This window comes from Aminobacter anthyllidis, from assembly GCF_018555685.1.
GTDB classification, from domain to species: domain Bacteria; phylum Pseudomonadota; class Alphaproteobacteria; order Rhizobiales; family Rhizobiaceae; genus Aminobacter; species Aminobacter anthyllidis.
In genome coordinates, this window is record NZ_JAFLWW010000011.1 from 57,672 (window position 1) to 173,014 (window position 115,343).

Sequence of the window (115,343 nt, forward strand, 5' to 3'; positions counted from 1 at the left end):
GCCTGGTGCGTATTTTCTGCCGAACGTGACCTCGTACGGCGCGCCGATGTTGTGGCGACCGTATCAGACACGGACAGAAGCGCTTTCATGGACCTCTATGGCGCTGAAAATGTTGTGACGGTGCCGATCGGTTTCACCTTTGAAGCTCCGCTGGCGGCTAGCCCGGGGGAAGCCGTCAATCTTCTGTTCGTTGGAAAACTCGATTGGCCACCCAATGCTGAAGGCTTGCGGTGGTTCTTGCGAAGCGTATGGCCAGAGGCGTTCGCACGACGGTCGCAACTAAAGCTCCGGATAGTCGGCTCGGGCCGGCCACCCGATCTCGCGCCCTCCGACGGGGTGGAGTTCTTAGGTCGGGTGGCAGACCTCACACCGCTATACCGGCAATGCGACCTCGCCATCGTTCCAGTAAGATACGGCAGCGGCACCAGAGTGAAGGCCATCGAGGCCGCCCGTTACGGGCGTGCCCTTCTGAGCACTGAATTGGGGGTGGAGGGCCTGGGGCTCGACCATGCGACACACTATTTGCGCGCGAATTCCGCCGATGAGTGGATACACGTCTTAACGACGGTAACCCGCCCCGATTGCGCGGAGCTCGGTGCGCGCGTTTTCCAGCACCTCCGCAATGATTTTGACGAGCGAAACTGCGCAAGGCGGTTCGAAGGCTTATTGCCGCCAAACGTATTCTCGGCAGCTAAGCCTACGCCGTCGAGATAGCTCTTTCAGCTCCAGCCCCCGCCACTCGCGGACATTGGAATTCCTCTGTCAATTGGAGCCACCAAACAGGACTCTACCTATCCTGAGCGGTAGTACCTTTTCCCTGTCTGCGCTTTCCTCAGGCAAGGCAATCTCAATCACGCGCGTTGACCCTTCCCGACATGGGCACCAAATATACGGGGACGGTATCGGGATGCTTTGGTGATGACATTACGCAATTTGCTTGTCGGAGCATTAGACCATCCTGGAGGCCGGTCAGCGCTGGCTAAGATCGCGTGCGTCCACGCAAAAAGATTAGCTGGATCCGGCACTAGGGCAGTACGCGTCTTTTACGATCGCCCCTCCAGGAGCTGGGGGCGAGAATATGACGGAGAGCACGTGGTCGACGGCGCTAGGTTCGAGTACTACGGCGGACATCTCCTGGCACGAAACGGCGCGGCCCCCTGGAGAGAGTTGGCCCGCAAGAATTGGTTGCAGCACTTCGAAGTGCGCTCCGGTGACGTCGTCCTGGACGTCGGTGCTGAGGTCGGTACCGATACAGTGCTTTTTGATGCGATGGTTGGATCGAGCGGTCGCGTGTTGGCTATCGAAGCTCATCCCATTACGTTTTCACGCCTCTTGAGAACCATCCAGCTTTCGCATTGCGACCGGACCATTCCCGTGTTGGCAGCTATTGCGGCGGTTTCGGGACCTGTCTTCATTGAAGACGGGCCAGACAGCCTTTCATCCACCATTTCGACGGGTCTGTCGGATCTCGCACGACACACAGTGCCCGGCGTGCCCCTTGATGCACTATGCGACGAATATGGAATAAGAAAGATCTCCCTGTTGAAGATGAACATTGAAGGTGCTGAAGCGCCGGCGTTGCAGGGAATGAAAAAGTGTCTACAGAATACCCGCAATGTCGTGATCGCTTGCCACGACTTTCGCGCAGATGCGGGCGAAGGAGAATTGTACCGTACACGCGACAAAGTCTCCTCTACACTCACCTCACTCGGTTTCGAGTTGCTGCCCAACAGATTCAACCCTGCCGTAGATCACGTCAGCGCTCGGGATCACGTTTTTGCGCGTAGAAACTAGTCTAGCTGCAAAGGATCGATCTTGCGCCGACGTATAAGAATTTGCCGGGTCGGAGCGGGCGGTGACTGGGATTGGACCTGCGACCCTACAATGTGAACGTAGTGTCTTCCCGCTAGACATGTTCCAATCCGTCCCAGAAAACCTTACAAGATCACGTTGTTGTGCAATCAACAATGTATTATATTTGTTAGCATTGCAATTGTCTCCGTCACTGCTGTGACAAGGCGGTGACATTGCATCGCCGCGCAACAACACGCTGAATCGTAATCTCCCCCATGTTTTCAAAAACGGGGTGTCATGAGCCGTATGCTCTGGTGAGAGTAAATCATGGCGGATAACACATTTGGGGATATCTCCCATCGCGCAGCGCGCCTTCTAGCGCCAGGGATCCGCTCAACGGTTTCGATGGTAGTAGTCGGGCATCTCGTTAGCCTTCAAGGACTGACCGGCTTTAGAGCCCATAAAGAAGAGGCCGCTGGCGGCATCCAATGCTAGCCCCCGCTTTGCCAATTTTTCGATTAGCCGAAGCCAGAAAAATGGCGCTGTAACAATAGTAGCGACTTTATTACTCCCGGTTATAGATCTCACAAAATAACAAATAGACCAAAGTAGACCAATACCAGGGCCAAGCACCTGACCAGATTCAACTTCCGAGAATTTTCGGAACAGCCACCGGTGTCCACTTAGGGTAAATCGCGTGAAATCATAGGCTTGCTCATGGACTTGTTGCATAAAAGGCGTTTCCGCGTAGACAATGCCGCCGTGCTTCAAGACACGATGTATTTCTTCAACAACTCTATGTGGATCTAGGACGTGTTCAAGTACCGCTTGGATAAGAACGCCATCAAAACTTTCGTTGGCGAATGGTAATTTATGACCGTCGCAGATTACCTCTACAATAGGAGAGACATAGACGTCCACGCCAACAACCCTTACATTTTCATCTCTGTACAAATCGCTGACGCCTGATCCAATGGTCCCACCTCCCACAACAAGCACTATAGGTTCGGCGGATATGGCCCGCACGCGACCAAGGAAGACATGAATGTTGTGCGATGCCACCTCATTATCCCCATAGGTAAGCCGACCAAGGAAGCGTCCCAGTCGCGAGCCTTTCTGCAGTCGAGGGATAACTTTTCCCGCAGAAGTGGCGTAATCCTCTGGCTTGAAAATACTGTCCTCAAAATCCACCAGAATGGGAATGCCCTCAGCTTCCGAGTACCGCCTCTGGCATCCATGGCACCTTGCGCCTTCGGAAAATTCAAGTTTTCCATGGCAAATGGGGCATCGAATAATCAGGTCGAGTCCTTGCATGCTGACTCTCCAAGGATAAAATTGAGGATGCTGTAGAGACAGACTGCGAGAATGGAAAAGGCGCGCATGGGCTCTGACGGTTTTACCCAAACAGAACTGGTGGATCAGGTCGTCCGGCAGTACAGATGACCTTGCATCGCCACAGGGGTATTCTCTGGCGTGATTGTGGCGCCAGTCTCTACGTGAAGGATACGCCGGTAGTTGATCTCCCACAGAAAGGCAACAATTTCGGAAACTTTCCGCCTTTTCTCCCGTAATGTCTCACCATGCATCTCGAGAAAAATCGCTGGCTTATACAACTCCAGCGTATTGCGCGCCCCTCGAAGCGCTTCGATTTCCCACCCCTCGATATCAATCTTGATGAAATCGGGCGTGGGCAGTCCGGCTTGGGGGATCTCCTCATCAAGTGTGACAATGGAGATCTCCTCTACAACTGTTTCCACCCCGGCCCGCAGCAACTCCGCAACCGTCTTTCCGTCAATGCTCGCGCCGCCCGGCATGAGTGCGCTCGCCACCATGTTGCACGTCTCGCGCCGGGAGCCGACACCGACCTTGCGCACCTTCACGTTATCGACCCCATTCAACATCAGATTCTCCATTAGGCGCTTATGGTTTGGGGTGTTCGGCTCGAAGCAGACCACTGCCTTCGCGCGAGAAGCGAAGAACAGAGTCAGCAAACCGTGGAAGGCGCCGACGTCGTAGACGGTCATACCGCTGAGATTGAGGTCACGCCAAAACTGCTGCTCGGCTGTCATAAGACCAGGCGAGAACATCGCCGGAACCCAACCGAGCCCGCCTTTCCGCTTCATACCTTTCAGGAGACCGTGGCGAACTGTGTAGGTTGCGCTATCGAACAGATGCTGGCTGATCCACGCTATCAGGCGGTGCTTCAGCGTGTAATGGACAAACGGAAGGTCTTCCTGGGTGTTGGGGTCAGACATTCATTAAATATAGCTCTATTGCTCCGGTCGGCAACCTTGATTTCAGGCCGACCAAGTGCTTGCCTGTGCGCAGCCGTCAAGGCCCGGGTATCACGAAGTCCCACCTCTGAACACCTGCTCGCGGTTGCTTTCCCACACCCTGGATCGCACCGCATTCTTCGCGGCCCTGCGCGCACTCCATTCAGGCGTTTTTCGTAACCGGCCTTTCAGTCGGACAAGTTACAATTTTCGAGCTAATGCTGAACGAGGGCGTGGGGCTCGACCTACTGCTTCGGCAACCACTAGGCTCCTTTCCGTGTTGTTTAGCTCGTCGGGCATTAGTTCGCGAAGGGGGAGGGGTGGCGACGCTGGTATCGGCTATCTACCTGCATCGCAACTTATCTGCTTTCGGCACACCCGAGCCGGGGGTTGTCGATATTGCTCGCCCCGTCATCTCAACCGTGGCTGGGAGGTCGAAATAGCTGAGCAGCGTCGGCGCGACGTCGCGCAGCGAGATGCGCCTGGCGCTGTGATCGGCCGACGTGTACGGATCATGGATCCATAGGATGCCGTCAGGATGATGCATCCCGCTCTTCAGCCCCTCAACCTGGTAGAAGAGGCGGAAGAAAGGCATCAATATGCCGTCAGGTCCCATGAGAGGCGCATCCTTCGGGAGCTGCCGATATACGTTGCATCCGGCGTATACGTCGGTTCCGTGGCAATGAGCCTCCATCGCCGGTCCCTCCGGGAGACAAACCGCGCGCAGAGCCTCGGCGGCAGCTTTGGCAGATGCCTCTTTTTCGAAGCGGATCTGGAACTGCTCGGACATCACAGGCTCGATCCGGTACGGGCCCTCTACGCCTGCAAATTCCAAGACCCGTTCGAAAACGCGAGGGCGATAGTAGGTTTTGCCGCCGATATCTTCATAGACGAGGCACGGCTGCTGACTAAGTGCCGAACACAAGATGAGTATCGTTCTTCCATCATCAGTGAGCGCCAGTGCCTCGCCGATCAGGCGGTCCATCTCCTTGTAGCCGAACAGAATCGCGCCACGGTATTCCGACTGCTCGGTCGGATCGGGTTTAACCGTGAAAACATCGGGGTTCATGTTACGCCAATACATGTGCTGGAAGTGTGCCGTACTATTTATGAAGAACGTCGCAAAATCCGGCCTATGGGATGCGTGCCAATTTTTGAAAACATCCCATTGCAGCTTGTCGAGAATGGTCGCGCGCTTCCATCGGGAATTTGGATTCATGCGCTCCGCAATCAGCTGGCGGATGATCCAAATGCCAGTGTTGACCGACAATCCATGTCCAAGCATGAAGCGCAGGAAGCGCAGATAGTCTCCACTTGAGAGCGGGATGCGGTCATTAGTGTATTCTTGGACGTTGCGCTGAACGAAAGTGAAATAGTTCCTGAATGTGCCGGCTGGATAGGGGGGCGTACCACTCGCCCACGGGTCCGGAAGCACCGCGCCATTGATGGGCAGGTCGTAACGCGAGTTCATGCTCCCACAAACAAAGACGGTGCGGCCGGCTCGAGAGAGCAGATCCCAGACCTGCGGACTATCGAGCTTATGTCCGTCGCCAAGGTGAAAGATTCCGTGCTGATCGTAGGACAGTCCACTATGCACCGTTATCCATTGGATCCAGGGCTCGAGATTGGGGGAAGCCTCCTCAGCATCGGTGGTGAAGATGGATGAGCCGTCGTAGAGCCGCTTGAAATTGGGAAGCTCGCCGGCGTCCATGAAGCGGGTAATCAGCGTTGGGCTCAGTTCATTGAATTCAAGCATAACCACGGCGCAATTTTCGCGCCGCTCTGGCGTTGGGTTAGTCAAGACGTAGGCACTGGGCGGCTGCGAACGCATATAGAACTGCTCCATAGCGGATCGCTTTCTATCTGCATGCTGAACGGAGTGTATTCTCGTCGTTTGGTCATAGCAATCGCTACACCCTCACGCATAGCAGGTTTGACGCGGCGCTTCGTCCGCCTACACCAGTCGACTTAACGGAGTGCCGGCTCAGCAGGTGATGCCTTTGAGGAATGGGGTCTCAAAGTGCTCAGACGGCAGAGGAACCGTCACAATCGTGAGCGAAATCGCACCGCATCCAATTCGAACTAGTACCGGCGCATGTAAACAGTAACTTATCCCGTAATTCCCCCGATCCATTATTTCAACCATTCGTTGCATTGCAGAGATGACCCAGTTTCGCTGCGGTGAGACCTCGCACATCGTCCCTTTATTGCCTTGTGGCCGCCAGATTAAAGCCAAACTTCTAATTGAGAACCGCGGCGAGTTCGGCACAGGCCCCCCTGATGCCTCGGCGCACGCTGTTGTCCACAGCTGGGCAGCTTGCGATGCCGGTTGGAAGGCTGCAGGATACCCATCCAACTCTTAGGCAGCTGATTCTATCGGCTGATACCGGCGCAGCAGCATTGGTTCGGGCGCTTCGCACGAAAACGAAAGGTTGGAGATGACACGGCTTGATCTGCTAAATTCACTTATCGGCCCAGTGATATCGGTTTCGGCATCGTCTGGGCTTGGGCAAGAGTTTGCCCAATATGAGCAGGCATTCACAACATACAACTCCACCCATTGGGCAACCGACGGCGCTGCATGGGCTTCGGCAAACTACTATGATCGAGCCTTCATTAATTACGTCTGGTATGCACGGACGGGCGACAAGACTTATCTTGACCAAGGCAACGCAATTGCTGCGGATTATCTAAAGAATTATGTTGAGGCAAACGACTATAGCATCGCGTCATGGTGGTCTATGCCGAAAGGCATTACCGCGCACTACCTTATCAATGGAGACCAGGCCAGTTTGACTGCCATCGGCAAGTTGGCGGATCAGGTCGTCGGCGCGTGGAACAGGGACAACAATTGGGCGAACCTTTTTGACCCGCACCTTTCGGGCGGCCGCGAGCAAGCACGTAGCCTCGAAACCTTGACACAAGCAATCCTCATTGACGCACCCTCTGTCGGCGTGCCCAAGATTCAGGCTAATGGCGAGGATTGGGGCGTGGCCGGTGGAAACGACTTCCGTGCGCTAGCCAAGTCCTTGGTCGAAAAGATTCTGACTTCCGGGTTTCAAAGTGCCGACGGTTCCCGACCAAATTTCATGGAAGGAGCGGCGGTCGACGGCGACCCGATTGATAAGCCCTTCATGAATGGCCTGATGAACGAGGCCCTCATCAATTATTATGAACAGGTCGATGCCGACCCGCGCATCGTTCAGTTTGTTAAATCCAATCTCGACTACATGTGGGCACATGAATGGGATCCCGCAGCAAAGGCTTTTCAGTACATTGACGAGACCTCCGTCAACGGCGTCCAGGACACCCCCACAGCAGACCTCAATATGCTGATCGTGAGCGGGTTTGGGTTTGTCTACAAGCATACTGGAGATACCACTTATCTACAGCGCGGCAATCTTGTCTTCGAGGGTGGAGTCGACGGCAGCTGGTTGACAGGCTCAAAGCAGTTCAATCAGCAATATGCCAGTTCCTACAACTACCTTGCGTACATACAGGGCAAAACAGACACGCTTCCTGGCACCAGTTCCGGTACTGCGCCCGCCGTTGAAAATCTCGAGCTCACTGGCAAGGAGGGCAGGGATCATCTGGTGGGAGGCGCTGGCGACGATCAAGTACGTGGCCTGGGTGGCAACGATAGGTTGGAAGGCGGCAAAGGCAACGACACGCTCTATGGCGGGCTCGGTAGCGACGTTCTAAACGGAAACGATGGCGCCGACACTCTTTATGGTGAAGCTGGCAACGACACGCTCAAGGGTGGCCCCGGCAACGATCGGCTAAATGGCGGTGCCGGCAAGGACATACTCGAGGGACTGGAGGGTATGGACATCCTCACCGGGGGGGCGGGAAGTGATGTGTTCGTGTTCCGGTCGCTAAGTGAGGCCGCACCCAACCTGCCCGACATCATCACCGACTTCGAACACGGGATTGACCGGCTGGATTTGAGCCTCATCGACGCCAATCTGCGCGTCACGGGGGATCAGGCTTTTTCCTTCATTGGCGATCGTCAGTTCAGCGGAAAAGCAGGTGAACTTCATCTCGTCAACCATCTGCTTTCAGGCGACGTGGACGGTGACAAAGTTGCCGACTTCGGCATCCAGGTCGACGGCTCAGTGCTTACGACGGTGGACTTTGTCATCTAGCCTCCGCCCCGCAAACGGATAGTCTTGCGGGCATCATTTCACGATATCGTCACCTGGTCAGCAGGCAATATCTGCTGTGCGGGCACGCTTTGCCTGAGCTGAACTAGCATCGTCGTGCGAGGCTTGGTTCGTGCCCGCTCCACCACTGCAACGTTGATCAGGGCCATCCTTTCCGACCCGGAGATGCGTAAACATCAACATGTGATATCCGCATTTCGGCGTCCGGTGTATGGTAAGAAAGAAAGTGTATCGGCAGCGACGATGAAAGGGCTGGATCTGTGGCCAGCAAAGCCTGACGTTCAGTAGTTTTCAAAGAAGTTGCTATCATCCCAGGCGAACAGGTGGACACTTCTACGAATATACACGACCGCATCGATGCTCTCATATTGGGAGCAATCAACATTATGCGACGTCGGATTATGCTGATTATTATCCCTCTTCTACTCTTCTTGCCATTCAGCTACGCGATCGCATCATTTTGGCCTGGAAATTATACCGCCCGGACGCTTCTACTTGTTCGACAGACGACAAGCACCAATCCTTTATCAAAGGATCAAACATCTCCAACCCCTTTGCTAAACGAGAGAATTGATGGGCTCCGGGCCCTGCTGTTCAGCGATCACGTACTGAGCAACGTCGTTGACGATCAGGTCGATGCGGCGATCGGTGAAAATCAGAAGAGATTACGCATACAAGAACTCCGCCGGTCCTTGTGGCTTGAACCCATCGGCAACGAGTTTTTGCAGATTACCTACACCGGCAAAATGGCGCCGGGTCTCGGCTCCAAACTGGAAACCGTCCTGATCAGGTTTACCGAAGCTCTGACGCGTCAGGGGGGCCGAAATGTGGGCGATCTTCTCCTGGAACGACGCGCAAGCGAACTCAACGACGCAAAGGCGGTGGTTGACCAGCTTTCCGCTCAACGTGATGCGGCCCCGAGCGCCCAACGTACAGAGCTGGATCAGAAGCTTTCCAATGCCATAGTGAAGCATGAGGCTGCCCAAAACGTCTACGACGAGTACCACCGAAAGCTTGGCAACTCAGCGCCAATTTCAGGCGTGGATTTGGTGAACTCTGCCTCCAACATGATAGTGATCGATCCGCCGCGCGACCCACAATTTCCGTCGATGTCCAAGCTGTACAAGTTTGCGATTGTCTATGGCGCAGGGATGCTTTTTGCCATCGGATTGGTTTTTTTCGCTGAGATTACAGATCCATATGTCCGTGATCGACGGGCAATTTCAAACGTTACCGGACTGCGTTTCGTCGCCACTGTCGGAACAATCGAGCAAATGGGCGATGGAAAATCATGAATAGCAGGTTGCTGTACGCTTCACTTGCGCTTGGTTTGTCCACTGTCTTCGCGTCCGCTCAGAACTCCGCACCGGTTCAGTCAAGAGTGACCACTCAGGTATTGGGCAGGGCGGATCGGCTTCTCATCCGCCTTCTCGGCTACCCAGAGCTCAGTGGCGAGTATCGACTGGGACCTGAGGGGGACGTCACCATCGCGGTTATCGGCCGGGTCAACGTGTCGGGCCTTGACGCAGCTTCGCTTGAAAAGCTCTTGTCGGACAGGATAACCGAGATCACCGGCAAGACCGGCGAAGCAACCGTGGAAGTGATCGCATACAAGCCTGTTTTTGTGACTGGCCTCGTTGAGAATTCGGGCGCAGTACCCTGGCAGCCCGGCCTGACGGTGCTGCAGGCCGTGGCTCTGGCTGGAGGCCTGGTGCAGCCATCGTCGAAGCTCAATGGGGAAACTGCGTCGGTCGAGCGCCGCGATGCTGACTATCGCAAGCTTCTCGACGATCAGATACGAAGCGTAGCGACCATTGCGCGCTTAAAATCGGAACGCGCCCGGACCCCGACGATATCCGTCCCCGACACATTGACAACGCTTGCAGGTAAAAAGACGGCCGAAGATCTCATCCAGCGAGAACAGCTCGTCCTCAATTCCCGTATGGGTTCACTCGATGCACAACTGGCATCCAATGCTCGCGCGAGAACAGCCGCTAGCGAAGAACTCAATCGTCTTGCAGAACAGCGCGTTCTTTTGGACGGACAGATCGAGCAGCAGCGCAAGACCGCCGCCGAAATGACCGACCTGCAAAAACGCGGAGTGGTTCGGGCTGAAACCGTGCGTGAAGCCGCCTTCCGACTTTCTGACATCGAGGAGAAGCGGACCAATACGCTGGTTGCAATCGCGCGCGTTCAGTCACTCATTTTTTCACTGGAGAGTGGGGAGACGGTCATAAAGTCTGAACGTTCCTCTGGTCTTGATTTGGATATCTCGCGTCTCGAGCAGAAGATCTTTCAGAATTCGGTCGAGTTGGCAAAATGGCGCTCGGACTCTGCGAAGCAAAGCGAGTTCATGATCCGCTACCAGATAGTCCGCAATGGCAGTGTGTTCGTTCCCGACGCAAAATACTATTCAGAACTTCTCCCCAAGGACGTACTGGTTGTCGGTGATGACGGATCTTCGGTCCCGAGCGTGGTGGGCGAAAAATGACGCGACATGCGTTGGATTTCCCTAATCGCCTGCCGTCGTCAGAAGCGATCAAACCCAGATGGATCATGGAGCTGGAACTGCTGGCGCTGGGCATAGCCGCCAACAGTCAACGCTCGATCGCCATCTCCGCTCCTGGCCCGGATACAGGAGTGACGACCATCTGCCACGCGCTGGCAAACGTGCTTGCACAATCAGGTTTGTCCACTCTCGTCATCGACTGGACCGGAAACCTGAAATTCACTGATAAGCTTACGCTTCAAGATCGGCTTCGCAGCTGTGACTACGGCGCCCGTGTCCCATCCAGATGCTCGACGCTCAAGCTCTCGTCAGTCGGAGTCCTGCCGGATGCCGCACAGTTTGTTGAACTGCTGGACAGCACCGCTCTGCGGTTTGACAGATTGGTCTTCGACCTGCCTTCTTTGTCGGGCACGCTGCTCGGGCAAATCAACCCCCTTCAAGTCGCTTCGGCAGCGGATGCCTTTTTCTTGATATGCATGAGAAATCAGGAAAAGCGCCGGGTCATTTGCAAGGCAGTCGAAAGTGCCTCCAAGGCAGGTGTGCCAATAAGTGGCTTGATCATGAATGACTTCCATCACAGCTATATCGGCAATGAGATTGTCCGATGGGCGAACAGGCATCTTAGACTGGCTCCGTTCATCAAAAATCCCCTGGTAAGGCTTGGAACCTCAATAAGAGAGCTTGAAGAGGGAACGGATTAGCATTGGGGCGTGCGCTTTTTGTCACTATCCCGGTGACGTCACAGCAAAGCGCCTCCTAGCTACGCCCGCTTTCCCTTCCTGGAGACGTTCCAAGCAGCCCCCTTGGGGCCTAACAGATACACAAGCCCCCCTAGTGCTGCTGCGATGTTTGACAAGGCGATGTATCTTGCCAATCCCAATATGCCCGAGGCACCAGGCAGAAAAACCGGCAAGACAAGAACCAGCCCACATACCGCTGCAATACAGGTCGCCAATATTGGATTTCCTATTGCAACACATGTCAGACCGGACACGAACGCCGCAATCAACGCGTATGGGACAATCGATCTTAGAGCCTTGCCCGATATGAACATGAAGGCGGTGCGGCCTGTTCGAGGATCCGCGAGTTCGCTCAGCATCAAGAGCTGCTGAACGTTGCCCGCACCCAGCCTTATTCGCCTGCGGATATCCTGGGTCGACCGGGAAACTTCGAGCTCCTCCACGCCAATTTCGGGCGCATAGATGGCTCGCGCTCCTGCCGCGACGATCTTCATTGGCAGTACGAAATCGTCATTGATCGTGTCACCCGGCAAGCTAGTCCATAAGCTTCTCCGGAAAAGATAAAATGCGCCATGCGCCCCCATGACGGAACCAAACGACGATTCCAGCCTCTTGATATATGTTTGATAACGCCAGTATGCATGTTCAGCAAATGACGATGCAGTACTCAGGCGATACGCACCACATACGACACCTATTCTTTTGTCGCTGAAATACTGCGCCGCCTTTTTCAATGCAGACACATCCAAGAGCGCAGATGCATCCGACAGAGCTATTATCTCGGCCGTCGATCTCGAGATGAGTTCGTTAAGGACAGCCACCTTCCCAATATTCTGGCGGTAGACTACAACCGTAAATCTGTCGTTTTCCCACGCTTGCACCGCCAGCTCGTCAGCAAGAACCTTCTCAGTTCCATCGCTGCAGCCATCGAGAGCAACTGTGACAATCAGCTTCTCTCTGGGGTAATCCAGAGCCCGAATGTTTCTGATCTTTTTGGAGATGACAACCTGCTCGTTATGGGCCGGGACAATCATTTCGACGACCGGCAAATCGCTGATGTCAGCAATCTGGCGGCTGCCGTAAGGTTTCAATGATGTTGCTGCAAACAATATTATTGGATAGAAAATGACGTGGTAGACCACAAGGCCAAATGACACAAAAAATACAGTCGCCATCTCTAGGATGCCTCCCTGTTTAGTGCACTTGACTTTTATCTAATATCCTTGCGATCCGCACTTGACGTCGCCCGCTACAGCAGCTTGTCTCGTGCCCTTATGGCTACCTTGAAACAGCTGAGCTGTCGACAAGGACGCACAAGGACAAGTGAAGCGTGCTCAACATCACCGGCTCCGACCGACGCTCATTGTTCAGCCAATGACATGGGCATGGAACCCTTCCGGCGAGATCCCAGCCATGGCCCGGTAGGTCCAGCTGCGATATCCATGTCGGATGTGGTTGAGTTGCGGATATCAGCACTCCCATGTAGTGTTTCCAGGCGGCCCAGAAGGAAGATCGGGTACTTTGCACAGCCGGCCAGCCGACCCTATGAATGCTGCTCGAACGGCGGTGGCACTGCTGCGCGGATTGGTGTTTCCCGCGAAATGCAAGCTACTTGGCAGGCGTGTCTCGACGGGTCGAAACCTGAAGATCTTCGGGCGTCTTCAGCTCAAGGGCCCGGGGATAGTGGTGCTGGGGGACAACGTCGTTATCGATCGGCTGGTTACGCCCTGGACATATAGTTTCGAGGCGCAAATTACGATCGGCAGCGACACCTACCTCAACGGCACGCGCTTCGGATGCAAACAATCGATATCGATCGGCCGTTTGGGAATTGTCGGTGATGCCTCAATTTCCGATACGGATTTCCATAGCACGCATGTCGATCGACACAGTGAACTTGCCAACATCCGAACTGCCCCCGTACTGATCGAGGAAAATGTCTGGATCGCCTCGTCCGTAGGTATCTTGCCGGGGACCCGCATTGGTACAAATTCGGTCGTCGGATATGGAGCGGTATGTGCAGGCATCTACCCGCCAAATTCGATCATCGTTGGAAATCCCGCCAGAGTCATAAAGACGGTTCCAGGCACACAGGAGCCTATGAACTAACAGAACGCGCAAACGGATTGAAACCGCACCGACTATGAACTTCTGAAAACGGCGCAGGATGCTCACGGATAGGAGCCAGGGGGGCGAATTCACATGGATGAGAAGCACCCCCAGTGTACGGCACCTGCTCCCGACGAGAGCGACCGGCTCGATCGGGTTCTGATCAATGGCGTTGCCTGGACAGGCGGGTCACGCTGGCTTGCCCAGCTGTTTACATGGCCAGTAACCGTCGTCGTGGCGAGACTGCTAGGCCCTGAGGCATATGGCTTCATGGCGGTTTCGACAATTTTCACCCGTTTCTTATCGGTTATCGCGGAGGCAGGCCTCGGATATGCGATCATCATGTCTCCAGACGTCAGCTATTCAACGATCCGGCAACTGAATACGCTTGCCGTACTCTTGGGATGTCTGGCAGTTGCCATAGCCGTCATTCTCTCTCCGTATGTGGCTGCCTTTTTTGGGGCGGACGAGGTCCGCACGGTAATCTTGGCGCTTAGTGCCGTTTTCGTCATAGAGTCGCTTGCGATTGTTCCCGTTGCGGTCTTGAGACGACAATTCCGTTATAAAGAACTGGCAATAGCGGAGTTTGCGAGGTCGATTTCAGACACCGTAATCACCTTGTGCCTGGCGCTGGCAGGGTTTGGGTACTGGGCATTGGTATGCGGGTATCTCGGAGGTGCAATCACCTCCCTGTTCATGACGACTTTTTATGGCCGCCAAGGGTATGAGATGCCGCGTTCGGCGCAGGTCCGCCCCCTGGTAGTGTTCGGATTGAATTTCGTCTCGCAAGGCATCTCCTCGCTGATTTGCTCCTCTGCCGACATTGCAGCAGCGGGGCGACTGCTCAGCACAAGCACTACAGGCCAATATGTCTTCGCGCTGACCCTTGCATCAGTGCCCCTTGAAAAGATCACTTCGTTGGTTACCCGGGTAACACCAGGACTGTTTTTCGAGATCCGTCGGGATCCAGCGTCCTTAAAGCGATACCTTATCTCAATAACACGCCTTCTAGCCTTGGCTGCATTTCCTATCCTGTTTGGACTGGCAGCAATTGCCCACGACTTCTTCTACATCGTGATGGGGTCCTCCTGGGGTGGAGCGGTTTGGCCGTTCCGGCTCCTGTGTGCCCACGTAGCGATCGCATCTGTTTTTGCGCTCCTGCCTCAGATCCTGCAGGCGTGCGGCCACACAGGCATCCCCACCCGACAGGCCTGGATTGCTGCTGTCGTTCTTCCACTTCTGTTTATCGCCTTCGGTTCGGCGTGGGGCGCAGTCGGCATCGCGGCCGGCTGGCTGGTCGGTACCTTGGCGACAAATGTACCGCTACTCATGGCAACCCTTCGACTGGCAGATACGTCGGTGCGTGAATATGGATTGAGCATATGGCCGGCTGCCTCTGCATCGGCTGCCATGATCGTGATGATCCAGCTGGCAAGAGCGGGGACCGCCTCGTTCGAATTGTGGCCGCCGTTTCAACTCATGGCCATGATTGCGGTTGGTGCAGTGACGTATCTGTTAGTTTTGATTGTTTTCCACCGACCTTTGGTGACCCAGATAACCAGCTACTGGCGAAGGCAGCGCTAGCAGGAGCAGACATGACTGCGCAGATGACATGCCTTGTTACGATATCATTTATGGTGTTGTGCGGCGCTGCGTTGGCTGTCACCGGCAACCTGATCATTCCGCTGCTTGGGATAGCAGCACTGCTCGGCGGCACTCTGCTTATCTATACGGCCGCGTATTACCCCTTTGCGTTGGCAATCACTTTTGCCGCGGCAAGCATGTTCCGAATTCATGAAGCAATTCCAAGTCTAAGCCCGCTGCGGCTTCCCCTCATATTGGCCACCGTCACCGGAATCTCGCTGCTTTGGCATTTGGCCAAGGGCAATCTGCGACCACGCTGGACCTCCCAGCTTGTGTGGTTCCTGCTCTTTTTTGGACTGGTGACGCTTGGAGTGCCACTCGCCGCCAGCCCATCGGCAGCCCTCTCTGCATGGCTGGATAGCTTCTCAAAGATTTTCGTGATGACGCTCGCGATAGCCTGGCTGGTTCGGCGCCCGCCCGAGTTCCAGACTGCAGCTCGCGCGATAGCAGTTGTCGGCTTGATTGTCGCGCTGGTTGCTCTCCGCAACAAGGCATCCGGCATTGAATTGGTGGAAGATGGGCGCGTAACTATCGGGCGCTCATATGGATCGATCCTCGGCGACCCGAACGATCTCGCATTCATATTGTTACCGGCCTTGGGATTTTCGGCTTCGCTGGCATATGGCGCACGCGCAAGGCTGGAACGCTTCACATTTGCAATTGCCGCGCTGCTCGTTCTCATCGCCATAACGTATACGAGGAGCCGAGGAGGCCTCGTTGGATGCCTGGCTCTTGGCGCAGTTTTTGCTTACTCGACCATGCGGTCAAAGAGCATTGCCACAGTCTTCATCCTGGTATTTATCGGCGCGCTTTACATCGGAATGGGTCTAAGCAGCAGATTGACTGCCGGCTCCGCTGACGGAAAGCTCGACGAGTCAGCTGCCGGGCGTATCGAGATGTGGTCGATAGCAATGCGCGTGGGCATTGAAAATCCCATTACGGGCATCGGCCTGGCCAACTTTGAGAGAGAGGCGCAAAAGGTCTCGGGCAAATGGAAGGCGGTTCATAATACGTGGCTAAGTGTCCTCGCCGAGGCGGGAATTGTTGGGCTAGGCCTGTTTCTTGGTGTGGTGATTTCCACCGTCTACACACTTATTACCGCAGTGCGATCGCTCCCCCTCGATCGTGATATCCACCACATAACAGCCTTGGCATTGCTTTCGAGCTTCGCCGGCCTATGCGGTGCGGGTTCGTTCCTGAGCAATGGCTTTAGTTGGCCGATCTATGTTCTGATTGGCCTCACCGCCGCACTCAAATCTGCAATGGCCGCCGCTCCCACTGAGCGACGCCAGATCCAGCCGGCGGCGCGGCCGCGCAAAAGTCCCGTTGGCTCCAATGCCCTGGCCTACCCGCCACCGAAGTCACCTTAGCCCGGCATGCTAATGCGCCGCCTGGTCGTCAGTCCACGAAGGTTCACCCGTTCGATAGCCAAGCATCCAACTGCAGGATGTTGAACAGACGCTGGCTGTGATCGCGAAACCCGCTTTCGTGCTGTTTGAACAGGCGCCGGATTCCGGAGGGGTTCAACACTTGCAGGTCCAAAAGTGCCTCGCTTTTTTCGAGGGCTGCAACTTTCGGTGCCAAAGTGGTGGTGAGCCATTGCGCCAGCGGCAACGAAAAGCCCTGCTTCGGCCGCATAAAAAGCTCAACTGGGAGATGCCGCGCCAGAAGATCCCGCAAAATGCGTTTGCCACCGAAACCATCCGTCAAGAAGTGGTCTGGAAGAGACAGCGCAAACTTCATCACTTCCTGGTCGAGCAGGGGAGCTCGTGCCTCAAGGCCGTGCGCCATTGTTGCAACATCGATTTTTGGGCTCAGATCGTCGGCCAGGTACGTCTCGATGTCCGCGTATCGCATTTTCCGCAGTGCGCTGCCTTGGGCTCTCGAATATGAAACGGAGAGCAGTTGGTTCGCTGCAGCTAGCCTTCGCCGATGGTCCAGCAGGCTACCGGCATAGAGGAGCTCGGCATCAGCATCGCTGATGAAAGAACGCAGCGCAGCGAACCCGTTTGCCGGAGGCAGCTTAAGTGCCGCAAAAGCTCTCGCAGCCTTACCTATCCTTCGGTTGGGAGACAGGCCTGCTGCAAACCTGGCCATCCTCGCGGCGGCGCTCATCGCCATCTGCGGCATCAAAGCACCCACTTGTGTCAGCCGGCTGGCGTTGGCGTACCAGTCATAGCCTGCAAACCCTTCGTCTCCGCCATCACCACCCAGCGCTACAGTGATGTGGGGACGAGCCATCTTAGCGATCGCCCAGAGCGCCAAGGCAGAGGCGTCGCCATATGGCTCCCCAAAGTGTTCGCTCATTTCAGGCACGGTATCGAGAAGGCCCGATTCCGCATGAAGAGTGTGATGCGCCGTACCAAGATGATGTGCAACCGCAGCAGCTGATGGACTTTCATCAGAGCCTGAGCCTTTCAACCCGATGCAAAAGGTCTGGACCTTCGACTTGGATTGCCTGACAGAGAGGGCGGTGATCAGGCTTGAATCGATACCTCCACTGAGAAATACACCGATGGGAACATCGCTCCGCAGTCGAATTGCCACGGCTTGGTCCAGCTTCTCCTCAAGCTCGTCTTTCGCACTTGCGTAAGAGCCCTGATATGGCTCACCAAGAACGGCGAGGTCCCAATAGCGACGGACCCGCACGGCTCCGTTACGAGCCTTCGCAAAACTGGCCGCGGGCAGTCGAGAGATGCCCTTGTAGATAGTAAATGGCGCGGGAATGTAACCCAGCGACAGGTACAGATCCAACGCTTCAATGTTCATGCTGGTGTCAGCCGGAACTTCACGCCGCAGAGCTGAAAGCGACGAACAGAAATAGAGGCAGCCGTTGAGAATCGTGTAAAAAAGCGGCTTCTTCCCGATTCGATCTCGCGCGAGAATTGCGGTGCCGGTTACATCATTCCACAACGCAAACGCGAACATTCCCCGCAGACAATCAAGACCCTCTTCTTCAGTGCGTGCCACAATTCGCATCAGAACTTCAGTGTCCGACCTGCTTTTGCAATGAACCCCCTCTGTTTCGAGATCCTGCTGAAGCTCAAGGTAGTTGTATATTTCACCGTTGAAGACGATTCCAATACTGCCCGTCTCATCGACCATAGGCTGACTGCCACCTTCACTGAGGTCGATGACGGATAGCCTTCGATGCGCAAAAACGGCTCGACCTGACGGAGCAGTCCACAGTCCTGAATCATCAGGCCCGCGGTGGGTTAGCCGGGACGACATTGCCGAAACCATAGCAGGATCGGGCCGGGAGTCCGCAGCCAGGGCTATTCCACCCGCGATGCCACACATGTTTTGACCCCAGAACTGGAGCTGCAGAGGCGATGCTATGTCTTCACAAGGTCATGATACAAAGACTCGTACTTCCCTACCATCGCCTCCAGAGAATAGCTCGACATCACCCAGGCGCGTCCGCCTGCCGCAAGCTTTTCACCCAGCCGTGGATTGAGCAAGATGGAAGCTATCGCATCGGCCAGCGCACGGGAGTCGTTGGGGCCGACAAGCAGCCCGCACCCCCCGCTGTCAAGAAGAGCGAAATTGCCACCCACGTTCGTTGCAACGACTGGCACGCCGGTGGCAAGTGCCTCGAGAATGCTGATTGAGGTTCCTTCGTAGATAGATGCCAGGGCGAAGACGTCGAGATCGCGATAAATGACTACTGGATCGGCTAATTCGCCGGTGAAGTGGACGATGTCGCCAAGTCCCATGGCGTGAACTTGATTTTCAAGCTCTGCCCGCAACGGACCGTCGCCAACGATAACTAGATGCGCATCGGGACATAATGCGGAAACTCTCGGGAAGGCAGAAATCAAAGCTGCATGGTTCTTCACGGGATCCAGGCGAGCGATGCACCCTACCAGCGGAGTTGTATCTGAAACCCCCAGCCGACGCCGCAGGTATCCGTCTGACCTCCCGGGTGCGAAACGGACAATATCTATGCCGTTTGGCAGCAGACAGATCTTTGAAGAGGCTACCTTACAGGAAGTAATAAGATGGCGCTTCAGCGGCTCGGACACAGCCACGATGTAATCGGTGTAGCGTGAGGCCCACCAGCGCAGTGCATCGTAATAGCGCGGCTCACCTAACGCAAAACCATGGAGCGTTTTGACAACTGCGGGAACATGAGCGGCACGAGCCGCCACCGCCGCCTTGGCCCACACTCCATTATGAGCATGGACGACATCAGGCGAGCGGTTTGCGAAGTGTGATTTCAGCAGCGAGTATGGGAGGAAGTTTGATCTTACGCCAGGGCATTGCACTAGCCTTACCTCTACTCCGGCGTCACGGAGTTTCAGTGCAAGTGGACCGCCTTCGCTCTGCAAACAAGTAATGCCAACAGTGTGGTCATGCCTTGCGAGTTCCACGGCCAGATTGCAGGTAATCGTTTCCATCCCTCCCAAGGCGAGCGTTGGAAGTACCATTTCGATCCTGAGTCGTGATCGGCTGCCGGCACGGTGCAAAACGGTGGCTGTCACAGGCGTTCTCGACGAGTTCTGGTCTCCTAGAATGCCTCAGCGCGCAATGCGAATCCATGTCGCTTCTGGTGCCGGGGCTCCCCGTTCGGGATATTCGACGATTCACGTACGACGGTGCCACTCCGCCGCTTAGCTAACCGGCTGCTGAGGACATCTCTTTTCTGACTTCGCTCGATCCAATGGGCTATGTTCCCTACCGGTCAGTGAAATGATTTGATCTGGCTTCCCTTCACTGGGATGGGTACAAGCAAGCACATTAGCGCGGTCACAATGACGGACGCAGTTACAAGCTCCCGAGCGGTTACATGACAGTATGCGCCAGGTCGGCAATGGGACCAGCGAGCGGAGCGCTCATTGATCACCACAGCCCACTTTATTGTAAGAAGACACGCCTCCTTGGTTGGCCTTGCACATGACAGAGCTGCGTTTCAACTATGTTCGGGCGCGGCCGTTCCTGATCGTGGTGTTCGTTTGCGAGGTCTTAGCCATCTTGTGGTTCGGGCTATTCGGCGAACAAGCCCAGACTCAACTTCAAGGTTTTATGGGTATCGACGATCTCGCCATGCACCTGGTTGCTTTCCTCGCCGCCTCTACGACTGCGTTTATCATCTGGACGCCGCCGCAACCTGCAGTGTTCCTCGGCCTGGCCGCTGGCGGCATTGAGATCGCCCAGATATTCCTTCCCGACCGTCAGCCTTCGCTACTAGATCTTGCCGCCTCGGGGCTTGGCATATTTGCTGGTGCGATTACCTACTTGCTGGGGCGCAGGCTTGTAGGTCTCATCGTTCCTGCGCGGTGATTTTGCCTGTACTTACCTAGAATTCACTACTGCCCGTTGCGTGATCCGACGCCACGGCCTCGCCCACTTATCTCGCCAAGATTGCCCCAAGAGACCCCTGCAAAGAATCTCGCCAGCGTCCGACGGCCCTGCGTCTGCTGACCTCGATCTGTGCAACGGTAAGGTCGTGATGCTCGCCATGGCGACCAGCGAGAGCCTATCCTTGCCGTGCAATGAAATAAGGTCGGAGGAAATAGCGCAGGCGGTAGTAATTGCGTGCATCCATCGCAAGTACACAACCATGGTTTGTGCTTTGCCAAGCGGAGCAGCCCCCGCCTGCCACCCAAAGCAAAGCAATTTTTTTGAGCAGGCAGATTTCGGGGGACAGTACAATGCTCCCGATGGATTTATATGGTCGGGTTACGATTTACCGACTATTATCAGGAGCGATTGAAAGCTGCTGCTCATCAGGCAGCGCAAGGTTTGCATTCGCACCTGTGCTTGACTCGCTGGATCGATGGGATCCGCCAGTCTACGGTGATCGGACGGGGCCCAATGATTTACATACTCGTCTTCGCGATTGTTGGTGAGCTAGCAACGCTTTTTTTCCTCACCCCGGTCTACGGATTTGCCGTTGCTTTTCTCGCGGCGCCGGTTGGTGGTGCATCCCTTGCCCTCATCACCGGCCTTTATCTCAACGTCACCGGCCGACGCGGTAGCTCAAACAGTCAGCGTCGCGTAAGCGATCACTCAGCGTCCAACACCCCCGCTGCCTGATATCATTGTGCAAAGGCCGCACACCTCCGCATCCACCTGACCGTGAGAGCTAGTAGATGCTATCGATTGTAATCCTATTGATTACATTGACTTATTTGCCCAGCGAATTTTAGTGTAACGCACGCTGACTGCCCAGGAGTGAGGCGGATAAGACCATATTTTCGCCGACCTCTAAAGCAGTTCGAAATTTTGGCGTTAGTTGGGATAGACTCATGAGAGTGCAGATTCCTAATTTGCTCGCCGGACAAATTCAGGTTCTGTTACCTCAGCCTGTCAGACTCGACTATCCCCGGGTCAAGCGCGTCATCGACATCGTCGTTGTCATCCTCGGCGCTCCCGCAGCGGTCTTGATAATCGCCGCCTGTTGCCTCGCAATATTTCTCAAGATGGGCCGCCCGGTGTTCTTTGTCCAAAACCGGACAGGGCTCGGAGGTCGTATCTTCAAGATGTACAAACTGCGCACAATGAACCTGCACCCCACCAGCGACATCGAGGCTACATCAAAGGATGACCCACGAGTGACTCCTCTCGGCCGCTTCCTGCGCAGGTCGCATTTCGATGAGCTGCCGCAACTGTTGAACATTTTAAGGGGCGACATGACCCTCATAGGGCCTCGGCCTGAGCAGCCAGAATTGGTCGCTGCGTACCGCTCGTCCCTTTCAGACTACGATCTTCGGCACACGGTTGTCCCGGGCCTTACTGGATGTGCCCAAGTCTATTATGGCTACGCTTCGGACCTGCGAGAGACGCAGGCCAAGTTATTCTACGATTTGTATTACGTACGCAATATCGGCCCAGCCCTCGATTTTAGAATCGCTCTACGCACACTCTTGGTATACTCTGACCCTCACTATGTGCGCTAAGCTGCTCTTTGGTCGCCGCGCCTGTCCCAGATCCTTGATGAGAGCCTGCCACGTCCTGAAGCGAGTCAGAGGTCGATCGACTTCGGCACCGCCAAGGCACTCTGACTGCCATCTGCACACGATTGCATTTTATCAGGGGACAGGCGCAATGCATGCGCCGGTTACCGCCGATGCCTCGCTCCTGGTCCATGCAACATTGTCTCGGCGAGCGATTTGGCGGGTGCGAAGGTTAGGCTTCAAAACGTCGGTGCAAACGCAAAAACGGCTGTTAGACGTCTGCGTAGATCGCCTCGATCCGCACAGCTTCATCGTCGGTAAGGGCGGCGAACTCATTTTCGCGCGCCCGCTTCGACAGCTTGCCCCCGTTCTGTCGCAAGAACCGGCACAGGAGGTCGAGTACCCGGTCCGGCATGTCGACCATTCCTTTCACCTGTGCCTTGAAACTATCGTACCTCCGAAGGAACGCGGTCTCAGAAGGTAGGTCGACATCGATTGCGCGCGCGACGCATTCGAACAGGAACTCTGCCTGGGGCGTCGCATCGAAATAGCGATAGAAGTCCGCCGTCTCGTTGAGGACCGCGACGTTACCCCGGTCAGTGGGGCGCCAGCGCATGAGCGGTAAAAGACGACGTGAATAGGTTTCCAACACGCGCCGGTAGTCGTCGATCCTATCAAGGATGACGGCCGATACGGGGAAGACAAGACCGGGTGGGTTGAAGCCGCGTTCCGCCAAAACATGATGCATAAGGTCGCGGTGGAGCCGGCCGTTTCCAATCCTCGAACGGATGGATGTAGACGAAGCCGAATGCGAGAACGGCCGCGGCAAGAACCGGATCGAGATCCCGCGCGGCGCCACGATCAAAAGCCGTCAGGCCGTCGATCAGAGCAGGTAGATCCTGATGTCGTGCGCTGATGTGATCGGGAATGGGTGTGCCGTTCTGACGATCGTGTTCGCCAACAAACCCGCCCTGATCTCTCAATCCGAGATGTACGAAACGTGCGTCTCCGATGACGATGCCCTGCAAGCGCTCCAATTCGGCGCGGTCGATCGGGCGACGGCCCGCCTCGCCAATCACGTGCCCCCAGCGCTGAATGCGCTCCTGGGGCGGATCTTCGCCCTCGATCTGAAAGCTCGATCGCGAATCCTTGAGCCGCAGAAACGCCGCAGTGCGGGCAAGGAGGTCTGCGGGTAGGTCGGCCATGCCGCGCTGGCCGTCGCCGCAAGCCGTTCACTCGAAGCTCTTGGCGAGTCATGCCACCGCGAAATCGGCAAGTTGATGGGATCGCCCACGGTCGGGCTTTACCTGCTGGATGATCACAAGCCGAGTCTATTCTACAGCAAGCAGGAGCCTGAGGGCTTCATCCGGGAGTACAGCGACGAGTTCGACAAATACGATCCGCTGCTCGCTTACATTTTTGAGAAAGGGCGGCCTGTCGACGGGTCGACGGTGGTCGGCTCGTCTGGCTGGCAGCACTGCAACAATTTCCAGCTGCTGAGGCGCTGGGGCTTCAAGCACTGCATGGCCGGGCCGCTTCTGGTCGAGGATCGCGTCGTTGGCGTCGTCTACACCGCCAATGGCGGCGAGACGGGCCCCTATCGTCCTCAGGCAGTCGACAGCATGGATATTCTCTGCCGGGCCGGTTCACTCGCCCTCACCACCATGGTGGAAACCGGCCGGCTCGACGGTGCGCCGATCGGCTGGATATCGCAGTCCAGCGTCGCGTCGCGCCGTGAGCGGACGATCGGCGGGGCACATGCCTTGAACCAGTTGCCGGCGCGATCGCGCGAAGTGGCGCTGTTGGTCTGCCGCGGCCAGTCCAATAAACAGATCGCGCGGGCTCTTGGGATTTCCGCATATACGGTCAAGGATCATGTCGGCAAACTTTGCCAGCGACTTCACGCCCACAACAGAACTGAACTGGTCCAGCGACTTCTGACGACGCACTAAATCCACCATCTAGACCAGCAGCTGACTGTCAGCTCTCGATTCCTGAGTGGGCATAGCGGGGCTGCTCCTGATGAGAAGCCCGTTTTCGTCCTGTAGGCGACCTCGGGATCGTTTGCATGATTTCAGCCGCCGACCGGGTAAGGGCGGTATGGACCGGTTCAGTTCTGTTGACTGTTTGGCTGCGCAGGAGCGTGAGGTTCCCCAAGTGGATCTCGGACATTGCCTTTGATGTCCGGGTGCATCGTTTCAGATGCAAAAAGGAAAGCTGAACAATCCTCGCCCGGCAGCACCTGGCACACCAGCGGAGAAGACCGATAACGGTCAGAGCTAAGTTCCAGGCTCGGCTCGTCACCACGCATGTCCGTTCAGCACAACTGTTTGTCGAAGTCGCCGCTTGCCAAAACCCAGAAGTTGACAACTCGACAGGGCTATCCTACACGTACTCTATCGATATTTGCTTGCTGAGCTTTGGTTACCGCGCGTTTGGCACCGCGCCCTGAACGAACCTTTCTTTCAAAAATCGCTATCACCATTCGCAGCGCTTCGGCGTTGTGGGTACACTTTTGCTATGAAAGGGTTCATCATGACCACTGGCACCGTTAAATGGTTTAATTCCACCAAGGGCTTCGGCTTCATCCAGCCCGACAATGGCGGCGCGGATGCGTTCGTCCATATTTCTGCTGTAGAGCGCGCCGGAATGCGCGAACTCGTCGAAGGCCAGAAGATCGGCTTCGAGATGGAGCGCGACAACAAGTCTGGCAAAATGTCTGCCTGCAATCTTCAGGCCGCCTAAGTCATCCAGTATCTGCCTCTCCGTTGACCACGGATGTACTGGCACTGTGAGAGCATGATACCAAGCAAGGTCAGGCGCTGTCCGCCTGACCTTTTTTAATTGCCGGCTGCCTATGCGGCCTCCCATACGGAAAATCCATTGTTTCAGACACACAGCAAATCTCGCCAACAGGCGGAGATTGCCTTCAGCCGTGCCCAATCGCAATTCTTCGCCCGCAACAACTGCGTCGATGCGGTGGACGTCCTCGTTCGCACCCGCGAGGAAAAGACGCTCCGACTTCGCGAAGCGCGCCTTGCAAAGGAACTGCAGGATCGTGCAGGGGCGACCGCTATCCTTTTTGCCAAGAACGCCACGACGAACTGACAGCACCTGTAGGAGATGGGTCTGGCGGGTGCGCCCTGTCACCCGCGCGGCATCTGGCGGTTGCTGAAGCCCGCGTGAACAATGTCGAGGGCAAGCCACATAAAGGAATCTCCATGGCAGAAGATACGAATGAACTTCACGCAATCAACACGGCCTGGCAGATAGCGATTCAGGAGGTCCTGCGCATGGTCATCCGTGACATGTATCGCACGGGCGGAGAGGTCGCCTTCATGGGGCACATCAAACGCATCGAAGAGGCCGCTGTTGACAGCATCTACAAGGACCTAAGACTGCGGGGCACGGACGACTGGACAAATATGCTGGTCAAAGAAAAGGCGAGCAATTTTGTTACAACCTTGCTCACATCGTTCACATTTGACCGGGCTTGATCTTGAAGCCCGTGCGTCCGCCCGTTGCTTGCGAGTGAATGGCCACGGTCGCCGATGCGCATACACGAGCGGTGAGATACAAGAAGCCGGTCATCTCATAGAACGCGTAAAGCGCTGACGAGGTTGGAAGGGCGGACAGGGAGTTAATTCACATAGCCGGTCGATACCGCCGGATCGAGAGAACCCACTGGGGCGGTGCACCTCGAGCGCCAGCTTTCGATCGAAAGCTGAGCCGCGCGAATGGCATTATGGCCAGCGGCAGATGAAAAGGCCGCACCTACAGGTTGGATACAGGCCGCACCAACCAGTATCCGCAAAGCTCGTGCAACCCATTGCCAACGGAGAGCCACACGGCCCCGGAAGGCTGCCGAGCAGCAATCCGCCCAATCTCGGCCGCAGAGATCAGCTTTGCCAATCAAACATCGTCTTCTCCGTCGGTGGAGGACGCGATTGGAGACAATCGTCGGATCGGGTGCCGTACTGCTCTTCCGCCGATATCGCGCATTCCTCTCAGAACCACTATCCCAGACAAGCTAGAGTCTAACTGCTGCGTCCCATCCTGCCAGCTGATTGGTCTTCCTCTGTTCAGCTTCGTACTCACTTTGGAATCCGCGATCAAAGCGTAGGGTTGTGATCCGTGGGTCACCGAAAGGGCTCCTCCGATGGCCCAATCGAAATCTCGCTCGAAAGCAGACGGGCCATGGCGTCCTTGATCGTGTGGTCATCGTAGGGTTTTGAGAAGAACCTACTCCCCATAGGCAGATTGCTCTCTTCGAGAATTGTGGCACCTGATGCGACAATCAACTTCACAGGCGGCCATCGCTCGCGGATGTAATGGGAAAGCTTGATGCCATCCATGGTCCCAGGCATCTGAACATCGGTGAACACAAGATCTATATCGGATCGCGACTCTAGAATGAGAATTGCCTCGTCCGCATCGCGCGCCTCAAGCGCCTCGTAGCCCGCGGAGAGCACTAGATCGACGGCACCCATACGAATGAGTGGACTATCTTCTACGACAAGGACGACCGCTATGCCGTTATTCATGGCTCACTCGGGTAATGAAGGGGAGCCTCGCAGGCTGCAATGGTATAGCGCTTCAGAAGCAGTTCGGTTCCTATGCAGCAGCAGAAAGGTCGGTTCGCAGGCCAGCACTTTCCTGGTGGCTGATTGTCACGACAGTGCCGGGACGCGCATCGCTCAACTGAATCTCGCCTTTTAGGTTCTTTGCAAGCGCCTCGACAATGCCAGTCCCCAGTCCCGCCTTGGGTGCATCGCTCCCCACAGGCATGCCACCGAAAGCGTCCAGTCATTGCCCGACGAGCGATAGTCGGTCACGATCGTGCCCGATCGCTCATCGGGAAAGGCGTGCTTGAGGGCGTTGATCACCAGTTCCGTCACGATAAGCCCCAAGCTGACGGAGACGTCCGCTTCGACGGCGCTGTTGTCGACCGTAACCTGTATCGAAACCCGGCCAGGGTCAGCTATCATCGACGCGCCGAGGCTTTGGCAAAGCTGAGTCAAATAGGTACGGAGTTCAACGTTGCCGCCCGTGGACGTAGAGAGTTGCCTTTGCAAGGCGGCAATCGACATGACCCTGTGATGGGCGTTTTGAAGGTGCCCGCGCACTTCTTCCGACTGAACCCGACGTGCGCTCTGCATGAGAACACTTGCGATGATCTGGAGACTGTTTGCTACTCTGTGCTGGACCTCCCGCAGTAGGATCGCTTTATCGCGAACCAGATCGTCTTTCAATCGAGCCTCGGCGCGAGCATCGGTTACGTCGGTTACGGCCACAAGCAGACGAATATGATCGATGTCGCCATCATCCAGCGTTCTCGCATTGACGACCAATTGCCGTGTTTTCTGGTTTGGCCGCTTAAGCTCGATTTCGTAGGCTTCGATATGCGCACTTCCCGAAGCTGTAGCCGTCAGCAATGACGCGAGCTTGGGCATCGCCCATTCGCCGTTCCCAAGTTCGCTGAGGCGTCTTCCGGGAACTGTCGCGGGATCGATCTCGAAGGCCCGGCAGAATGAAGCACTCGCTGCAATGACCTTCTGGTCGTCGGACAGGAAAAGCAACGGCTCGTTAGATGATACCACAACGGCAAGAGTGCTCGCCGCTTCAAAATGAACAGTCGGGGTCTTTGACATGAAGTGGCCCTCAAGGGCCGAAGACTTACGGAGCAAGTCATTACTCGGCAGGAACGCCGCCGAGCAGGAAGGGCAAGCTCGACGAACACACACTAGCATGTCTGATGCGTACTCGCGTCATATTAGTTATCGCGTTGTCACGGCTGCCGGCAGCGTATATCGGCAGTGACCCCACGCGCAAAGATCTCCGTTCCCGCGGTCCACCCGGAATCCGTGATGTACAAAATGAACGGCCGGTTGAGGTTAGTTAGAGACCTCGGCCATACTTGAATTGCATCGCTTTGTGGCCGGCGGAAGCCGCCCTTCGTCGGCCCCAAGGCTAACAGTACTCTACGCACGTCTGGAGCGCGGCTCCGCCGTAGGCTATCTGTAGCGCGCGCCCATTCGAGCAGCTGCCTCCTCCTAGTCGTGAAGGCGTTACCGCCGGAGAGGCTGGTGTTGTCCGCATCGAAGCGCTGATGGTTGGCCAGCGGGTCGGTCGGTGATATGCCGAAAGCGCGGCTGAATACCGCGGCATTGCCGAAGCCGAGAAGTTCGAGCAGCCCACATTGTAGAAGATCTCGCCGCGATCGCAGGAGAAGCGCGTCGTCTTGTTAGGCATGGAGGCCAGGCGACCAAATGCGCCGGCGCCGCACATGTGTTGGCGACGCCGGCCTCCGTCATCCCAGCCTGGGATCAGCCACTTCAGCCTCCTTTTGCTGAGAAGCAAGGCAGGACGTCCTCCTTGAAATATGGGTCCTGATTGACCCAGAACATGTAACTGACCTTAAGGAAATCCTGCGCAAAGGTATGGAGGACCGGGACCCGGTTGGTGCGGTTCGCCACGACATTCGCCGAGCCTGTCTCGCCGACATAGTTGCCGTCCTGCACCGCAATGCCGAGAGGCACGGTGAACTTGCCTTCATGCATCATCGCCAGGGCATGGTTGAGCTGGCCCTTTTTCATGTACATGAGATCGGGAGCTCCCATGCCGACGCCGATCTTGTCACCAAACTCGTAAATCCCGCGCAGATAACCCTTGTCCTCCCAAGGCAGCCATTCGCCGGGCATGAAGTTCGCATAGAGCATGGTGGTCGACTGCGGGAAGGCGACTTTCATCGCCCTCATGTTGGTCTTGAGCGCCGCCACATATTTGTCCGGGGTAAAGGACGAATCCGTATCCGGCGAAACGCCGATAGCAGTCTCCTGGAGGTTGATGCCTTCGATCACGCCGTCGAACTGCTTGCCAAGTGCGGAAAGCAGTGCCGCGAAACGGAGTTGGACCTTGGCATTCCAGCGCTTTGCAACCCAGCCTTCGACGGCTCCGCCGTCGGTATATTGCGCAGTGACGCCTCCGTCATAGTCATCCGTCACCACATAGTCCGGCACCGGCTTGTACTCGGGAGAGAAGGACGCATCCTGCAACTGAATGAAGAGCCGTTTGCCGTGTTTGGCGAGGTAATCGACGTCGGACTGGATCAACGAGAAATCGTAGTGTCCTTCAGTCGGCTCGAGCTGGCGCCACGCATACATGATCTGCGCGCCGACGAAGCGATCGCTGGTCAAGAATGCATGGTCGCGGATCGCATCGCGATCCCTGCTGAAATAGACGAAATGTTCGATGTTGTCCGCCGCCAGCGGACATGCCGCGCCCGTGTACTGCTTGTAGGCATTGGCATATCGATTGGCGGCATTATCGCCTGCCATGGCGGAGCTGGCGGCAATCGCGGCGCCAAGCGTTATGACGATGCCAAGAGAACGTTTCAATTTCATAGGTCTACCCCTGAGTGGATCGAGGCCTGCAGGCCCGTTGTCCTCCATTGTCTAGTTTTCGGATGGCCTGCTTTCGACCTCGAAGTGGTGCAACTCGCGTGCAGATTCTGTGCAGGCGACAGGAGTTAGTCGAACGCGATCTCGAAAACGGCGCCGCCCGGAGTGGCAACCGGCGTCAGGCGCGCTCCATAAAGCTCGAGGATGGCAACCACGATGGCCAACCCGAGGCCTGTTCCACCCTGTTCCCGGCGCGTGGTGAAGAACGGCTCGGCCAGGCGGCCAAGGTCGCTGTCGGCAAACCCTGTACCGTTGTCTGAAAGCCGGAGGGTCCGTCCGGCCCAGACCAGCTCAAGCCTAGTCGCCCCATGGTGGCGCGCATTCTGCGCCATATGCGCCAGCACCGTTTGTCCATGCGCAACCGACAGCGGCAGGACGGCATCCAGCGGAGCCAAGCTGATATCGAGATCGACAATCTCGGGCAGCATATCCCTGATCTGACCGGGCTTGCCGCGCAAGCTCTCGCGCGATCTCGTCATGTCGCGGAGCTGGTGGAGCAGTAAATCCATCCGCTCGCCCTGGGTCTTGATGGTGCCTATGAGGCTTTGTTGCGCATCATGGGACAGCTGGCCATCCTCGAGCAGCTCGGCGGCACCCATGATCGAGGTAACCGGCGATTTGAGTTCGTGGGTAACGTGGTTTGTGTAGATGCCGATCTCCTTGCTGCGCCGCGACAGCGTTCCGGCCATGGTGATCACGGCCTCGCCGAGTTCGGCAATCTCCCGCATGCCGTAATGGCCGAGCGGAGCGAGCTCGGAATGGCCGCCACTGGCGACCATTCTCGACTGGTCGCGCAGGGCGCGGATCGGCCGGAGCATCGTCCGCACCAGCAAGGTTCCAACGACAGCGGCGCTCAACAGCGTCACAGCGACCAGGACGATGAAGGCGATGCGCTCTCCGGCGAAATACTCCGTCAGCCCAGGAGCGGTCCTGGACAGATAGACCGCGCCGATCACCCGGTTCTGGCTGATGACAGGATAGGCAATCAGCACCCTGAAACCTGTCCCGCCGCCAAGCGCAGCCAGGCGAAACCGCGTGCCCGCGTCACTGCGCCAGCGCAGCGCGGCCCCGACATCGCCTTGCAGCGCCTGCTGAACTTCCGGCACCGCGGCAAAACTCGCCGGCTCGCGGGCGAGCATGTCTATCCCTTGATGGTCCAGGAAAACGACAGTCGAAAGCGTCGTACGACCGGCATTGTCGGCCAAGGCACTCAGCCCCGGCGCAATCCTGGCATATCGCGGATCGAGTCGCGCCGCGGTGGGCACGGGATCGGGGCGAACAGGCTCGACCACATCCTGACGAAGGTTCAGCAGCGGTCGAAAGGTTCGTGACGCGGCGCTCCAGAATATGCGCTTGGGCGGTGGCAGATAGTATCCAGGCAAGGGCCCTCCTGCTTCGGGCGACCCGGCCTCGATAGCCACGACATAGGCCCCGGCGTAGATCGCCGCTTGCTTGATGAGCGAAGCCTCCGTCTCGTTGACGAGCCGGTTCGTTCCGATCTGCAACGCCAGCGTAGCCACGATCGGCACCGCAAGCAGGCTTGCGCAGACAAGCGACACAACCAGCGACATGGACGGCCGCCATTTCCGGGTTATCTGGCTCACGCGGTGGCAGGCCCAGCGACGCAATTGCCAAGCCGCAGCCCCACCCCTCTCACCGTTTCGATCACGTCGGCATAACCAAGGGCCGCGGCCTTGGCGCGGATGTTGCGCACGTGACTGTCCACTGTACGTCCCGACAAGGTGTTGTTGCCGCCATAGGCCTTGTCGATCATCGCCCCACGGCCGACGACGATGCCGGGTCGGGCCGACAGGATTTCCAGCACCGAAAATTCCGTTGCCGTCAGTGGCAGATCCTTTCCGGCAAGGGCGCAGATGTGGCGTTCGCTATCGAGCGTGAGGTCGCCGTGCCTGGTGATGCCAACTGCCTGCTTGCCTCGTGCCAGTATGGCCTTGATCCGCAGCAGCAGTTCGCGCGGCGAAAACGGCTTGCTGACATAATCATCCGCCCCAAGCTCGAAGCCCACTATCCGGTCGACCTCGTCGTCATGCGCGGTCAGGAAGACGATCGGAACGTGCGAGCTGGCACGGATCGCCTTGCAGCATTCGACCCCGTCCATGACAGGCATTCCAATGTCCATTACCACCAGGTCGGTATGGTGTCGCCGTAACTGCTCCAGAGCCAGGCGCCCGTTGGCTGCCTGCTGGACACTCATTCCCGCCCTTTCCAGCGCAATGCCGATCACGTTGCGTATATCTGGGTCGTCATCGACAACGAGAATGTTCGGGTTCATAACGCAATCACCAAGGAGACATGCCACAAGATGGCCGAAACCAGCTCCTTCTATCGGAGCGGGCGGTTGCAAGCCAAGACCTGGTTGCAGGTCAAGACCGGAGCGGTCCGGCAACCTCTGATACAAAAGCGCGAAGATGATGGCACTTCTGCGCTGGCCTTGAGGCCCGCGGCCGGAAATCAGCCGGCACGTTTCGTCGTGTGATCTGACCCTTCATTAACATCTTTTCACAATTCGGCCAGCGCGCGCTGCTCCGCTGGTTCGCATCGTCCGCGACTATGAACGTTTCCCAAGCTGCCCGGGCCGGTGTTCCCGGCTCCGGGCAGGGATCTCATGGCGCCTGGCCGAACCATGTTTCAAGAAACGAGCACTAGAAAAACTTAGGCGGCAGCCAACGCTTGGGTGAGGTCGGCGACAAGGTCGTCGGGATGCTCGACGCCGATGGATAGCCGTATTGTCGATTCAAGAACGCCGATCCGTTCCCGGACGTCTTTGGGCACACCCGAATGGGTCATCGCGGCCGGGTGGCTCGCCAACGATTCCGTGCCACCGAGGCTGACGGCAAGCTTGAATATCTGCAGGGCGTTGAGAAAGGCAAACGCTGCGGCCTGACCACCGACAATGTCGAATGAGAACGTCGACCCGGCGCCTGTGCATTGTGTCTTGAAGACATTAGCAGCGGGGGTGCCTTCGCCGAGGAAGGGCAGATAGGCCACCCTTGCGACCTTCGGATGCTCGGCTAGGAATTCAGCGGCGATGCGGGCGTTGGCGTTGGCCTTCTCCATGCGAATGCTCAGCGTTTCCAGCGAGCGACCGAGCATCCAGCAAGAGTGGGGATCGAGTTGCGTGCCAATCGCTCCCCTGAGAGCCTTGATCGGTTTGGTGACGGCCTTGCTGCCGAGGGCCGCCCCGGCGATCAGATCGGAATGGCCGCCCACATATTTGGTCAGGGAATAGACCGAAATGTCGACACCGTGGTCCAGTGGGCACTGGAACACCGGTCCAAGCAACGTGTTGTCGCACACGATAACCGGGCGATAGCCTTGTTTGGCGGCGATCTCATCGGCGATGCGTGCGACAGCCAAGAAATCGACCAACGTGTTGGTCGGATTCGAGGGCGTTTCGACAAAGATCACCGAGACGCGGCCTTGTTGGCGGCCTTCATCAGCGGCCGCGCGAATGGCGATTTCATCAACGCCGTCGGCGAAACCAACAGCATGAATGCCGAAATTGGCCAAGGTTTTGGCAAACAACGTTTCAGTGCCGCCATAAAGGGGCTGTGAATGCACGATGGCATCGCCTGGACGCGCGAAGGCCAGCAAGGTGGTTGCGATCGCCGACATGCCGGACGAAAACAGGATGCACGCCTCGGCACCTTCGTAAACGGCGAGGCGATCCTCGACGATTTCGCTGTTGGGATGATTGAAGCGCGAGTAGACGAGGCCGGCTCCGGTTCCGCTCGGCGGCTCTTTGCGGCCGGAGACAAAATCGAAGAAATCGCGTCCCTCTTCCGCTGATTTGAACACGAATGTCGAGGTGAGGAACACGGGCGGCTTTACCGCTCCTTCCGACAGTTGCGGATCAAAGCCGTAGCTCAGCATCAATGTTTCGGGATGCAGCCGATGGTTTCCGATGTGTGTCTTGGAAGGTCGTGGGGCGGTCATGGCGGTCCTCGAGCTTGAAGCCTCAGCCTCATTTTATACCAGGACCGCAGGGTTTTGTTGCAGCGACTTCAATAAGGACGCAGGAGAAGATTGGTACGCTGCGGTCAGGCAGCGGGAATTTTGAATTGCTTGGCAGGGAACAGCCGGGATTCATTTCTGATCCTGCGTCTGAAACGACAGAAGAATTTTCCGAGATACTCGTCGGACCGTGACGAACGGGCTCTCGCCAGCAGAGCGAGAGGAGCGCAGTAGGCCTCGACTAGTGGAAGGCTTCGGCGGGTTCGCCGATCATAGTTCAAAGCAAGTGCGTATCCGCACCCGCGCCATCCGCTGAGCGATCATACCGTTATGGCAGAATCGACTTTACAACGAAATCACGCCCAACGATTTGCCCGGCAGCAGGCCTTTTTTGAGTCCACGAGCGACACGGGCCGGAGATTTCTTAGGCGGACAGTTCCATAATTCCTATTACGCGGCAATTTGATGTAGCCGCAAAGTTAGAATGTCCTGATTCTGCAAAGTAAGAATGTCACTCTGCCCGCGTTTTGACGACGCGGGAGATTGCGGATGGGACTGATTGCGATGAGCGAGCGCGATCTGCAACGGATCGAGGTTTTGTCGAAGGTTGTTGCCGGCCGGACGACGATCGTTTCGGCAGCGCATGTTCTGGCGCTGAGTCCGCGCCAGGTGCGCCGGCTGTTGGAGCGGATAAGAACGAGTGGCGCGGCATCGATCCGGCACAAGGCGATCGGCCGTCCGTCGAACAACCGGATCAGCGATGGCGTTCGTGATTATGCAGTTGCAATCGTGCGCGAGCGCTATGCGGACTTCGGTCCGACGCTGGCGGCGGAGAAGCTTGCCGATCTCGATGGGCTGTCGGTTTCGCGCGAGACGTTGCGCCAATGGATGTCGGAGGCCGGCCTGTGGTTGTCGCGCAAGCAGCGGCGGACGTTTCATCAGCCGCGGTTGCGGCGCGAGGCCTATGGCGAACTGGTGCAAATCGATGGCTCCGAGCATCGTCGGTTCGAGGATCGCGGTGACCCATGTTCATTGCTGGTGTTCATCGATGATGCGACCGGCAAGTTGATGCAGTTGCGCTTTGTGCGCTCGGAAAGCGCCTTCAGCTATTTCGAGGCGCTGGCGCTCTATCTGAAGGCGCATGGTGCTCCCGTCGCCTTCTATTCCGACAAGCATTCGGTGTTCCGGGTGACGAAGAAAGATGCCAAGGGCGGCCAGGGCATGACGCAGTTCGGCCGTGCGCTTTCAGAGCTAAATATCGAGATTCTTTGCGCAAATTCGAGCCAGGCGAAAGGTCGTGTCGAGCGCGCCAACCGGACGCTCCAGGACCGCCTGGTGAAGGAACTGCGGTTGGTAGGGATCTCGGATATGGAGGCGGGCAATGCGTTCCTGCCCGGTTTTGTTACGCGCTACAACGCACGGTTCGCACGCCCCCCTGCCCGGCCAGATGACCTGCACCGACCGATGAACATCATGGCGGATCGGCTCAGGGAGATCCTGTGCAAGCGTGAGCAGCGCTATGTCGGCGTCCAGCTGACATTTTCATTCGAGCGCCAGCGGATCATGCTTGAAGAGTCCGATGTGACGCGTGGCCTGGTTGGTCGTTATATCGAGACCTATGCCTATGCGGATGGCCGGCTCGACGTGCGCTGGAAAGGCCATTCCCTGCCCTACCGGGTGTTCGACAAGGACCAGCGTGTGACCCATGCGGCGATCACCGAGAACAAGCGGCTTTCTGACGTTCTGGCCTACATCAAGGAGCAGCAGGAGCAGTTGCCGCCGCCGTCGCCCAAGGTGAAGACCAACAGCGAGAAGAAGGGCTATGCGCCGCGCGGCCGCAAACCAGGCAAGCGGACGGATTTTGTGAACGATCCCGCGGTGATTGCGCGGCGGCAAAGGGCGCTTTCCCGACAAGATGCGGTGGAGCAAGGACAATCTTGCCCGATCCAGTTCAATGGAGAGTAAATTCGGATTGCATGTCTGATTCCAGCTTTAAACAGGCAGCCCACAATGGTGTCTTGTGGTAGGTTCCGTCCTGCAGAATAGTCAGTCCCTCGCGATCTTCGTGCAGCAATCCCAGCCAGCACAGCGGGCGAATGATGTCGTGACGGAACTCCGACTTGAGCGTCCAGGCTTCGACAGTCATTTCTGCTGCCGCCACCGGGTACGACTCACTGGGGTATAACTCGTTCAACAGATCGTTTAGCGAACAGCCCGCTTCAGCCTTGATGTTGATAAGATTGAGAAAGACGTGCCACCACCGCATTCGCCCGCGGACATCGTGCTGTGTTTGTCCGACGTGGATATAGGCATAAAGATAGTCCGTCGCGATCAGATTGAAGAAGGCCTGCGGTCTCGCCAGAAAGTCCCGACCGAGGGTAGTGGCAAGCAGTCGGTCCTTTTTTCGCCGAACAAGCCGTAGCAGGCTGAGCATGTCGCGGACCACCAAAAGCGGTGGCATATCGGCTTCATTGAGAACCTTGCTGACGCTGTATAAGTCGTCCGAGGTGTGGCCTGGCCAATCGAAGTGTACAGCGGCCCAGTGCACGAACTTGCGGTTCATCGCACCCGTCGCTGTCAATCCGATGCCGCCTTCGGTTTCGGCGTAGGATATGGACATGAGCATGCCGCGAAGCAGCGGCGACAGGGCCAGTACATCGACATCGGCAAGCAGCTCAATTTCCGGAAGCATTGGGCCATCCTGCCACGTCCTTAGATCCGTCCGATCATCTCCCAAGCGCGCGACGATTGAAACACTCAATGCTAAAGCCAAGGGTACACCCCTCACCCGCCCCGATGTGCACTTGCAACCCGGACCAGCCGGTCAGATCTGGGCTGGTCGTCGAGCCGGGTGGTAGCGCGCAGTGACATTTTTACTTTGCACGGGACCGGACATTCCAACCTGGTCGCCACATTTGATGTAGGGGGGTGGTTCAAGGATGAAGTGCGACTTGCAAGAGAACATTGGCTTATCATCTGCAAGGAATGGTCCATGGAACGCGCCTACTCTCAGCTCGATATGGAAGAACGCCGCAAGATCGCCCGTTGGCGGATAGCCGGCATTAGGGTCGATGTTATTGCAGAAAAGCTTGGGCGTCATCGTTCCACGGTCTTCCGCGAACTGAAGCGCAACGCTTTTGTCGATCCGCAGATACCCGATCTGAATGGCTATTACTGTGTCACGGCCAACGAGATGGCTCGAGAGCGAAGAGCCAAGTTGCGCAAGCTCGCCCGGTTCTCGCACGTGCGCCAATCAGTGGTCGAGCGGATCATGCATGGCTGGTCGCCACAACAGATTGCCGGCCGAATGCGGTTGGAGCGCCATCCGATCTGCGTCAGCCACGAGACGATCTACAAGTACGCCTATTCACCGGACGGGCATGCGATCAAGCTGTGGCGACATCTGCCGGAACATCGCGCCAGACGCCGCCCCAGACATGCCAGGCGCCGTCATGGCCGACGTTTCAGCCCGCAACTCAGCATTCTGCACCGTCCGGATGTCGTCAGAGAGCGAAAGCAGTTTGGACATTGGGAATGCGACCTGATCCAGTTCCGCAAGAAATTCGGGAAAGCCAATGTGACGTCGCTGGTTGAACGGGTCAGCCGCTTCGCAGTCTTCCTGCGCAACAACGACCGGCAGTCGAAGCCGATCATGGACGGGATGATCGATACCTTGAGCGCCCTTCCCCATGGCGCACGCCGTTCGATCACCTTTGATCGTGGCACCGAATTCACTGACTGGCCGTATCTCCAGGCCGGGCTCGGCGTGCAAACCTGGTTCTGCGACCCGCAGTCGCCGTGGCAGAAAGGGTCGGTCGAAAACACCAATGGCCGGGCTCGAAAATGGCTGTCGAGAGAGGTCAATCCACTCTCGATCACCGATCGGGACCTGACAGACATCTGTGAACGGCTCAATACCACGCCGCGTAAATGCCTCGGCTTCAAGACGCCGTCCGAAGTGTTCCGGCAAAAGATGATGACGGCGCAGCGGCGCTCAGGCTAGCTTAGCCGCTGCAGTCGCGCTTCGACGAGAACTCACACCGCAAAGTTAAAATGTCTTGATTCTGCAAAGTTGGAATGTCGCCCTGCTCGTTGACGCGAGCGAGGGAGGCGGCAGTTTGGGACTGATCGTGATGAGCGAACGTGAGCTGCAGCGGATCGAGGTGCTGTCGAAGGTTGTTGAGCGGCGCATGCGGCGCCGCGGCACTCCGGCACTTTGCGCCCGAGCGGACATTCCAATCTGGCTGCCTCGATTGTTTCGGTGCTAGTTGCGTTGGAGGTATCGCCGCCTGCCGGCAACAGCTTTTCCGGGCATCAACGTGAAAGGCGCTTGCCCCGGTCTAAGCAAGCGCCCTGTAGTATGCGTGAAGCGCTTTGTTCAGTTTGGCGTGCGGTGACGCGGGTAAGCACCGTTATCCGGTGCATTGGCAAAGCTCTGCAGGGTCTGCCCGCCGTCCAGGAGCCAGTCGACGCCAGTGATGTGTCGCGCTTCGTCCGATGCCAGAAAGGCGACGGCTGCGGCGACGTCCTCGGGCTGGCCGATGCGGCGCAGCGGGATGCGGTCGGCAAAGCGCCGGATTCCGGCTGTATAGGCCACGCGGTCATTGGCCGGTACGCCAAGGGTGGTTTCAATGACGCCGGGACAGATGGCGTTGACGCGGATGCCGTAGGCGGCGGCGTCAAGGGCTGCGACGCGGGTGAGACCGACAACCCCATGCTTGGTCGAGGCGTAACCGGCGGCGCCCGAAAGCACGTCCCATCCGGCCATCGACGAACCCATGTTGACGATCGAACCTTCGATGCCGGCGGAGATCATCACCTTGAGCGAGGCCTGCAGCACCAGGAACATACTGCGCAGATTGATGCGCACGATGCGGTCCCAGTCCTCGACGGGCAGTTCGTGGATGAGCGCGACCTTGCCGGAAATGCCGGCATTATTGAACACCGCATCGAGCCGGCCGAAGGCTTCTACCGTCTTGGCGACGGCATCGTTTGCCGCTGCCTCATCGGAAACATCAGCTGTGATGGCTATGGCCTTGTCGCCGAATGCCGAAGCGACATGTGTCGCACGTTCAACATCAAGGTCGACGATCGAAACACGTGCGCCCTCATCGATGAAACGGCGCACCGCCGCACTGCCGATGGCGCCGCCACCGCCGGTGACCAGAACGACCTTGCCTTCGAAACGCATCATCTTCGCCTCCTGTCTTTACTTGCCGTAGCCGCGCCAGGAACGACGCGGCGCAAAGCCAAGCGTTTCCAGCGCATGGGTATTGTCGATGACCGCATCATGGCCCGAAAGCGGCCGTTTCAGCGGCGATGCCGGGAAGGCGCGCTTGACCAAAGCGTCCGTCGCCTCCTCCGAATAGGTGTCGGCAGCACTGAGGAAGGTGCGCAGATGGCCCTCGCCCTGCCAAGCCAGTGCCTTGATGAATGCATCGGCAGCGTCGCGCGCGTCGAGATAGCTCCACAGGTCGCGCGCCGATTCGGCGAGATTGCGGCGTGGGCCAACGGCGTCGAAGAAGCTTTCCGGCGTCTGGATCCATGGCATGCGTAGGCTGACTGCCGAAAACGCACCCCGGCGCACGGCAGCCTCGACGATCTCTTCGCCGAGCCATTTCGACAGGCCATAAGCATCCTGCGCGCCGATCGGATGGTTTTCGTCGATCGGCAGATAGGCCGGGTCGACGAAGTTTTCGGCGAAAGGATAGCCGAGCACGCTAAAGGATGAGGCGTAGATGAAGCGCCTTGCCTTCGAAAGCACGGCCGTTTCAACGACATTGTAAGCCATCGCCATATTGGTCTTGAACACTTCTGCCGGTGCCTTGCCGAGCGGGCGCGGGATTGCGGCGATATGGACGACGGCATCGCATTCGCGGATCAACTGCAGCGTCAGTCCGAGATCGGTAAGATCGGCACTGATATGAGCCCAATTGGCTTCGGCGGGAGCGACAGCGTCGATCCCGAGAACGTCATGGCCGGCGGTCACACAGGCTGAGGCGACATGGCGACCAAGCAGGCCACTCGATCCGGTAACGACGATTTTCATCTCAGGCTCCTGTTGTCGATCACGCGCGGCCACACAGCAAAATATCGTTGATGGTCAAACAATCGGACACCGCAAACCGGCCGGCTTGTCAATGCCTTTCTTGCAGTGGTGGATAAGCGTCTGTCGTGGCCGCAAGCCGGATGGCAAGGCAACCGAGTCCGCCATATTATGACAAGCTGCAGCTCAAGGATTGACTTGGAAGTCGTCACGGTTTTTTGTATGACCACCAACAATCGGCAATTCGCTGAGGAGGTAGGGTCATGCCACTGGACAGCTTTTCGTCTCATCGCCAGGACGCCGGGATCAAGATCGATCCGGCGCATGTGGCGGTCATCGTCGTCGACATGATCAACGACTTCTGCAAGCCGGGCGGTGCCATGGTGCTGCCGGGATACGAGGCGCTTGTTGGCCCACAGCTCAGCGTTATCGAGGCAGCACGCGCCGCCGGGGCACCGGTGGTCTGGGTCCATGACGCGCATCGCCGCGACATGCGCCGCGACCGCGAATGGCTGAAACGCGCGCCGCATTGCGTTGAAGGCACCTGGGGTACGGAGATCATCGACGATCTTGGCGCTCGCAACGACGAGATCCACGTCATCAAGCGGCGCTACTCGTCGTTCTTCCAGACTGATCTCGACATGACGCTGAAGGACATGTTGGTCGAACAGATCGTCGTGTTCGGCGTGGTCACCAATATCTGTGTGCGTTCGACAGTGCATGACGCGTTCTTCAACGGCTACGAGGTTGTGGTACCGGCGGACTGCTGCGCTGCCACCGGGCCTCGCGAGCAGGAAAGCACGCTCTATGACATCTCGACCCATTTCGGCGTCGTCAGCGATGCCGAAAACGTGGTGAGGGCGCTACGCGAAGGTGCATTCATTGAGAACGTAAATATCGCCGCATAGTCCGTCGATCGGCGAAGTCTCAGGTTTCAAGCCAGGAGTTGGAAGCGCCGTGACAAGCCTCGACGGAGTCCAGAAATACAAGCGCAAGACGGCAGATGCGGGCGACGTTCCGTTGAGCCGCGAAGAGATAATGACCCGATATACCAAGACCGGCTACGACCTAGACGTTCATCCCGCCCACGTCGTGCGCCGCGCCCATCAGCGCGCCACGCTGTGCTTCCAGCAGGTGATGGCAGGCGAGGATCTGTCGCCGACACAGTTTGCGGCACTCGCCACTACCTTGCGCCATGGCGAGGTTTCGCAAAATCATCTCGGCCGTCTTACGGCGATGGACCCCTCCACAATCAGCCTGGTGGTACGCAAGCTCTTGAAGCAAGGGTTGATCAAGCGCAGTGCCTCCGACACCGACCAGCGCCTGTCGATAATTACGCTGACCGAAGAAGGCACGCGCTACACGCTCGACCGGCTGGAGCGCAGCGTCGAAGTCGGCCAGAAGCTGCTTTCGCCGCTTTCGCCCGCCGAGCAGGCGACATTGCTGCGCCTGCTCCAGCGCATCAGCGGCGACGAGCCGGGCAGCGCCGAAGGCAGATGACAGGCTGACCTAGCACCTCTTGCACCAGATCATTCTCCGAGTCGACCGATTGCCGGCCCCTGGGCCGGATCGACCGCCTCATGCTCCAAACAGACGCAAGGAACGCCATCGATGTCGCCTGATCCGCAAACCAAATCTGCCGCTACTGACAAGCTCGTCATCCGCAATATTGGCCTGATGCTGAGCGGCGATCTTGCCCAGCCGATCCTCGATGCAGACACCATCATTGTTGCCAATGGCCGCATCTCAGCGGTCGGAAAGGCTGATGATCTCGATAACGGCGGCGCAACCCGCATCATCGACGCGCAGGGCTGCGTCGTCACGCCCGGCCTCATCGACAACCACGTTCACCCGGTTGCCGGCGACTGGACGCCGCGCCAGAACCAGATTGGCTGGATCGATTCGACGCTGCACGGCGGCGTCACCACCATGATTTCAGCCGGCGAGGCGCATTATCCGGGGCGGCCGCGCGACATCGTCGGTGTCAAGGCGCTGGGCATCGCTGCGCAGCGGACCTTTGCCAATTTCCGCCCGAGCGGGATGAAAATCATCGCCGGTGCGCCAGTACTCGAACCCGGCATGACCGAGAACGATTTTCGCGAACTGGCAGAAGCCGGCGTAACGCTGATCGGCGAAGTCGGCCTCGGTGGCGTCAAGGACGGCCCTACCGGTCGCCAGATGATCGCATGGGCGCGCAAACATGGCATGACCTCGATGACCCACACCGGCGGGCCGTCGATCCCCGGTTCGGGCCGTATCGGCGCCGATGTCGTGCTCGAAGTCGACGCCGATGTGGTGGCGCATATCAATGGTGGCCCAACGGCGCTGCCCGACGACGAAATCCGCCGCATCTGCGAGGAGAGCACGCGCGCCCTCGAGATCGTCCACAACGGCAATCTGCGCACCGGCCTGTTCGTGCTCGGGATCGCTAAGGAGCGCAACATCCTCGACCGCGTCATCCTCGGCACCGACGGTCCGGCCGGTTCCGGTGTGCAGCCGCTCGGCATCCTCAGGACCATCTGCCACCTCGCTTCGCTCGGCGACGTTCCGACCGAAGTCGCCTTCTGCTTCGCCACCGGCAATACGGCGCGCGTGCGCAATCTCGACGACCGCGGCGTCATCGAGGCCGGCCGGGCCGCCGACCTGGTGTTCATGGATCAGGCCGCCGGCGGCATCGGCAAGGATTTCCTTGACAGCCTGGCGCTTGGCAACCTTCCCGGCATCGGCATGATCATGGTCGACGGTATCGTGCGCACGGCGCGCAGCCGCAACACGCCGCCGGCGATACGGGTGCCGGAGGTCGTGGCAACCTGATCCACGCACAGTCCCAAAGAAAAAGGCGGCCCTGGAGCCGCCTTTTTCTTGGGTTGCGATAAACTTCAGTTTACGCCGTCCTTGCCCACGATCTGGTCTCTGGTCAGTCCGCCGACGCGCGGGTGGGGACGTCCCGAATCGGTGACGGCAATCGCCACCACGATCTCGTCGTCGCGCGGTGCGTCGGGAATGCGCACTTCCATGCCGTCGAAATGGCTGCGGACCTTGGCCGCGTCCTTGTGGCCCAATGGAATGTCGAGCGGAATGCCGAGGCCGCCACGCTTCTTGGACGAAGGGATCAGCGCCGCACCCTTGCCGAGAATGTCGCGGAAAGGGGCACCGAGCTTGGGGTGGAGGATCGCCGCTGCGTGCTCCAACTCGCCATCGGCGCCGACGGCTGCTGCCTTGCCGAAGCTCTCGACCTGCTCGCCTGGAATGCCGAGTGCAGCCACAGCACGGCGCGGCAGGATGTCGCCTAGCTCGGCACCGATGTCGCTGAGTGCTGTGAGGTCGTCGACGAAGGTTCCGACATAGGGATTGCGGATGACAGCGACCGCAGCGGCACGGCGCGTCGGAGGGCTGACCGGCTTGTCGCCCTCGGTCCGCGTCTCTTCGACGATGGTGATGATTCGCCGTATTTCCACGCTCATCGCAGGCCGTCCTCGCCCTTGATGTCCTTGGCGTCCAGGCCGCCGACTCGGGCATGCACGCGCGAACCGGTGGTCATGGCAAGGATGAGCACCAGCTCATTGTTGCGCGGCGCGTCGTTGATGCCGACCTCGATGGCATCAAAGTGGCTCCGCACGTAGGAGGCGTTGACATGGGTGACCGGGATGTCGATGCGCGCGCCCGGGCCGCCGACCTTCTTGCTCGACGGCACGATGGCCTTGGCGTCACCCAGAAGCTCCCGCATCGCGTAGCCGCCGGGGTTATGCCACAGCGCGCCATGCTCAAGCTCACCGCCGCCGCCAACGATTGCGCCCTTGCCGTAACCCTCGATGGTTGCGGCATCTCCGCCGAGGGCAGCGAGCAGCTTGGTGGCCATCTCGAGGCCGAGCGGCCTCAGGTCCTCCATGAAGGGCTGGATGTCCTCGACATACTTGCCGGCATAGGGATTGGCGACGACGGCCATGACTGTCCCGCGCTTTACGGGCTGGGTACGCACCGGCCCGCCCTCATGAAAAATCTCTTCGACCTGCACGATAAACTTCCTGACGACTAAGTCCGGCATCGGATGCTCCAAATTTCTGGCGGGCTAAAACTTGTTAGAGTATCAACAATTATCCTTCCGGCATTTTTGTCAAGCCGGATGCGTAAAACGGCCGCCGCGTCGATTGCTCACAGCGACTTCGAGCGTTCGCTGGCCGATTGACAGTTTGTAGGACCACCCATAAAGTCATATGACCACCAACAAGTTTTGGGCATCTAGGATGGGCCCGGCGGCTGGTGCCAGAGCTTCAATTTGGGGAGTTGAGATGAAGAACATGTTCCGTAAATGCATTATCGCCGGTGCGACCCTTGCGGCCTCGATCGGCTCTGGCTCAGCCCAGGACAAGGTGTCCGTCGCGGCGATCTCAGGTTATTTCGCGCAAGGTTTCGGCATCTCGATCGTCGACGGCCTGAACAAGGCAAAAGGCGAGTTCGGCATCGACCTGAAGCTGGTCGACACCGGCAACCGAGCACTCGACTATGAAGAGCAGTTCGCCAATCTCGCCAAGGACGGTCAGTACGACCTGATCTTCGTCATGGGCTGGGAACTCGTTGATGCGCTGACCAAGGCCAGCGAAGCCTATCCGAACCAGCGTTTCGTGTTCATCGACGGCGTCCTCGATTCGAAGAAGATCGTCTATGCCAACTTCGCCGAGGAGCAGGGCTCGTTCATCGCCGGCGCGCTTGCCGGCATGATCGAAAACCAGGGCAGCGCCTTCGACAAGATCGGCGATGGCAAGGCCATCGGCTTTGTCGGCGGCCGCGACATCCCCGTCATCCGCAACTTCCTCGGCGGTTACGAGCAGGGCTCGAAATATGCCGCGCCTGACGTGAAAGTGAACTCGGTCTTCGCCGGCACCTTCGACGATCCGGCCAAGGGTAGCGAACTGGCGCTGGCGCTCTACGGCCAGGGCGCGGACATCGTCTACAACGTCGCCGGCCCGACGGGCGAAGGCGTCATGCAGGCGAGCGCTGGGGCCGACAAATACTCGATCGGCGTCGACATCGACATGTGCAGCTCGGCCCCTGGCAACGTGCTTGCCTCGATGCTGAAGCGCGGCGACGTCGCCGTCTACAGCCTGATCAAGAACGAGGTCGAGGGCAACAAGGTGGTCGCCGGCAGCACCCACACCTTCGATCTGGCCTCGGGTGGCGTCGAAGTGAAGGTCTGCGACGACATCGCACCCTCCATCCCGGCCGACGTGACCGCCAAGCTCGACGAAATCAAGAAGGGCATCGCCGACGGTTCGATCAAGGTCGACCGCGCCAAGTAAGGCGCGGCCTTGCACGGAAGTCGGTTCTGCCGGCTTCCGGCATCATTTCGTCCAAGACTAGGTAGAGATGTATCCGTCCCGGTTTGCGGGACGGATACATCTGAAGCTGCGAGGCTATGTTGTCGACCACGTCGCCAGCCATGACGGCACCAGAGGCAGGACCTGCCGAAACCGCCGTCGAATTGATCGGTATCACCAAGCGTTTCGGTGCATTCGTTGCCAATGAGGACGTCAATCTCATCGTCAAACGCGGCGAGATCCACGCCATCATTGGTGAAAACGGCGCCGGCAAGACGACGTTGATGAACATCCTTTTCGGGTTGCTGCAGCCCGACCAAGGCACGATCCGTTTGAACGGTCAGGACATGGTAGTCGGCGATCCCGCCACCGCAATCTCAGCCGGCCTCGGCATGGTGCACCAGCACTTCAAGCTTGTGCCGTCGTTGTCAGTTGCCGACAATGTTTTCCTTGGCATGGAAATCCGCCGCAACGGCTTGATCGACCATACGGCCCAGATCGAAAAGACCCGCGAACTGTCCGAACGTTTCGGTCTCAAGGTCGACCCTGAGGAGCGCGTTTCGCTGCTCTCCGTCGGCATCGAGCAGCGCATCGAAATACTGAAAGTTCTGGCGCGCGGGGCGCGCACTATCATCCTCGACGAGCCGACCGCGGTGCTGACGCCGCAGGAAAGCCGCGAGCTGTTCCAGACGCTGCGTGGCTTCGTTGCTGGCGGCATGACCGTCATCTTCATCTCGCATCATCTCGAGGAGGTGATCGAGGTTTCAGACACGGTTACCGTCCTGCGCCATGGCAAGCATGTGGCGACGGGGCCTACGTCCGAGCTGACCAAGGCTGACATGGTGCGCATGATGGTTGGCCGCGATGTCAGCTTCGATCGCCGCCCGCGTGAAAAGTCGGATGGCAAGGTGGTGCTCGACGTCAAGAACCTGTGGGCACGCGACGACCGCCGCCTTCCGGCTTTGCGTGATGCAAGCTTCACCGTACGATCAGGCGAGGTCGTGGGCATTGCCGGTGTCGCCGGCAACGGCCAGACCGAGCTTGCCGAAGTGCTGGCCGGTTTGCGTCCCGCCAGCCATGGCTCGGCGATGCTCAAGGGCCGTGATCTAACCGTTCTTTCGACGTCTGAAATTCGCGAAGCCGGTCTTGCCCACGTACCTGGCGACCGGCTGGTGCGGGGCGTCGACGGCAATGCTTCTATCTCGTCCAATCTTCTGATGGGGCGCCAGGACAAAGCGCCGTGGAGCCGCAAAGGCATCCTCGATTGGCGTGCAGCGGCCACCCAGACCGTCGAGATGATCAAACGTTTCGACATCCGCGCCCGTGGGCCCGAAGACACCGTCAAGCGGCTGTCCGGCGGCAACATCCAGAAGGTCGTTCTGGCGCGCGAATTCACCAATGAGGCCGACTTCCTGCTGATCGATCAGCCAACGCGCGGTGTCGACATCGGTGCGCAGGAATCCATTCACGACGAGATCATGCGCCAGCGTGCCGCTGGCCGCGCGGTGCTCGTCATTTCAGTGCAGCTCGACGAACTGCTCACCCTGGCCGACCGCATCCTTGTGATGTTCAACGGCCGGATCATGGGTGAAGTCGAAGGTGGCAGCGCCGACAGCGAAAGGATCGGCATGATGATGGCGGGTCTCGAACCGAAAAACGTTTCAGACGAGGTGGCGTCGTGAACGACAAGTTGCGTGCGTTCTCCGGCCAGTTGGTCGCCGTACTGATCGCACTCGCCATGGGCGCGGTGATCATCATGCTCATCGATGAAAGCCCCATCAAGGTGTTTATGACCCTGATGCGCGGAGCCTTCGGCGACCAGGCAAAGATCGCCGGCACATTGCTGCAGACCACGCCGATCCTGATCTGCGGTATCGCCGCCTGCATCGGACTGCGCGGTGGCATGTTCAATGTCGGCATCGAGGGACAATTGTTTCTCGGTGGCTTTGCTGCCGCCTGGGTCGGTTTCGCCATGCCGCTGCCGCCCGGCCTGCATGTCGTGGTCGCCATGGCGGTTGCCGTGATCGCGGGCGCGGCCTGGGTTTCGATCCCGGCTTTCTTCCGCACGCGCTACGGCACAAACGAGGTCGTGTCGACGATCCTGTCCAACTACGTCGCGGTGCTGCTGACCTCCTACCTCACCATCTTCCTGTTCAAGCGTCCCGGCGGTTGGTCGGAGACCCCACCAATCCTGGCGAGCGCCTATCTGCCAGAGCTGTTTGCCTTCTCGCGGCTCAACTGGGGCCTGATCATCGGATTGGTGCTGGCGCTCTTCGTTGCCTGGTTCTTCCGTTCGACGGCCAAAGGCTATTCGATCTCGATGGTTGGCTCGGCGCCGAAATTCGCCGAATATGGCGGCATCGACGTCAAGCGCCAGGGTTTCCTGGTGCTGCTGGCATCGGGTGCGGTCGGCGGCCTGGCCGGCGGCATCGAAACGCTTGGCGTGCATCACCGCTTCATGGAAGGTTTCGCCCCTGGCTTCGGCTTCGACGGCCTGATCGCGGCCTTGCTCGCCAATGGTTCGCCGATCGGCACCATCGTGACGGCGCTGTTTTTCGGCGCGCTGCGCAACGGTTCGCTGCTACTTGAGACCGATACCAACGCATCGCGCGAAATCATCACCGTGATCCAGGCGCTGATCATCCTGAGCGTTTCTGCCCAGGTGCTGATGAAGCGTCGCGGTGACAGCACGGCAGGAGAGCGCCGATGGAAATTCTAAGCCTTTTCAACGTCGCTCTGCTCGTTGCCACCTTGCGGATGACGGCCCCAATCCTGCTCGTCGCTCTAGGCGGCTCGTTCACCACCAAGGCCGGCATCTTCAACATCGGCCTCGAAGGCCAGATGTTAGTCGGCGCTTTCTTTGCCGTGTTGGGTTCGATCTGGTCGGGCTCAGCCCTGGTCGGCGTCGCTTGTGGTGTCGCGGCGGCATTGGTGTTCGCGCTCGCGTTCGCCGTCCTAGTCGTCAGCTTCCGGGCCAATGAAGTGGTCGTGGGCCTGGCGCTCAACATCCTGGCCGGAGGCATGACGATTTCGCTGATGAAGGCGATCTTCGGTACCCGCGGCTCGATCGTCGGCAAGGGCATCGTCGGCCTGCCCAAGGTGCAGATACCCGGCGCCCGCGATATCCTCGGCTCATGGGCGCCTCTGATCAACGGCTTCACGCCGATGGTTTACGTCGCCTTCATCGCCGTGCCGCTGCTGGTGCTGTTTTACAAACGCACGCGCCTTGGCCTCTACATCCGCGTCGTTGGCGAAAAACCCGAGGCCGCAGAAGCGCTCGGCATTTCGATCACGCGCGTTCGCTATATCGCCTCGCTGCTGTGCGGCCTGCTCGCCGGCCTTGCCGGCGCGCACCTTTCGCTTGGCTACATCACCATGTTCACCGAAAACATGTCTTCGGGTCGTGGCTTCATGGCTGTCGCCATCCTGATCTTCTCCAACGGCAACCCGTTGAAGGTGCTGGCGGGCTGCCTGCTGTTTGGTTTCGCCGACGCGTTTTCGCTCAGGCTCCAGACCTTCGGCTTCCCATCCTACCTGATCCTGGCGGTGCCTTATCTGGTGGCGCTGACGGCACTGTTTGCGCTGTCTTACCGCAGCCGTCCGAAGATCATCCGCGAAACACTGGAGAGCATGCGCAAGCTGCTCTCGGTCGACAACAAGCCGGCCGAGTTCGGCAAGTAACCTCTCACGCTGAAGGGCTATACCAAGGAATGGAACGTATTATTCTCGACGTGGATTCAGCTGGCGACGATATTCTCGCCGTGCTGTTTGCCGCGGCAAACCCCAATGTCAAGCTGGAGGCCGTGACGACCTGCACCGGTGCGGCTGGTCCCATCGAGCAGGTCACCAATGTCGTGCTCAACACGCTGTCGCTTGCTGGCCGCGACGACATTCCTGTCTATGCCGGCGCTTGGCGCCCAATCGTCGGCCATTCCAAGGCGGCTATGGAAGCGCCGGTGCATTTCGAAAAGACGCTCACCGCGCGCTTCGGAGACCGGCTGAAGAAATTCAACCCGCCCGCACCCGAGCCGAAGCGCAAGGCAACGCCGGGTCACGCCGTCGATTTCATCATCAATACGGTGATATCCAATCCAGGCGAGATCACGCTGGTCACCACCGGCCCGCTGACCAATGCGGCGATGGCCTTCCTGCAGGAGCCGCGGCTCGCGGCCGCGCTCAAGCGCCTGATCGTGCTTGGCGGTACCTTCACCACGCCGGGCAACATCACCCCGGTGACCGAATACAATATCTGGGCCGACCCGGAGGCGTCGCGCATCGTGCTCAATGCCGAGGTCGACAAGATCCTCGTGCCGCTCGACATCTGCGAGGACAACCGCGTTGCCACCTCGATGTTGACGCGCGACGACATCGCCGACATGCAGGCGAAGGGCGAGGATAATCCCGTCCTCGACATGATCGCCGAGGTGTTTCCGATCTACATCGACATCTGGCGCGAGTTCTTTGGCCTCGTCGGCTTCCCACTCGACGACGTCATCACAGTGGCGCTTGCCTTCGACTCCGAACTTGCGTCGCTGACCGAGCCACTGTTCGTCGACGTGCTGATCGATGGCAGCGTTTCGCGCGGCCAGACGGTCGCCTATCGCGGCTTCCAGATCCTGCCTGGCGGCGGCCCCAAAACCACGCGCATCGGCACCGACCTCGAAGGTCGCCGTTTCCTCGAAATGTTCAAAGAAACCATCGCGCGCTACGACCGGGCGGCAGAGTGACATCATGACAGCTACACCCATTCTCTTCGACTGCGATCCCGGGCACGACGACGCCATCGCCCTGGTCATGGCGCATCGCTCGCCTGCAATCGAGCTGCTCGGCGTCACCACCACCTGCGGCAATGCCGAGCTGGAGAAGACGACGACCAACGCCCTGCGCATTCTTGAATACATCGGCGCCGGCAACGTGCCTGTCGCGGCCGGCTGCCACCGCCCGCTGGCGCGACCGCTGGTGCTTGGCACTGCCGATGGCCCGAGTGGCCTCGAGGGCTCGCCCTACCTGCCGCAGGCCACCATCAAGCCGGTCGACCAGCATGCCGTCGACTTCCTCGCCGAGAAGCTTCTGGCCGCGTCCGAGCCGCTGCTCGTCGTCGCCACCGGTCCACTCTGCAACATCGGCCTGCTGATCCTGAAGCACCCTGAAGTGCTGCCCAAGATCAAGGAACTGATCTGGATGGGCGGCGTGTTCTACCGCAAGAGCGAGATCATAACGCCGACCGAGTTCAACGCCTTCTGCGACCCGGAGGCGCTGAAGATCGTGCTCGATTCCGGCGTGGCGATCCTGATGGTCGGCCTCGACGTCACCATGCAGGTGCTGGTCGAGGAAGCGCAGTATGCCGAGCTCGCTACGATCGACACGCCGCTCGGCAGGCTCGTTAACGATTGGCTGCTGTTCTACGAGAAGCTTCACCGCAACTCGATGGGCGTCGGTGGCGCCATGCACGACCCGTTGGCCTTGGCGCTGGCGATCGATCCAACACTGGTCAAGACCCGTCCGGCCCACATTGCTGTGGACCTTACTGGCACCCATACCTTCGGCGCGACGGTTGCCGATTTCTGGGGCGAGCGTGGCGAAAAAGACAACGCCAGGATCGCCTGCGAAGTCGATGCCGACCGTTTCTTCAAGCTGATGTTCGATCTCCTCCGGGATTGAGCGCAGCGCCCAGACGTTGAAGGTGGGCGGCGGCACTACCTGGCACCAGCCGCCGCCCGTAATTTCATCGCTCCAGATCGTTGAACTTGAGCATTTTGCTTTCCGACAATCGAACACGGTTGTAGGGCCGTCGGTGCTAGCCGCGATGCAAGCGCAAGCGGCAGGCCGGCGTCTTGCCGAAATCGCAAGTCTTGAGCGGCAACCTCGGGTACTGGTGCGGGGCCTGCGCAAGATTGCCCGCCGGCGTCCAGTCGACCTCTCGTAAATTCGCCAACCCATGAACGTCTAGTTTGAACCTGAACTCTGCCAAGAGCCTATCCTCACTTGGTAACACCGCGTCGCCAAGTGAGGAGATTGCGGACAGGCCGCGTACGAGCGCTGAACAGCTCCCGCCGGCAGGGCGTTGCCTACCAGAGTGAATTCTCCAGTTTGGAACAGGCGATGGAGTTGGCCTTTTCCGGCGGCAGATGCTTGAAGAAATTCAAGTTGGTAACGCAGATCTCTCCATTGGCAATGGCAATGCTCGCGGGTGCGCCGAGCGGCGCCTCGAGCGGATTGCCAAGCTGCTGGCGTTTCTTCCCGTCGGCACTGACCTTCCAGATCTCGCTGCGTGTCGTCTCTGTCAGGTAGAAGTTGCCGTCAGTGTCGAGTTCCAACCCGTCCATGTTGTCGTAACCGAAGGCCAGCATTTCAGCCGGTCCGGCGCTGCCGTCGTCCTTGACGGGCACCTTGACAAGCATCGGGATGCCGCCGGTGACGCCGTAGAGGGTCTTGGCATCGGCCGACAGAGTGATGCCATTCACCCCGACCGGATAGCCGCTCAGCGACTTGTCACCAGGACTGAACAGCGGATCCTTCGACCAGATTTCGGCGGACTTCGCTTCCGGGTCGATCTTCCAGATCGCCTGGAGGCTGAGGTCCGAGAGGTAGATCTTGCCATCCGGCGCCATCACCGGATCGTCAGGAAAGCAAAACGGGTAGCCATCGGCGCGTGTCACCACCGGCTCTACTTTGCCGGTTGAAATGGTAACCTTGTACAGGCCAGACTTGGTGACTGTGGAATCGCCGCAAGCTTCGACGGAAAGATTGGCCTTGGCCGGCCACGGGAAGCCCTTGGAATATTCCGAGAAGGCGACGTAAAGCGTATCTTTCCGGTCCCATTCGAGACCGACCGTGCTGCCCTTGGCATCACCGATGACACTTCGCAGATCGGCAATTTTGGTAGCCTTGCCGTCCTTTGCCACCCGCATGACAAGGCCGGAGTGGAAAAGACTGACATAGAGGCCACCATCCTTATCGGCGACCAGCCCTTCGGGCGCGTCATCGAATTGTGCAAGAATTCGCCATTCGGCAGCAGCGGCTGAGTTAACAACTGGCAATAAAGAAAACGCTAGTAACGCACCAAACCTGAGCATTTGCCTCTCCCATCGACAGGTTTTCCGTATGCCTATTCAGGGTTGGCAACTGCGACTTCGTAAACATCGTCTGATCGGACTATGCTTTGAAAACCCGTTGGAGACGGGTGGTCAGGAGTTGTTACCCGACCAGGCTGGCAAACCTCCAGACCGGATCGACGGTACGACCGACGGCGAATTGGTGCAGCTTCTCGGCCACCTGCGTGACTGCTGCCGAATGCATTCGGTAGCGATTGACGGCCAGCGCCCATGTCACGTCGAAGCCCTGGATCGTCGCCATCGTCACTTTGTCGTCACGCCGGTGTTCGTAGATCGACGAGTAGGGAAGCATCGTGAAGCCGACGCCGGCACGCGCTAGTTCGTAGCAAAGCGAAACGGATTCGACGTCAACGACGGTATTGATGCTGAGATTGCCTGAGCCGAGCTTCTGCTCGAGATAGCGGCGAATAGGATTGCCGGCCTCGGGCAAGACCAGTCTGTGCTGGACGGCGAACTCGGCGGTGACAGGTTCATCGACCGACAGGCCCTTGTCCGCTGATCCAACCAGCATCATCGGCTCTCGGATCAGCGGTGTGAGCTTGAAACGCTCTGTCCTGGGCTGCAAGGCAGTGATGGCGACATCCAGCGTCCGCCGCTGCATCCAGATCTCCAGCGCGTTGGAAACGATCTCGGATACGTGCAGCGAGTAGTGAGGATGCTCTCGTACCGTCGCCTCGATGAAGGGTATCGCAAGCAGCCTGTTCAATGACGATGGCAAGGCCAGGGCGACCGAATTCGAGCTTTCCTGGACGATCTCCTTCTTGATCAATTCGGCCTCGCGCAGCAATTGCGGCGCCCTGCCGGCCAGCACCATCCCTGCCTCGGTGAGACGGGTGCCCGTCGTATCCCGGCGAAAGAGAGCCGAGCCGATCTCGCCTTCAAGAATGGCTATTTTCCGGGACAGCGAAGGTTGGGAGAGATGCAGGTCGGCTGCCGCCTTGTTCATACTGCCGAACTCGGCGACGCGCAGGAAGCATTCGACAAGTCTGAGATCCATGTTGGCTCTGTTATGCAGGAATCGTTGAAGCGGTATAGACATTCTAGCGATAGTGGAGGACCGACCAGTGCGATAGCCTCAATTCGTCTGAGGAAATCGTGCATGCAACAAGCGTATATCGTCGACGCCATTCGCACGCCCGTGGGGCGCAAGAACGGAGCGCTCGCCCATCTGCATTCAGCCGATCTGGGCGCGGCCCCGATCAAGGCCTTGATGCAGCGAACAGGCGTGGACCCGGCTGCGGTCGACGACGTCATTTATGGCTGCACCGAGACCATTGGCCCACAGGCGGGCGACATCGCCCGCACTTGCTGGCTCGTTGCCGGGATGCCGGACCACGTCCCCGGAGTGACGATTGACCGGCAATGCGGCTCAGGGCAGCAGGCCATCCATTTCGCTGCACAAGCAGTGATGAGCGGTACTCAGGACTTGGTCGTTGCTGGCGGTGTGCAGAACCTCAACCTGATCCCGATGGGTGCGGCCATGCTGGTTGGTGCCCAATTTGGCTTCCCCGATCCTTTCTCGACATCTCGCGGGTGGCTCGCCCGCTACGGTGACCAGGAGGTCAGCCAGTTTCGGTCGGCCGAAATGATCGCCGAAAACTGGAACTGCAGCCGCGCCGAGATGGAACGCTTCGCGTTGGAAAGCCACCGACGCGCCATTGCTGCCATTGATGGCGGGCGCTTCGCCGGCGAGATCGTTGCGCTCGACAACTTCGCCGTCGATGAGCCGCCGCGGCGCGACACTTCGCTGGAAAAGATGGCCAGCCTGAAGACGCTTATAGATGGTGGCCGGATCCATGCAGGCATAGCCAGCCAGAACACCGACGCTGCCGCAGCTCTCTTGATCGCATCCGAGACAGCCCTGCGCGATCATGGGCTGAAACCCCGCGCCCGTATCCACCATATTTCGGTGCGCGGAGCTGACCCGATCTGGATGCTGACCGCGCCGATCCCCGCAACCCGCCATGCGCTGCAAAAAGTCGGCATGAAGCTCGACGACATCGACCTGTTCGAATGCAACGAGGCATTCGCCTCGATCCCGATGGCGTGGATGCGCGAACTGGGTATTCCCCATGAAAAGGTCAACGTAAACGGCGGCGCCATTGCGCTTGGTCATCCATTGGGGGCGACTGGCGCTCGCCTCATGACATCCATGCTCAACGAACTTGAACGCCGCCATGGACGGTACGCGCTGCAAACGATGTGCGAGGGCGGCGGCCAGGCCAACGTCATCATTATCGAAAGGCTCTAACAGCATAAACCATGAGTTAGTCGCCAAATTAAAATACAAATAAGCAAATCGGAATGTAATTCTGATATCAAAATGCAATAGTTATAAAATAACTATTAAATACAAACATTTAAGCCATAAAACATTAATTTTAATTGCAAAGTCGTAACGACCATACGAAAGCAGACGTAAATTCATATATCTCAATTTATCGTCCGAATAGACGATTATTGCTATCACGATACATGAAACTACCACCTTGGGCATCGTGACAACATGTGAGCCCCGATTGGAATTTCCCAAACCTTGACTGCCCAAATCCACATTGGCCTCACGGATCGGATCGGAAACCAAGATGATACCAGCTGCAACGGATGTACTTGTGATTGGCGGGGGTCCTGCCGGATCCACTGTCGCGACCATTCTGGCCACCCACGGCATCACGACCACGGTACTTGAGAGGGACGTCTTTCCCAGGTACCACATCGGCGAGTCCCTGCTTGCCTCGCTGATGCCGATGCTGGATGCGATTGGTGCCGGCGAAAAGGTCAAGCGGCATGGGTTTGTCGAAAAGCCAGGCGGCTACTTCAACTGGGGCAACGAAAAGTGGTCCTTCCGCTTCGACGAAATCGAAGGCGCGCCATCACACTCCTATCAGGTCAAGCGCTCGGAATTTGACAAGCTGCTGCTCGACCATGCCGCCGAGACCGGGGCCGGCGTCCACCAGAACGTGAAGGTCAGCAAGATCAACTTCGATAACGGCCGGGCTGTGGGCGCGGAATATGTCGACCGCAGCTCAAACACGACCGGCACCATTCGCTTCAAGTATCTGGTGGATTGCTCGGGCCGCAGCGGCATCATCGCAAACGAACATACCAAGGACCGTCATTTCCACGACGTGTTCAAGAATGTTGCGATCTGGTCGTATTGGAAGGGCACCAACCTCAACTATGACGACCTTCCTGCCGGCTCCACCCGGATCATATCGATCGAGTCCGGCTGGATCTGGTTCATTCCCCTCAGCGACGGCACGGTCAGTGTCGGCACGGTTTTGACCCGCGACCAGCTGCGTAAAGAACGGGACAAAAAGCGTAGCGCTGAAGAGGTCTACGACCAGTTGTTACGCGACGATCCGGAGGCCGCCATCATCCTGAAAAATGCCCAGCGCAGCGAAATCCGGATGGAGACCGACTATTCCTATACCTCCGAAAAGTTCTCCGGGCCCGGCTATTTCATGTGCGGCGATGCCGCCTGCTTCCTCGACCCTCTCTTGTCGAGCGGTGTTCACCTTGCGATGGTTTCCAGTCTTATTGCTGGTGCATCGATCGCCAGTATCCTCAAAGGCAAACTGCCTGAGGACAGGGCGGTCAATTTCTTCGAGACGAGCTATCGCCAATCCTATCTGCGCTTCTTGATGATGGTTTCGTCCTTCTACGATCTCAACAGGGGGCAGGCCGGCTATTTCTGGGAAGCGCAGCGGCTGACATCAAAGGACTACTCCGAAAAGGACATGAAGAAGGCCTTCGTCAGTATCGTCTCGGGCGGTGCGGACTACACCGAAGTGCGCGACGGCCAGTATGGTGAAATCGTCGCCAAGAAAGTGGCAGAGAAGCTGCGCCAAGGCGTCGACATGCGCCGCAACGCAGGCCAGTTCGGCGACGAAACAAAGCGCGAGAACATGCAGTTCATGGATGCTCTCAACGGGCTGCATTTCCTGCAGGCCAATGCCGCCATCGACGGGCTCTACGTGGTGACCCAGCCCGCGATCATCCTGGCGGAAGCCGCCTAGTCCTTGCAGCTCAGCCGCCGGACGGCCTCGCCCGGCGGCTGCAGCGACAAGGAACTCCAACATTCGCCACTTGCCGGACCGGGGCTCGTCCTCCGGGCCCGCACACAGCCGACAACGATCTGCTGGAGCAGCGGCAAACTCGCCGCAGCAACGTCAGCCGCTTTGATCAGGTGAAACCCTGCTATGGAAAACTGGCTTGCATTTTCTGCCGCGACCGTCGCGCTACTTTTTGTGCCTGGTCCGACCAACACCCTCATTGCCACCAATGGCGCGATCCTGGGTCTGCGCCGTACTTTTGGCCTGCTGCCAGCAGAATTGTGCGGATACTTGGTGGCGATTGGCGCATGGGCCTTGGGCATCGGCGTCGCATCGCAACATATTGCATCGGCCTCCATCATTGCAGCGATTGCCGCCAGCCTCGTGCTATTGATATCGGCTATCAAGCTTGCACTGTCGGATGGTTACAAACAGGGCCGTTCGGCCTCGCGCCGGACCGACATCTTTTTTGTCACTTTGTGCAATCCCAAGGCGCTGATATTCGCCCTGACCATCATTCCATTTCTGCGCGACGGCGACGTCCCCTCGGCCCTGCCCTATCTCGTCTGGCTCAGCGTCCTCATTGTGGCGATTGGCGCGGTATGGAGCATGATAGGTGCAGGCATTGCGCGCCAATTCCGGCTGGCCATCTCGCCTCGCTTCTTTGCCCGGGCCGGCGCGGTGATCCTTACGTTTTTCGCGATATTCCTGTTTGTGACCACCGTCGTCAGGGCGTTGCACGGACAATAACTTCATGCGGCAACCCGGACTTCGTCAGGCAGCCGCATACGCGGCGCCTGAGCATGACCGCGCCACTCTACAACCGTCATAACGCCCCCGGCCACAGGTACTGAGATGATTAAAGAAGACGCTGACTGGAAATTCACCACCATCTCGGACCTTTGCGCGCGCGCCGCCCAAGTCTATGGCACGCGAACGGCAATCGAAGACGGCATTACCCTCACCTTCGTCGAACTCGACGCCGCCCGTCGCCGCATCGCCAAGGCGATGATTGCAGCGGGGGTGAACAAGGGCGACCGGATCATGATCTGGGCGCCCAATAGCTGGAGATGGTTCGCCACGGCCCTTGGCCTCGTCAGCGCGGGCGCCGTACTCATTCCAGCGAGCACCCGCTTCAAAGGCGGCGAGATCGCCGAGCTCGTCAAGCGCAGCGGAACCTCAATGTTGTTTTCGGCTGGGGACTTCCTTGGAACCTACTATCCAGATCAACTCAAAGCGGAAACGACAGCCGCGCTGCGCCAGGTTGTCGTCATCGGTGAAGCACGCGGAACGGAAAAGGATTGGGACAGCTTCGTCGCCGCAGGCGACGTTATCAGCGACACCGAACTCGCCGAGCGCGAGGCGACAATTGCGCCAGACGATCTCTGCGACATGCTCTTCACCTCAGGTACGACTGGCTATCCCAAAGGCGTGATGTACGGTCACCAGCAGTGCCTCAAGGGGGTCGATGCATGGGCGACAAAGGTCGGCATCCGCGAGCATGATCGGATCCTTGTCATCCCCCCTCTGTTCCACGTCTTCGGCTACCGCGCGGGTGCATTGGTGGCACTGATGCGCGGAGCAGTGTTCATGCCGCATCTGACATTTCATGCCGGCGAGATACTCGAGCGCGTGTCATCGGAAAAGGTGAGCGTCATCCCGGGACCGCCTGCCATCTTCCATGGCATGCTGCAGCACCCGGAACTGGACAAGTTCGATACCGGCAGCCTGAGGCTTGGCATCACCGGCAGCACAGTGGTGCCGCCGATCCTGGTGCGGCGCATGCGCGATGAGCTTGGTTTCGAAGGTGTGGTCACTGGCTACGGACTCACGGAATCCGGCGGCTATGGAACGATGTGCCTGGCCGACGATTCCGACGAGGTTATTGCCAACACCGCTGGCAAGGCCGCCCCGGGGGTCGAGGTTGGCATCATGTGCAAGGGCAAGCTTCTACCTCAGGGCCAGCCGGGCGAGATCGTCATCCGCGGCTACATCGTCATGAAAGGCTACTTCAACGACCCCGAAGCCACTGCCGAGACAATCGACGCCGAGGGCTGGCTGCACACTGGTGATGTTGGCCATATCGACACGGACGGCAATCTGCACATCGAGGACCGCCTCAAGGACATGTACATTGCCGGTGGCTTCAACTGCTATCCTGCCGAGATCGAACGCATCCTGAGCACACACCCGGCGATCGGCATCGTCGCGGTCATCGGCGTCCCTGACACTCGCCTGGGCGAAGTTGGCAAGGCGTTCGTCATCCTTCGTACGGGCACCAGCGCTACTGAAAAGGACATTATTGCCTGGTCGCGGGACAACATGGCCAATTACAAGTGCCCGCGCAGCGTCGACATTAGGACTTCGCTCCCGACCAGCGCCCAGGGCAAGGTGCTGAAAAACCTGCTGCGTGACGAAGCTCTGCAACACGCGTGAGCAACTGCTTGGTTGTTGCTGATGACACCCCAGAAATCAAAAACAGCACCACACAGCGGTTAGCTCGATGTCCCATGACACCCAAGAAGTATCGTATTCCCGACGAGATGCCTGCCTTGCCTCCTTTACAATACCAGGGGGCCATGCAGTCATGTGGCATCAGGAGGAAATGGGAGGGCGGCGCGTTGGGAGGCGGGCTGCAATTGCCATGTTTTCGCATTCCGACCATATTCGCGAGATCGAAAGCGTCAGCCTCGGAGCTTCGACCGGGCGTGACGAGCAGGTGGTCAAGTCGTGGCTGCGCTGCATCGAGCAGCATCGACTCGACCCGACCCAGGCCTGTGAAGCCTATATCCTGCCCGACGGGGAACTGCGCGAGCATCGCCAGCAGTCCGAGGAGTTGATCGCCATCGCCCGTTCAGGGCTTGAGAACCTGTTCCGCCAGGTGGCGGGCCAGAACTATGTGTTGCTGCTTTCCGACCGCAAGGGTGTAACCGTCGAGTTTCTCGGCGACCCGCTCTTCGACAACAATCTGCGCAAGGCCGGCCTCTACCTCGGCTCGGAATGGTCCGAGGCACGCGCTGGCACCTGCGCCGTCGGTGCCTGCTTGGAAGCTGGCGAGGCGCTGACAATCCACCAGACCGACCATTTCGACAACACCCACACACCGCTGTCTTGCACGGCGGCGCCGGTCTACGACACAAGTGGCGACCTTGCCGCGGTGCTCGACATTTCGCTGCTGAGCTCGCCGATCCGCAAGACCAGCCAAAATCTCGCGCTGCATTTGGTAGCTGCCACCGTGCGGCGCATCGAGCTCGCCAATTTGATGGCCCAGACCCGGGATGAATGGGTGCTCCGCTTTGCCCGATCGCCGGAGTTCCTCGACGTCGACCCGGAAGCAGCGATTTCCATCGACGGCACGGGACGCATCATCGGCATGACCCACGGTGGGGCCAAGATACTGGCGCGCTCGGCCGGGCTCGACTGGCGCCAGCCGGCCGGGCTGATTGGCCAGCCGATCGCGCGCTTCTTCGACATGGAGATCGACGATCTGCCGGATCTGACTCGGCGGCGCCCGACGCAGGATCGCCTGGTCTTTGCCCGCGACGGCAATGCGCTGTTTGCCCATGCCATCGAGCCGCACCACAAGGTTCAGGCGCCAGCGATTGCACGGGACCAGATCCCGGTCTCGCTGCGCAGCCTGAGCGGCGGTGATCCGCAAATGGCTGCACTTCAGGCCAAGGCAGCAAAGCTTGCCGGAAAGCAGCTACCTCTCCTTCTCCAGGGCGAAACTGGGTCCGGCAAGGAGTATCTCGCCAAGGCCATCCATGACGGCGCTGGCGCAAAGGGCAAGTTCGTAGCCATCAACTGCGCCGCCATCCCAGAGCAACTGATCGAAAGCGAGCTGTTCGGCCACATGCCAGGCGCCTTCACCGGCGCTTCCGCCAAGGGCCGGAAGGGCCTGATCGAGGAAGCCGACGGTGGCACTTTGTTCCTCGACGAAATCGGCGACATGCCGCTTTCACTGCAAAGCCGTTTCTTGCGGGTATTGGCCGAGCGCGAGGTGCTACCCGTAGGCGCGTCGCGGCCGAAACCGGTGGACTTGAGGGTCATCTCGGCCTCACACCGCGATCTCGGTTCGCTCGTGCAGGAAGGGCGTTTCCGCGAGGACCTCTATTATCGCCTGAACGCCGCAACGCTTTCCATCCCGCCGCTGCGCGAGCGCCACGATTTCGACTGGCTGCTCGACACGGTCATCGCCCGTCATCGCGCGGACGGCGAAGCACTGACGGTGGCACCGGCGGCAATGCTTGCGCTCCGCAGCCATGGTTGGCCGGGCAACATCCGCGAACTGGACAACGTGATCGCGGTTGCCGCAGCACTTTGCCAGGGCGGCATGATCGAGCTTTGCGACCTGCCTGACATGCTGGTCGCCGCAAGCCTAACCACCGAGCGCTTGGGCGATGTAGACTCCGGCGCAGCGGCGCTGCAAGCGATGCTAAGGGCCTGCGGCTGGAACATCTCCGAGACCGCCCGCCGGATGGGCGTCGACCGTTCCACCATCCACCGCCAGATCAAGCGCTACGGGCTGACCACCCTCAACTGAGCTGTTGCAGCGTCTGTTGCAACAGCTGTGGCGTGCCGCAGGCGCGCTGCAACAGGTCCTGCTCACCTTCCCCGGAAAACCGGCCTTTCCCGCCATTCGCGACTTGGCACGGCACTTGCTGTGCCTTGATCGACTGGAATCGGAGGAAAGCCAAGTCGAACAATCGGGCATCGCTGCCCGGCTGAACCATGCGGGATGACCGGGGAGACCTAGTTTCTCCAGTAATCCCGCGAGCGGGATCGCGCCAGGACAAGCGCTGGCCCTTAGCGAACAATCATCGGCAATTCGGAGGAAAGACACCATGCTCGACGACAGCCCACAGACCAAGATCGACAGCATTCTCGGCAAGCTGGAAAAGGTACTTGCCGGCGGCGACATAGACGCTGCCGTGAACCTGTTTCAGGCGGACTGCTATTGGCGCGACCTCGTGACGTTCACCTGGAATCTCAAGACCATGGAAGGCCACGACCAGGTCCGCGACATGCTGAAGAGCCAGCTGGCTTCGATCAAGCCAGACCGGTTCCGCCAGGACGACAAGGAACTGGCCAGCCAGAATGATGGCATCACCGACGGCTGGTTCGAGTTCGAGACTGCGGTTGCGCGGGGCTATGGCCACATCAGGCTCAAGAACGGCCTGATATGGACGCTACTGACTACAATGAGCGAGTTGAAGGGCCACGAGGAGCCGAAGGGCTCGTTGCGCCCGATGGGCGCCGAGCACGGCAGCGATGCCGGCCGCCGGACGTGGAAGGAAAAGCGCGAGGCGGAAGCCGCCGAGCTCGGCTTCACTACCCAGCCCTACACCGTCATCATCGGCGGCGGCCAGGGCGGCATCGCACTCGGCGCACGGCTGCGGCAGCTCGGTGTGCCGACCATCATCATCGAAAAGAACGAGCGGCCCGGCGACAGCTGGCGCAAGCGCTACAAGTCGCTTTGCCTGCACGATCCGGTCTGGTACGACCACCTGCCCTATATCCCCTTTCCAGAGAACTGGCCGGTCTTTGCGCCAAAGGACAAGATCGGCGACTGGCTGGAAATGTACACGAAGGTCATGGAGCTCAACTACTGGGGCTCGACCACCTGCAAGTCCGCCAGATATGACGAGGCTGCCGGGGAATGGACCGTCGTGGTTGAGCGCGACCGCCAGGAGATCGTGCTCAAGCCCAAACAACTGGTGCTGGCCACAGGCATGTCCGGCAAGGCCAATGTCCCGAAATTCAAGGGCCAGGACATCTTCCAGGGCGAGCAGCAGCACTCCTCACAACACCCGGGGCCAGATGCCTACAAGGGCAAGAAGGTCGTTGTGGTCGGCTCCAACAACTCGGCGCATGACATCTGCGCCGCACTTTGGGAGGGCGGCGCGGACGTCACCATGCTGCAGCGCTCCTCGACCCACATCGTCAAGTCCGACTCGCTGATGGAGATCGGGCTCGGCGACCTCTATTCGGAGCGCGCTGTCGCTTCGGGCATGACGACGCGCAAGGCTGACCTGATCTTCGCCTCCCTGCCCTACCGCATCATGCACGAGTTCCAGGTGCCGATTTACAACAAGATCCGCGACAAGGACGCAGCCTTCTACCAGCGGCTGGAAGATGCAGGCTTCTTGCTCGACTTCGGCGATGACGAGTCAGGCCTGTTCATGAAGTATCTCCGGCGCGGCTCCGGCTACTACATCGACGTCGGCGCCTGCGACTTGGTCGCCGACGGCCGGATCAAGCTGGTCAGCGGCGTCGGCGTCGAGAAACTGACCGAAACCTCGATCGTGCTCGAAAACGGCCGCGAACTTGAGGCTGACCTCGTCGTCTATGCGACCGGCTACGGCTCGATGAACGGCTGGGCCGCAGACCTGATCAGCCAGGAAGTCGCTGACAAGGTCGGCAAATGCTGGGGGCTCGGCTCCAGCACGACCAAGGATCCCGGTCCTTGGGAAGGCGAGCAACGCAACATGTGGAAACCGACACAGCAGGAAGCGCTGTGGTTCCACGGCGGCAACCTTCACCAGTCCCGGCACTATTCGCAGTATCTCTCCCTGCAGATCAAGGCGCGCAAGGAAGGCATCGCCACTGAGGTCTACGGGCTGCAGGACGTCCATCACAAGTCCTGACGTCCAACCACTGCAGGCCGGCGAGCTTCTCCGCTTGCCGGCCTGCCTGCCTGTCTGTCTGGGTCTAAGGGCTAATTGACCAAAGCGCGGAAGCAGGCGACGACTGCGCGGGAACCGCAAGAAGGGGTGCAGACTACCGTCGGAGGAGAGGATGAGAGGCACCGCAATCGTCGAGCATGCCGACAAGGTCCAGGCGGCGTTGAAGTCGAGCGACGCTGCGCGCTCGGCTCTTGTCGCGTCATGGCAGCGTTCGTCGCAGCACCGTCTCGACCCGACGCACCGAAGCCCGCCAGAGCGGCTGACCCAGGCCGAGCTGTCGCTGGCCCGGCTGCGCATCGAGCCGCTGATATCAGCAGCCCAGGCCAGCCTCGACCGGCTCTATCTCGCCGTCGGCGGGGTCGGGTGCTGCGTGCTCCTGGCCGACCGCGACGGTGTGCCGGTCGAGCGCCGCGGAGCGGTCGCCGATGACGAGACCTTTCATGACTGGGGCCTGTGGACAGGTACCGTCTGGAGCGAGGAAAGCGAGGGTACCAACGCAATTGGCACCAGCCTGGTCGAGCAGCGGCCGCTGACCATCCATCGCGGCCAACACTTCCTGTCGCGCAACACGGCACTTTCCTGCACCACGGCCCCGATCTACGACCATCAGGGCAATGTCGCGGCGGCCCTTGATGTATCGTCCTGCCGGGCCGACCTGACCGAAGGTTTCGTCAACCTGATCGCGCTTGCCGTCGGCGACGCCGCCCGTCGCATCGAAGCCGAAAATTTCCGCCTCGCCTTCCCCCATGCCCGCATCATCCTGCCCCCTGAAGTCGAGCGCAGCCCGGGCGGTATGATCGCCGTCGATACCGATGACCTGGTCATCGGCGCGACCAGACAGGCGCGCCTGACCTATGGCATCACCAGGGAAAGGCTTGAGCGGCGGCTTCCCGTGGCCGACATTGTTGGCGGCCGCATGCATGCGGCAGAAGACCTCGACGAAGCCGAACGCGCGGCCCTTCACCGGGCGCTTGCCCGCGCCGACGGCAATGTCTCCGCCGCGGCCCAGCAGCTCGGCATTTCGCGCGCCACCCTGCACCGCAAGCTCAATCGCCTAGGCATGCGCCGCACACATTGACGTTGTCGCCCTGAACTGTCGCAGTTCTGCGACAGTTCAGGGCCGCGACCTCTCCTGCCCTGGCTGACACGGACGCGAAATTCTCCGACGCTCCTTCCGACGCGCTGCATCCTGCGGCGTTGCTTCTCGGGAGGAAGTTCATGAACAAGGTAGAGTTTTCGCGCACCGCCAAGGTGCCCTTCGCCAAGCGCTACGACAACTACATCGGCGGCCAGTGGGTGGCGCCGAAGTCGGGCCGCTATTTCGAGAACATCTCGCCGGTAACCGGCCGGCCGCTCGGCGAGATCGCCCGCTCCGACGCCGCCGACATCGAGGCAGCGCTCGACGCCGCCCATAAAGCCAAGGACGCCTGGGGCAGGACCAGCCCGGCCGCTCGCGCGCTGATGCTCAACCGCATCGCCGACCGTATGGAGGAAAATCTCGACCTGCTGGCGCTGGCCGAGACCTGGGACAACGGCAAGCCGATCCGCGAGACGACCGCCGCCGACGTCCCGCTGGCCATCGACCATTTCCGCTATTTCGCCGGCGTACTGCGCAGCCAGGAAGGCAGTCTGTCGCAGATCGACGACGACACTGTTGCCTACCATTTCCACGAACCGCTCGGCGTCGTCGGCCAGATCATCCCGTGGAACTTCCCATTGCTGATGGCCTGCTGGAAGCTGGCGCCGGCACTTGCCGCCGGCAATTGCGTGGTGCTGAAGCCGGCCGAGCAGACCCCCGCCTCCATCATGCTCTGGGTCGACCTGATTGGTGACCTGCTACCGGAAGGCGTATTGAACATCGTCAACGGCTTCGGCCTCGAAGCCGGCAAGCCGCTGGCATCGAGCCCGCGCATCGCCAAGATTGCCTTCACCGGCGAGACGACGACCGGCCGGCTGATTATGCAATATGCCAGCCAGAACCTGATCCCGGTGACGCTCGAGCTTGGCGGCAAGTCGCCGAACATCTTCTTCCAGGATGTCGCAGCCGAAGACGACGACTTCTTCGACAAGGCGATCGAAGGCTTCGTCATGTTCGCGCTCAACCAGGGCGAGGTTTGCACCTGCCCGAGCCGAGCCCTGGTGCATGAGAAGATCTATGACCGCTTCATGGAGCGGGCGCTGAAGCGTGTCGAGGCGATCGTTCAGGGCGACCCGCTCGACCCGGCGACCATGATCGGCGCGCAGGCGTCGTCCGAGCAGCTGGAAAAGATCCTGTCTTACATGGACATCGGCCGCCAGGAAGGTGCTGAGGTTCTGACCGGCGGCGAGCGCGCGCATCTGCCCGGCGATCTCGCCGGTGGCTATTACGTCAAGCCGACTGTGTTCAAGGGCCACAACAAGATGCGCATTTTCCAGGAGGAGATCTTCGGCCCTGTGGTCGCGGTCACCACCTTCAAGGACGACGACGAGGCGCTGTCGATCGCCAATGACACGCTCTACGGCCTCGGTGCCGGCATCTGGAGTCGCGAAGCCAACCGGCTCTACCGCTTCGGTCGCGCCATCCAGGCCGGTCGCGTGTGGACCAATTGCTATCATGCCTATCCGGCGCATGCGGCCTTCGGCGGCTACAAGCAGTCGGGCATCGGGCGCGAGACGCACAAGATGATGCTCGACCACTACCAACAGACCAAGAACATGCTGGTCAGCTACAGCCCGAAGAAGCTCGGATTCTTCTGATCGCCTCCCAAGGCTGAATCGGCGACGCGGCCTCAACAGTCGCGTCGCCCTGTTGTCACCGGGAGGAGCGGAATGTTCGACAAACCATCTTTGGGAAAGGTCTCGGCGACGGCAGACGCGGAAGCCCTCTTGGCTGAGATCATCGCCGACCACGGTCCAGTGCTGTTCCACCAGTCCGGCGGCTGCTGCGATGGCTCGTCGCCCATGTGCTACCCGCGCTCCGACTTCATCCTCGGCGACAACGATGTGCTGCTCGGAACAATTGGCGAAACGCCTGTTTACATCGGCGCCTCGCAATTCGAGGCCTGGAAACACACTGACCTCATCATCGACGTCGTTCCCGGCCGCGGCGGCATGTTCTCGCTCGACAATGGTCGGGAGAAGCGCTTCCTGACGCGGTCGAAAGTTTGCCCGTCGCCAAACTGAAATCGCATCCCATGCGCACCATGGCCCCAACCTCATTGACTAAGAGGTGGGCCAAAACCTGTGCTGATTAACGGCTTGAGCCGAGCTGTTTCCGCCGAAAGCGGCCGGGCGCCCGACCATACGCTTCGGTGCCTTCAGAGCAATTGCCGGCATGTCTGACAGGGCTCCAGTTGCGGCCGCAACCTTGTCATATGCCAAAAGGCCTGCGTTCAGTTCCCCAGCACTTTTACCGGCGTCACTGGCTTGGGACTTGGTCAACCCAATGCACAATCTTCATTCTCAATTGCTGTCCAACCCGCCTAGGCGACGCAACTGGGCATCCTGGCAGGCTGGTTGCAACCATTGGGCGGAGAGTGGCCATGTCCAGCCCAGTCCCTATAGCGAAGGCCCGCCGGGAGGGTTCGCGGCAGGCCTCACTGATGAAGCGGAGGGTGGTTCTGGACCTTCGCTACGGCACCGCCCAACGGTTCCTGCCGCCCTTTCAGCATCTGCGTCCACAGGCTATCCGGGCCTACTCACGTGACAACGCCGCTCGCGGCAAAATTTGTCGAGCCTACTGAGAAGCCGCTGAAGGCGGTCTTCAAGCGAGCAACTGTCTTCTTTTGGGCCGTATGTCACCGGCGAAAGCGTCTCGACACGCCTCGCAGTTATGGATACGCGGCGCGGCTTCGCAAGTTCGCGAACGCGCGCATCCACCTCCTTGTCTCCGGTGCTGACGGTCACCTTAATGCTCTCGTAAAAGGCGATGACTCGCTTGCATATCGCCTGTGGGCGGCGACAGGCGCTTTCTCGCCCTCTGCTTAAAGGTTGAATGCGACCACGAAGGGAACGCCGAACAACCGGGCCCAGGATGCAGCGTTGGCTTTCTGGATTGCGACAATTGAAGTGCCAGCCGTCCACCAGCCATTGCCGGCGGCGATGACAACTTCCGGCGAATACTGCATCGACTGCAGGATGGGCCAGAAGATGAGCTGCTCGTAGCAGATCAACACGGCAATCCTTCGACCTCCCAGCTCGGCCACAGGATTAGCAAAGAAGTGCGCCCGCGCTCCTCCGCCCTGATCCGTCCATGCAAGCCAAGGCTGCCACATCGAGACCGGAACCGGCATGCGCTCTCGATAAAGGACGTGAGCACGCTCGGCCGATATTGCGACCATCACATTGTCGTAGCCTTGCGCATCGACCATTGTCGCTCCAGCGACTACGGAAACATCGCTGCCATCCAGCCCTGCGCGCCAGAGCCGCTCTATAGTAGGGGTCCAGATGCCGAGCGCGCTTTCGGGAAGAATGATGACACGGCTTCCCTCGCGCGCTTTCAGCCGGACCCTTGCGATCAAGTCACTGTGGCGGTCGAGCGAGCCGTCCCGCCCCAAGCTTTGTCCCAGTTCGAGATCGACGCCCTTCCACCCATTCGGTGGGGCGGGATGCGTCCATGTAGCGGCGGACCAGAACCAGAACGCCCCCAGGGCGATGGCGGCAGCTGGCCAGAACCGCGATGTCATCATCGCGAGGCCAGCGGCCGCCCCAGAGAGGCCCCACCATCCCCACCCCGGAAACAGAACACCCGCCGCCGTCAACGGATGTGCCCACCCGATGATGCCGAAGGGCGGCAGCCCCATCAGCACCGCCGCCACCAGATAGCGCACCGACCTCGCACGTCCCCGCTGCCCAGTCCACACCGCCGCATGCACGCCAATGAAAGAGAACGAAGCGACGATCCAAAGTAACAGGCCGGGCCAGAGATCGGATGCATAGTAGGTGGCAACGCCTTGCGGTAGACCACGCGAGGCTGCGAGGAAATATCCTAGCGATACCTGAGCCGCATTTAGGCGAGACGGCGACCAGGCCCATAGCGCCGGAAAGGCAAAGGCGAGCGGCAAGGTCAGCAGATTGCCGCTCCATGCGACACCACCGACTAACACTGCAGCCACTATCAGCGTAACGCCACGCAAAACGTCAGGGATAGAAGGTGGTGATGATCGGACTGGCGCGGCCGAGGAGGCCGGCTGCGGGGATCGGCCCGAAGTATCGAGAGTCATATGAGTTCGCCATGGATGAGTGGAGGAAGAGGTAGCCGGGCGGCACGGTGCCCCCGCCAAAGGCGGTAATTGCCCTACCCTGGCCGTCCTTGTGACGGATGCGCGATGCAGCAAGCGGCCTGCCATCGATGATCACATCCTCGCCGATCCGGACGCGCTGGCCAGGAACGGCCACGATGGTCTTGAGCAGCGGCGCCAGGCCGCCGGGGCAAAGGCCGCGGCGTAGATAGCCACGATCGAACGCATCCTTGAACACCCCTGCGGCCGGAAGGCAGATGAAGACCACGTCTCCAATGGACACAGGGCGTTCCATCGCCTCGATGCGCCAGAGACCGATTGCCGCGCTCGAAGTCAGGTTGACCCTGTAGCCCCCTATCCAACCGATCATGGCAAGCGCTGCCGTGCCTACTGCGGCAATGCCGAGAACGGTTGTGATGCGCCTGCGCCTCATTGTTTCCACGCCATGCTCTGGCGCTGCGCCATCCGTAACTGCTCGGTCTGCTTCAATGTCTGCGTGGTACGCGCATAGGCAGCGATCTGTTGGGCCGCGCGCATCACCGGCCAGGCCTGACGCAGCTTCTCGCGCTCGAGAGGTCGAAGGCCCTCGGCGGCCTTGTCGAAGAGCGTGCCCGATGCCTCCCTGGCTGCGTTGGTAAGCAAGCTCCGCTCGCCGAACCGTTCGGTGACGGCGCGGTTGAAGTTGTCGATCTCAAGCTTCACCTCGCGGTTGTCGAGGATATGGGCGAGAGCAGCTGGAAGATCGTTGCGATCGATGGCCTCGCGGATCTTTTCAAGCGCCGACCTCGCATTCGGTGACAGCGCCGGGATGTCGATCGAAGCTCGATGACGCAGCGCCTGCTCCTCGGTCCCGATCCTTTCGGCAGCAACCTGGCGCAGCTTGAGATAACGCTCGATGTCGCGCTTCAGCGCCGGCACATTGACCTCGGCAACACGACGCGCCTCCTTGTCGGCTTTTGACGCGAGAAGGCCCGTCCGCCCCTTCAGTGCTCCGATCGATGCCGGCTCGCCGACCAGCCGATCGAGCGTCTGTCGCGCCGCCTTGGGGTCTGTGAGAAGCACATTGAAGTCCATCACCCGGAAGGCGGCCTCCGCATTGGCGAAGACGTAGCGAAAGCGCGTCGACATCTCCTCCCACAGCTTTGCCAGAGCCGGATCGGCCAGCAGCTTCTCCTCGACGACGTCGGCCAGCGATTGGGCAAACACCTTGGTGCCGGCGACCATCGGTTCGGCCTCTTTCCAGGTTTGTATTGAGGGGCGCTGGAACAGGCCGAGGCGCTCGGGGCTGGTACGTAATCGCTGCGCCAGATTGGCAAGCCTTTGCCTTTGGCGCAGCATCCAGTCGAGCCGGTCACGAACCAGCGTGCGGGCAACACGCGATATGCGCAGCCCACGGTTTTCGGCAAAGCGCAGTGCCTGCCGGTAGAGTGTGCCGCGCTCGTAATCGAGCGTGGTTTCCTTGGCATTCGTTCGCGACAGAATGTGATTGAGCCCTCCAACCTTGGCGAAGGAGCGCCGCCCGTAATAGAGCGCCATGTCCTCGCGGTGCCGGGTCATTGCGACATAGGCCAGATGCCGATCCACCGAGAGAGAGGCCAGCACCTTGACCCGGTCGACGGTCGCGCCTTGCGACTTGTGGATCGTGGTCGCATAGCCATGATCGATGTTGGGGTAGAAGCGTTGCTCGACTGTGACCAGCCGGCGATGTTCACCCTCGCCGATACCCGCAACGATCCTGTTTGGTGCGGCTTCGACGACACCGCCGATCATGCCGTTCTTCACCCCGAGCGAAGTCTCGTTTTTGAGGAAGACGATCTGGTCGTCAGCGTCGAACTGACGAAGACCGTCTTCGGTGCGGAAGGCATGTCCCTCGCCGACAATCCCGCGCTCGACGAGCTTGTCGCGCGCCAGGCGATTGAGCTCGCGCACGTCGCGGCGAAGATGCGCTAGGATCAGTGTTGTCTTCGTGGGATCGTAGTCGCTGTTCCAGTCGGCAATCAGGCTGGCGATCGCCTGTGCCTTGAGCTCTGACCCACATACCCTGCCGTGCTCGCCATAAGCCCCGAGCGCCTTTGCGACGCGGCCGCGCGCCAGGTCGAGCGAAGCGGCTCTCATCCACTCTTCGCGCTGGCGGTAGATGGTCTCGAGTTCAGCGTAGCCGATGCGGTCAACGATCGCCCGAAACGCAGCACCTGCTTCAATCGGCTGGAGTTGCTCGGGATCACCCACCAGCACAAGCTTTGCGCCGGCCATGGTTGCCGCTTCGACGACCAGTGCCATCTGCTTTGAGGCAACCATGCCGGCCTCGTCGACAACAAACACCGTGCTTTTGTCGAGCATGTCCCTGCCCTGTTTCCAGCGCAGCTCCCACGACGCCAGCGTGCGGCTGACGATGCCTGCTTCCTTCTCGAGCCCCTCCGCTGCCTTGCCGGCAAGGGCAGCACCGACAACACGATAACCGGCCAGTTCCCACGCCTCGCGTGCTGCCTTCATCATCGTGGTCTTGCCTGCCCCGGCGCGACCGACGACAGCTGCGATCCGCGCCTTGTCCACGACATGCTCAATGGCGACACGCTGTTCCTGCGACAGCTGCGAATGACGCGAAAGCACGCTGTCCAGCACTTCATCTCGAACGCCATGTGTTGTGCGCTGTGACAGCCACAGCGATTGCTTCGCCATCTTGGCTTCGATGCGGATCAGCTCGCGCGTCGTGTAGCGGGAATGGATCCTCGCTCCCGTCGCAAGGTCAATGCCCTCGCGCTCGATACGCAATGCCTCAGGGCTGTGCAGAATGCGCACCATCAGCTGCTGGAACGTGCCGGCATCGTCGACATAACGATGCAGGATCTTTGCGATGTCGCGTTCGTCGAAGACGCTTCTTTCCGACGAAACGATATCGAGCACGATCTCGGGCCGCTTCAGGATCCGGTTCGCATTCTCCTGGCGCCGTGCCTCGAGCAAATCGATCCGCTCGAGCGACATCTCATGGCCTTCACGCGCTGACTTGCGCTGGATCGCCTTGGCGCCGACCCCGATATGGGTGGTTGGGACGAGATCGATGCCGCGCTCGGCATAAGAGCGGCCATCAACGCGCAGGTCGATCCCGCCAAGTGCCAGATGCTGGTTCTGGATCTCGAACCAGGCATTGCGAAGGGCAGTGAAGTCGTCCATCCCGCCGGCCCAAAGCTCATAGACGATCTTGCCGGCGGCGTTACGCAAGACCTCGCCATTCTCACCGATGACAGCAACCTTCTTGGACCCAAACCCGTCCTCGGTCAGCGGCCGCAGTGTCATCATCAGATGGACATGCGGATTACCTGGCGCATCATGATAGACCCAGTCCGCAACCATGCCCTTGGCGAGGATGTGTCGTTCGACGAAATCGCGGACGAGGGCGATGTTCTGCTCTGCCTTAAGCTCCAGCGGCAAGGCAATGGTGATGTCTTTGGCAAGCTGGGCGTCCGAGCGTTTCTCAAACGCCTCGACCTTGTTCCAGAAGACTTCCGCAGCACCCGCCACCGAGCGGTCGGCAATCAGGCTGCGCAGCCATAGCGGTGCATCGGGCGGCACCAAAAACGCCTCATGGAGCAGCCCCTGCTTGCGTGTGTAATCGACCGAGCGCGCTTCGCGTTCGTACTCCATCTTCGCGCAATGGCGGTAGGCGGCAGACAGCACCGCGCTGCGGCCGTCACCGCGGCTGACAATGCTGACGGAAAAATGCGGGACGGCCACGGCAGAGATTGCTCCTGGATAGCGAACGGACACTCGGGCGTTCGTCAGGAGCGGCTGCTGGGCAGGCCGTTGAGCAAGGCGTCGCGTCAGCGACGTATAATTGCGCCCTTGGCCGCTTCTTTCGAACGGCGGGATCATCGTCGACAGTGTCGGCACAGCCGACTGCACAATAAACGGGGATGTGCTTCGCACCCTCCCCGTCGATCCTCGTCTGGCGTTTTGCTCAATCCAGAACAAGGGAAGAGGCTATCAGAATGAAAAGGCCGTCATCGAAGATCAGGGAAGAGATCGCCCGCCTGCAGGAGCAATTGAGACAAGCAGAAACGCGCGAGGCAGAGCGCATTGGCCGGATCGCACTCAGGGCCGGGCTTGGTGAGATCGAGACCGAAGAAGGCGAGTTGCTGGCGGGACTAGAGGAATTGGCCGGGAGGTTTCGCCAAGACAACGAAAGATCACACGGAAGAAAGGCGGCCAGCGCCATCAGGTCGGACCGCACGTCGGTCACGGCTGGCCCGGCTGCGGGCGGCAATGATGAGGCTTGAGCGCATGTCGCGAGTGCCCAGTTCGGAAGCCAGCAAGAAGGACATATGAGACAAGATCGAAATGGGCCGCCTTGGCCTGCTGCTCGATGCACGACGGCTGAACAAATACAAAACCGAGCGATCCAGGATCGAGAAGATTGTCGCGGAGGCATCCGGCCATGACAGCGAATAGGCTTTTGCTTGCCACCGTGCCCGCAACACTGATGGTCGTTACGCTGTTCGGCGCCAACGGCGCCGAACAGCGGCTGACTGCGCTCGCAACAAACGGCGACGTGCGTCTGATGCTCGGCCGTATCGGGCCAGCCTTGCCCTATGTCTTGTCGGGAACTGTTGGCGTCTTCTTTCTCTTCGCAGCAGCAGGTGCCGTACACGTCAAAGCCGCCGGCTGGAGCGTTGCGACGGGAAGTGCGGTGGCAGTTTTCATGGCCGCAGCCCGCGAGGCGATCAGGCTTTCCGCTCTCTCGGCAGCCGGACACTCAGTACTATCGTTGGCCGATCCCGCCGCCATGTTTGGCGCGCTCATGGCCCTGCTCACAGGCTTCTTTGCGCTTCGTGTCGCCGTCAAAGGCAACAGCGCATTCCTGAGAGGCTCCCCACTCCGCATTCGCGGTAAACGGGCAGTACATGGCGAAGCCGAATGGATGAGCATGCGGGACGCCCAACGGCTCTTTCCGGATACTGGCGGGATCGTCGTTGGAGAGCGCTATCGCGTCGATCGTGACAGCGTGTCGGCAATGGCATTTCGCGCCCAAAGTAAGGAGAGTTGGGGCGCAGGTGGGCGTTCACCACTGCTCTGCTTCGATGGATCCTTCGGTTCGGGTCACGGCATCGCCTTTGCCGGTTCCGGCGGCTTCAAAACCACTTCGGTAACAATCCCCACCGCACTCAAATGGGATGGCGGCCTGGTAGTACTTGATCCGTCATTGGAGGTTGCGCCGATGGTGATAGAACATCGCCGCAAAGCCGGCCGCAATGTCGTCGTGCTCGATCCCGCCAACTCCGCTACTGGCTTCAACGCCCTCGACTGGATCGGTCGATTTGGAGCTACGAAAGAAGAGGACATTGTCGCGGTCGCGACCTGGGTCATGACCGACAATCGGCGACAACCCTCCGCGCGAGACGACTTTTTCCGCGCCTCCGCCCTGCAGCTTCTCACCGCGCTGATTGCCGATGTCTGTCTGTCGGGACATACAGGACCAAGAGACCAGACCCTTAGGCAGGTGCGCATCAACCTTTCCGAGCCCGAGCCGAAACTGCGAGAACGTCTCACACAAATCCATCAGCAGTCAGCATCCGGTTTTGTGAAGGAGAACGTTGCCGTATTCGTGAACATGACCCCGGAGACATTTTCCGGGGTTTACGCCAATGCCGTGAAGGAAACTCACTGGCTCTCCTATCCGAACTATGCGGCGCTGGTCTCAGGCGATGCATTCACAACCGACGACCTGGCAAACGGTGGCACCGACCTCTTCATTGCGCTCGACCTCAAGGTTCTGGGTGCGCATCCCGGCCTCGCCCGTGTCATCATCGGCGCACTTATGAATGCGATCTACAATCGAAAAGGAAATGTCGCATCAAAGACGCTGTTCATGCTCGATGAGGTCGCCCGGCTCGGTTATCTCAGCATACTCGAAACAGCACGCGATGCCGGGCGCAAATACGGCCTGACGCTTATGATGATCTTTCAGTCTATCGGGCAGATGCGCGAGGCCTATGGCGGTCGGGATGCTACGAGCAAATGGTTCGAGAGCGCGTCGTGGATCAGCTTCGCGGCGATCAACGATCCAGATACTGCCGACTATATCTCACGGCGCTGCGGCGACACTACTGTCGAAGTTGACCAGGTGAGCCGCACCAGCCAGACGTCAGGATCGTCGCGATCACGATCAAAGCACCTATACCGACGCCCCCTGATCCTACCGGACGAGGTCATGCGCATGCGCTCGGATGAGCAGATCATTTTTACCGCTGGCAATTTGCCGCTCCGATGCGGACGCGCTGTCTGGTTCCGGCGTGATGACATGACGGCTTGCGTCGACAGAAACAGATACCATTGGAGAGAAGACGAAGCATGAGCGAGTGACTGTTCGCCATCACTGGGGAACTTACACATGCGCGAGTGTCCACTCCAATTGCGCTCTTGTCGAATGGTTCGAACACAGTGCTCATGATCCCTAAGGTAGTGGTGCACGGACACAGTGGCCCGCATTATCGACTGCAAACGCATTACCGTAGTGAATCGATCATGGCGGATCGATTCAAACATGTTGTTAGACCTGACGCGTGTTCGCAGAGAGACTCTATCTCTATGGGCATCACCTCAGACGACATTCATCTGCACCGCATCGACCCGGCCCTGAACATGCGCCGGTTCTACAGCCTGACGCTCCAGCCGACGTTGTTTGGCGGCCTGTCGGTCATTCGAAACTGGGGGCGAATTGGCACCAACGGACAAGCCATGATCGAAACCTTCGATGGACCCGACGAGGCTCATAGAGCCCTGAGACGTCTGGAAACGATGAAGAAGCGACGGGGATACTGGGATCCAAGTGCCGCGAGAACGCGCAGCAGTTGCACAAGGTGAAACAGACTGCGGCTTCGCAAGCCGTTGCGAGGAGGTCCACGCCGATCCTCAGCGCCTTGACACGCCGCGTTTTGCCGCGACCTCAAGCCTGGAAAAGGTCGCGGCCGGACATGCATTACCGGCTCGCGCGGATACGCACGAACCCTTGCGAAGCTCCTCAGTACGCTGCGTCGGTGGAAGGCGATAAGGTTGGGAGGCTTGCCGCTCGTATCTTTGTCCATGAGAACCAGGCCCACGCCGCCCAGCAGAGCTCCGCTAAGCAAGGCTGACGCGCTTCTTTCTCACCGGCGGCAGGTCGGTGCAAACGCCTTCGGCAACTTCGGCGGCCATGCCGATGGTCTCGCCGAGCGTCGGATGCGGATGGATCGTCTTGCCGATATCGACGGCATCGGCTCCCATCTCGATTGCCAGGCAGATCTCGCCGATCATATCACCGGCAGCCGGGCCGACGATAGCGCCACCGATGATGCGGTGAGTTTCCTTGTCGAACACCAGCTTGGTGAGGCCATAATCGGCGCCATTGGCAATGCCCCGGCCAGACGCTGCCCACGGGAATTTGCCGACCTCGACAGCGCGGCCCTCCGCCTTTGCCGCGTCCTCAGTCATACCGACCCAGGCAATCTCCGGGTCGGTATAAGCGACCGACGGCACGACCTTGGCGTCCATGAAACTCTTGAGCCCGGTTGCCGCCTCGGCAGCGACATGGCCTTGGTGCACCGCCTTGTGCGCCAGCATGGGATTGCCGGTGACATCGCCGACGGCAAAGATGTTCTGGTTGCGGGTGCGCATCTGCGCATCGACCTCGATGAAGCCCTTGGCGTCGAACGTGACGCCGGCGGCGTTGAGTTGCAGTGCCTCAACTGCCGGGCGCCGACCCGCCGCCTGCAGGATCAGGTCGTAGCGTCGCACCCCCGCCCCCTCACCGCTCGTCGTCACAACGAGCTCATCCTTCTCAGCGACCACGCTGTCGACGCGCGCGCCGACCAGCAAGGCATCGAAACGATGGGCGTTACGCTTGCGCCAGGTCTCGACTACGTCGCGGTCAACGTCGGGCAGTAGTCTGTCGAGTTGCTCGACCAAGTCGACGCACGCGCCGAGCGCGCTGTAGACGGTGGCCATTTCAAGCCCGATGATGCCCCCGCCGATGACCAGCATGCGTTCGGGGATGAACGGCAGTTCAAGCGCCCCGGTGGAATCGACGATCCGTGGATCATCGGGCAGAAACGGCAGCCTGACCGGCATCGAGCCTGCGGCGACGATTGCCTTGGCGAAGACGATCCTGCGGCTTGCGCCGTCGTACAGGGCGATGTCGAGCGCATTGGCGTTGGCAAACGTCGCCGTGCCCCTGACCACCTCGACCTTACGCAGCCGCGCCATGACTTTCAGCCCATCGGTGAGCTTGGTGACGACACCGGCCTTGAAGCTGCGCAGCTTGTCGAGATCGACGGTCGGGGTATCGAAGACAACACCGTGATCGCCAAGACGCTCGGCTTCCTCCTTGACGGCGGCGACATGCAGCAGCGCCTTGGACGGAATGCAGCCGACATTGAGGCACACACCGCCGAGCGTCGCGTCGCGCTCGACCAGGATCACGCGTTGTCCGAGATCGGCGGCGCGGAAGGCGGCGGAATAACCGCCCGGTCCACCGCCGATCACCAGCACGTCGCAATCGGGCGCGGCACCCGCGGCAGGTGATGGCGTGCCTGCCACGATCGGTTTCGCAGCCGCGGCCGGCGCTTCATGAATGGCCGCAGGCTTGGCTTCGCCTCCGCCCGCTGCCGCTTCCACGGCGGCGATCAGCGCGCCCTTGGAAACGCGCTGGCCGATGGCCAGTTCGACCGAGGCGATGCGCCCAGACAAGGGCGACGGCACGTCGATCGAGGCCTTGTCGGATTCGAGCACGATCAGTGTCTGGTCGAGGGCGACGTCGTCGCCCGGCTTGATGTGCACCTCGATGACGGCGACATCCTTGAAGTCGCCCATTTCGGGCACCCTGATTTCGGTGATGCTCATCTTCGCCTCAAACGATCGCGCGGCGGAAATCGCCCAGAAGGGCAGCGATGTGGCCAAGGAACCTGGCCGCGGCAACGCCATCGACGACGCGGTGATCCCACGACAGGGAGACCGGCATGATCAGCTTTGGCTGGAAGGCCTTGCCGTCCCAAATGGCTTCCATCGCTGAGCGACCGGCGCCGAGGATCGCCACTTCGGGCGCATTGATGATCGGTGTGAAGCCTGCCCCGCCAATGCCGCCAAGTGACGACACCGAGAAACATCCTCCCTGCATGTCGGCGGCCGACAGCCCGCCGCCGCGGGCCTTGTCGGCGAGCGCGCGCATCTCCGTTGCGATCTCGAGAACGCCCTTGCGGTCGCAGTCGCGGATCACCGGGACCATCAGCCCCTTGGGCGTATCGGCGGCAAAGCCGATATGGACGTAGTTTTTGAGCACCAGCTCTTCCCCGTCGAGCGAGGCGTTGAAGCGCGAATATGCCTTGAGCGCCAGCGCCGACGCCTTGATCGCGAAGGCGACCATCGTCACCTTGGCGTCCTTGTTGGCGGCATTGAGTTCCTTGCGGAACTCCTCGAGGCCGGTCACGTCGGCCTTGTCGAAGTTGGTGACGTGCGGAATGGTCAGCCAGTTGCGGGTGAGATTGCCGCCCGAGATCTTCTGAATGCGCGACAGCGGCTGGCGTTCGATGGGGCCGAACTTCTCGAAGTCGACCGCAGGCCAGGCCGGCAGGCCGGCGCCGATGCCGGAACCGGGCACCTGCAGCGGGGAGCCTCCGGCGAGGCGCTCCTTGATATGCGCTGTGATGTCGTCGCGCAGTATCCTGCCCTTTGCGCCGGAAGGCTTGACCGTGCCTAGTTCGACGCCAAGCTCGCGGGCGAAGGCGCGCACCGACGGCGTCGCATGGGCGCCGGCAGCGGTCTCCGTCGTGAGCGCTGGCAAAGTGCTCGCCATTGGTGCTTCCGGTACCACCCTCGCTGCCGCCGGCGGTTCTGCCCTAACGGGTGGAGCCGCGGGAGCGGTTTCGGTCTTTTTGGTTTCTGGCGTGGCTGCCGAAGGCGCCATGGTAGGCGCGGTGGCATCGATCATCAGCAGCAGCGCGCCCTGCGACACGCGGGTGCCGATCGCCACTGCGAACTCTCTGACGGTTCCGGCGAAAGGCGCCGGGATTTCCATCGTCGCCTTGTCGGATTCAACCGTCATCAGCGGGTCTTCGACCGCCACCACATCGCCCGGCTTCACCAAGAACTCCACGACCGGCACATTCTTGTAGTCGCCTATGTCAGGCAACCTGACTTCCATTTGTTGGCTCATATCAACTCTTTCAGAACTGGAACTCGACCCGGATCAGCGCAGCCAAGGCGCATCGATCGCGACTTCAAGACCGTAGCGGGCGATGGCATCGGAAACCGTCTGACGCGTCACCGAACCTTCGGCGGCAAGCGCTGCAAGGGCAGCCACCGCGATGTGACGATGATCGACTTCGAAAAAGTCGCGCAGCGCGGCACGCGTGTCGCTGCGACCAAAGCCGTCGGTGCCGAGCGCTGTGAACGGCGCCTCGACATATGACGCAATCAATTGCGGATAGGCGCGGACATAGTCGGTGGCCGCAATGATCGGCGCCTTGCCCGCCAGGCAGCTGGCGAGATGGCTGACCGCCGGCTCAGCGAGCGGGTTGTAGCGGTTGTGACGCTCCGCCTCCCGCGCATCGCGCGACAGTTCGGAAAAGCTGGTGGCGCTCCACACCTCTGAGGCGACGCCCCAATCGTTGGCGAGCACCTGTGCTGCTTCGATCACCTGCGGCAGGATGGTGCCGGAACCGAGCAGGCGAACATGCCCGACACTCTTCTTGGGCTGGTGGCTGGCGATCCGGTAGAGCCCCTTGATGATGTCGGACTCGACGCCTGCCGGCATCGACGGCTGGGCGTAGTTCTCGTTCATCGCAGTGACATAATAGAACTCGTCCCTGCCCTCTTCCATCATGGCGCGGGCGCCGTGGTCGAGAATGACCGCCAGCTCATAGGCGAAGGTCGGGTCATAGGCGCGGCAGTTTGGAACGGTCGACGCAACGAGAAGGCTCGATCCATCCTGGTGCTGCAAGCCTTCGCCGGCCAACGTGGTCCGGCCTGCCGTCGCCCCGATCAGGAAGCCGCGCGAGCGCTGGTCGGCCGCTGCCCAGATCAGATCGCCGACACGCTGGAAGCCAAACATCGAATAGTAGATGTAGACCGGCAGCATGGCGAGGTTGTGCACGCTGTAGGACGTGGCGGCAGCCACCCAGGACGAGACTGCGCCGGCCTCGGTGATACCCTCCTCGAGCAGTTGCCCGTTCTTGGCTTCCTTGTAATACAGCATCGAGCCGGCATCCTCGGGCTCGTAGAGCTGGCCGACCGGCGAATAGATGCCGACCTGGCGGAACAGATTGGCCATGCCGAAGGTACGCGCCTCGTCGGCGACGATCGGCACAATGCGCGGCCCGATCTCCTTGTCCTTGATCATGTTGCCAAGCAACCTGACCGCGGCCATGGTCGTCGACATCTCCTTACCCTCGGCATTTAGGGCGAAATCGGCGTAGCTTGCCAGCGGTGGTATCGCCACCTGATCGGCTGTTCGGCGACGCGCCGGCAGGTAGCCACCAAGCGCCTCGCGGCGCGCCCGGAGATAGTTGAGCTCGGCGCTGTCTTCAGCCGGCTTGTAGAACGTGACCTGCTCCGCCTGCTCGTTGCTGATCGGCAAGGCAAAGCGGTCGCGGAAAGCCAGCAGCGCGTCGACGTCGAGCTTCTTTGACTGGTGCACCGTCATGCGCGACTCGCCGGCGGCGCCCATGCCAAAACCCTTCTTGGTTTTGGCCAGGATGACGGTCGGCCGCCCCTTGGTCGCCCTGGCCGCCTCGAAAGCCGCAAACAGCTTGCGGAAATCGTGGCCACCACGCTTCAGGGCGTCGATGTCGCTGTCAGACATATGGGCGACCAGCGCCTTGACCTCGGGATCCTCCTCGAAGAAGTGGGTCAGGTTGTAGGCTCCGTCCTTGGCGCCGAGTGTCTGGTACTTGCCATCAACGGTGGCGGCAAATCGACGGAGCAGCGCGTGCTGGGTGTCGCGCGCGAACAGCGCGTCCCATTCCGATCCCCACAGCACCTTGATGACGTTCCAGCCCGCACCGCGGAAGGTGCTCTCCAGTTCCTGGATGATCTGGCCATTGCCGCGCACCGGGCCGTCGAGGCGCTGCAGGTTGCAGTTGATGATGAAGGTCAGGTTGTCGAGCTTTTCACGCGCCGCGATCGACAGGCCGGCGATCGATTCCGGCTCGTCCATCTCGCCGTCGCCGAACACCCCCCAGACGTGGCGGCCCTCGGTATCGGCGAGGCTGCGGTCGTTGAGGTAGCGCATGAAGCGGGCCTGGTAGACAGCGGTGATCGGACCGATGCCCATCGACCCCGTCGGCACCTGCCAGAAGTCGGGCATCAGCCAGGGGTGCGGATAGGAGCACAGGCCGGTGCCACCGATCTCCTGGCGGTAATGCTGGAGATGCTCTTCCGAAAGCCGCCCTTCGAGATAGGCGCGGGCATACACGCCTGGCGCCGAATGCGGCTGGAAGAACACCACGTCCCCATCGCCCGCACCAGTGTCGGCGCGAAAGAAGTGGTTGAAGCCAACCTCGAAGATCTCCGCTGCAGAAGCATAGCTGCCGATGTGGCCGCCGAGTTCACCGTAGGCCTTGTTGGCCTTCACCACCATCGCCAGCGCGTTCCAGCGGATGATCGCGGTGATGCGCTCCTCCATGCCAAGATCACCTGGGAACGGCGGCTGCTTTTCGAGCGAAATGCTGTTGCGATAGGGGGAATACGGCAGCGGCTCATGCACGATACCGAGTTCCTTGGCCTTGCGGTCGAGTTCTCCGAGGATGAATTCGGCCCGCGTGCCACCCGAACTGACGAACAAGGACTCGAGCGAGGCCAGCCAGTCGGCTGTCTCCTGCGGGTCGCCGTCAAATCCGGCGCTGGCATCACCGATGGGGGCGGACTGGGTCTTGGTGAGCATGATGGCGCTCCAGCTCCTTGGGTTTCCACTTGCGCGCGAGGATAGCGGCAAGGCTCCGGCATTTCCTGCCGAAGGTGTTGCAAATTCCACCAAATGCAGCAGATATTGCTGCAAAGACTTCTTCGTTCAGCAGGATATGCCGCATATGCACTTTGATACGATAGACATGCGCATCCTCTCGGAAATCCAGGAGGACGCCAGCCTGACAAACGCCGAGCTTGCCTCGCGCGTCGGGCTGTCGGCCTCCCCATGCCTTGCCCGCGTGCGCGCCCTCGACGAGACGGGGGTCATCACCCGCCGCGTCGCCCTGCTCGATCCGGTGATGCTGGGCGCTGATGTCAGCGTCTTCATCCAGGTGACACTGGAGAAGCAGACCGAGGCGCTGCTCGATGTTTTCGAGGCGGCGATGGCAGGCTTTCCCGAGGTCATGGAGTGCTATTTGATGACCGGCGATTCCGACTATCTGCTGCGCGTCGTCGTGCGCGACACGGTTGCGCTCCAGCACTTCATCGTCGACCGCCTGTCCAAGACGCACGGCGTTGCCAACATCCGCTCGAGCTTTGCCCTCAAGCAGGTCAAGTACAAGACGGCCCTCCCACTGGAGCAGCTCGCCAGCCCACGCGCGCGTCGATAGCCCGCGCGGGCCGATATCCATGGAGAGCACCATCGCGGTAATCACCGCGCTTTGGAGTACTTGCGCGCAACCAACTCGACGTCGCCCACCATGTCCTGCCTGAGCAACTCAATCGGAGCGCGGCCCTCACGCAGAGCCTGCGCCACGCAGCACTGCGCGGCGTCGGGATCATGCGGTCTTCCCGTCACGCCGTGGACTACTGCCTTCGGTACGCGCCCTGCTAGACTACCTCGCGAGCGAATACGCAGCGCTCGATCGCTCCGAGGGGCTGTAGTTAGAAATGGGGGCCGACACTATGCTGCGCTCCAGCGGAGCGACTGATGTTCTGATACACATCAGCCAAGGAGGTTGCGCAGCGTCCGCATGAATACTCTTGACCCAATCGGGATCAGGTCGTCTGGAAAGTCATAATCTGGATTGTGTAGCGCCGGGTGCTGCTCGCCCGCTCCAAGGAAGAACATTGCCGAAGCTGCATTGTGGCCAAACACACCGAAGTCTTCCGATGCACGCATGGGCAGGTTGTCTTGTGCGTGCACGATGCGCTCTTCATCGAGAGCCAGCCGCAGCTGCTCGACCGCCTCCGGTGCGTTGACGCTGGCAACGAACGTCTCATGATAGTCGTACTGAGCCGACAAAAGATTCTTATCGGCAATGCTCGTCACAAGGGCTTCCGCGGCAGCACACAAGCTGGCCATGAGGTCGTTGCGCTTGGTGCGCAATGTTGCCCAGACCTCGGCATGTCCGGGCGCAATGCCGAACACGGCTTCGCCCATCGTGGCATGGGTGACTGTGACCATGCTAAAATCGTCATCTGCGAAGGTTCCGTTGCCAAGCGCAGGAAGTGCCGGCATCAGCTGGCTTACCGCCATCATTGGCGAAACGCCGGTCTCCGGCATCGACGAATGGGCTGTCTTCCCGGCCAGCATGATGCGCATGCCGCGCGAGGCACAGTTCACTACGCCAGATTTGAGCCTTACCTCACCTAGCGGCACCCCAGGCAGATTGTGCAACGAAAACGCGAAATCCGGCGCGATCTCACCGAAGCGCGGATCGGCGACGACGCCGGCCGCTCCGTTTCCGGTTTCTTCCGCTGGCTGGAACATCAGCACGACGCGTCCTCGGGCGGGCCTCCTACGGCCAAGCTGACGCCCAAGCGCCGCCAGGATCGCGGTATGTCCATCATGGCCACACATGTGCGATTTGCCTGGCACGAGTGACGAATGGGCCGCGCCTGAAACTTCATGGATAGGCAGCGCGTCGAGTTCCGAGCGAAACATCACAGTTGGCCCTGCCATGCCACTCTCGTAGACCGCCGCGACCCCATGCCCACCCAGGCTGGTCAGCACCCTGTCCGGCCCCGTATTCTCGAGGAAGTTGACGACCTCTTCTGCGGTCCGCTGCTCTTCGTTTGAGACTTCCGGATGTTGGTGCAGTTTGCGCCGCCACGCCGTAAGCTCGACGATGTCCTGGTTGGTTAGTGTCACGTGTCCGTCTCCGCTAGCACTAGTTCCATAATAGGCCTAGTTCTGCAGACGTCTGTCAAAGCTGATTAGGGACGCGACGCTGTCAGCCAGTTAGAAACGCGACACTGGCACATAGGGCCAGCCCCGATCCGACCGGCTGGGCCGGGTTGAAAGGGAGGAGCGGGGGCGGGTGGGAGAGCGTACCGAGCGAGCTTACGAGGCAGAAATCAGAAAGGCCTTCGATGCAATGCCCTGGCGTGAGCGTTGGAAGGCGCGCATGCCAGGCCTCCTGTTGTTCATTTTCATGCTGGAGTTGGGTGCTGCATTCGTCGCGGCACCATTCTTCGTAGATTGAGCACCATGGTGTGGTTTTGGCCACCAGTGAGATCGCCACCTGTGCGATTGGCCCGTTCAACCGACGCGGCCGGTTCTTTTACCTCGCGGAACAGGCGCTGCAGGGCTTAGCCGAAGGCTCGATCCTGCTTGAGGTCGCGCGTCTGACGAGAACTTTTGTCGCGAGGCCGGCATACTGGTCGAGCGACCTTGTTGACGCCGCGAGTCAATCCGCCACTTTTCTGCCAAATTGACGCTACGGAATGCGTTCAAGCCCGTCGGTGATAAGCGGGCAAGGGAGAAAATCATGAAAGTCCAAGCCTTCGAACACGCCATTTTCGTACGTGACGGCAAGAACTCGATCCGCGAGCTTGAATGCATCGATGATGCATTGGCTTTCCTGGGCTCGTGGCCTCAAAGCAGGCGCGGCCCGATCTATCAGTCTGCCTATCGTGCCTGCCAGGCGGTCCGTGAAGAGCGACTTCACCTAGATGGCGCTCGCAATGCTCTACTGTGCTTTGCACGGTCAGCGGGCGTTCTGGAACATGCGCCGGTGTCGATTGAGCCATGGATGATCGCCCCTCGCAATGGACGCGGCGGCATCTTGGCCTGACAACCCAACCGAGGAGATGTTGCAACGCAGTCCTGTCCCCGCGAGGGCTGGGCTGAACGCAGCTGAAACGGCCGCGGTACTCATTACTTATCCGCGGAATTTCAATCTCGCCTGACATAGTTTGTTTTCAGTTAATCGTCGCGACGATCGCCTTATCTCGATCGCTTGGGAGCTAAGCGCCTCTGCTGCTGGCGGTCTTTGCCAGCCAGGTGGCGCCCGCCCGTAGGGAAATGCGATGATCGCCCGGACCTTGCACGCCTCCTACGAGCACTTGGGGAGCAACGGGCGGGAGAGAAAATTGCCCTCGGCTGGCCCGCAGCGATGCAATCCGAAAAGAGCAGCGCATAAAGCGCAGACATCGGCACGTCCGTCAGGACGGAGATGCCGGGACGATGACGAAGCAAATTCGCGCCCGGCTCGATCGGTCAACAAGGTGACCTAAGGAGGTTCAGCATAGCGCCGCGTGAGCGGGAACCGGGGCAGATCACCTCCGACGAGCAGTCAATTTGCTGGCGCGATGGCGCCGGCTAGCTTTATCAGCTTCGACAACGGGCTGTCGGCAACTCGCCCTCACGATGCGAGCTCATGGATTCTCACACCTGGCACAACCTCGCGGGCAATCTCGCAAAGGTGCTGATGGTGTGTGAGGTAGATTACCTGGCCGGTCTTGGCCATTTCGCCAAACAGCCTGAACACTTCCTCGGACCGGACATGATCGAAGGTTTCCATGATGTCGTCGGCGATGAATGGCACTGATGGGCGAATTTGCGCGAACTCGTAGTAGCCGGCCAGTCTCAGCGCCAGATAGAGTTGAAAGCGCGCGCCCTTGGAGAGCGCGTCGGCCACCTTGGATTGCCCGTCACGCTGCAATGCAATGAGGACTTCTCCACCCTTTACGGGCTGGGTCGTCAGGCCGACATACTGCCCTCTAGTCATCAGCGCAAAGGCATCCGAGGCGCGTGCCATCATGCTTGAGCGATGACGGTCACGGTAAAGGCGCAAGGCGTTTGTTGCAGCCATGACGCCCAGCTTCAGTTCGATGAACCTGACTGCCTTTTCTTCGATATCGAGCAGGATGGTCCGACGATCGGCATCGATGCGAGCGACCGCACTGTCACCACCGATCGCATCCAGCCTGTCGGCGGCCCGCGTCAACCGAACGAGCTGCGCCTCGATGAGGACGTCGAAATCAGCAAGCCGCCGCTCGATATCGGCCTTTTCGACCTCTAGGAATTCCGGCGCCAGACCATCCAAGGCCGCCAGTGCGTGATTTGTGTTTTCAGCCGAGAGCTCGATGCAAAGCTTCTCCTCGAGTTCGATCACCTGACCACCCAAGCGGTCCCGCTCGCGCAACTGGTCGTCGCGCTCGATGACTTCTGCGAGCGTTTCGACAGCGAAGATCTCAAGCACTTCGCTCTTTTTTTGTTCGTGGGCCACAGCCGCTTGCTCAAGGCTTTCCCTGATATCTTTCAACCGCTCCAATTCAATGACGAGGCTCGCCTTGTTCTCCCTTGCGCGATCGGCAAGTTCCAAGCGCTGTTGAAGGGCCGCCACGAGCTGCGCCGGATCGTCATCATCCACAGAATGGTTCACTTCGATTGCAGCATTTGCGACTTCGACGATGAAGTTCGCCCGGTCTGCTTGCATCTTGTCGACGCGAAGCTGCAGTGCCTCGCGATCCTGGAGAGATTTAGACAGAAGAGCCAACTGGTCAAGAACGCTTCCAAGGCCCGGTATTGAAACACTACCCTCGAGCCATGTTCCCCTAACCGTCTCGGCAACGGCATGAAGCCAATCCTGCTCGTGCCGTTCCGCCAATTCGACCGCGCGCCGCCTGGTTGCGAGCTCCTCCTCCTTGGCAGTTACTGTCCGGAACGCTTCGGCCCGCTCGGCGTCCATCCTGGTTTGCCGCGCCAAGAACTGGTCGGCAATGGCAATTGCCGTCTCGAGACTGTCACCTGCGTTCGGGGCAATGCCGACGCTCTCCAGTGCCCCAGCCAGCGCAAGCAATACGACCGCTCCGTCGTCGCTCGCACGCTCGGCTTTCCTGCGGGCGATGTCGATCCTCGCCCAGGCATCGAGAGCGTCTTTGCGAGCTGCAGCGAGATCCTCGATCAGTTCTATCAGCCGCTCGGTGGAGATTTCCGCCCTATGCGTGAGCAAATCACTTGCCGAAGCCACCATCTCTATCACCAGGGCTTCATGTTCCAGGCGGTTCACATCGATGGCAGCACGCGCTCGCGTGAGTACGGCTTCGGTTTCAGCGAGGCTCCGCCTTGCTGCACGCGTTTCAGCAAGTCCATGCGCGTTGGCAAGTCTGCCAACCCCGGCTGCATCGTCACGAGCAAGGGCCACTGCAAACTGATCGGCGGTTTCGCCGCCAAGCTCGCCTCTGTGCCTTTGCCAGGCCTCATCCCGCTCGCGGCGGATCGCAGCCGCCGTTTCGTCGTCCGGAACGTCCACCGAGGAACGAAAGATGTCAATCCGGCTCGAGAGCAATGTCTTGACGTCTTCATGCTCGGCAATGCGTGTCGAAAGCACCGCCTTTGCCTTGGCAAGTTCGGCCGAGCGCCCTTTCCACGCGCTGACTTGCGATGCGCTCGGAACTGAAATCCCAGACAGCAACCGGGCATCGCCCGCCCAAGGATGCAGGCGGCGCAGTGCCGCCTCCCACAGGGCCGCGTGTTCATCTTCGCTCTCGCGCGCCGCCCGAATTTCGCGAAGGTGCCCACTTTCCCTCGCCTTCGAAAGCGACGCCATCACCCGCGCCCTGGCGGGTGCCGGCACGGCAGGCTCCTCGCCAACACGCTCACGTGCAGCCTGGAGGGCATCGAATGAGGCCGAGGCCTCATCGCGTGCGACACGCAGACTGGTTGCGACGCCTGATCGCTGTTCGAGCAGGTTGCGCAGAGCCCCCACAATCGCCGCAGGTACAAGCAACTTTTCGGGATTTGTTTCAAACGACCGGCCAAGGGCCGATAGACAGCTCGCCACCACATTGTCGAGAATTTGCAATTCGATCTTTCGCGCCGGCAGGTCGAGGCCAGCCGAAATGTATCGCGCCTTGGCGTCTGCCATGGCGCGCACCCGTTCCGACACAGTAAGAATTTGTTCGTCCAGCTGGATTGATCGGACCCTGCCATGAACTCTTTCGAGCTCGTCAGCGATCGCGGACTGCCTCGTCCTGAGGCTTGCATCGTCGTCGATCATTTCGGCGACGCTGCCGGTCCACTTCAGGGCAGGCGCGACAAGGTCTGGCAGTTCTGCCAGCCGCGCCTTCTTCCGCTCTATCTCTCTCAGCATTGGGAATGCGTGCAGAAGCTTCGAAATGGTCCCCAGCCGTCCGGTCAGGGCCGCCCGTTCAGCCACACTGCGATCATATTGTTCCTTTGCGTCACTACGCTCGGATTCCAGGCTCTCATAGGTCGATGCGAGGGTGTCTATGGCATCGCGTGCGGCTTTCAATTCGGCAAGGCGCTTCTTGAGGAGCGCAATCTCGGTGTTCTGCGCCTGCCTGCGGTGGATCTTGTCCGCATCCGCCTCGAGAGCGCTAAGGGTGTCACTGGCATGGCCTAGCCCGGCACTGGCCGTAAACAGCAGCTTGCCCAGATCACCGCGCGACTCCAGTATCGCCCTCCCACCGGCTTCCAGAGTCTCGTCATCGAGCGAGAACATGGTGGTGTATGCATCGCGGGAAAGACCTGCGAGATGGGCAGAAAGCGCAACTTCGCTCACCGGCTGGCCGACTTCGTTGAACAACGAATTGTTGCGCTGCTTGGTGCGGGCGAAAACTTGCTCTTCACCAGAAAGTTCGAGCACTCCGCCCACACGCATAGCGCCATACTCATGCAGGAAATTGTATCGACTCCGCTCCTCGATCCCGAACAACAGATCGAGATAACCTGACAGCGCTGTCGACTTGCCGGCCTCGTTCAGCCCGAAAACGATATGAAGGTCCGGCCCTTGTTGCGGCCTTTGCCCGAAATCGATCGTCTTGTCGGTGAACTTGCCGTAGCGGACCAGATCAAGGCGCCTGAGCCTCATTGCACGCCACCCGCCTTGAGACGGGCTGTCACCAACTCGGCGCCACCGGTAAGTACCCGGTCGAGAAACTCCTCCAACGCTGCTTCATCCTTTCCCGCGAATTCGCGTGCGTCGGGCGGCAGGTCTGTGAGCGTCCTCATCACGAGCGCCTTCGCTTCCTCGCGAAAGGCTTGGGACCGGATGTCTGCGCCCATGGTTTGGGCAAGCTCGAATATCGGGTCGGCTGCGCCTTCAGATGCCTGAGAACTGTTGTCCGAAAGCTCAAGTTCGAGCTTTTCAACCCAGATATCGCCAATGTGTTCACCCAGCTGTTCGGCCTCAGCTAGTAGCAGATCCCTGTCGCGGATAATGCTCCATGACAATGGCGATGAAACCATAAGCCTGAGACGGATCACGGCATGGCGCGACCTGACCGCCACTCGGACCTTTTCCAAGGCAATCCGAATGCGCCCCACGGCTTCCGCCCATTCCACTGTTTCCGTCAAGTCGACGTCCACACGCTCGAACTGCGCGATGCTTACCGCCCTCTCCTCGATCTCGATCAAACGGTCGTCTCGGATAGTCACCAGGGTAACGGACTTCTCTCCGGCCTCGTTGATGTCCCTGCCCTGCGGTATTCCTGGCATCACAATCGTAGCTGTCCCGGGATAGACCTTGCGGACATGGACATGGCCCAGCGCCCAGTAGTCGAAACCATGCCGCTGTAGGTCGGCTACGCTGCACGGAGCATAGACATCGTGGCCGGGAGAACCTGCAAGGCTGGTGTGCATGATGCCGATATTGACCAGACTTTCCTGGGCAGCCGCATATTTGGGAAGCAGGCTCTCGGACGCCTTTGAGCTGGCAAAGCTCAAGCCATGGAAGGCAACGTCGAGCCCACCAGCTGTCTGGAGCACTATCTGAGCCCGCCCGCCAAATATGGTCACGGTTTCAGGAAAGGTGAGCTGCTTAGATATCCGCGACAGTGCGTCATGATTGCCGCGGATCTTGTAGACCATGACGCCGGCCTGATGAAGGCGCATCATCTGGGTGGCCAGAAAGCGTGCAGTCTTCATCGACGTCTGGTCGCCGTCATAAAGATCGCCGGCGATAATGAGTGCATCGACCTGCTCCGAAAGGCAGAGGTCGACGATTGCAACAAAGGCCTGTCGGCTCGCATCGCCAACTAGCTCAGCAAGCTCGGCGTTCCGCAGCGCCAGCGAACGCAACGGTGAGTCGAGATGAATATCGGCCGTGTGAACAAATCGAAACGCCATACAGGTCTCCAGCCACAGAAGGCGAGTATGTCTGCGGCGACTATTGATATGGCGACACTGAAACAGCTTCCGCTGCGAGTGGACGCAACGCTGCTTTATTGCGTTCGGAGAACAGCTTGTCAAAGCTCGAACTTGACTGGTGCCGACAATCCAGCGCTATGAACGCTCGCTCAACATTCCCATAGAGGGCCTGAGGCGGACCGTCTTCCATTTGCGTCATTATGAGATTTACGGCATAAACAAAATTATGCTATTTGCGACATACCCATTGATATGCTACATAAGTCATAAATCATAGTATGTGATACAGAGCATAATCCGGAAACCTAGAAATGCGTATCTTCAATCTCACCGAGTTGGGCGCTGCAATTCGAAGTGCCAGAAGTGCGAAGGGGCTCAGCCAGTCAAATCTGGCTCAAACCATCGGCGCGACACAAGAATGGATTTCCCGCCTGGAGAATGGGCGCTTGCCTAATCCAGGTTTCGCCAACGTCATGCAAGCCTGCACTGCGGTCGGCCTCGGAATCTCAATTGACGACGATAGTATCCAGCCTGTTTTCGATGCGCCTGACGACCAGCCCGCCGACCTTGCATTCACAACTCCTTCCTTTCTGAAACGACAGTAAGAGGGTCTCATGAAATCCCTTCACGTCCTCATGGGCGGCATTCCAATGGGAACGCTGACCCAGGTGCCCAGCGGACGGCTAACACTGGAGTACCTCGAGAGCTGGACCCGCTCGCCCCTTGCTTTCCCTCTTTCATTTTCACTTCCCATTACTGCGCGGGAGCATGCTGGCAAGACGCTGGAGAACTTCCTATGGAATCTGCTGCCGGATAACGAAGAAACGCTCAAGGCCTGGGGGCGCGAGTACCAAGTCTCTCACCGCAACGCTTTTGCGCTTCTGGGCAAGGTCGGAGAAGACTGCGCTGGCGCAGTCCAGTTCGTTACCGAGGAATGGTTATCCAACAACCTCAGCGGCGGGGAGATAAACTGGATCGATGAGCAGGAAGTTGAAGCGCGCCTGAGGCGGCTCAATGAGGAGCGTACCTGGACCGGCCGTCGTCCCAGCGATCGGGGGCATTTCAGCTTGGCTGGAGCCCAGCCCAAAATGGCTTTGCTTCTCGAGGAAGGGCGCTGGGGCGTGCCAAGCGGGCGGGTCGCTACCACGCACATCTTGAAACCGCCGCTCGCCCATCTCAACGGAACGACAGAAAACGAACATGCCTGCCTTCAGCTTGCATCACGGCTAGGCCTGGCGACGGCAGAATCGGCCGTCGGCCACTTCGGAAACCAGGTCGCCATAGTAGTGAGGCGTTATGACCGCGAACGGGACGAGGCCGGTTCCGTCAGGAGGTACCACCAAGAAGATCTTTGCCAAGCTCTCGGCGTCCACCCTGACACGAAGTATCAGAAAGATGGCGGTCCTTCACCAGAGGCAATCGCCGGCATTCTGGCGCAAACAACCGATCCTGCCGATGCTTTGGAGAGATTTTTGCGGGCGTTGGTTTTCAACTTCCTGATCGGCGGGACCGATGCTCACGCGAAGAATTTTTCGTTGATTCATTTGCCTGGCAGGAGATCTTACCTGGCACCGCTCTACGATCTCATCAGCTATGATCCCTATGTGGACCATGAGGCTGAATTCAGATCTTTGAAGATGGCGATGAAGGTCAAGCACTACGAATTCGAGAACGTGATGCCACGCCACTGGGAGGCCCTGTCCGGTTCCCTTAGGATCAGTGCTGATCAAACCATCTCCGTCATCAAAGAGTTCGCCTGTTCTATCCCTGATGAAATGGCTGCCATACGGGATCAGTGCGCTGCGGAAGGCTTGGTTCATCCCGTTTTGACAATGATGGTTGATAGGCTCGCCAGACGCTGCGAGCGTGTTCTGCGAGTGTATTAGCTGGGCGCTTACAAAGGCGTTGAGTAAGTCGCCCAGGGCGCAAAGATCACAATCAGCCTGGAGTGATGCCCTGATTAGCCAGGCGACCTCACAAGACTTACCGAAGGAAGGCTTTTAGCCGCGAACTTGTCGGATCTCTGAAGAATTGATTGGCTGGCGCTTGCTCAACTATTTTTTCCATGAACACGCAGCGATGTGCAACGCGGCGGGCAAAGCCCATCTCGTGGGTAACGCAGACCATAGTGATGCCGGTCGCAGCCAAGTCCTCCATGATACGTAGCACCGAGCCGACAGATTCCGGATCGATCGCCGATGTCGGCTCGTCGAACAGCATGACGCTCGGCCGCAGGCATAGAGCCCGAGCGATTGCGACGCGTTGCTGCTGGCCACCCGACAGCTCGACTGGAAATTTGTCGGCCCGTACATAGCGATATGACGGGCTCCGCGACCCCGAATGAATCGGAACTTATTCGCTCAGTCGGAAATTGCGGATCCGGTCGAACAGCACAGCAAGCACTATGGCACTGCCAATGAACGTGCCTTGCCAGAAAGCGTTGATGCCGAGCAGGCCGAGACTGTTACGAATGACCTCGATCAGCGCCGCGCCGATGATCGCTCCGAAGGCAGTGCCCACGCCGCCCGCCAGGTTGGCGCCGCCTATGACGGCGGCCGCGATCACCTGGAGTTCCATGCCTGCGCCGATGTTGGTGGTGACGGCACCGAGCCAGCCGGTCTGGATAATGCCTGCGATGCCAGCTGACAGCGCCGAGATCATATAGACGGCGACCTTGATCTTGCGTACCGGAACGCCCGTCAGCGTCGCTGCGTGCTCGTTGCCGCCAATGGCAAAGACGTAGCGGCCAAATCTCGTCCAGCGCAGGACAAAACCGGTGAACAGCGCCAAAACGATCATGTAAAGCACCGGATTAGCGATGCCGAAGAACCAGGCACCGCCGCCCAGCGCCAACAGCTTGTCGTGATCGGGGCCAAACTGGAAGACGACCGTGTTGTTGGATGCGACCATAGCCAGGCTGCGGGCAATGGACAGCATACCGAGCGTGACCACGAATGGCGGAAAGTCGAGATAGGCGATCAAAATGCCGTTGAACGCCCCGATCACCAGCGCAGTGCCGATGGCCGCCGCAATGCCGACCTCGATGCTGTAGCCGGCATGCATGACCACCGCCAGCACCATGCTGCAAAGGCAAAGCACCGAACCGACCGAGAGGTCAATGCCGCCGGTGATGATTACCAGCGTCATGCCGAGCGCGATGATCGCGACGAAGGTGACGTTGCGGGTGATGTTGTAGAGGTTTTTTGTCGTCGCAAATGAATCGGTGACGAAGGCGAGGAATATGCAGGCAAGAATGACGGCGATGAGGACCCAGAAGGTCTGGCTGCCGAGAACCTTCGCCGCCCAGCTCTGCTGTTTCTGCGAAATGGTCTGGTCAAGGGTAATAGCCATCATCGACCTTCGTTTTGTTTCGATGCGACTGACAGGATTGATTATACCTGTTCGATGGCACCGGTGATAAGCCCCGTCACTTCCTCCGGCGAACTCAAGGCAATCGGCTTGTCGGCAACCTTCCTGCCCCGCCGCATGACAATGACCCTGTCGGCCACTGTGAATACATCAGGCATGCGGTGGCTGATCAGCACGACTGCGATGCCGCGATCCCGCAATTGGCGGATCAGGTTGAGGACTTCCGCCACCTGTCGGACCGAAATCGCCGCCGTCGGCTCGTCCATCAGCACGATCTTGGCCTCGGAAAGCATGGTACGGGCAATGGCTACTGCCTGCCGCTGCCCACCCGACATCTGCCGGACGAGGTCGCGTGGTCGTGTTTCGGACTTCAGTTCCCTGAAAATCTCGCCTGCCCGCCTATACATTGTCTTGTAGTCAAGGACACGCAGCGGCCCGAAACCGCGGCGTAGCTCGCGGCCGAGGAAGACGTTCGCTGCCGCCGTCAGATTGTTGCACAGCGCAAGATCCTGATGGACGATTTCGATGCCATGCTGCCGCGCTTCCACCGGTCGATGCATGATCAGTTCGGCGCCGTCCAGGCGCATGGTGCCGTGGCTCGGTCGAAAGTTGCCGGCGATCATCTTGACCAAGGTCGACTTGCCGGCGCCGTTGTCGCCCATCAGGCCGACGACCTGTCCCGCCTCAAGCGAAAACGAAACGTCGTTGACCGCCTGGATGGCGCCGAAATGCTTGGAAATATTGGCGAGTTCGAGAACTGCCACCAGCCTCTTGCCTCCCGAAACATGCAAGCCTCGCAGCCGTCCCGCACTCGTGTCGGTCTGACACTGCGAATTCACGCTCCCTATTTTCCTCCCACGAAGCGCGAAGACCTGCATTTATGCAAAACGTCTCGACAGCGTCAATCAATTGTCCGACGAATCGCGACATAAATGTCTCAAAAATCTGTTTTGTCGGACAAATAGCAATTGACGGCAAAGGCGCGCCGATATTAGCTAGGCATCGGAGGAAGAGCATGCTGATCCTTGTTACCGGTGCAACGGGCAAGGTCGGGAGGCACTTCATCGCTGGGCTGCTTGACGATCCGCGATTTTCCAACACCCATATCCGCGCGCTTTGTCACAACCGCTCTTTCGATGAAACCGACCGCATCGAGACGGCCCGTGGCTCGATCGCCAATCGCGACGACGTGGCCAACGCCCTTGTGGGCGTCACCCACGTCGTGCACCTCGCGACATGCAAGGAAACGCCAAGCGACGTGATGGACGTCGCAATCAAGGGACTGTTCTGGCTGCTCGAGGAGTTTCGGCTAAGCGCAGCCGCTCGGCAGTTCATCCTCATCGGCGGAGACGCCGCGATCGGCCATTTCTACTACCGCAACGATGCGCCCCTCACCGAAGCGACACGACATCAGGCCTATCCCGGCAGCTATGCTCTGTCCAAGGTGCTCGAAGAGGTCATGCTGGAGCAGTTCGGCATCCAATATGGCATCAACTGGTGCTGCCTGCGCGCGCCATGGATCATGGAGAAGGACGACTTCCGATACACGCTGTCGTTCGGTGACGACGTCTTTGGCGGCCCGGTCTGGAAGACGCTGGTGCCGGAGGCAGACGCCCGGCGCTATGCCAGCGACGGCACTGTGCCACTGCTGCGCGACGCCGACGGCCAGCCACTGAAGCGCAACTTCGTCCACGTCGACGATCTGGTGTCAGCCATACTGGCCGCGATCGATAATCCGCGGGCAAGCCAACAACTCTTCAACGTCTGCTTGGATCGCCCCGTCGATTATGGCGATGTTGCAACTCACCTCGCCAGAACCCGTCACCTCGAATCCGTCGACATACCGAGCCAGTACCACTCGAACTGGATGGACAATGCCAAGGCCAAGGACCTGCTTGGCTGGCAACCCAAATACGACCTGAAAATGCTCATCGACTTGGCCTGGCAGTACGAGCGTTCGGAAAATGACCCTCGCACTGTCTGGTATCCGGGTTGATTTCGCCGCGGGCACGCCGTGCCCGTTTGTTCAAATGGGAGGAAACAATGAGGAAGGCATTATTGCTTGCAGCAGCAGTCCTGGCACTCAGCGCGGGAAACGCGCTCGCTAAGAAGCAACTCGTCATCGTCGTCAAAGGTCTCGACAACCCGTTCTTCGAAGCGATCAACCAGGGTTGCCAGAAGTGGAACAAGGAAAATGCCAGTTCGGAATATGAGTGCTTCTACACCGGCCCGGCTTCGACCTCGGATGAGGCCGGCGAAGCGCAGATCGTCCAGGACATGCTGGGCAAGGCAGATACGGCTGCAATTGCCATTTCGCCATCGAACGCCAAGCTGATCGCCCAGACCATCAAGACAGCGAACCCGACTGTTCCGGTCATGACGCTGGACGCTGACCTGGCCGCCGAGGACGCGGCCTTGCGCAAGACCTATCTCGGCACCGACAACTACCTGATGGGTGCGCGCATCGGCGAGTACATAAAGAAAGCCAAGCCCGACGGCGGCAAGATCTGCACCATCGAAGGCAATCCAGGCGCCGACAACATCCTACGCCGTGCCCAGGGTATGCGCGACACGCTGACCGGTCAGAAGGGCTTGACCGAACTGAAGGGTGAAGGCGGATGGACCGAAGTCGCCGGCTGCCCGGTCTTCACCAATGACGATGGCGCCAAGGGCGTCCAGGCGATGACCGACATCCTGGCGGCCAATCCCGATCTCGACGCTTTCGGCATCATGGGCGGCTGGCCACTTTTCGGTGCCCCGCAGCCCTATCGCGACCTGTTCAAACCCATGGCCGACAAGATCGCCAAGAACGAGTTCGTCATCGGCGCTGCCGACACGATCGGCGACGAGGTGGCGATTGCCAGGGAGGGTCTGGTCACTGCGCTGGTTGGCCAGCGGCCGTTCGAAATGGGCTACAAGGCACCGACAGTGATGATCGACCTGATCGAAGGCAAGAAGGTAGAGGATCCGGTCTTCACTGGCCTCGACGAATGCACCAAGGACACGGTCGACACCTGCATCCAGAAGTAGCGTTGCATGTCGGAGCGCCTGGTTCGCCGGCGCTCCGACAAGCCTGTGCGGTTCATTTGGAGCGCCGACGGTTACGCCACACGCGGCGGCCTTACTGCACACCAATCAAAACGGAATTGGTCCAGACGAGATCGACTCGGTCGATGGCAGACGGAACGTCCAAACAGCCCAACGAACCGGTCGCCGACCGCCCGCCGGCGATGCGTCGCCCCAACGCTGCGCGCATGAGCGGCTCGAGCGTGCACGCCTGGCTCGCCAGCGAGATCGGTCTCAGGATCGTGCGTGGCGACTATCCGCCGGGTACCATCCTGCCTAACGAGGCGAAGTGGTCCGAAACCTTCGATGTCAGCCGTTCGGCGGTGCGCGAGGCGATCAAGATGCTGATGGCAAAGAGCTTGCTGGCATCACGCCCCAAGGTCGGCAGCTGGGTCGAACCGAAGGAGCGCTGGAACCTGCTCGATCGTGATGTGCTGAGCTGGTATGCCGCCTCACCAGACCGTGAAGCCTTTCTGCGCACAGTGCAAGAGTTCCGCCACATCATCGAGCCGGAAGCTGCCGCCTTCGCCGCTGAACGCCACAACGAAGCGCAGATGGGCGAAATCAGCCAGTGCTGCCGGGAAATGGGCCAAGCGACAACACTGCAGGAGCGCACCCTGGCCGATACGAGGTTCCACCTCGCCATACTGCGCGCTTCGGGCAACGACCTCTTGGTGCCGCTTGGCGTGCTGATCGAATCCGCGCTTTACCACCTCTTTGCCTTCGTCACGCGTAAGAGCCAGGATTCGCACGCCCAAAGCCTGCATGAAGAGATCGAGAAGAACATCCGGCTGCGCCGTCCCAAGGCGGCGCGCACCGCAGTGCACAGGCTGCTGGCCAACACAGACGAAGTGATCGCCCGTTCGGGAAGGTAGACACGCGCCCCCGACCTGGGTTTAGTCAGGTCTTTTCCGGTGGCGTCAGGTCTACGCCGTTGATGCGCCCGACATGCGTCGCCAGCATCGGCACATAGTGTTCGGCCCCGCCGGCGGCAACGGCGCTAGCGAAGGAGTTCTTGGCGGCATTGCCCAGCGGGTTCGCCATGCCGACGGAATCGGCCATCGATTCGAGATAGGTCAGATCCTTGACGGCGTTGGCGAGCGAGAATTTGTGGGCGTCGCGGTCGCCTTCCAGCGTCCAGCGCATGAAGGTCTGGTAGAAACCGCAGTCCATGCGGCCGTTGCGGATGACGCTGTCGAAACGGGCGGGCGAAATGCCGACCTTGCCCGCCAGCGCCAACGCCTCGGCGTAGAGTGCGGCATAGCCGAGCGACAGGAAATTGTTCAACAGCTTCATGCGATGGCCATCACCGGTTCCGCCGACATGGACGACGCGTCCTGCCCACGTATCGAGCACGGGTTTCAGCCTGGCAAACATTGCGTCGGAAGCGCCGACCATCGTATCAAGCGTGCCTTCCCACGCTTCTTTTGGCGTGCGGCTCAACGGCGCGTCGACCAAAATGACATCGAGCGCGGCAAGCTCCCCCGTCAGTGCCATCGTCGAAACGGGGTCGGAAGTCGAACAGTCGACAACCACCGATCCTGGCTTCAGCCCATTCTTTAGCCCGCCTGCCCCGCGGATCACCTCTTCGACCTGCCGTGAACCGGTGACACAGATGAACACGACGGTCGAGCGGGCAGCGACCTCGGCCGCAGTCGAGACCTCGACGGCGCCGCGCCCAATCATGTCATCTGCCGGGCCGCGTTTCTGGCGGCCGAGAAAGGTCAGCGGATAGCCTTTGTCGACGATGTTCCTGGCAATGCCGTGTCCCATCAGGCCAAGGCCGATGAAACCGATCTGCTCGCTTGCGTTCGTGTTCGTTGCCATCTTCCGTGCCCATCTGTTCGCAGGTTGAATTCAGCGCTGTCGTCACCGATGATATTGTCTGACAATATCCACCGATCTGGCAGAATGTGGAGGACAAAATGTCGAAACGGATCATGTTCACCGGCGGCAGCGGCAAGGCGGGCCGGCATGTCGTGCAGTACCTGGTCGACCAGGGGCATCAGGTGCTCAATCTCGACACCAGGCCACTCGACAATCCCAAGGTGCGGACACTGATCACCGACGTCACCGACAGCGGCCAGGTCTTCAACGCGCTGTCGGGCTATATGGGCCTGCATGAGTTCGACCCGTCGCTGCGCCCACAGCCGGTCGATGCAGTCGTGCACTTCGCCGCAATTCCTCGCATCATGCTCACGCCTGACAACGAAGTATTCCGCATCAACGCGCTCGGCACCTACAATGTCATCGAAGCTGCGGTGAAACTAGGTATCCGCAAGATCGTCATTGCATCGAGCGAAACCACCTATGGGCTGGTCTTCGCCAACGAACCGCGGAGCCCCAGCTACTTCCCGCTCGATGAAGAGTATGACGTCGATCCGATGGACAGTTACGCCCTGTCCAAGGTCGTCAATGAAAAGACGGCGCGCGCCTTTGCCCTGCGTAGCGGCTTCGACATCTATGCTTTGCGCATCGGCAATGTCATCGAGCCGCACGAATATGAGCTGTTTCCGAAATGGTTCGCCGATCCGGGCTTCCGCAAGCGCATTGCATGGAGCTACATCGATGCCCGCGACCTCGGGCAGATCACCGATCTTGCGGTCAAGAAGGACGGTTTCGGCTATCAGGTCTTCAATGCGGCCAATGACGACACCTCGTCAGATCTGCCGACGAGGGAGTTGCTCGACCGGTTCTATCCCGGCGTGCCGCTGAAGCATGAACTTGGCGAGTTCGAGACCTTGCTGTCCAACCGCAAAGCCAGGGAGGTGCTCGGTTTTCGCAGCCAGCACAACTGGCGGAAATATGTATCACGGGGCTGATTGACAGCTTTCGCAACGGCGACTGACAAAGAGCGCATGGGTGGCGCACCACGCTACTGGCAGACAGCAGCAGGAACAACGAGGGAATATGCCGGAGCGGAAATCAAAAGTGCCACCGAGCCAGACCGGCCTGTCTGTTGAGGATAAGCCGCTCACGAGCCGCCGGGCGAATGCCACCCGCATCACCGGCTCGAGCGTGCACGCTTCACTTGCCAGTGAGATCGGCCTCAGGATCGTCCGCGGCGACTACCCGCCTGGAACGATCCTGCCGAACGAGGCCAAGTGGACCGAGATCTTCGACGTCAGCCGCTCGGCGGTGCGCGAGGCGATCAAGATGCTGATGGCCAAGAGCCTGCTGGCCTCCCGCCCCAAGATCGGCAGCTGGGTGGAACCCAAGGAGCATTGGAACCTGCTCGATCGCGACGTTCTGAGCTGGTACGCCGCCTCGCCGGATCGCGAGGGCTTTCTCAGGACCGTGCAGGAATTCCGCCACATCATCGAGCCGGAAGCGACGGCACTGGCCGCCGAGCGCCGGACCGAAGCGCAGATGGCCGAGATCAGCCAGGCGCTGCACGACATGGGTCATGCCGCTTCGCTGCAGCAGCGGACACAAGCCGACACACGCTTTCACATGGCGGTCCTGCGCGCCTCGGGCAACGACCTGCTGGTGCCACTCGGTGTTCTGATCGAATCCGCGTTGAACCACCTGTTTGTTCATGTGACCCGCGAAGACAGCAGTCTGCTGCGGGCGCAAAAACTTCACGAGAATATCGAGAAGTGCATTCGGCTACAGAAGCCCAATGCCGCGCGCAATGCGGTCCGCAAGCTTTTGGCGAATACCGATGAAATCATCGGCCGACGACCAAGATAGATACATATTCGAACTTGATTCCCTCGCCGAAAGGCAGCGTACGCATGATCTCTGCAAGACGCTCGCTGGCGCAAAGTGATGATCGATTGCGCGCGCGATCTGCCGCTGAACCGACAAGCCAAGGTGCTCGGGATCAGTCGGGGCAGCGTCTATTATCTTCCTCGCGCAGTTCCTGCCGTCGATCTGGCCTTGATGCGCCGGATCGACGAACTGCATCTGGAATATCCGTCGCGGGCAGCCGCATGTTGCAAGATCTGCTGTCGGGTGAGGGTCACTCACCGGGGCGCCTGCATGTCGCGACGCTGATTAAGCGCACGGGGATCGAGGCGCTCAACCGCCGGCCGAACACCTCGAAGCCAGCGCCGGGCACAAGATCTACCCTATCTACTGCGCCAGCTGCCGGTGACGCGGCGGGGCTTTGTCTATCTGACGGCTGTCGTCGACTGGTTCAGTCGCAAAGTTCTGGCCTCGCGGCTCTCGATCACGATAGACGTCGGATTCTGCATCGAGGCAGTTGAAGAGGCCATGGCACGCTTCGGCAAGCCCCACTTCTTCAACACGGTCAGGGTTCGTAGTCCACCAGCCGCGAGTTCACTGCTAATCAGCGCAGGCATCGAGATCAGCATGGACGGCCAGGGCGCCCGGCGCGACAACGTCTTCGTCGAACAGATCTGGCGATCGGTCAATACGAGGAGGTCTATCTGCGCGGCCAGCACCTCGATCATCCTGTATATCTGGCCTTCTGCAATGGCACGAAGCCTCACCGAGCCTAGGACGGCAGAGGCCTGACAGGCTTACGTCAAGGCGCCAATCCCGGTTGCAGCATAACAAGGGCGCTTTGAGGTAAAGGGCACGAGCCGTTCGTTGCGCTTGCATTGAGCGGCGTTTCGGCAGCGGCAGAGCATGACGGGCTTCTTGACCATGTCCCATCCTGTTCTCGATGCTGAAAGTCATATTTTGAGCAGTCATGAAGGCAAATCCTAACTTTCGCGTATGTAAGACACGCGAAAGTTAGGAACCCTTGTGACTCGAAGTCTCTTATGATAACTTTCCCGTATGTGAGATACGTGAAAGTTACAAAATGCCCCTGCACCTGGTTGGAGAAAACATCGATAAAACCCGCAGCCACTATCAGGCTGAGACCGGCAAGCTCGTGCAGCTGATGCGCGGCATCTATGTTGATGCTGGAGAGGATATCGAAGCGACGGTACTCAAGCACGCCGTTCGCATCGCCAAATATCTCTACCCCAACACATACCTGTCAGCGGCGAGCGCTGTCCTTCTTGGGCCAACCCGCGGCGGCCGCCTGTTCCTAAGCGGGAGGCGCATACAGCGCACGCGTCTGCGGTCGCTCGAGATCATCCAGAACGCCGCTCCCGATCATCCATCGGTCGCCGCAGCGATTATTGATGACGGCTTGGGCGAATTCCGGATTGACGTTTCCTCGATGCGTCAACGCTTCCTCGAAGCCTTCCGCCTGCGCAGCGAGAACGCCGCGTCAATTGACGAAACGATGCGCGAAACAATCGCGAACCGTCTCATCGAAGAACACGGAAGTGCCCAAGGTGCTGCCGACGCAACATGGTCACTCGCCCGCGAAAACCAATGGTATCGCGAGGGCGAGCATGCCGAGCGCTTCTTGCTCCGCCGTCCGGCGGCAGAACTAACGCGGAACGAAGCCGCGTTCGATTTGATCGTTGCGTGGCACGGCGCTCCGCTAGGCAATCTGATTCATGACGGTTTTGAATGGCGCTGGAGTCCCAACGATCTGGACGGCCCGCCGCTCGTCCGCCAGACCACGCCGGGCAAGCTCCCCCCTTTCATTCTATCACTGCTGCCCGAAGGCTGGCTTGAGGAAGTCCTGAACGACCGCGACGAGCGCGCGACGCTGCGCTCGGGCAAGCGCTACATGTCGAACGTGACGATCGTCGAGCGCCCGAGCGATCTCGCGGCGCTGCCGCCCGACATACTTCTGACCCGGCTCAAAGACTTCACTGAGAACTCTCTATTCACCGGCCGCTACGCCGGGCCAGGCCGCGGCGACCTGGAGCAGAGCTTCGAGCGCAATCTCGCACAGATATTCGAGCGCACCGATACACCCCGACTGTCGGGTGTCCAGATCAAAGCGCCGATGTTCCTCGACGCAGATGGCATCTTGTCGCCCAGCACCGGCAAGCCCTTCACCCATATTCTTAAACCTGCTGGCACAAGCGGATTTGAGGCTCTGCCGGTCATCGAATGGCAGTCCCTCGCGTTGGGAAGCGCCACAGGTTTCACGACGCCCGCAACTGCGCTCGTTCCCATGCCTGACGGGATGCCTCCCGCGCTCTTGGTTGAACGGTTCGACATCAGGACGAGGCTTGATGACAAGCATCTCCTAGCGCTCGAGGATTTTTGTTCTGTCCTGGGTGTTCCTACCGAAGCGAAATATGACGGCACGATGGAGCGGATCGCGCGAGCAGTAAGGCCTCTATCAACCGCACCCGAAGAGGATGTTCTGCTCGTCCTCAAACGATCTCTGTTCGCTTGGCTGATTGCCGATGGCGACATGCACCTGAAGAACATGGCCCTCCTCAAGATTGCGGAGCCGGGCAACGCGAAATTCAGTTCCGTCCGCATCGCACCGCTCTACGATGCAGTGACGACACGCGTCTTTCCGCGATTGGAGAGAGACCGGATGGCCCTCAAAATGAACGGTAAAGACGATAGTCTGCGCCGCGCTGATTTCAAGAAGTTTGCAAGCACGGCTGGCCTCAAGGCCTCCGATTCAGACGCGGCTATCGACAATCTGGTCACAACGCTTTCCCACTCCCTCGATCACCTCGAACTACCGCCGCCTTTGTCGGATTCGTCTCAAGGCGCGACGATGGCCGAGCAAATGCGCGCGATTATCCGGGAACGCATCGAAGGGTTCTCGTAGATGATCGATCTCACCGATACTTCGGTTTCCGCTCTTCTTGGACTGCACGGGATTTGCCTGCAGAGCTGCGGCGGCGCAAGGTGGTGCGCAGCGCGAACAATCCCGCCGGCGATTACGGGGGAACTGCTGTTTTCCAGAGCGTTCGGCTGGACGCTGAGCAGCGATGCCGACGGCGTGCGCTGCCGCAAGTTGGAAGCGCTTGGCGGTTCCCGTCAGCTCGGCCTTATTCGCCGAATGCCTGATCGACCTTTTGATCGGCTCGCCACCGTTCTGCTCGATGGCAAGTTCCGCGTGAGGGCGGCAGAGCAGGCAATCTAACTTCTCCAACCATTGGAGTGTTGAGCCCCTTAGCCACGCGTCCTTCAACACCTCAACATCCCGTTCGTCAATTTGGCTCAGGCACCGGGAGCCTCGGGATAAAAGGTCGCAAGCCATTCCCGCGTCGCCTCTGCAAAGCCAAGCCGCGGGGCGACACCTTGTTGCCAGTCGCTGGGGAAGAACGCGATCAGGTGCTTGCAGGCTTGTATGGCCAAACGACCCATTTCAGACAGAACGGCCTCAAGGCTCGTCTTCTCAATGAAAGGGCCAATCACGGCGTCACCGTCCTTCTGCGGGCGCATCATCCAGTATGGAGGGCAGCGCCCTCTCCTCCTCCCGGCTGGCGCTGTCCAAGTTGCTGCTGCCATCGCCTATGTCGTACAGGACTTTTGCTGAATAGACTCCACGCCCAGGAATTGCAGGCGATTGGGAGCAGCGTCGGCGCAACAAAAATGTAGAGCGCGAGCGGATCCGGGACGAACCCAGTTCGACAATCAATTAGGCAAGCCGCGGCTGCGGATCTTCAACGCAGTGATTCTCGCACTGAGCAAGCGCGGCCATGACGGTGATGCCTACGAGTACGATGGCGAAATTCACGCGCGAGCAATCATCGGCGGTACCATCTGGGCCTGGACATACAAATATTCGGAAGCAACCCATCGAACTTGAGGATTTTGCCCGTGCCTCCGCAGAGCGGCTAGCGATGGCGGAGCAAATCGTCCACACAACGAGGAAATCACGCCGCATTCTTTCATACGCCGCGGCCGGCCTATGAAGCATAGGTGGGGAAATTGGTCCTTGATTTTTTGAATCTCTAAGCTTCCGATACGTCCTGCACGAGGCCCCGTCATGCCCACCGATAGTCAGTACATTCTCGAAAGCATCAAGCAGGGATGCACGACGCTTAGCGATGACGAGTTCGTCATCGACAGGCTGGTAAAGTATTTCGGTAACGGCAGGATTCGGTGGCACGTCGAATTCGGTGGGCATCGCATCGAGCTGACGACGGGCCAGATCAAGAAGCAGCCTACCTTCCGAAGGAAGATACTCGAACAGGCTGGTGTGCTGCCGCCCCAGCGTGCCGGGGCCGACTACCGGCGATGGGCAATGGACCTGAGGAAGAATGCCATCGAGCTTCCCTGGCGGGACAGGCCGGTCGATGCCGGTTTCGCCATAGATAGGCTCGCCAGCCATGGGGATGGGCGCTGGACGGTTGAATACCAAGGCAAGGCGATCAAGTTCACGACGACCAAACTTCGCAGGCAAGTCAGTTTCCGCAAACGCATGCTGGCCAAGGCCAAGGTGCTGCCGCCGCAACTGGACCCGGCTGCCTATCGGAAGTGGATGGACTGGCTCATTCAAAACGCCATAGAGGCTGGACCGCAGACCGGTGATGCCTCGATGGCAGAGAAAAGCTGGCTTGATGACCTACCAGAGCTAGCCGGCTGGTAAAATGGAGCACCGCCCCGAGCGACCAGCCAGGGCGGCAGTTTTCAAAGCAGAAGCAATCGAGCCAAAGAGGCAGCGGACGGTCTGCTCGATGCAAGCAAGATTCGCTCAGATCGATATGTCCTGGGCTTTGCCGTGGCTTAGTTTCATTGTTTCTTCGAAACTTCGCCGGGAATGCCCTGCAGCACAAATGGCGCGCCGTGTCAGTCGATCGTGCGACTGACAACCAGAGCGTCCACCGCCACGGCACGCGTCGGCAAGACAATTACCGGATTCAGATCCAGCTCCACTATGCTTGTACCCGCTGCGAGCCCCAGTTGCGCGGTCCGAAAGACCAACTCGACAAGGGCTTCCTTGTTCGATGGAGCAGCACCTCGGGCACCATCAAGCAGTGGGGAAAGCCTGAGACTTGCGATCATTTCGCGAATGTCGTCCCTGTCTACGGGCAAAGGACGCGTGGCGGCATCCTTGAGTATCTCAGCATAGATGCCGCCTGCTCCGACGGTGATCGTGGGGCCAAGGTCGGGATCCTGTGTCAGGCCAACGATCATTTCGACACCCGAGCCGATCTGTTCCTGCATCAGAACCCCTTCGATCCTGGCATCGGGAGCATGAGCCTTGGCCTTTGCAACCAGCACATCAAACACACTGGCAGCCATTGTATCGTCGGTTATTCCGAGCTCCACCAATCCGGCGTCCGATTTGTGCGCGATATCGGGCGAGGCAAGCTTCATGACGACCCGCCCGCCCAAATCCGGGAGCCTGTCGGCAGCTTCCGTGGGCGAGGTCACGAGGCATTCTTGGGCGCGGTCTATCCCGGCACCTTCAAGCAGGTCGGCGGACTGCCTGCTGTCAAGCAAGCCGTTCTGTCGTAACGCTATCTGCTGCGCGACGGACAAGGGCGTTGCTTGCCACGAGCGGCGCCGGAATGCCGCCTTCGCAGCCTCGTAATCGGCCCGTGCCCGCATGGCGCGGAAGCACTTGCGGAACGAGCGGAAGATCGGCACGCCGGATTTGACCAGGTCACGATAGCCGGGGCTATCCGTCAGCACCGATCCCCATACCGCAACGATGGGCTTCGAAGAGCGGGGTGCAAAGGCCAGCACGTCGGCGGCAAAACTGTCGGACAGCAGTCCAAGTGCCGCTGTCAGCCCAACCACAATGACGTCGACGTTTTCATCAGCGGCGATGGTTTCGAGCACGTCGATGCGCTGTTGCTGCGGGGCAGTGATGACAAAGCCGCCACCATTGTCGATGGGATTGGAGACGGCGACGTAGTTGGGCAGGTAGGTGTAAAGCTTCTCGATCGTCGCCGGTGACAGTTCGGGAAAGCTCACGCCGTAGCTGTCGGCCAACTCGGCCATGAGTGTCGTCGAGCCCCCGGAAACCGAATAGAGCGCACAGTTGGGACCGGTGCCCACCGGCAGCTTGGCCAGCAGGTTGGCGGTCTCGAGCAACTCGTCGAGATCGCGGACCCGGATCACGCCATATTGCTTGAACAAGCCGTTGATGACCGCATCCGCACCGGCGAGGTGGCCGGTGTGCGAGGCTGCCATGCGCGCACCTCGCTCGGTCGACCCCATTTTGAGCATGACCACCGGCTTCTTCATTGCGTTCGCCGCCTCAAGCGCCAGTCGCAGCTTGGCGATCGACTTGAAGCCCTCGACATAGGCGGCGATGACCGACGTCTGCGGATCGTGGGCAAAGTAGTTGATGAAGTCGGCAACCTCGAGATCGACCTCGTTGCCTACCGTTACCCAGCGCCGGAAGGCTGCCCCCATGGCGACGCCCTCGACGATGGGCCGGCCGTTGAAGCCGCTTTGCGTGACCAACCCGATCAGGCCACCGCGATGCTGCTCCGGTATGGGAAACTGCTCGAAGGTATTGTCGTTGGTGTTCGGCCCGATGACGCGCACGCCATGTTCGCGCGCCGCCGCGGCGACCTTGGCCTCGAGAGCGGCGCCCTCGGCACCCACTTCCGAAAAACCGGAGCTGAAGACAATGACGTCGCGCACGCCGCGGCGACCGCAATCGGCGATCACCTGCGGAACGATCGCCGGCGCCACCTTGACCACGGCGAGGTCGATGTAGTCAGGCACCTCTGCCATGGAGGTGAAGACGGGCACGCCGCCGGCCTCGCCGCCGCGCGGATTGACGTAGCAGAATCGAACATCCTCGCCGAAGCGCCGAAACCAGTTGTGCGCCTGCGGCGACGCATCGACACGGCCGACATAGGCAATCCCGGTCTTCTTGCGGAACATGCGCTGGAGATCGGCCAGGCTAAGATCGAGTTCGTCGCGGGCGTGCCGGATTGCCTGTGGGATGGTCTGCATGATGTCGCGGTCTTTCGGTAGGTTTTTCAGGTTGACGGGCAATTGGCCTAGGCCAAATGGCCGAATTCAAGTTCGTGATGAGGTGCCAAACTGGGGCACGAAACGCTCTGCGGCGGCACACCGGCGCAAGGAGAGGAGAGCGCCATGGGAACCGCGGCCAGCACGGCGAGACGGGCGGAGTTGGGATTCGAAGAACCCAACGAACTGCTGCGGGGGGTCACCAACGACCGTTCTGGCGGTGTGGTGAAATCCAGTCTGCGCGTGCTTTCTGTACTCGAATACTTCCAGGCCAATCCGCGGCCGGCGCGTACGACCGAGATCAGCCGCGCGCTCGCCATCCCCAACTCCAGCGCCGACGACATACTGAAGACGTTGGTGCGCACCGGCTACCTCGCCTTCGACCCGCGCCAGAAGGTCTACCTGCCATCCTACCGGATCGTCACGCTCGCCCGGCGCCTCGAGGGTTCGTTTTTCGGTGGTACGGCGGTTTCCGACCTGATGGACGAAGTTCATCGCCGCACCGGCCTGACGGTGTGGCTGTGTATGCAAAACGACCACTGGGTGCAGTGTTCGGCGATCATTCCCGGCTCCGATTTTCACGCCGGCGTCCATGTCGAAGGCTTCACCGATTACGACTGGACGACCGCCGCCGGCATGGCACTTTTGTCGGGCAAGCCGCAGGAGCTGGTGGTGGAGATTGCCAAGCGCATGTTCCGCACCGAGCCGCCGGCCAGGCGCACGGCCAGCGTGACCGCACTGCTCGACAAGGTCAGATCGGTTCGCAAACAAGGCTATGCCACCTCCCGCGGCTTTTCGGCGGAAGGCGTGACCGCGGTCGCGGCATCCTTCCAGTCGAAGTTCATGCGTGTTCCGGTCGCCGTGGGGCTTATCAGTGCCGCCCCCGAGGAGAGCCCCGGCACGGCTGCCCTTGGGTTCACCCTCAGGCAGATAGCGACCCGGCACCAACGCCTCGCGGAATTGCACCGGGCCAATGACGACCTGCCTATTTCGCCGGAATGGGAATTCCCGCGGCAGCAATGAAGCCCTGGTCGACGACGCGATCCTCCGGCATCAGCTCGGTGTAAGACAGCACCTCGGGAATGAGCGCGTAGGTCTTCTGCAGGCGCGTGGCCAGATCGGCCGGCATGTAGAGGTTGGGATCGAAGGTAAGCGAGACACCCTTCTTCAGCGTCTCCTCGGGCAGCTGCAGTTCCTCGAGCATGATCTTCATGATCTCGGGGTTGTTATGGTAGTCGCCCTGGAGATAGGTGCGCGTCGTGCGGACCAGCGCCCGCATCACCGCCTCACCGACGTCGCGGCGTTCCTTGAGCAGGCGCGGACCAAAGCTCCACGAGCCTGCCGACATCTCCGGTCCCTGGACGAAGGCCAGCGACACCTTGGATTCATCAGCCTTCTGCCAGATGGAATCGATCAGGTAGCCGAAATTGACGGCACCGTTTTCAAGCGCCACCAGGATGTCAGGCGAAGCCATGGTTTGGAACTTCACGTCCTTCAGCGACAGGCCGACTTTCTCCAGTTCCGTCTGCAGGAAGTAGGAGGCCGTCGAGCCGAGGCCGATGGCGCTGGCGACTGTCTGGTCCTTGAACAGGTCGACGGTGAACTTGCGGCCGTTGAGAAAGGCGTTGTTGGCCCAGATCCCCTGCTTCGACGCCGGCGACTGGACGAAGAGCGGCGCCACGACGCGAATGTCGGCGCCACTGGCGATGGCGTTGAAGACGGCCGCGCTCGGCTGGCCGCCAAGCACGTCAGCGCGACCTGTGGACAGGAGCACGATGCCGTCGCTCGACTTGGCGAAGGTGTATTCGATGTCGATGTTTTCCTTGTCGAACTCACCCATTCGCTCGGCAAGGAGCATCGGTATGTATGCCTCGACCTTGGCGGTCATGGCGACGATCACCTTCTCGCGCTGCGGTAGTGGTTTCGGCGCGTCGGAGCCATCGGCATGGGCACCGAAGCTGACCCCGATCACGGCGGCGGCAAGCGCCAGTTTCTTCCATAGAGATTTCATTGCTTCCTCCCTGTTGATCCTCTTGGCCGCCGGCCTCCACCGGTCGGCAAACTCGTCATGAGCCGGCGTCGTAGACCAGCTTCCAGCTCGACCCGGCGAGTTGCCTTATGCGCGGTCCACCGAAGAGGAATGCCGGGTCGCTAGGTGGCTCGGCGAACGATATGACCGCTGTGTCCGGAGCTGGCGGCAACGCAGCCCAGATCCGCCTGCCGGCTGTGTCGATGTCGACGCGATTTGGAATGTTGCGCTTGAGGCTCGCCACGCGCGGATAAAGCTCGGGATCGACTTCGGAGGCGGCACGCAAGGCAGGCGTGTCGACGCCACCCGGCCGCACTGCCACCACCCAAGGCCCGATGCCGCCACGGCTTTCACGCTCGCGCGCAACCACTTCGACCCAGTGTTCGATCGCGACCTTGGAGGCGCAGTAGGTGGCAAGGCCTTCGAGCGCTGCCACCGCCGCGCCGGAAGAAAGCATCACCAGCCCTGCCTCGTAGCCCGGACGGCAAGCGTCGAGAAACGCTTCGGCAAGCACGAAGGGTGCGGCCAGATTTGCAAGCACGCCCTTTTCATACGTCTGCGAGGAGACCTTGCCGACCACGCCGATCGCTTCAGAATAGTATGCGTTGTGGATGAAGATGGCGCGTTTGCCGCGAAACGCAGCCAATTCCCGAATGAAATGGCCGCGGATGCGATCCCACGTCGAGGGGTCGGCCAGGTCGAACGTGACGCTCTCGTAATCGGGGTGCTTGCGGCGCGACAGATTGATGATACGGGCGTTGGCGAAAGGAACGTTGCGAGCAAGCCCGAGGCCGACGCCCTGCGTCGCACCGCTGATCCAGACGATGGTGTCGTGCATCGTTAGCCCTCCATCTCAGTTGCGCAGCACGACCGCGCAGGTCGGGCCCAGATCGCTTGAGCTCACAAAGCAGCAGTCGGCGTTGTCGACCTGCCCGGTCGAGCTACCGCGCATCTGCTTCACGCCTTCGCTGATCATATTGAATCCATGCAGATAGACCTCCGAGAGGCTGCCGCCGCCGGTGTTGACCGGCAGGCGCCCACCAAGTGCGATGCCGCCGTCCTCGGTGAAGGCAGCGCCTTCGCCTCGCCCGCAAAAGCCATAGCCTTCAAGCGTGAAGAACACCTCTGGCGTGAAGGCGTCGTAGAACTGTGCCACCTTGATGTCGGAGGCACGGATGTCGCTCTGGCGCCACAGCGACTTCGCGCAGGTCGCGGCCTGCGAGCGCATCGGATCGGCCGTGAAGTAGTTCGCAAGGATGGCACTGCCGCCGTCGAAGCCCTGAGCCGCGGCGTGGATGTAGACTGGCCTGCTGCGGCAATCCCTGGCGCGCTTCGCCGCGGTGACGACGAAGGCGATCGCGCCGTCCGTCTCAAGGCAGCAATCGAACAGGCACAACGGCTCGCTGATCCAGCGCGCGGCGAAATAGTCTTCGCGGCTCATCGGCTTGGCATGCATGAAGGCATTGGGATTGCGATTGGCATGGCTTCGGAACGCCAATGCGACATTGGCGAGATGATCGCGGGTCGCGCCGAACTCGTGCATGTATCGGGTGTACATCACGCCGACCTCGTCGACCGGCCGGATGATGCCCCAGGGTCTCAACCAGGTGTCGCGGCTGCCCTGGATGCGCTGTTCCAACTGAGCCCAGACGCGGCTCGCGCGGCCGCTGCGCTTGCGTGAGCGCCAACCGACGACGACCTTGGCCTGGCCGGTGGCAATCGCCATCGCAGCATGTCCGACAGTACCGCAGCCGCCATGGCCACCGGCCGGCATCTGCGCATAATATGTCACCTCCTTCATGCCGAGGTCGCGCGCGATGTCGTGCTGGAAGACATTCTCCATGTTGAGCGAACACAGTCCATCGACCTCCGACGGCGAAATGCCCGCGTCATCGAGCGCCGCCTTGATCGCCATGCAGGCAAGCTGCTCCTCGCTTTGCGCCATTGCCTTGCCAAAAGCGGTCTCGCCAATGCCGACGATTGCCGTGCGGTCCTTGAGGGAGATCGTGTCGTTCATGGCGTGAGACTCTCGGATGCGCGCGGCATCCAGCGCGGCAAGGTGATGTCGTCGGAGACGGCGGTGAAGGTGACATCGACCGGCAAGCCTATGCGGATGGCCGAAGCTGGGACACTGTTGATGGGAGCGTCGGGCGCTGCGACAAGGCTGCCGACCATGCGGATAGACGGATGATCATCGAGTTCGACGACGATCATCGGATACGGCACCAGATCCTGGAAGCCCGGCAGCGTCGGGCCGTGGGCAATGCCGAACGACCAAACTTGCCCCCGGCCCGACGCGTCGACCCATTCTGTTTCGTCACGGGCGCACCGAGCGCAGAAGGGATGGGGCGGAAACTGGCAATGGCCGCAGGCCTTGCAGCGTTGCACGACGAGGCGCTTCTCACGCGCCGCGTCCCAAAATCCCTTCGTGTCGGGATCGTCGCCATAAGGCAAAGGGATGGCTGTCATCGTCTTGCCTCTATTGGTTGATGGGCGGCCGGTACTTCCATCGCCTCAAGCACCGGATCGCCGGCGAGCGCGACCTGAACGTCGACCTGTCGGGCACAGCTGGGACAATAGAAGTGGCGGATGCGGAAACGCTCACTGCCGGGGTAGCGGTCGGTGATGGCCGACCGCTCGCCTGCGGCAGCTTCGTGGACGACGAGGGACGCGTAGAGACTCGCGCCCGCGTTGCAGATGCCATGGCCGCAGCTCGCGCATACGACCTGTTCGCCAGCGGGCGATGCGACGGCCCGGAAGTGGCTGGAAAGGCGACGTCCGCTGACCGGGCCTTCAGCCTTGCGCGGCTCGCGACCGCCGAGCCGGGCCCTGAGACGGGCTTGTCGCTCCGCCACCGACGCGGCGTGGTCGATCACTGCCTGGTCGCCGTCGAGGCGCAGGACCACGCCAAAATCGCGCAGCGCACCACCGACGCTTACCAACCCAGCGAGAACGTCGGTGGCAACCGACATCGGATCACGCTCGAGCGGATCGCCAAAGCCACCGCCACCTTGCGAGGACGTGACCAGTATCTGATCGGGGTGGAGCCTGGTGGCGGCATCCGGCAGCCGAAGATCCGTGACATCCGCAAGGTCCGACCAGCCTTTCGAACCGGCTACCGGTACGTCGTTGCTCATGATGGCGAAACCGCTCGGCAAACCGGGTTCGCCGCCGGCAGCCCCCATGGTCGCCGGATGCTGCAATCCTTGCGCCATGGACAACAGTGCGATCGAGCGTTCCGTCTGATGCGGGCGATAAGCATGCAGGGCACCGACACCACCGCGGTGCGTGCCCGGCCCGCCCGAATCGGCCAGCTCGCGGCGCGTCAGATAGAGCACCGGATAATAGGCTTCGTTGGTTTCGAGGTTCGAGGGCGTAGCACCCGGTGACGTCGCCGTGCCTGAAGTGTCGCTTCCATCGGCATTGCAGGTGGCGCCGCCGCCGCCGCTCAGCTCATCCAGAAATAGCGTGGTGAAGGGACTGCCGTCGAGCCTGTGTCCCGAAATCGACATGCCACCGGCGCCTGACGACTGCGACGACGCCATGGCCATATGCGCATGCGCCGCCGAACCGTCGAGCAAGCGGGCCAGGCAACCGCTGACGCAGTTGCGGATCGCCTGAGCAGAGGTGCCTGTGCTCATCGCGACACCCGCCGGCCACTCGGCATCGACCACAGACCGCTTGCGGGTGCGGATGTCGATGGTCCGCCAGATGGCGCCCGGCATCCACGGCAGTCCCTGGCAGATATGGACGAGCACTGCCGCCATGGTGAAGTTGGCCAGCGTCGGATAGGTGGCGTTGACCGCGCCCGGCGCTTCATCGTCACTCGCGGTGAAGTCGAAAGTGAGCTTGTCGCCCGTCTTGGCCATGACGAGCCGGACCGCGTAGACCTGGTTCGGCAGATAATCGGCGCCGCTGCGCTGCTCATGCTGGATGAAGGAGTTCTCGCGCCAGACGCCGTCAGGCAGGTCGGCGAGGCGACGACGGAATGCCGCCTCTGTCGAAGCAAGCAGCCTGTCCATCGCCTCGACAAGACCATCGGTGCCATAGGCAGCGCAGAGCTCAAGCACCTGGCGCTCGGATGCACGGTTCGCCGCGATCTGGCCGAGCAGGTCGAGCGCATTGAGCTCGGGCGTTCGGGTGCGGGCAAGATAGTCACGTTCGATATCGCGGCGGATCCGGCCGGCCTCGACGATCTTGATCGGCGGAATCGGTATGGCCTCGTCGAATATCGAGCGGGCGGCATAGTTGAAGCCGCCGCTGACCGGCCCACCGACATCCGGCTCATGCACTGTCGACCCCGCCCAGGCAACCAGCCGTTCGCCATCGAAGATCGGCGCCACCAGCGTCACGTCGGGCTGATGCAGGGTTCCGAGATAAGGGTCGTTGGTGAGAAACTGGTCGCCTGGACCAATGCCGGGGTTTTCGCCGTAACAATCGAGAATGTCGCGCACGATCAGGTTGAGGGAGGTCGATTGGACGAGAATGAACTTGCTGCAGGAGACCACGGTACCGTCGGCGGTCATGATCGCGGTGTTGAAATCGCTCGCCTCGGACGCGATCTGCGAACCAGAGACACGGACCAGCGTCTGGCCGGCGTCGGCATTGATGGCCTCCAGTCGGTGGCGGATGATTTCGAGTTCGATCGGGCCGATTGTCATGCAAATTCCTCGACCTTGGGCGACGGCGAGCGCGTGTGGGCCTGAGGCACGGCGATGGTGAGATTGCCGTCCTCGTCGGTTGTCGCCATCTGGCCGGGATGGATCACGGCCGTTGTCTGCTCGGATTCGATGAAGGCAGGCCCTGATATCTCCGCCCCGGCGCCAAGTTCGTCCCACAAAAAGACAGGCGTTTCCCATGCGCGGCCCAGGAACCACGCTGTCCGGTGCCGGGCAGGCCGAAGCGCGGCGCGCATCTGTGCTGGAGCGGCGTTGGGCATGGCAATCGGCATGCGCGCTTCGACAATGATGGCCGCGAGCTCGATGGCGCTTTTGGCGTGGGCTGAACCCCGGCCCACGATCTGCTCGTAGCGGGCCCGGAATGCCGCCTCGGCAGTGGCGATGTCGGCGCTTCCGAGCCGAGAGGCCGGCACTTCGATGTCGATACGGTGCAGCTGGCGGGAAAATTTCAGGCCGATCTTGCGCTTGATCTCGACGGCACCTGACAGGCCCGCCTCCGCCAGCCCTTCAAATTCGCCGCGAGCGCGCTGCTCGAGCCGTCCGAATGCTTCGATCTCGCCGTCGCGGAAGTCCTGCAGCGGTCGGGCGGGCAGCTCGATCTCATAGGACGTCCGCAAGTCGCTGGAGGCTGCGCCCCAGGCGGAAAACTCCGGCGCAAGGCGCGGTATGACAATTGCCTTTACGCCGATCTCGGCGGCGTAGCGCCCGACATGCTGGGGGGCCGCTCCGCCATAGGCATAAAGCACGAAGTTGCGAGGATCGTGGCCGCGCTGCACGCTGGCACGACGGACGAGATCGGCCATCTGTGCATTGGCGACGCGCAATATCCCTTCGGCCGCCGCCTCGACTTCCAAGCCGAGCCTGCTGGCAAGCGGCGCAAGTGCTGACCGCGCTGCAGCACCATCAAGCGCGAGCGCCCCGCCAAGACGGTCAAGATGGCCCAGAACAACGGCGGCATCGGTCACTGTTGGTTGTGTGCCGCCGCGGCCGTAGCAGGCCGGGCCCGGCATCGAGCCGGCGCTTTGCGGGCCGACGCGCAACACGCCGAGTTCGGGATCGACGTAAGCTATGCTGCCGCCACCCGTTCCAATGGAAGCAAGGTCGATTGCTGGAACGGCAAGGCTGTGCCGGTCGATGCGTGGCCGTGAAGCGGCAGGCAAAGCGCCCCCCACGACAAGGCCGACATCGAAGCTGGTCCCACCAACATCGGTGGTGAGCACATCGGCATGCCCAAGCCGCGCGCCGACCTGGCGAGCCGCCATGATGCCTCCTACCGGTCCGGACTGAAGCAGGTGTACCGGTGCATCGCGCAGCGAGCTCGCGCGGCGCACGCCGCCGCCCATGGTCACGATCAGGAACAGGCCGCCAAATCCCTCCTTGCGCAACGCTTCGTCGAGCAAGGTCAGGTAGTCGCCGACAAGTGGCGCAACATAGGCATTCATGGCGACAGTCGCGGTCCGCTCGTATTCACCGATGCGCGGCGCAAGCTCGCTCGACAGCGTCACATGCAGGCTTGGCGCCTCTTCGGCGACAAGCTCGGCGAGGCGGCGTTCGTGACTGCCATTGACGGGCGACCACATCAGCGCAATGCCGATCGCCTCAGCACCTCGCGCGACGAGCTGGCGGATCGACTGGCGGGCCTGCTCTTCGTCCAGCGGCACAATGACATTGCCGTCGACATCGATGCGTTCGCGCACGCCGATGATGCGGCGGCGAGGAACAAGCAGGTCCGGCTTACGCCATTTGAGCGCGTTGATGCTGTCTTCGTCGGGCAGGCCATGCACCTTGTTGGAGCGTGCCATCGGCAGCGTCGCCTCGAAGCCTGAGGTGACAAGCAGGCCGACCTCGGCGCCCGTGCCTGTCAGAAGCGCATTGAGGCCAACCGTGGTGCCGTGCGACAGGATGTCGGTCACCTCGAGGATTTCGCCCAGGCACTTGCCCAGCGAGCGGGAGGCGACGCCAAGCGAGGCAATCACACCTTCCATCAGCCGTCCATGTGTCGTCAGCGCCTTGCCGACGCCGACGCGTCCATCCGCAGTCAGGATGACCGTGTCGGTAAAGGTTCCGCCAGTGTCGATGCCGACGATCTGCATATGCACTCTCGCAAATCATTCTTCAGGATGCAGTCCGCCGTCGGTTGAACGCCTGGCGCTCACCGTTCGTGGTCTGCTGTGACCGCCAGAAACCCGGCGCGGA

General features: G+C 59.9%; 94 protein-coding genes and 4 pseudogenes. 56 read left to right on the forward strand and 42 right to left on the reverse strand.

All coding sequences use genetic code 11. From position 1 onward, the window contains the following. Window positions 1-87: 87 nt before the first annotated feature. Together J1C56_RS33505 and J1C56_RS27525 are read left to right on the forward strand one after the other, a co-directional pair. Window positions 88-714 (forward strand): glycosyltransferase, encoded by a 627-nt coding sequence (locus J1C56_RS33505; RefSeq protein WP_246592025.1) that lies wholly within the window; start codon window positions 88-90, stop codon window positions 712-714. Between the two features lie 378 nt (window positions 715-1,092). Continuing rightward, window positions 1,093-1,794, forward strand: a complete 702-nt coding sequence (locus tag J1C56_RS27525) for an FkbM family methyltransferase (protein ID WP_214393183.1) — start codon at window positions 1,093-1,095, stop codon at window positions 1,792-1,794. A gap of 393 nt (window positions 1,795-2,187) precedes the next feature. Here J1C56_RS27525 and J1C56_RS27530 read toward each other — a convergent pair whose 3' ends face one another. The 3 genes from J1C56_RS27530 to J1C56_RS27540 form a co-directional block, all read right to left on the reverse strand. After that, the gene (locus J1C56_RS27530) at window positions 2,188-3,108 is read right to left on the reverse strand and encodes a methyltransferase domain-containing protein (RefSeq protein WP_214393184.1); all 921 of its coding nucleotides are present in this window, start codon (window positions 3,106-3,108) and stop codon (window positions 2,188-2,190) included. A gap of 104 nt (window positions 3,109-3,212) precedes the next feature. Continuing rightward, entirely contained in the window at window positions 3,213-4,049 is an 837-nt protein-coding gene (locus J1C56_RS27535; protein WP_214393185.1) for an FkbM family methyltransferase, read from the reverse strand. Window positions 4,050-4,410: 361 nt separating this feature from the next. Next, a complete protein-coding gene (locus J1C56_RS27540; protein WP_214393186.1) occupies window positions 4,411-5,913 on the reverse strand; it encodes an alkaline phosphatase family protein in 1,503 nt (500 codons plus the stop codon). Window positions 5,914-6,505: 592 nt separating this feature from the next. Here J1C56_RS27540 and J1C56_RS27545 point away from each other — a divergent pair. The 4 genes from J1C56_RS27545 to J1C56_RS27560 all read left to right on the forward strand — a co-directional run bounded on the left by J1C56_RS27545 (window position 6,506) and on the right by J1C56_RS27560 (window position 11,440). After that, window positions 6,506-8,212, forward strand: a complete 1,707-nt coding sequence (locus J1C56_RS27545; protein ID WP_214393187.1) for a calcium-binding protein — start codon at window positions 6,506-6,508, stop codon at window positions 8,210-8,212. Between the two features lie 419 nt (window positions 8,213-8,631). Then, a complete protein-coding gene (locus J1C56_RS27550) occupies window positions 8,632-9,525 on the forward strand; it encodes a hypothetical protein (RefSeq protein WP_214393188.1) in 894 nt (297 codons plus the stop codon). After that, complete coding sequence (locus J1C56_RS27555) at window positions 9,522-10,721, forward strand: polysaccharide biosynthesis/export family protein (protein ID WP_214393189.1); 1,200 nt, start codon at window positions 9,522-9,524, stop codon at window positions 10,719-10,721. The genes J1C56_RS27550 and J1C56_RS27555 overlap by 4 nt, the downstream gene beginning before the upstream one ends. Next, complete coding sequence (locus J1C56_RS27560) at window positions 10,718-11,440, forward strand: tyrosine-protein kinase family protein (RefSeq protein WP_214393190.1); 723 nt, start codon at window positions 10,718-10,720, stop codon at window positions 11,438-11,440. Before J1C56_RS27555 ends, J1C56_RS27560 begins: the two co-directional genes overlap by 4 nt. A gap of 59 nt (window positions 11,441-11,499) precedes the next feature. Here J1C56_RS27560 and J1C56_RS27565 read toward each other — a convergent pair whose 3' ends face one another. Beyond that, entirely contained in the window at window positions 11,500-12,654 is a 1,155-nt protein-coding gene (locus J1C56_RS27565; protein WP_214393191.1) for a glycosyltransferase family 2 protein, read from the reverse strand. A 391-nt stretch (window positions 12,655-13,045) separates the two neighbouring features. Here J1C56_RS27565 and J1C56_RS27570 point away from each other — a divergent pair, with 391 nt between their 5' ends. The 3 genes from J1C56_RS27570 to J1C56_RS27580 all read left to right on the forward strand — a co-directional run bounded on the left by J1C56_RS27570 (window position 13,046) and on the right by J1C56_RS27580 (window position 16,602). Beyond that, the gene (locus J1C56_RS27570; protein WP_214393192.1) at window positions 13,046-13,588 is read left to right on the forward strand and encodes an acyltransferase; all 543 of its coding nucleotides are present in this window, start codon (window positions 13,046-13,048) and stop codon (window positions 13,586-13,588) included. 93 nt (window positions 13,589-13,681) lie between these two features. Then, window positions 13,682-15,172, forward strand: coding sequence for a lipopolysaccharide biosynthesis protein (locus J1C56_RS27575; RefSeq protein ID WP_214393193.1), 1,491 nt, complete (start codon window positions 13,682-13,684; stop codon window positions 15,170-15,172). Between the two features lie 11 nt (window positions 15,173-15,183). Further along, complete coding sequence (locus J1C56_RS27580) at window positions 15,184-16,602, forward strand: O-antigen ligase family protein (protein WP_214393194.1); 1,419 nt, start codon at window positions 15,184-15,186, stop codon at window positions 16,600-16,602. A 43-nt stretch (window positions 16,603-16,645) separates the two neighbouring features. Here J1C56_RS27580 and asnB read toward each other — a convergent pair whose 3' ends face one another. Both asnB and J1C56_RS27590 read right to left on the reverse strand, forming a co-directional pair. Continuing rightward, on the reverse strand, window positions 16,646-18,532 hold the full coding sequence (gene asnB, locus J1C56_RS27585) for an asparagine synthase (glutamine-hydrolyzing) (RefSeq protein ID WP_214393195.1): 1,887 nt from the start codon (window positions 18,530-18,532) through the stop codon (window positions 16,646-16,648). Window positions 18,533-18,567: 35 nt separating this feature from the next. After that, window positions 18,568-19,632 carry a glycosyltransferase family 4 protein gene (locus J1C56_RS27590; RefSeq protein WP_214393196.1) on the reverse strand — a complete coding sequence of 355 codons (1,065 nt, stop codon included), beginning with the start codon at window positions 19,630-19,632 and terminating at the stop codon, window positions 18,568-18,570. A gap of 496 nt (window positions 19,633-20,128) precedes the next feature. Here J1C56_RS27590 and J1C56_RS27595 point away from each other — a divergent pair, with 496 nt between their 5' ends. The 3 genes from J1C56_RS27595 to J1C56_RS27605 all read left to right on the forward strand — a co-directional run bounded on the left by J1C56_RS27595 (window position 20,129) and on the right by J1C56_RS27605 (window position 22,134). After that, on the forward strand, window positions 20,129-20,515 hold the full coding sequence (locus tag J1C56_RS27595; protein WP_214393197.1) for a VanZ family protein: 387 nt from the start codon (window positions 20,129-20,131) through the stop codon (window positions 20,513-20,515). A 534-nt stretch (window positions 20,516-21,049) separates the two neighbouring features. Continuing rightward, on the forward strand, window positions 21,050-21,271 hold the full coding sequence (locus J1C56_RS27600) for a hypothetical protein (protein ID WP_214393198.1): 222 nt from the start codon (window positions 21,050-21,052) through the stop codon (window positions 21,269-21,271). A gap of 212 nt (window positions 21,272-21,483) precedes the next feature. Next, window positions 21,484-22,134 (forward strand): sugar transferase, encoded by a 651-nt coding sequence (locus tag J1C56_RS27605; RefSeq protein WP_214393199.1) that lies wholly within the window; start codon window positions 21,484-21,486, stop codon window positions 22,132-22,134. 268 nt (window positions 22,135-22,402) lie between these two features. Here J1C56_RS27605 and J1C56_RS33510 read toward each other — a convergent pair whose 3' ends face one another. Both J1C56_RS33510 and J1C56_RS33515 read right to left on the reverse strand, forming a co-directional pair. Then, window positions 22,403-22,867, reverse strand: a complete 465-nt coding sequence (locus J1C56_RS33510; RefSeq protein ID WP_338001518.1) for a hypothetical protein — start codon at window positions 22,865-22,867, stop codon at window positions 22,403-22,405. Beyond that, window positions 22,806-23,336, reverse strand: a complete 531-nt coding sequence (locus J1C56_RS33515) for a Fic family protein (RefSeq protein ID WP_338001514.1) — start codon at window positions 23,334-23,336, stop codon at window positions 22,806-22,808. Before J1C56_RS33515 ends, J1C56_RS33510 begins: the two co-directional genes overlap by 62 nt. 6 nt (window positions 23,337-23,342) lie before the next feature. On the opposite strand from J1C56_RS33515, the gene J1C56_RS27615 reads away from it, so the two are divergent. The 4 genes from J1C56_RS27615 to J1C56_RS27630 all read left to right on the forward strand — a co-directional run bounded on the left by J1C56_RS27615 (window position 23,343) and on the right by J1C56_RS27630 (window position 25,628). Then, complete coding sequence (locus J1C56_RS27615; protein ID WP_420797437.1) at window positions 23,343-24,083, forward strand: LuxR C-terminal-related transcriptional regulator; 741 nt, start codon at window positions 23,343-23,345, stop codon at window positions 24,081-24,083. 583 nt (window positions 24,084-24,666) lie between these two features. Continuing rightward, on the forward strand, window positions 24,667-24,876 hold the full coding sequence (locus J1C56_RS27620) for a cold-shock protein (protein ID WP_067966826.1): 210 nt from the start codon (window positions 24,667-24,669) through the stop codon (window positions 24,874-24,876). A 138-nt stretch (window positions 24,877-25,014) separates the two neighbouring features. Beyond that, window positions 25,015-25,239 (forward strand): hypothetical protein, encoded by a 225-nt coding sequence (locus J1C56_RS27625; protein WP_214393201.1) that lies wholly within the window; start codon window positions 25,015-25,017, stop codon window positions 25,237-25,239. Window positions 25,240-25,352: 113 nt separating this feature from the next. Beyond that, a complete protein-coding gene (locus J1C56_RS27630) occupies window positions 25,353-25,628 on the forward strand; it encodes a hypothetical protein (protein WP_214393202.1) in 276 nt (91 codons plus the stop codon). Between the two features lie 642 nt (window positions 25,629-26,270). On the opposite strand, the gene J1C56_RS27635 is transcribed toward J1C56_RS27630, so the two are convergent. The 5 genes and pseudogenes from J1C56_RS27635 to J1C56_RS27655 form a co-directional block, all read right to left on the reverse strand. After that, window positions 26,271-26,675, reverse strand: coding sequence for a response regulator (locus J1C56_RS27635; RefSeq protein ID WP_214393203.1), 405 nt, complete (start codon window positions 26,673-26,675; stop codon window positions 26,271-26,273). Window positions 26,676-26,745: 70 nt separating this feature from the next. Beyond that, window positions 26,746-27,782, reverse strand: a pseudogene (locus J1C56_RS27640) (sensor histidine kinase). Window positions 27,783-28,466: 684 nt separating this feature from the next. Further along, complete coding sequence (locus J1C56_RS27645) at window positions 28,467-29,582, reverse strand: hypothetical protein (RefSeq protein ID WP_246592028.1); 1,116 nt, start codon at window positions 29,580-29,582, stop codon at window positions 28,467-28,469. Window positions 29,583-29,659: 77 nt separating this feature from the next. Further along, on the reverse strand, window positions 29,660-31,162 hold the full coding sequence (locus J1C56_RS27650) for a histidine kinase dimerization/phospho-acceptor domain-containing protein (RefSeq protein WP_214393204.1): 1,503 nt from the start codon (window positions 31,160-31,162) through the stop codon (window positions 29,660-29,662). A gap of 29 nt (window positions 31,163-31,191) precedes the next feature. Continuing rightward, on the reverse strand, window positions 31,192-31,884 hold the full coding sequence (locus tag J1C56_RS27655) for a response regulator transcription factor (RefSeq protein ID WP_214393205.1): 693 nt from the start codon (window positions 31,882-31,884) through the stop codon (window positions 31,192-31,194). Between the two features lie 30 nt (window positions 31,885-31,914). Here J1C56_RS27655 and J1C56_RS27660 point away from each other — a divergent pair, with 30 nt between their 5' ends. Beyond that, entirely contained in the window at window positions 31,915-32,088 is a 174-nt protein-coding gene (locus tag J1C56_RS27660) for a hypothetical protein (protein ID WP_214393206.1), read from the forward strand. A 176-nt stretch (window positions 32,089-32,264) separates the two neighbouring features. Here J1C56_RS27660 and J1C56_RS27665 read toward each other — a convergent pair whose 3' ends face one another. After that, window positions 32,265-33,548, reverse strand: a complete 1,284-nt coding sequence (locus J1C56_RS27665; protein WP_214393207.1) for a cystathionine gamma-synthase family protein — start codon at window positions 33,546-33,548, stop codon at window positions 32,265-32,267. A gap of 567 nt (window positions 33,549-34,115) precedes the next feature. On the opposite strand from J1C56_RS27665, the gene J1C56_RS27670 reads away from it, so the two are divergent. After that, a complete protein-coding gene (locus tag J1C56_RS27670) occupies window positions 34,116-35,531 on the forward strand; it encodes an ISNCY family transposase (protein ID WP_214393208.1) in 1,416 nt (471 codons plus the stop codon). Here J1C56_RS27670 and J1C56_RS27675 read toward each other — a convergent pair. Continuing rightward, a complete protein-coding gene (locus J1C56_RS27675) occupies window positions 35,518-36,258 on the reverse strand; it encodes a hypothetical protein (RefSeq protein WP_214393209.1) in 741 nt (246 codons plus the stop codon). The two genes, J1C56_RS27670 and J1C56_RS27675, sit on opposite strands and share 14 nt — an antisense overlap. Before the next feature lie 300 nt (window positions 36,259-36,558). Between J1C56_RS27675 and J1C56_RS27680 the strand changes: the two genes are divergently transcribed. After that, a complete protein-coding gene (locus J1C56_RS27680) occupies window positions 36,559-37,569 on the forward strand; it encodes an IS30 family transposase (protein ID WP_214393210.1) in 1,011 nt (336 codons plus the stop codon). A gap of 375 nt (window positions 37,570-37,944) precedes the next feature. Here J1C56_RS27680 and J1C56_RS27685 read toward each other — a convergent pair whose 3' ends face one another. Together J1C56_RS27685 and J1C56_RS27690 are read right to left on the reverse strand one after the other, a co-directional pair. After that, entirely contained in the window at window positions 37,945-38,760 is an 816-nt protein-coding gene (locus J1C56_RS27685) for an SDR family NAD(P)-dependent oxidoreductase (protein ID WP_214393211.1), read from the reverse strand. A 15-nt stretch (window positions 38,761-38,775) separates the two neighbouring features. After that, a complete protein-coding gene (locus J1C56_RS27690; RefSeq protein WP_214393212.1) occupies window positions 38,776-39,615 on the reverse strand; it encodes an NAD-dependent epimerase/dehydratase family protein in 840 nt (279 codons plus the stop codon). A gap of 260 nt (window positions 39,616-39,875) precedes the next feature. On the opposite strand from J1C56_RS27690, the gene J1C56_RS27695 reads away from it, so the two are divergent. From J1C56_RS27695 to J1C56_RS27705, 3 genes are all read left to right on the forward strand, one after another. Continuing rightward, the gene (locus J1C56_RS27695) at window positions 39,876-40,520 is read left to right on the forward strand and encodes a cysteine hydrolase family protein (protein WP_115734288.1); all 645 of its coding nucleotides are present in this window, start codon (window positions 39,876-39,878) and stop codon (window positions 40,518-40,520) included. 49 nt (window positions 40,521-40,569) lie between these two features. Next, entirely contained in the window at window positions 40,570-41,112 is a 543-nt protein-coding gene (locus J1C56_RS27700; protein ID WP_338001515.1) for a MarR family winged helix-turn-helix transcriptional regulator, read from the forward strand. A 111-nt stretch (window positions 41,113-41,223) separates the two neighbouring features. Next, entirely contained in the window at window positions 41,224-42,426 is a 1,203-nt protein-coding gene (locus tag J1C56_RS27705; protein WP_214393213.1) for an amidohydrolase family protein, read from the forward strand. Window positions 42,427-42,491: 65 nt separating this feature from the next. Here J1C56_RS27705 and J1C56_RS27710 read toward each other — a convergent pair whose 3' ends face one another. After that, window positions 42,492-43,076 (reverse strand): amino acid synthesis family protein, encoded by a 585-nt coding sequence (locus J1C56_RS27710; RefSeq protein ID WP_214393214.1) that lies wholly within the window; start codon window positions 43,074-43,076, stop codon window positions 42,492-42,494. Beyond that, on the reverse strand, window positions 43,073-43,657 hold the full coding sequence (locus J1C56_RS27715) for an amino acid synthesis family protein (protein ID WP_214393215.1): 585 nt from the start codon (window positions 43,655-43,657) through the stop codon (window positions 43,073-43,075). Before J1C56_RS27715 ends, J1C56_RS27710 begins: the two co-directional genes overlap by 4 nt. Window positions 43,658-43,901: 244 nt before the next feature. On the opposite strand from J1C56_RS27715, the gene J1C56_RS27720 reads away from it, so the two are divergent. The 6 genes from J1C56_RS27720 to J1C56_RS27745 all read left to right on the forward strand — a co-directional run bounded on the left by J1C56_RS27720 (window position 43,902) and on the right by J1C56_RS27745 (window position 50,588). After that, on the forward strand, window positions 43,902-44,909 hold the full coding sequence (locus J1C56_RS27720) for a BMP family lipoprotein (RefSeq protein ID WP_214393216.1): 1,008 nt from the start codon (window positions 43,902-43,904) through the stop codon (window positions 44,907-44,909). Between the two features lie 116 nt (window positions 44,910-45,025). Beyond that, window positions 45,026-46,609 carry an ABC transporter ATP-binding protein gene (locus J1C56_RS27725; RefSeq protein WP_246592029.1) on the forward strand — a complete coding sequence of 528 codons (1,584 nt, stop codon included), beginning with the start codon at window positions 45,026-45,028 and terminating at the stop codon, window positions 46,607-46,609. Next, the gene (locus J1C56_RS27730; RefSeq protein ID WP_115734293.1) at window positions 46,606-47,646 is read left to right on the forward strand and encodes an ABC transporter permease; all 1,041 of its coding nucleotides are present in this window, start codon (window positions 46,606-46,608) and stop codon (window positions 47,644-47,646) included. Before J1C56_RS27725 ends, J1C56_RS27730 begins: the two co-directional genes overlap by 4 nt. Next, window positions 47,634-48,608, forward strand: a complete 975-nt coding sequence (locus tag J1C56_RS27735; RefSeq protein ID WP_214393217.1) for an ABC transporter permease — start codon at window positions 47,634-47,636, stop codon at window positions 48,606-48,608. The genes J1C56_RS27730 and J1C56_RS27735 overlap by 13 nt, the downstream gene beginning before the upstream one ends. 29 nt (window positions 48,609-48,637) lie before the next feature. Beyond that, window positions 48,638-49,654, forward strand: a complete 1,017-nt coding sequence (locus tag J1C56_RS27740; protein ID WP_214393218.1) for a nucleoside hydrolase — start codon at window positions 48,638-48,640, stop codon at window positions 49,652-49,654. A gap of 4 nt (window positions 49,655-49,658) precedes the next feature. Then, window positions 49,659-50,588, forward strand: a complete 930-nt coding sequence (locus tag J1C56_RS27745) for a nucleoside hydrolase (protein ID WP_214393219.1) — start codon at window positions 49,659-49,661, stop codon at window positions 50,586-50,588. Between the two features lie 407 nt (window positions 50,589-50,995). Here the strand turns inward: J1C56_RS27745 and J1C56_RS27750 are convergent, their stop codons facing one another. Together J1C56_RS27750 and J1C56_RS27755 are read right to left on the reverse strand one after the other, a co-directional pair. Continuing rightward, on the reverse strand, window positions 50,996-52,003 hold the full coding sequence (locus J1C56_RS27750; protein WP_214393220.1) for an SMP-30/gluconolactonase/LRE family protein: 1,008 nt from the start codon (window positions 52,001-52,003) through the stop codon (window positions 50,996-50,998). Window positions 52,004-52,124: 121 nt separating this feature from the next. After that, window positions 52,125-53,039: a LysR family transcriptional regulator gene (locus tag J1C56_RS27755; protein WP_214393221.1), complete on the reverse strand. Its 915-nt coding sequence runs from the start codon at window positions 53,037-53,039 to the stop codon at window positions 52,125-52,127. Between the two features lie 102 nt (window positions 53,040-53,141). Between J1C56_RS27755 and J1C56_RS27760 the strand changes: the two genes are divergently transcribed. The 10 genes from J1C56_RS27760 (at window position 53,142) to J1C56_RS27805 (ending at window position 65,945) form a co-directional block, all read left to right on the forward strand. Then, complete coding sequence (locus tag J1C56_RS27760; RefSeq protein WP_214393314.1) at window positions 53,142-54,293, forward strand: acetyl-CoA C-acetyltransferase; 1,152 nt, start codon at window positions 53,142-53,144, stop codon at window positions 54,291-54,293. Between the two features lie 334 nt (window positions 54,294-54,627). Next, window positions 54,628-56,061, forward strand: coding sequence for an NAD(P)/FAD-dependent oxidoreductase (locus J1C56_RS27765; protein WP_214393222.1), 1,434 nt, complete (start codon window positions 54,628-54,630; stop codon window positions 56,059-56,061). Window positions 56,062-56,244: 183 nt separating this feature from the next. Continuing rightward, window positions 56,245-56,847, forward strand: coding sequence for a LysE family translocator (locus J1C56_RS27770; RefSeq protein WP_214393223.1), 603 nt, complete (start codon window positions 56,245-56,247; stop codon window positions 56,845-56,847). Window positions 56,848-56,952: 105 nt separating this feature from the next. Next, window positions 56,953-58,533, forward strand: a complete 1,581-nt coding sequence (locus tag J1C56_RS27775; protein WP_214393224.1) for a FadD3 family acyl-CoA ligase — start codon at window positions 56,953-56,955, stop codon at window positions 58,531-58,533. Window positions 58,534-58,741: 208 nt separating this feature from the next. Continuing rightward, entirely contained in the window at window positions 58,742-60,640 is a 1,899-nt protein-coding gene (locus J1C56_RS27780; protein WP_214393225.1) for a sigma-54-dependent Fis family transcriptional regulator, read from the forward strand. A gap of 16 nt (window positions 60,641-60,656) precedes the next feature. After that, window positions 60,657-60,839 (forward strand): hypothetical protein, encoded by a 183-nt coding sequence (locus J1C56_RS27785; protein WP_214393226.1) that lies wholly within the window; start codon window positions 60,657-60,659, stop codon window positions 60,837-60,839. A gap of 102 nt (window positions 60,840-60,941) precedes the next feature. Further along, entirely contained in the window at window positions 60,942-62,744 is a 1,803-nt protein-coding gene (locus J1C56_RS27790; protein ID WP_214393227.1) for an NAD(P)/FAD-dependent oxidoreductase, read from the forward strand. 151 nt (window positions 62,745-62,895) lie between these two features. Further along, window positions 62,896-63,861 (forward strand): helix-turn-helix domain-containing protein, encoded by a 966-nt coding sequence (locus J1C56_RS27795; RefSeq protein ID WP_214393228.1) that lies wholly within the window; start codon window positions 62,896-62,898, stop codon window positions 63,859-63,861. Between the two features lie 140 nt (window positions 63,862-64,001). Then, window positions 64,002-65,519: an aldehyde dehydrogenase gene (adh, locus tag J1C56_RS27800; RefSeq protein WP_214393229.1), complete on the forward strand. Its 1,518-nt coding sequence runs from the start codon at window positions 64,002-64,004 to the stop codon at window positions 65,517-65,519. 72 nt (window positions 65,520-65,591) lie between these two features. Further along, window positions 65,592-65,945, forward strand: coding sequence for a DUF779 domain-containing protein (locus J1C56_RS27805; RefSeq protein ID WP_214393230.1), 354 nt, complete (start codon window positions 65,592-65,594; stop codon window positions 65,943-65,945). Between the two features lie 800 nt (window positions 65,946-66,745). Here the strand turns inward: J1C56_RS27805 and J1C56_RS27810 are convergent. From J1C56_RS27810 to traA, 3 genes are read right to left on the reverse strand one after another with little or no spacing between them, the layout of a single operon-like run. Further along, a complete protein-coding gene (locus tag J1C56_RS27810) occupies window positions 66,746-67,984 on the reverse strand; it encodes a conjugal transfer protein TraB (protein WP_214393231.1) in 1,239 nt (412 codons plus the stop codon). Beyond that, window positions 67,902-68,435, reverse strand: a complete 534-nt coding sequence (gene traF, locus J1C56_RS27815; protein ID WP_214393232.1) for a conjugative transfer signal peptidase TraF — start codon at window positions 68,433-68,435, stop codon at window positions 67,902-67,904. Before traF ends, J1C56_RS27810 begins: the two co-directional genes overlap by 83 nt. Next, on the reverse strand, window positions 68,432-71,734 hold the full coding sequence (gene traA / locus J1C56_RS27820; RefSeq protein WP_214393233.1) for a Ti-type conjugative transfer relaxase TraA: 3,303 nt from the start codon (window positions 71,732-71,734) through the stop codon (window positions 68,432-68,434). The genes traF and traA overlap by 4 nt, the downstream gene beginning before the upstream one ends. 254 nt (window positions 71,735-71,988) lie before the next feature. On the opposite strand from traA, the gene traC reads away from it, so the two are divergent. The 3 genes from traC to J1C56_RS27835 all read left to right on the forward strand — a co-directional run bounded on the left by traC (window position 71,989) and on the right by J1C56_RS27835 (window position 74,860). Continuing rightward, window positions 71,989-72,276, forward strand: a complete 288-nt coding sequence (gene traC / locus J1C56_RS27825; RefSeq protein WP_214393315.1) for a conjugal transfer protein TraC — start codon at window positions 71,989-71,991, stop codon at window positions 72,274-72,276. Window positions 72,277-72,434: 158 nt separating this feature from the next. Then, window positions 72,435-74,351 (forward strand): Ti-type conjugative transfer system protein TraG, encoded by a 1,917-nt coding sequence (traG, locus tag J1C56_RS27830; protein ID WP_214393234.1) that lies wholly within the window; start codon window positions 72,435-72,437, stop codon window positions 74,349-74,351. 233 nt (window positions 74,352-74,584) lie between these two features. Continuing rightward, window positions 74,585-74,860, forward strand: a complete 276-nt coding sequence (locus J1C56_RS27835) for a WGR domain-containing protein (RefSeq protein ID WP_214393235.1) — start codon at window positions 74,585-74,587, stop codon at window positions 74,858-74,860. Between the two features lie 255 nt (window positions 74,861-75,115). Here the strand turns inward: J1C56_RS27835 and lpdA are convergent, their stop codons facing one another. From lpdA to mdeB, 3 genes are read right to left on the reverse strand one after another with little or no spacing between them, the layout of a single operon-like run. Beyond that, a complete protein-coding gene (gene lpdA, locus J1C56_RS27840; RefSeq protein WP_214393236.1) occupies window positions 75,116-76,873 on the reverse strand; it encodes a dihydrolipoyl dehydrogenase in 1,758 nt (585 codons plus the stop codon). A 7-nt stretch (window positions 76,874-76,880) separates the two neighbouring features. Beyond that, window positions 76,881-78,182, reverse strand: a complete 1,302-nt coding sequence (locus J1C56_RS27845) for a 2-oxo acid dehydrogenase subunit E2 (RefSeq protein WP_214393237.1) — start codon at window positions 78,180-78,182, stop codon at window positions 76,881-76,883. Window positions 78,183-78,215: 33 nt separating this feature from the next. After that, window positions 78,216-80,909: an alpha-ketoglutarate dehydrogenase gene (mdeB, locus tag J1C56_RS27850; RefSeq protein ID WP_214393238.1), complete on the reverse strand. Its 2,694-nt coding sequence runs from the start codon at window positions 80,907-80,909 to the stop codon at window positions 78,216-78,218. Window positions 80,910-81,054: 145 nt separating this feature from the next. Here mdeB and J1C56_RS27855 point away from each other — a divergent pair, with 145 nt between their 5' ends. Then, window positions 81,055-81,543 carry an Lrp/AsnC family transcriptional regulator gene (locus J1C56_RS27855; RefSeq protein ID WP_214393239.1) on the forward strand — a complete coding sequence of 163 codons (489 nt, stop codon included), beginning with the start codon at window positions 81,055-81,057 and terminating at the stop codon, window positions 81,541-81,543. Between the two features lie 169 nt (window positions 81,544-81,712). After that, a pseudogene (locus J1C56_RS33105) lies at window positions 81,713-81,817 on the forward strand (LysR family transcriptional regulator); the annotation flags it as partial. A 61-nt stretch (window positions 81,818-81,878) separates the two neighbouring features. Here J1C56_RS33105 and J1C56_RS27860 read toward each other — a convergent pair. Next, window positions 81,879-83,027, reverse strand: a complete 1,149-nt coding sequence (locus J1C56_RS27860) for an amidohydrolase (RefSeq protein ID WP_214393240.1) — start codon at window positions 83,025-83,027, stop codon at window positions 81,879-81,881. Between the two features lie 619 nt (window positions 83,028-83,646). Between J1C56_RS27860 and J1C56_RS27865 the strand changes: the two genes are divergently transcribed. Then, the gene (locus J1C56_RS27865; protein ID WP_214393241.1) at window positions 83,647-83,952 is read left to right on the forward strand and encodes a DUF982 domain-containing protein; all 306 of its coding nucleotides are present in this window, start codon (window positions 83,647-83,649) and stop codon (window positions 83,950-83,952) included. A 570-nt stretch (window positions 83,953-84,522) separates the two neighbouring features. Here the strand turns inward: J1C56_RS27865 and J1C56_RS27870 are convergent. After that, a complete protein-coding gene (locus J1C56_RS27870; protein WP_214393242.1) occupies window positions 84,523-87,996 on the reverse strand; it encodes an ATP-binding protein in 3,474 nt (1,157 codons plus the stop codon). After that, window positions 87,993-89,252, reverse strand: a complete 1,260-nt coding sequence (locus tag J1C56_RS27875) for a metallophosphoesterase family protein (RefSeq protein WP_214393243.1) — start codon at window positions 89,250-89,252, stop codon at window positions 87,993-87,995. The genes J1C56_RS27870 and J1C56_RS27875 overlap by 4 nt, the downstream gene beginning before the upstream one ends. Before the next feature lie 332 nt (window positions 89,253-89,584). On the opposite strand from J1C56_RS27875, the gene J1C56_RS27880 reads away from it, so the two are divergent. Together J1C56_RS27880 and J1C56_RS27885 are read left to right on the forward strand one after the other, a co-directional pair. Further along, a complete protein-coding gene (locus tag J1C56_RS27880) occupies window positions 89,585-89,878 on the forward strand; it encodes a helix-turn-helix domain-containing protein (RefSeq protein ID WP_214393244.1) in 294 nt (97 codons plus the stop codon). 9 nt (window positions 89,879-89,887) lie between these two features. Further along, window positions 89,888-91,159: a type II toxin-antitoxin system HipA family toxin gene (locus J1C56_RS27885; RefSeq protein WP_214393245.1), complete on the forward strand. Its 1,272-nt coding sequence runs from the start codon at window positions 89,888-89,890 to the stop codon at window positions 91,157-91,159. Between the two features lie 97 nt (window positions 91,160-91,256). On the opposite strand, the pseudogene J1C56_RS27890 reads toward J1C56_RS27885, so the two are convergent. From J1C56_RS27890 to J1C56_RS27900, 3 genes and pseudogenes are all read right to left on the reverse strand, one after another. After that, a pseudogene (locus J1C56_RS27890) lies at window positions 91,257-91,574 on the reverse strand (ATP-binding cassette domain-containing protein); the annotation flags it as partial. Window positions 91,575-91,625: 51 nt separating this feature from the next. Then, window positions 91,626-92,624, reverse strand: coding sequence for an ABC transporter permease (locus tag J1C56_RS27895; protein WP_214393246.1), 999 nt, complete (start codon window positions 92,622-92,624; stop codon window positions 91,626-91,628). Window positions 92,625-92,665: 41 nt separating this feature from the next. After that, window positions 92,666-93,442, reverse strand: a complete 777-nt coding sequence (locus J1C56_RS27900) for an ATP-binding cassette domain-containing protein (protein WP_246471360.1) — start codon at window positions 93,440-93,442, stop codon at window positions 92,666-92,668. A gap of 215 nt (window positions 93,443-93,657) precedes the next feature. Here J1C56_RS27900 and J1C56_RS27905 point away from each other — a divergent pair, with 215 nt between their 5' ends. The 3 genes from J1C56_RS27905 (at window position 93,658) to J1C56_RS27915 (ending at window position 96,583) form a co-directional block, all read left to right on the forward strand. Continuing rightward, window positions 93,658-94,638 carry an NAD-dependent epimerase/dehydratase family protein gene (locus tag J1C56_RS27905; protein ID WP_214393247.1) on the forward strand — a complete coding sequence of 327 codons (981 nt, stop codon included), beginning with the start codon at window positions 93,658-93,660 and terminating at the stop codon, window positions 94,636-94,638. Window positions 94,639-94,685: 47 nt separating this feature from the next. Beyond that, complete coding sequence (locus tag J1C56_RS27910; protein WP_115734005.1) at window positions 94,686-95,672, forward strand: substrate-binding domain-containing protein; 987 nt, start codon at window positions 94,686-94,688, stop codon at window positions 95,670-95,672. Window positions 95,673-95,815: 143 nt separating this feature from the next. Then, on the forward strand, window positions 95,816-96,583 hold the full coding sequence (locus J1C56_RS27915; protein WP_214393248.1) for a FadR/GntR family transcriptional regulator: 768 nt from the start codon (window positions 95,816-95,818) through the stop codon (window positions 96,581-96,583). A 25-nt stretch (window positions 96,584-96,608) separates the two neighbouring features. Here the strand turns inward: J1C56_RS27915 and J1C56_RS27920 are convergent, their stop codons facing one another. Beyond that, on the reverse strand, window positions 96,609-97,535 hold the full coding sequence (locus tag J1C56_RS27920) for an NAD(P)-dependent oxidoreductase (RefSeq protein ID WP_214393249.1): 927 nt from the start codon (window positions 97,533-97,535) through the stop codon (window positions 96,609-96,611). A 98-nt stretch (window positions 97,536-97,633) separates the two neighbouring features. Here J1C56_RS27920 and J1C56_RS27925 point away from each other — a divergent pair, with 98 nt between their 5' ends. The 5 genes and pseudogenes from J1C56_RS27925 (at window position 97,634) to J1C56_RS27945 (ending at window position 102,639) form a co-directional block, all read left to right on the forward strand. Beyond that, entirely contained in the window at window positions 97,634-98,530 is an 897-nt protein-coding gene (locus J1C56_RS27925; protein ID WP_214393250.1) for an NAD-dependent epimerase/dehydratase family protein, read from the forward strand. Between the two features lie 88 nt (window positions 98,531-98,618). Beyond that, window positions 98,619-99,401, forward strand: a complete 783-nt coding sequence (locus J1C56_RS27930) for a FadR/GntR family transcriptional regulator (protein WP_214393316.1) — start codon at window positions 98,619-98,621, stop codon at window positions 99,399-99,401. 69 nt (window positions 99,402-99,470) lie between these two features. Beyond that, window positions 99,471-100,229 (forward strand): annotated as a pseudogene (locus tag J1C56_RS27935) (transposase family protein); the annotation flags it as partial. A 253-nt stretch (window positions 100,230-100,482) separates the two neighbouring features. Beyond that, entirely contained in the window at window positions 100,483-102,321 is a 1,839-nt protein-coding gene (locus tag J1C56_RS27940) for a type II toxin-antitoxin system HipA family toxin (protein WP_214393251.1), read from the forward strand. Continuing rightward, complete coding sequence (locus J1C56_RS27945; RefSeq protein ID WP_214393252.1) at window positions 102,322-102,639, forward strand: hypothetical protein; 318 nt, start codon at window positions 102,322-102,324, stop codon at window positions 102,637-102,639. A gap of 77 nt (window positions 102,640-102,716) precedes the next feature. Here the strand turns inward: J1C56_RS27945 and J1C56_RS27950 are convergent, their stop codons facing one another. Further along, window positions 102,717-102,941 (reverse strand): hypothetical protein, encoded by a 225-nt coding sequence (locus tag J1C56_RS27950; protein WP_214393253.1) that lies wholly within the window; start codon window positions 102,939-102,941, stop codon window positions 102,717-102,719. 547 nt (window positions 102,942-103,488) lie between these two features. Between J1C56_RS27950 and J1C56_RS27955 the strand changes: the two genes are divergently transcribed. Next, window positions 103,489-104,091, forward strand: a complete 603-nt coding sequence (locus J1C56_RS27955; RefSeq protein ID WP_214393254.1) for a hypothetical protein — start codon at window positions 103,489-103,491, stop codon at window positions 104,089-104,091. 200 nt (window positions 104,092-104,291) lie between these two features. Here J1C56_RS27955 and J1C56_RS27960 read toward each other — a convergent pair whose 3' ends face one another. Continuing rightward, window positions 104,292-106,421: an acetate--CoA ligase family protein gene (locus J1C56_RS27960; protein ID WP_214393255.1), complete on the reverse strand. Its 2,130-nt coding sequence runs from the start codon at window positions 106,419-106,421 to the stop codon at window positions 104,292-104,294. Between the two features lie 144 nt (window positions 106,422-106,565). Between J1C56_RS27960 and J1C56_RS27965 the strand changes: the two genes are divergently transcribed. Next, window positions 106,566-107,462, forward strand: a complete 897-nt coding sequence (locus J1C56_RS27965; protein ID WP_214393256.1) for an IclR family transcriptional regulator — start codon at window positions 106,566-106,568, stop codon at window positions 107,460-107,462. Here the strand turns inward: J1C56_RS27965 and J1C56_RS27970 are convergent. The 6 genes from J1C56_RS27970 to J1C56_RS27995 are packed head-to-tail and all read right to left on the reverse strand — an operon-like array spanning window position 107,425 to window position 115,240. Beyond that, window positions 107,425-108,450, reverse strand: a complete 1,026-nt coding sequence (locus tag J1C56_RS27970) for an ABC transporter substrate-binding protein (RefSeq protein ID WP_214393257.1) — start codon at window positions 108,448-108,450, stop codon at window positions 107,425-107,427. The genes J1C56_RS27965 and J1C56_RS27970 overlap by 38 nt on opposite strands. A gap of 55 nt (window positions 108,451-108,505) precedes the next feature. After that, entirely contained in the window at window positions 108,506-109,306 is an 801-nt protein-coding gene (locus J1C56_RS27975; RefSeq protein WP_214393258.1) for an SDR family NAD(P)-dependent oxidoreductase, read from the reverse strand. Between the two features lie 15 nt (window positions 109,307-109,321). Then, complete coding sequence (locus tag J1C56_RS27980) at window positions 109,322-110,485, reverse strand: thiolase C-terminal domain-containing protein (protein WP_214393259.1); 1,164 nt, start codon at window positions 110,483-110,485, stop codon at window positions 109,322-109,324. Next, complete coding sequence (locus J1C56_RS27985; protein WP_214393260.1) at window positions 110,482-110,937, reverse strand: Zn-ribbon domain-containing OB-fold protein; 456 nt, start codon at window positions 110,935-110,937, stop codon at window positions 110,482-110,484. The genes J1C56_RS27980 and J1C56_RS27985 overlap by 4 nt, the downstream gene beginning before the upstream one ends. Continuing rightward, window positions 110,934-113,129 carry a hydantoinase B/oxoprolinase family protein gene (locus J1C56_RS27990; RefSeq protein WP_214393261.1) on the reverse strand — a complete coding sequence of 732 codons (2,196 nt, stop codon included), beginning with the start codon at window positions 113,127-113,129 and terminating at the stop codon, window positions 110,934-110,936. The genes J1C56_RS27985 and J1C56_RS27990 overlap by 4 nt, the downstream gene beginning before the upstream one ends. Next, window positions 113,126-115,240 carry a hydantoinase/oxoprolinase family protein gene (locus J1C56_RS27995; protein WP_214393262.1) on the reverse strand — a complete coding sequence of 705 codons (2,115 nt, stop codon included), beginning with the start codon at window positions 115,238-115,240 and terminating at the stop codon, window positions 113,126-113,128. The genes J1C56_RS27990 and J1C56_RS27995 overlap by 4 nt, the downstream gene beginning before the upstream one ends. Window positions 115,241-115,343 lie beyond the last annotated feature (103 nt).

Bases quoted from the DNA above. Each gene is read 5' to 3' on its own strand.
- J1C56_RS27580 (WP_214393194.1), top strand. From the start codon at position 15,184: ATGACTGCGCAGATGACATGCCTTGTTACGATATCATTTATGGTGTTG.
- lpdA (WP_214393236.1), bottom strand. From the start codon at position 76,873: ATGAGCATCACCGAAATCAGGGTGCCCGAAATGGGCGACTTCAAGGAT.
- J1C56_RS27870 (WP_214393242.1), bottom strand. From the start codon at position 87,996: ATGAGGCTCAGGCGCCTTGATCTGGTCCGCTACGGCAAGTTCACCGAC.
- J1C56_RS27780 (WP_214393225.1), top strand. From the start codon at position 58,742: ATGTTTTCGCATTCCGACCATATTCGCGAGATCGAAAGCGTCAGCCTC.
- J1C56_RS33505 (WP_246592025.1), top strand. From the start codon at position 88: ATGGACCTCTATGGCGCTGAAAATGTTGTGACGGTGCCGATCGGTTTC.
- J1C56_RS27875 (WP_214393243.1), bottom strand. From the start codon at position 89,252: ATGGCGTTTCGATTTGTTCACACGGCCGATATTCATCTCGACTCACCG.
- J1C56_RS27555 (WP_214393189.1), top strand. From the start codon at position 9,522: ATGAATAGCAGGTTGCTGTACGCTTCACTTGCGCTTGGTTTGTCCACT.
- J1C56_RS27655 (WP_214393205.1), bottom strand. From the start codon at position 31,884: ATGAACCCGAACATTCTCGTTGTCGATGACGACCCAGATATACGCAAC.
- J1C56_RS27720 (WP_214393216.1), top strand. From the start codon at position 43,902: ATGAAGAACATGTTCCGTAAATGCATTATCGCCGGTGCGACCCTTGCG.
- J1C56_RS27735 (WP_214393217.1), top strand. From the start codon at position 47,634: ATGGAAATTCTAAGCCTTTTCAACGTCGCTCTGCTCGTTGCCACCTTG.
- J1C56_RS27725 (WP_246592029.1), top strand. From the start codon at position 45,026: ATGTTGTCGACCACGTCGCCAGCCATGACGGCACCAGAGGCAGGACCT.
- J1C56_RS27645 (WP_246592028.1), bottom strand. From the start codon at position 29,582: ATGGAGGACAACGGGCCTGCAGGCCTCGATCCACTCAGGGGTAGACCT.
- J1C56_RS27965 (WP_214393256.1), top strand. From the start codon at position 106,566: ATGGGAACCGCGGCCAGCACGGCGAGACGGGCGGAGTTGGGATTCGAA.
- J1C56_RS27865 (WP_214393241.1), top strand. From the start codon at position 83,647: ATGAAAGTCCAAGCCTTCGAACACGCCATTTTCGTACGTGACGGCAAG.
- J1C56_RS27630 (WP_214393202.1), top strand. From the start codon at position 25,353: ATGGCAGAAGATACGAATGAACTTCACGCAATCAACACGGCCTGGCAG.
- traG (WP_214393234.1), top strand. From the start codon at position 72,435: ATGACAGCGAATAGGCTTTTGCTTGCCACCGTGCCCGCAACACTGATG.
- J1C56_RS27745 (WP_214393219.1), top strand. From the start codon at position 49,659: ATGACAGCTACACCCATTCTCTTCGACTGCGATCCCGGGCACGACGAC.
- J1C56_RS27695 (WP_115734288.1), top strand. From the start codon at position 39,876: ATGCCACTGGACAGCTTTTCGTCTCATCGCCAGGACGCCGGGATCAAG.
- J1C56_RS27680 (WP_214393210.1), top strand. From the start codon at position 36,559: ATGGAACGCGCCTACTCTCAGCTCGATATGGAAGAACGCCGCAAGATC.
- J1C56_RS27835 (WP_214393235.1), top strand. From the start codon at position 74,585: ATGGGCATCACCTCAGACGACATTCATCTGCACCGCATCGACCCGGCC.
- J1C56_RS27905 (WP_214393247.1), top strand. From the start codon at position 93,658: ATGCTGATCCTTGTTACCGGTGCAACGGGCAAGGTCGGGAGGCACTTC.
- J1C56_RS27960 (WP_214393255.1), bottom strand. From the start codon at position 106,421: ATGCAGACCATCCCACAGGCAATCCGGCACGCCCGCGACGAACTCGAT.
- J1C56_RS27810 (WP_214393231.1), bottom strand. From the start codon at position 67,984: ATGACTCTCGATACTTCGGGCCGATCCCCGCAGCCGGCCTCCTCGGCC.
- J1C56_RS33515 (WP_338001514.1), bottom strand. From the start codon at position 23,336: ATGGCCGACCTACCCGCAGACCTCCTTGCCCGCACTGCGGCGTTTCTG.
- J1C56_RS27750 (WP_214393220.1), bottom strand. From the start codon at position 52,003: ATGCTCAGGTTTGGTGCGTTACTAGCGTTTTCTTTATTGCCAGTTGTT.
- J1C56_RS27715 (WP_214393215.1), bottom strand. From the start codon at position 43,657: ATGCCGGACTTAGTCGTCAGGAAGTTTATCGTGCAGGTCGAAGAGATT.
- J1C56_RS27940 (WP_214393251.1), top strand. From the start codon at position 100,483: ATGCCCCTGCACCTGGTTGGAGAAAACATCGATAAAACCCGCAGCCAC.
- J1C56_RS27805 (WP_214393230.1), top strand. From the start codon at position 65,592: ATGTTCGACAAACCATCTTTGGGAAAGGTCTCGGCGACGGCAGACGCG.
- J1C56_RS27550 (WP_214393188.1), top strand. From the start codon at position 8,632: ATGCTGATTATTATCCCTCTTCTACTCTTCTTGCCATTCAGCTACGCG.
- J1C56_RS27535 (WP_214393185.1), bottom strand. From the start codon at position 4,049: ATGTCTGACCCCAACACCCAGGAAGACCTTCCGTTTGTCCATTACACG.
- J1C56_RS27530 (WP_214393184.1), bottom strand. From the start codon at position 3,108: ATGCAAGGACTCGACCTGATTATTCGATGCCCCATTTGCCATGGAAAA.
- adh (WP_214393229.1), top strand. From the start codon at position 64,002: ATGAACAAGGTAGAGTTTTCGCGCACCGCCAAGGTGCCCTTCGCCAAG.
- J1C56_RS27560 (WP_214393190.1), top strand. From the start codon at position 10,718: ATGACGCGACATGCGTTGGATTTCCCTAATCGCCTGCCGTCGTCAGAA.
- J1C56_RS27665 (WP_214393207.1), bottom strand. From the start codon at position 33,548: ATGACCGCCCCACGACCTTCCAAGACACACATCGGAAACCATCGGCTG.
- J1C56_RS27660 (WP_214393206.1), top strand. From the start codon at position 31,915: ATGGCCGAAACCAGCTCCTTCTATCGGAGCGGGCGGTTGCAAGCCAAG.
- J1C56_RS27545 (WP_214393187.1), top strand. From the start codon at position 6,506: ATGACACGGCTTGATCTGCTAAATTCACTTATCGGCCCAGTGATATCG.
- J1C56_RS27910 (WP_115734005.1), top strand. From the start codon at position 94,686: ATGAGGAAGGCATTATTGCTTGCAGCAGCAGTCCTGGCACTCAGCGCG.
- J1C56_RS27620 (WP_067966826.1), top strand. From the start codon at position 24,667: ATGACCACTGGCACCGTTAAATGGTTTAATTCCACCAAGGGCTTCGGC.
- traC (WP_214393315.1), top strand. From the start codon at position 71,989: ATGAAAAGGCCGTCATCGAAGATCAGGGAAGAGATCGCCCGCCTGCAG.
- J1C56_RS27790 (WP_214393227.1), top strand. From the start codon at position 60,942: ATGCTCGACGACAGCCCACAGACCAAGATCGACAGCATTCTCGGCAAG.
- J1C56_RS27575 (WP_214393193.1), top strand. From the start codon at position 13,682: ATGGATGAGAAGCACCCCCAGTGTACGGCACCTGCTCCCGACGAGAGC.
- J1C56_RS27945 (WP_214393252.1), top strand. From the start codon at position 102,322: ATGATCGATCTCACCGATACTTCGGTTTCCGCTCTTCTTGGACTGCAC.
- J1C56_RS27895 (WP_214393246.1), bottom strand. From the start codon at position 92,624: ATGGCTATTACCCTTGACCAGACCATTTCGCAGAAACAGCAGAGCTGG.
- J1C56_RS27855 (WP_214393239.1), top strand. From the start codon at position 81,055: ATGCACTTTGATACGATAGACATGCGCATCCTCTCGGAAATCCAGGAG.
- J1C56_RS27685 (WP_214393211.1), bottom strand. From the start codon at position 38,760: ATGATGCGTTTCGAAGGCAAGGTCGTTCTGGTCACCGGCGGTGGCGGC.
- J1C56_RS27565 (WP_214393191.1), bottom strand. From the start codon at position 12,654: ATGGCGACTGTATTTTTTGTGTCATTTGGCCTTGTGGTCTACCACGTC.
- J1C56_RS27675 (WP_214393209.1), bottom strand. From the start codon at position 36,258: ATGCTTCCGGAAATTGAGCTGCTTGCCGATGTCGATGTACTGGCCCTG.
- J1C56_RS27845 (WP_214393237.1), bottom strand. From the start codon at position 78,182: ATGAGCCAACAAATGGAAGTCAGGTTGCCTGACATAGGCGACTACAAG.
- J1C56_RS27955 (WP_214393254.1), top strand. From the start codon at position 103,489: ATGCCCACCGATAGTCAGTACATTCTCGAAAGCATCAAGCAGGGATGC.
- J1C56_RS27590 (WP_214393196.1), bottom strand. From the start codon at position 19,632: ATGGAAACGATTACCTGCAATCTGGCCGTGGAACTCGCAAGGCATGAC.
- J1C56_RS27930 (WP_214393316.1), top strand. From the start codon at position 98,619: ATGCCGGAGCGGAAATCAAAAGTGCCACCGAGCCAGACCGGCCTGTCT.
- mdeB (WP_214393238.1), bottom strand. From the start codon at position 80,909: ATGCTCACCAAGACCCAGTCCGCCCCCATCGGTGATGCCAGCGCCGGA.
- J1C56_RS27710 (WP_214393214.1), bottom strand. From the start codon at position 43,076: ATGAGCGTGGAAATACGGCGAATCATCACCATCGTCGAAGAGACGCGG.
- J1C56_RS27975 (WP_214393258.1), bottom strand. From the start codon at position 109,306: ATGCACGACACCATCGTCTGGATCAGCGGTGCGACGCAGGGCGTCGGC.
- asnB (WP_214393195.1), bottom strand. From the start codon at position 18,532: ATGTGTGGCATCGCGGGTGGAATAGCCCTGGCTGCGGACTCCCGGCCC.
- J1C56_RS27775 (WP_214393224.1), top strand. From the start codon at position 56,953: ATGATTAAAGAAGACGCTGACTGGAAATTCACCACCATCTCGGACCTT.
- J1C56_RS27795 (WP_214393228.1), top strand. From the start codon at position 62,896: ATGAGAGGCACCGCAATCGTCGAGCATGCCGACAAGGTCCAGGCGGCG.
- traF (WP_214393232.1), bottom strand. From the start codon at position 68,435: ATGAGGCGCAGGCGCATCACAACCGTTCTCGGCATTGCCGCAGTAGGC.
- J1C56_RS27950 (WP_214393253.1), bottom strand. From the start codon at position 102,941: ATGCGCCCGCAGAAGGACGGTGACGCCGTGATTGGCCCTTTCATTGAG.
- J1C56_RS27755 (WP_214393221.1), bottom strand. From the start codon at position 53,039: ATGGATCTCAGACTTGTCGAATGCTTCCTGCGCGTCGCCGAGTTCGGC.
- J1C56_RS27760 (WP_214393314.1), top strand. From the start codon at position 53,142: ATGCAACAAGCGTATATCGTCGACGCCATTCGCACGCCCGTGGGGCGC.
- J1C56_RS27635 (WP_214393203.1), bottom strand. From the start codon at position 26,675: ATGAATAACGGCATAGCGGTCGTCCTTGTCGTAGAAGATAGTCCACTC.
- J1C56_RS27705 (WP_214393213.1), top strand. From the start codon at position 41,224: ATGTCGCCTGATCCGCAAACCAAATCTGCCGCTACTGACAAGCTCGTC.
- J1C56_RS27595 (WP_214393197.1), top strand. From the start codon at position 20,129: ATGACAGAGCTGCGTTTCAACTATGTTCGGGCGCGGCCGTTCCTGATC.
- J1C56_RS27540 (WP_214393186.1), bottom strand. From the start codon at position 5,913: ATGGAGCAGTTCTATATGCGTTCGCAGCCGCCCAGTGCCTACGTCTTG.
- J1C56_RS27740 (WP_214393218.1), top strand. From the start codon at position 48,638: ATGGAACGTATTATTCTCGACGTGGATTCAGCTGGCGACGATATTCTC.
- J1C56_RS27980 (WP_214393259.1), bottom strand. From the start codon at position 110,485: ATGAACGACACGATCTCCCTCAAGGACCGCACGGCAATCGTCGGCATT.
- J1C56_RS27770 (WP_214393223.1), top strand. From the start codon at position 56,245: ATGGAAAACTGGCTTGCATTTTCTGCCGCGACCGTCGCGCTACTTTTT.
- J1C56_RS27915 (WP_214393248.1), top strand. From the start codon at position 95,816: ATGGCAGACGGAACGTCCAAACAGCCCAACGAACCGGTCGCCGACCGC.
- J1C56_RS27690 (WP_214393212.1), bottom strand. From the start codon at position 39,615: ATGAAAATCGTCGTTACCGGATCGAGTGGCCTGCTTGGTCGCCATGTC.
- J1C56_RS27880 (WP_214393244.1), top strand. From the start codon at position 89,585: ATGCGTATCTTCAATCTCACCGAGTTGGGCGCTGCAATTCGAAGTGCC.
- J1C56_RS27650 (WP_214393204.1), bottom strand. From the start codon at position 31,162: ATGTCGCTGGTTGTGTCGCTTGTCTGCGCAAGCCTGCTTGCGGTGCCG.
- J1C56_RS27670 (WP_214393208.1), top strand. From the start codon at position 34,116: ATGGGACTGATTGCGATGAGCGAGCGCGATCTGCAACGGATCGAGGTT.
- J1C56_RS27990 (WP_214393261.1), bottom strand. From the start codon at position 113,129: ATGACAATCGGCCCGATCGAACTCGAAATCATCCGCCACCGACTGGAG.
- J1C56_RS27985 (WP_214393260.1), bottom strand. From the start codon at position 110,937: ATGACAGCCATCCCTTTGCCTTATGGCGACGATCCCGACACGAAGGGA.
- J1C56_RS27600 (WP_214393198.1), top strand. From the start codon at position 21,050: ATGATTTACATACTCGTCTTCGCGATTGTTGGTGAGCTAGCAACGCTT.
- J1C56_RS27885 (WP_214393245.1), top strand. From the start codon at position 89,888: ATGAAATCCCTTCACGTCCTCATGGGCGGCATTCCAATGGGAACGCTG.
- J1C56_RS27925 (WP_214393250.1), top strand. From the start codon at position 97,634: ATGTCGAAACGGATCATGTTCACCGGCGGCAGCGGCAAGGCGGGCCGG.
- J1C56_RS27765 (WP_214393222.1), top strand. From the start codon at position 54,628: ATGATACCAGCTGCAACGGATGTACTTGTGATTGGCGGGGGTCCTGCC.
- J1C56_RS27605 (WP_214393199.1), top strand. From the start codon at position 21,484: ATGAGAGTGCAGATTCCTAATTTGCTCGCCGGACAAATTCAGGTTCTG.
- J1C56_RS27920 (WP_214393249.1), bottom strand. From the start codon at position 97,535: ATGGCAACGAACACGAACGCAAGCGAGCAGATCGGTTTCATCGGCCTT.
- J1C56_RS27970 (WP_214393257.1), bottom strand. From the start codon at position 108,450: ATGAAATCTCTATGGAAGAAACTGGCGCTTGCCGCCGCCGTGATCGGG.
- J1C56_RS27995 (WP_214393262.1), bottom strand. From the start codon at position 115,240: ATGCAGATCGTCGGCATCGACACTGGCGGAACCTTTACCGACACGGTC.